Genomic DNA, 115343 nt, shown 5'->3' with positions numbered 1-115343 from the left:
GCGTCGTCGCAGGCCTGGGAAAAACTGTAACCCAGCGCATCGTAAGTTTTCAATTGGGTGGTGGAAGTGGTAGCATAATCGCTCACATGTTGGAGGTTTACACAACTGCATAACAGCAGGACCAGGAGCAGCAACAAATGCCAGCTCCCTTTGGGGTTAAGATAAATATAGGTTTTCATTCAGTGCAAAATTGTTTTGTAAAACGTAGGGGTTTGTAAAATAAATATACAGTATTTTTCTTATACTTCAAAGGTCAGGAGAGCGTGCTGGCTGGCGGTGTGCAGGTCGCGCCATACACGGTTGATCTCTGTTTGGGGGTTGGCTGCAGCCATACCGCAGTAAGGATAAAGGGTATCTACCGCCTGAAGAGCGGCTCTCGCCAGTGCACGGCTGCTGTGGCTTACATCATGCAGTAAATGATCGGATATGGTATGTTGCGCTACACAATATTGCCAGGCCGCTTCCACTGCCGAATGAAGTGCGCTGCGGTGGGTAGTGAGTGCCTGAGAGGCCTGGGTAAATACTGCTTGCATCGTCTGTTGCTGTACGGAAGTAATGTGGGTTTTAGCGGCCAATTGCACGGCTGCGGCATCGAGAAAATGGAGGGCCATACCGCCTATGTTTGCCCCCAAGGTGGCTTCCGCCAGCTGCAGGAAGGGAAAATAATACAGGGGAGCTTTCACCTGCACCGATGCTGGATCTATCTTAAACAATCGCTCTTCCGGTATCCATACATCATTTACCGAAAAAGAGTCACTACCGGTGGCCACCATGCCTAATGTATGCCAGGTAGGTTGCAATGTTACCTCGCTGCGTAAAAAGGCGAGGGTGAGTACTTCTTCCGTGCCGGCCAGTGAACAGTTGGCTGTAAAAACCGTGGCATGTTTTACCCCGCTGGCATACTGCCAGCTACCGCGCACCCGGTAACCATTATTTTCACGTGTAGCCATTCCCGTTATAGCGCCGCTTCCGGCCAGGCATACTGCGGGGTCACTGAATATGCGCGTGGCAAAAGCCGGTTTCATAAAGCCGCCAAACCATCCGGCACCCGCGCACAGGGTAAATACCCAGCCCATACTGCCATCTGCCCATCCCATAGCCTCTTCTAGCGCTACCAGTTGGGGCAGGGAATATTCCAGTCCTCCGTAAACGGCCGGCACCGCTGCTTTCAACCAGTGCTGCGCATACAGCAGTTCCAGTTGTGCAGGATGCAGTTGCTGCAAGGCTTCCGCCTGCGAGGCGTGGGTCCGGATAAGGTGGGTAAAAGCGATGGGCAGTAACGCCGAAGGGTGTGTCATGTTGCAAAAATAGAAAAAGGGCGTAACGCGCTGTGCGTTATGCCCCCGATTTAATTAAAATTGGCAATTTATGGCTATTAGACCCTTTCGCCGGTTTTTTTAGGAAGATATTTGACTTACCGGCCCCAGTGTCCACGATGCCAGGCATAGCCGTGAGGATGGTTTTCCCAGTATCCACCGTGCCATACATGTCCGGGATGAGGTGGCCTTTCCCAGTGAGGGCGCACATATTCATAACGACCGCCCCGGTAAATCCAGTCTTCATTAATCCACACTGCATCAGGGTAAGGCGGGGCAGGGCGTGTTACTACATAGCCAGGAGCTATCGGCCTTTCCCGCACCACTACTGCGGAGGGTACGCAAGCGGTCAGCACAAATGCAGTGGTTATGACCACCTGCAGGTATTGCAACATCTTTTTCATGATATCGTTTTTTGAAAGACAATCAATAAATGTCACGGGCAAAACCATCACCTCTTTTTACATAAGCAACATGTGCTTCCTGCCTTACAGGGTGTTGCTCTTTGCGCAAGGTAAGTGCCTGTTTTTTTTCGGCTTGCCGGTGTGTTATTTTGTGGTGCGTGATCCGGGTGGGATGCTCGTGGGGAATATTATTTACGGGGAATGTATAATAAGTTTGCGCGCTGGCAACGTGAATAGTCAGTATGGACATCAACAAGGTGCCAATTAGTAGGATTGCTTTCATGTTCATGCGTTTTAATTGATAAATTAGATGCGCATGGATGTAATTGGTTTAACCCGCAAACCTTAATAAAAACTTAAAACCGCAAAAGGCACAGGATTATGTTTGTTGCCAGGTATGAGCAACAAAGACAAGTAAAGTAATTTCCTGCATTTAGGAGTAAAGATTGTCTTAAAATGATCCGTGTGCTGTCAGGCCTAGACTCGCGTAGATATTAAATGGCAGCGGGTTTGCAGAAAACGGATAAGAAGTTCCAAAAATCTAACCCCTGGAAATCAAATATATGCGGTTCTGCACGGGGGCAGCCACTTCCAGCTCGCGGTAAGTAACATTGTTTTCAAGTGGAATAACGCCTTGATCTTGAAGAGGGGTAGCCTCGTAAAAACATCCTTCTTCTCCGTGCAGGTAGATGCTGATATGTTTCAGCGACATGTTGTTCAACTCATTCACCTGCTGTACGAACGCAGCAATCAAGTTTTCTAATTTTTTTTCGTTGAATGCTTTCTTTGCTGTAAACGTTGGCTGGGTGTTCATATGGATGTAATGTTGACAGGGTGATAACATATTTTCCTTTTGATAATTTTATGAGGATTTCTTTTCTTGTAAAACAGGCTGAAGATGGGGTAAAAAAAGCCGTGTTATTGAAAAAGTATCCTTACTACGTTGAAACAAAAATATAAAATTTATTCTATTTAAAGGACAAAAGAATTTACTATGAAGGATAACCAAATAGTAATGATTTTGGGTATGAAAAAAGTGGGGGGAGAGGCAAAAAGGTGTATATTTTCAGGGTATTTTCACACGATCATGCTTAAACCCCAGGTGGATGATAAAATTATTTTGTTTATTATTTTTGGATATGGATTAGTGCGGTAACTCACACACAAAAGAGCGCCTTAACCTTGGATACGCTGATTTAAACAGAAAATGCATTGGCCGGGATGAGTGCATACCCAGCTGCCATAAAAGCAGGATTTCTGCATTACCTGGTTAGCAGTGGCTACCTGTTTAGAGGGGGGCATCCGAAAAACAATATGGCCACCTTTAATCATTTCCCGGACAGCGGGATAGCCTCCCTTAGTTGGTTCCCATCAATAGTGAACATGGCTGCCGTTGGCAATTGAGGCTCACTTCCAAACGGAAAGAATTTTTGCATACGGGGATGGATATACGAAAATAATCACTGGAAAATTTAGCAGCAGTGCTAGCGGCTTAATGATCGCAGGCATTTATATTTGAGGTAGTAGTGATGAGAACAACAAGCCTTAAATTAAGGACGATAAGAAATTCAGGATGTGATATTATAAAAGATCAGGTGCACGAACTAAATTTTACTATCCAATCGGATAGTGTTAATTACTGTTAATCTGTAGTAAATTGTAATGCAGTAGAAACCGGTGGATGCCAGAAAAAAAGCCATTTATGGCTTACAATCAATGGATTGGGCAGGTACAAAAAAAGGCCCCCGCAAGAAATTGCAGGGGCATACCATTTAACCTATATTCTGTACTGTAGCATCTAGTGAAGGTATAGCGCTTTCGCCGTTTTGAAGGTACTTTAGGCGCTATCTGACAACATTTTAATCAATTTTTAATTTCATCCCCGCTTTCGCGTTCCTTTCAAATGTTGTACGGTATAAAGACGGCCATTGATACGCGAAGTTTAAAAGGAGGGGAGAAATTTGTAAAATATTTTTTCCGCTACCATGGCGGATTAGAACCGCATTAGAAGGAAGACTTCACTAAATACGTTTTTTAAATTTTACCATGAATCGCATAGACCGGCTTACCGCTATTTTAATACATCTGCAAAGTAAGAAGATCGTGAAGGCTGCAGAAATAGCCGATCGTTTCAGTATGAGCTTACGCACCGTGTACCGTGATATAAAGGCATTGCAGGAGGCGGGCGTGCCCATTGGTGCAGAAGCAGGCACTGGTTATTATATTGTGGAAGGTTACCACCTGCCACCAGTCATGTTTAATGAGCAGGAGGCAGCCGCCCTGCTCACTGGCGAGAAGATGATGGAACAATTTGGGGATCAGAGCATCCGCCAGCAATTTGCATCCGCCATGAAAAAAATACGGGCCGTGCTGCGGAGTACTGATAAAGACTTTCTTGAAAACCTGGAAGCACAAATTGCCATCCTGAGATCATCTGATCCTGTACAGGACGATTTTCCCAATCGTTTTGTAACGCCCCTCCAGCAAGCCCTTGCCCGGCAACAAGTGATAAGCTTAGAGTACAGCACGGTGATGGATGGCCATCAATCTAAACGCGTGGTAGAACCCATTGGTCTTTTTTATAGCCATAGCCGCTGGCACCTCATAGCATGGTGTCGCTTGCGGCAGGACTACCGCGACTTTCGGGCAGACCGCATTAAAGCGCTGACCATAACTAATGAAATATTTAAAAGGGAAAAACGCATCTCCCTGCAGGATTACCTGGATCTACAGAAAAACCGCCCCGATGATATGCAGCACCTCGTGATCATGCATGTGCGCAAAGACGTGGCCAACCAAATGCAAACGTTTAAAAGGGAGTACGGCCTACTCACCGAAGCACCCTTGGAAAATGGTTTTGAAATGACTTTCCTTGTAAGCTGCCTGGACTACTTTGCCCGCTGGATTCTCACGTGTGGTGATGGGGTAAAGGTCATTAGCCCGGTAGAGCTGATCACTACCGTCCGAAACCAGGTGCAGGCATTGCAGGACCACCATGGAATCTAGTAACCTAATTTTAACTCCTCCTGACATACTGTTGTCATACCCATGCATTTGTTTTGTTATCAAATACAAATGCCATGGAAAAACGAAGGAATTGTTACGTATTAGTATACAAAGGTTATGCAGACTGGCAGCCAGCCCTTTCCATGTACGGGTTGCATCAATGCACCGACTTGGCCGTTACCATCTTTTCGATCGATAGTGGGCCGGTAAGCTCCGCGGCTAACCTTTCCATAACACCATACACCTTCCTGGATGCACTACACCCTGAATCTATTGACCTGCTTATCCTGCCCGGCGGTATAGCCTTGCAACAACATGATCCGGCCCTGCATGGAATACTCCAGCTGCTCCAATATATGATACAGCAGCCGCAGCCGGCTTGTAGTGAACCCTCCACGCTGCTGGTCCGCAGTGGTAGGCTGGAGCAGGGAACACATACCAGTCATGCACTGCCTTCCCTGCCAATCGCCGCTCCGGAACACGGGACAGCCTGCCGGTTTTTAGCCGCCTACGCTGTAGACGATGGGAATGTAATCACCGTCAGCAATACGCAGCCCGTTGCCGTCGAGGAAAACAGCAGCCATCATTTTAGCCTGATGGAAAATAAAGATTTCCGGTGCTGGTTCGGTTGCTTTCATGCGGCAGGCACACCCCTTTTGGAGAAGGCCGCGCCATTTTACCCCACCGCTTTACGGTAACCATGGCCGGCATGGTGGAAATGCGCTATAAAACCCCTAAAGCCCTGTGCCACGGTGCCCTGGCTGCCGGTCTAGGGATTGATGGCTACCAGCAATGGCATTACCTCGGCTGCTATGGCAACCCCGATTCGGAATTGGAATTATGGTCAGGTTTTCTGGTCGTTATGCTCAAAAATGTATACGCACCCCATGGTTTGGTCAGAGTGCCCGCATTTGCCTGCGTAAGGGTATTGCACAAGGGTGCATGAAATGCGCTGGGCAGTACGTGTAAAAAGTGGCATACCGGGGTCCGTAATTAATAGTGGTATGCAGGTAAACGGGGAATACAAGGAGCATTATATTCACTTCGAATTTGAACACCCGGAAAATAATCTTAGCCAGGTGCAGGTAGGCGTTGCCTAAATAATATGGAAGCATAACTATGACATGCTGTAGGAAGTCATAAAAAATATTAGCAAGGACAATAGAAAAATGTAGGAAGATAAGTCGGGGAATAGGTTTCAGGGAATGGTTGTCAATAAGGAAGAACGATTATCGTTCATTGTCGCCCAGGCCTAGCAGCTCTATGGCTTGTTGTGCCGCAATCTGGCTGGCGTCTTTTTTATTAAAGGCTTTTCCGCTACAAATTAGTTCTCCATCTACCATAGCCCCTACGGTGAAGATGCGGCGGCCACTGTCCATTTGTTCCTCCAGCAGTTCAAACTCCAGGTTCTTACCATTCTTGTTGGCCCAACCATACAATTTGTTCTTATGGTTCATTTCCACGATCTCCAGCGCTTCCAGGTCTATGTAGGGTACCAGTAAACGCTTGTGTACAAATTGTTTGGTGCGGTTGTAGCCTTTATCGAGGTATACTGCGCCTACAAGTGCTTCCAGTGTATTGCCAAAGATTTGGCTGATCTTCAAGAAGCTGTTATACTTATCGTAGATGGTGAGTTTGCGCAGGCCCATTTTAATCGCGATGTCATTTAATTGCTGGCGATTCACAATTTTGGAGCGCATCTCCGTGAGATAACCTTCTGTTTTGTAGGGATATTTTTTAAAAAGGTAGTCGCCAATGATAGCACCAAGGATCGCATCGCCCAGGTATTCCAGCCGTTCATTGCTTTCCAGAAATTTTTCCTTGCTGGAACGGTGACTAAGGGCTACTTCATACAATGCAAAATTACCCGGCACAAATCCGAGTAAATTCAAAAGGTCTTTGTATAACTGCCTTTTTTTTGGATTGAAACGATATAAAAACCCTGGTATAATATTCACGCTATTCGGCAACGAATTTTTTGAAAATAACGGAGGCATTATGTCCACCAAAGCCGAAGGTATTGCAAACTGCTGCTCTTACCTCCCGCTGCTGTGCGACGTTAAAGGTAAAATTTAATTTTGGGTCCAGTTGCGGGTCATCTGTGAAGTGATTGATGGTGGGAGGTACAAGGCCGTGTTCAATCGCTTTGATGCAGGCAATAGATTCAATAGCACCGGCAGCCCCGAGGAGATGGCCGGTCATAGATTTGGTAGAACTGATATTGAGCTGGTATGCAGCGTCGCCAAATACGTGCTGTATGGCCTTAATTTCGGCAATGTCGCCCAGGGGAGTAGAGGTACCGTGTACGTTTATGTAGTCGATATCACTTGGTAACAAGCCTGCATCTTCCAAGGCCCGGTTCATCACCAGGCGGGCGCCCAATCCTTCCGGATGGGGGGCGGTAAGATGGTAGGCGTCTGCGGAGGCGCCCCCTCCACCCAGCTCGGCATAAATATGGGCGCCGCGCTCCAGGGCATGCTCATACGATTCTAGCACCAGGGCACCAGCCCCTTCTCCCATCACAAAACCATCCCGGTCCAGATCGAATGGGCGGGAAGCAGTGAGAGGGTCTTCATTGCGTTCAGATAAGGCTTTCATGGCATTAAACCCACCCACACAAGCTTCATTGATCACATTTTCAGAACCACCGGTAATGATCATATCGGCCAGGCCATAACGGATATGGTGCAAAGCTTCGATGATGGCATTGGTGGCGGAGGCGCAGGCCGAGGCTACTGCAAAATTAGGCCCCCGGAAGCCGTGGCGCATAGAAATCTGGCCGGCGGCAATGTCCAAAATAAGGCGTGGGATCAGGAAAGGGCTGAAACGGGGGGTACCATCACCAGTATAAAACTCTTTTAACTCGTTGCAAAAACCAATCATCCCACCGATTCCGGATGCCCAGATTACTCCAATGCGGTCCAGATTTACACTGTTACGATCAATTTTAGCATCAAGCACGGCCTCATCGGCGGCAATAACGGCTGTTTGTGTGAAGGGGTCCATTTTACGGGCCTCCTTCTTGTCTAAATAACGGGTAGGGTCGAAATCTTTGAGCTCGCAGGCAAAGCGGGTCTTGAACTTCGCAGTGTCAAACTGCTTGATAAACCCGGCGCCAGACACACCGTTCGCCAATCCCTGCCAATAATCAGCGGTAGAATTGCCGAGCGGTGTAAGTGCGCCTAAACCGGTAACGACTACTCGTCTTGGTTGCATTAAAACAAATCTGATTAGTAGGATTATTTTACGTGTTCTTCCAGGTAAGCAACTGCCTGGCCAACAGTGGTAATAGTTTCAGCTTGTTCGTCAGGAATGGAGATGTTGAATTCTTTTTCGAATTCCATAATCAGTTCTACCGTATCCAAAGAGTCAGCGCCTAAGTCGTTGGTAAAGCTGGCTTCAGGAGTTACCTCTGCTTCTTCAACGCCTAATTTGTCAATAATGATCTTTTTAACTCTTGATGCAATGTCTGACATAATTTTAAGTGTTTTTGGTTTAAACTTGAGTGCAAAAATATAATTTTTATTGAATTGCCAATGATAAGGGTAAATTTTAACCTCCCACACATAGCCCGTTTCCGGCCCCTAGCACATCCGCAAATACCCCTAAACCTAGGCTCCCATTGATTTTCCGCTGTGCCATGATGCCTTAAATATCATACCAACTTATTCACCATTTAACAGCCCCGGCAACCTTTTATCGATCGGTTAACCTTCCTTAATAGTGGCATGGCGGCACATCGCCCGTCCTTTTATTACTTTTGTTCGCTTGTTAAAAAGGAACATGCGCCCGGTTCCTTTTCCCAAAGGCCCTATAACAGAACAACAGATCGACCCTCATAATATTATACATATAAATTAAAATAGCAAATAGCTAGAAGGTATTTATAAATTACTATAATGGCGCACTGTAGCAGTGGGTATCACCTATTTCATTGTTCATATAATAGCCGATAAAGCAACAACAGCTGGTATTGCTAAAGGCAAATGGAATAATAAAACACTGCTTGCCAATGCTTATGTGGTGAAAAACAATATAAAGATGCAAAGCTCAATGTAGAATATTATCAACTAGTCTGGAAAACTTCTGCACCAAGTTGGCGCTTGATCTCAACAATCCTTTTAAAAATTACGAATATTAAGCTGGCCCTTTCCCTGGAGGAAGAAAATTTAACACTTGCCAAAGAAAATGCCATGGTGGCGCTGGAGCGTTTAATAAGGTGTATCCACTAAGATAGCGGTAAAAAACAGACCCAAGACTGTCTGATCCAGGCCCGGTTTAAAGCCAAAGGGGCGGAAACGGAGCTGTTGCGCCTAAAGGGAGCATTACTAAAATAGAAGGAAGGCTGCTAGCTCAAAGCACTTTTTTTAGGCGTACGCTATTCAGGCAGCCAGCTAAGTGCTGCACTGCAAAAGTTATGAATGGGCAAGCTAATGGTTAGGCAACTAGCAAGGGCATAAAAAAAGCCGGCATTTTGCCTGGCTTACTACAAAAAGAAAACCCCGCCCAAAAGAGCAGGGTCTGTCCTATTTATCCCTATACCTATGAAATACGTAATTAAAAAACTATTCAGATAATACTCCGCTTTCGCTGATCAGTACTGCTTTGTCAGTACCGTTATCCTGAATATTTGCTTTGTAGTAAGAGGCCACATCTGCACGTTCTATCTTCACAACATCCTTCACACTGGCAGACGGATATTTAGCCTTTACCGTATTTAATACCAAGTCTGGAATATTGTTTGGCTGAAATTGCCTGTGTGTAGAAACCCAGGTGCCTTCAGGCTTAAATACCGCAGTGGTCTTAATATCTTGTTTATCAAAAGCAGCAGTCCAGTTACCACCATTGGTTTTAGTCCACTTGGCATCTGCAACGTCCGCAAAACTTTGAGAGAAAGCTTCTTTTACAGGTTCCGGAGCTTCTACCTTAACAACCTCTGATGTTTTCTTGGAGGATTTTACTGTTTTAGCTGTTCTACGCTGTGCAAAACCTATGCCGGAAGAGAATAAGACTGCACACAAAAATACTATAACTTTTTTCATGGTTCGATATGGTTTTAACCTAAAGTCGGGTGTATGGATAAAGGTTTTTCAATTCCGCATAAATGCTAAAACAATGCCAAAACGCAAGTTGATAATATCTTATTGTAAAATAACGGAAAATTTCTCTAAAATTATAAAATCACCTTACTTTTTTGCTAAATGATTGTAAGGGTTCCCCGCCGGATTTCGTAACTTTGCAGGCATTTTGGGTGCATTATGCCCTTTTTGAAGCATCATTATAAAATAAGTACCACCGGATTTAATATTATGGCCAATAAATACGAGGAATATAATCAACTGAACCTGCCGAAACTGGAAAAAGACATACTGGATCGCTGGCAAGTTCAGCAAACTTTCGAGGAAAGTGTCAGCAACCGGGAGGGCGCAACGCCTTTCGTGTTTTTTGAAGGCCCGCCTAGTGCCAACGGTATGCCTGGCATTCACCACGTTATTTCCCGTACCCTTAAAGACCTGGTATGCCGCTATAAAACAATGCAGGGATTCCAGGTTAAGCGCAAAGGTGGATGGGATACCCATGGGCTACCTGTGGAGCTTGGTGTGGAAAAATTGCTCGGTATCACTAAAGACGATATCGGCAAAAAAATTTCTGTGGAGGATTACAATGAGGCTTGCCGCCGGGAAGTGTTGAAGTTTAAGAACGAATGGGACGAACTTACCCGTAAAATGGGATATTGGGTAGACCTGAAAGATCCCTACATCACTTTCGACAATAAATATATAGAAAGTCTATGGTGGTGCCTGCAAACCTTATATAAAAAGGGATTGCTGTATAAAAGCAAGAGCATACAGCCTTACTCCCCTGCTGCTGGTACCGGCCTCAGCTCGCATGAACTGAACCAACCCGGTTGTTATAAAAATGTAAAAGATACCACCATCGTGGCCATGTTTAAGGCCAAACGGAATGAAAAGTCGCAGTTCCTGTTCAACGCAGCCGGTTCTGACGAAGTGTTTTTCCTTGCATGGACTACCACCCCCTGGACTTTACCCTCTAACCTGGGTCTTACGGTGGGTGCCCATATTGAATATGTACTGGTTAAAACCCTAAATCCATACACCCACGTGCTGCAAAATGTAATACTGGCAAAGGATTTATTGGGTAAATACTTTAAGCCTGAGGGCGAAAATGCCGATTTCAACGCTTATCAAGAAGGCGATAAAGTACTTCCCTGGAAAATACTGACTTCCGCTAAAGGTTCTCAATTGGAGGAGATCCGCTATGAACAGCTTCTTCCATATGCCCTTCCCGAAAGCGGCGACCCCTTCCGGGTGATCATCGGCGACTTTGTGACTACAGAGGATGGCACGGGGATTGTACACACCGCGCCAGCTTTCGGCGCCGATGATAATCGTGTAGGTAAAAAGTATAATATCGGCATATTAACATTGGTAGATCGTCAGGGTAAGTTTACAGAAAACGTGGGCGAATTCTCTCACCGTTTTGTGAAAAATTTCCGGGACGATCCGGATTATAAAGATGTGGATGTAGACATCTCCGTAAAGCTAAAAAAAGAAGACCGGGCATTTCGTGTAGAGAAATACGAGCATACCTACCCCCATTGCTGGCGAACAGATAAGCCTGTTTTGTACTATCCACTAGATGCATGGTTTATCAAAACCACTGCCCTGAAAGATAGGATGGTGGAATTAAATAAAACCATTAACTGGAAACCGGCCTTTACCGGAACCGGTCGTTTCGGTAACTGGTTAGAAAATATGGTAGACTGGAACCTGAGCCGAAGCCGCTATTGGGGTACGCCGCTGCCCGTGTGGAGAACCGAGGAAGGTGATGAAGAAATTTGCATTGGCTCCATTGCAGAGCTGACCACCGAAGTAAACAAAGCCATTGCTGCAGGTGTTATGAAGGCCGATGCCCTTAAATGGAAGGGCGACCGGCTAGACATGGATCTGCACAAACCATTTGTTGATAACGTGATCCTGGTAAGTTCCAAAGGAAAACCCATGTTCCGGGAACCCGACCTGATCGACGTTTGGTTTGATAGTGGTGCCATGCCTTATGCACAATGGCACTACCCATTTGAAAACCAGGAAGTATTTGCCAGGAATTTTCCGGCAGACTTTATTGCAGAGGGCGTAGATCAGACCCGGGGATGGTTTTACACTTTGCATGCCCTGGGGGTAATGCTCTTTGATAGTGTGGCGTTTAAAGCAGTGGTATCCAATGGTTTGGTACTTGATAAGAATGGCGTGAAAATGAGTAAGCGCCTGGGGAATGTTATTAATCCCTTCGAGACCATAGAAACATTTGGGGCAGATGCCACACGCTGGTACCTGATTACCAATGCATCGCCCTGGGATAGCCTGAAATTTGACCTGGATGGTATTAAAGAAGTACAGCGCAAACTATTTGCTACACTCTACAATACCTATAACTTCTTTGCGATGTATGCTAACTTGGACGGATTTACCTTCCAGGAAGCTTATATCCCACTGGAAGAACGCCCGGAAATAGACCGCTGGATTATTTCCCTGCTCAATACCCTGGTGAAGAAAGTAACCGCGAGTATGGACGACTTTGAGCCTACCCAGGCTGGGCGCGCTATCCAAGAGTTTGTGGACGAACACCTTAGTAACTGGTATGTACGTTTGTGCCGCCGTCGCTTCTGGAAAGGTGAATACGAGAAAGATAAAATCTCTGCTTACCAGACTTTGTACGAATGCCTGGAAAAACTTTCGCAGATAATGGCCCCCGTATCGCCCTTTTTCTCCGACTGGCTATTCAGTAATTTGAACAATATCTCTGGCCGGGTAAAACAGGCAAAGTCTGTACACCTGACTAACTTCCCGGTGGTGAATGCCGCCGCGATAGATCCGGAACTGGAAGAAAGGATGCAATTGGCGCAAGACGTTTCTTCCCTGGTGCTTTCCCTGCGTAAGAAGGTGAAGATCAATGTACGCCAGCCTTTGCAGAAAATATTGATACCCGTGAGTGATGCTCACCTGAAAACACAGCTTGGCGATGTAGCGCATTTGATAAAAAGTGAGGTGAATGTTAAAGACATTGAGTATCTTACGGAAACGGAAGGTTTCATTAAGAAGAAGATTAAGCCCAACTACAAGTCGCTCGGTAGCAAAATGGGGGCAAAGATGAAAGCGGTTGCCCATGCAATCGGTGAATTCAACGCCACCGATATCACCACGCTGGAAAAAGCAGGAGAATTCCACTTAACTGTTGAAAAGGAACCAGTTATATTAACGTTGAGCGATGTAGACATTATTTCTGAGGACATTCCGGGATGGACAGTAGCCAATAAAGGTTCCCTAACCGTAGCGCTGGATATCACGATTACCCCTGAATTATTGGACGAGGGCAATGCCCGTGAATTGGTAAACCGGATACAAAAGATCCGGAAGGACAGTGGATTTGAGCTAACCGATCGCATTACCGTACAGGTTGGCGCTGTGGATGGGCTTAGGTCAGCGTTGATTAATTTTAATGATTATATTTGCACGGAAATTTTGGCAGATAGTCTGGAATTGGTGACGGATTTGCAGCAGGGTATAGAAGTAGAAGTTAATGATTTAAAATTCAATGTATTAGTTAACAAAAAAAGCTAATTCCCCATGGCAACAAAAAAGAAAGTTGCTAATAAAACAACAAAGAAGGTTGTGCCGGCTAAGAAAGCTGTAGCCCCAAAGGCTGCAGCCAAGAAGGCTGCGCCTGCTGTAGCTAAAAAGGCAACACCTGCGTCTAAACCTGCTCCTAAAAAGGTAGTTGTTAAGAAATCAGCACCTGTAGCACCTAAAGCCGCGCCTAAAAAGGCTGCACCACCCAAAACTGTCTCCAAAACATCGAAAGCTGTGCCTGCTAAGGTAGCTCCCAAAACTGCTCCTAAAACGGCCGCTAAACCAGTAAGTAAACCGTTGGCCAAACCAGCAGCCGCTCCCAAAAAAGGAGCTGTGGCCCCCAAAGTAGCTGCGCCCGTGAAAGCGGTGCCTGCTCCTAAAGCTGCGGTAAAAAAAGTACCGGCCCCTCCGGCGCCGGCTAAAAAAGAAGAAAAACAACCGGTAGCCCCCACTCCTACAGCGACTAAAGTGGCCACCGTTGCCAAACAGTTGGATAAACCAACAGAAGCTCCTGTAAAAAGTGTGGAACCGGACATTACTCAGTATTCAGAAAAAGAAGTAGCAATGCCCGTAAAAAATAAAGTTGTTAAAGACAGCCAGGAAAAAGTTGAGAAAGAGGTAAAGGCTCCTGCAAAAGAGCCGGTGAAGAAAGCAGCGGAGAAAAAAACTACCAAATCTGCTTCTGCTTCTGCCGTGGCCTACCAGCCTGAATTTACCAAATCCATCCTTGACCAGCCCGAAACACCTGTAGGTCCTGTGTACCGTTATAGTGACGCAGAGCTACAGGAATTTAAAGAACTGATCCAGAAAAAACTGGAAGCAGCGCGTAAAGAACTTGTGTACCTGCAAGGCCTCATTACCCGCAAAGATGAAGCGGGTACTGATGATACCGAAAACAAGTATATGAGCATGGAAGATGGAGGTGGCTCTCAGGAACGGGAACAGCTGAACCAAATGGCCAGCCGCCAGATCCAGTATGCAGACCATCTGGAAAAAGCCATGATGCGTATCGAAAATAAAACATATGGTGTGTGCCGCGTAACTGGTAAACTTATAGACAAAAACCGTCTTCGCGCCGTACCACATGCTACGCTGAGCATAGAAGCCAAATTGGCCAAAAGCAAATAAATATCCAATACGATAAATAGTAAAACCGGGCGATAAGCCCGGTTTTTTTTTACCTATTCCAAACAAAAAGAGGCTACACGATCGAGCGTGTAGCCTCTGCTATTGTATATTCAATTAGGACATATCCTTAAAATGCCCTTGCCGGGCAATATACTATCATCAATAATTTAGGTAAAGCAATTTTGGGGAATAGGGAGGTAGTGCGAAATTTAATCAAACAATAATTTAAAGATTTGCAAAAATTATGCCGTGATAGTAAACGGCTGAAGACATACTTCCATTACCGTTAGGGTACGGAAATTATAGTAAAGCACTGCCCTAAACAGTGCTGTGCCCCAAGCAAAAAACATACACTGTACTCTTTGAATTTACTTAAATTCCTGCATTTCCACCAGCCTTCTATAAATACCGTTTAGCGCCATCAAATCGTCATGGCGACCCCGTTCCACGATCTCACCCTTATCCATCACAATAATTTCGTGGGCATATTGAATGGTACTGAGGCGGTGGGCAATAACGATAGTAGTGCGGTTTTGCATCAGCTTGTCCAGTGCTTCCTGTACAAGTTTTTCTGATTCTGTATCAAGCGCCGATGTGGCTTCGTCCAGAATCATAATGGGCGGGTTTTTAAATACTGCACGGGCAATGGTGAGGCGCTGACGCTGCCCCCCGCTTAGTTTCATACCCCGATCGCCAATGCTGGTGTCGTATCCATGTTCCAATTGCTCAATAAATTCATGGGCATTGGCAATCTTTGCCGCCTGGATTACGTCTTCCAGTTTGGCGTCGGTTTGGCCAAAAGCAATGTTGTTAAATACCGTATCATTAAAAAGAATGGCTTCCTGAGAAACCATGCCCATTAAGTTACGCAAATCATTGAGTTTAAAGTCGCGGATGTCCTGTCCATCCAGCGTAATGCGGCCTTCATTCACATCATAAAAACGGGGCAGCAAATCTGCCATAGTGCTTTTACCGGCACCGCTTTTACCCACCAGGGCTATTACGTGTCCCTTGTCTATGGCCAGGTTTACACGGTGTAATACATTTTGTTGTTCATATTTAAAAGTAACATTCTCATAAACCAGGCGGTTGTTAAAATGCGATACCGGTATGGCATTGGGCCGTTCGGTAATATGTGGTGGCTCATCCAGCAGTTTAAAAATGCGTTCGCCAGCCACAATGCCACGTTGCAGGGTAGTGAGTGCGGAAGAAATGTTTTTGGCCGGGTTCAGTATCTGGGAATAAAACACCAGGTATACGATAAAACTGGGACCTGTAAGCCCTGCGTTGTCCCGGCTCAGCACCAGTTGGCCACCATACATTACCAGGATCACGATCACGATCACACCCATCATTTCTGAGATGGGGGAGGCCATTTCGCGCTGGTTAAACATAGACTTGCTTACGGCAGAAAATTTACGGTTAATGGCGGCAAACTTTCTTTGCATGAAGCCCTCGCTGCTGAAAGATTGTATGATGCGTATGCCACTGATCGTTTCTTCAGAAACGTTCAGGATCTTGCCTAGCATTTCCTGGCTAAAATAACCTTTCTGTTTTAGTCTTTTGGAAATGTAAGAAATCAGGAAACCGGAGATTGGGAAAAATACGATGGTAAAAAGGGTAAGCGTCCACGACATATAAAACAATACACCGAAGTAGGCGATGATAATAAAGGGATCGCGCAGGAACACCTGTATAGAACTGATCACCGAGGCTTCGATTTCCTGCACATCGTTTGTCATCACGGAAAGGATTTCTCCCTTTTGCCGGTTATGAAAAAAATCAAGCGACTGGTGAGTGAGATTATCGTATAGTCTATTACGCATGCGTTCCAGCACATTCATGCGCATGCGTACCAGTACGCGGGCGCTCATATAGCGGAAAAAATTGGCTAATATGGTAGATAAAACGATGATGGAACATACAAAAGCAAGCCCGCGCAGCGGTGTGGCAGGTGTATAAAACTGGTAGAAATAATAATTGAAGGCGGTTTTAAAATATTCTACACTCAAGGTGAAATGAGGGAGGGTATTTACAACATTCATTTTCTGCTGACCAAAGATTACTTGTAGCATAGGAATGAGCATTGTGAAGTTCACAATGCCGAAAATGATGCCGAAGAACGTATAAGTCATAAGTTCTGGCACATAGTGCCGGAGTGGGGTGGCAAAATTGAGTAATCGTTTAAAAGTCTTCATTCCATTTACTTTAGTCCGCTCTTGACGGCCAGCAAAATTAGCATAATTAATGTTACTTTCGCGGGGAGGAGGTGCCGGCTACAGCATGGCGGATTCCGCGCCGGACGGCGCATTTCATTTTAAAGCGATCATTTAATACCCGGTATATGCAGGAAAGTAAACGGCAAAAACAAGTAGGACAACAAGTGCAGCAGGAGCTGAGCGACATCTTCCAACGCATGGGTTTTAACATGACAGATGGTGGTATGATCTCCATCGCCACCGTGCGTATGACACCCGATCTGCTGGAAGCACGGGTGTACCTGAGCATGTTCCAAATTAAAGACACTGCGGAAATGATAAACCGTATTAAAGAGCGCGCAGGTGAGATCCGTAAGGACCTGGGCAACCGCATGTCTAAGCAGCTACGCCGTATTCCAGAGTTATCATTCTTTCTTGACGACACTTTGGATTATGTGTTTAAGATGGAAGAATTGTTTAAAAAGATTAACGATAACCCAAACACCCCCCTAAAATAGCGCCGATGGTTTAAAGTAAATGACGCAAGGCCTGTCTCCCGGGCCTTTGGCCCATAACCTTTAACATTTTTTTACCGCCGGACGCTAGCATTTGATAATATTTTTTTTCATCTTACTATCATTAAGCTTTCCCTATGATCTGGCAATTCGCTACCCGCTATTTCTGGGCTAAAAAATCCACCAATGCCATTAACATCATTGCGTGGATCAGCGTTTGCGCCATAGCTGTAGGTACAGCTGCCTTGTTCATCATTCTCAGTGTTTTTAACGGGTTCTCCGAGTTAGTGGCATCCCTCTACTCCTCCTTTTATCCCAGTGTAAAAGTCATGCCGGCCCAAGGCAAACAGATTTACCTGGAACCCTCCACCTTACGTAAAATACAGGCCCTACCCGGTGTAGTTCACTTCAGCGAGGTAATCGAGGAGAAAGCTGTGCTCAGTTATAATAATGAGCCCACCATTGCCATTTTAAAGGGGGTGGATAGTAACTATATCTATGTTTCGGGCGTTAAGGATAAAATAGTAAGGGGGAAATATGAAACCATGGTGGAAGGGATGCCAGAAGGTGTTTTCGGTTCCGATCTGGAAGGCGCCATGGGGATAGATATGACCCGCAGCGATATTCCGGTTACGGTATATGTTCCCCGACCAGGTGCCGGTGCTACAGCCTTGCCCGAGGAGGCACTCAATAGCGATGTGCTTTTTCCGGCTGGGGCTTTTGCCATCCAGCAGGATTTTAACACCCAATACGTGATTACCCATATTGATTTCCTGCGCCGGTTACTCTCTATGCAACCTGGCCAGATGTCTGCCCTGGAAATATCTATTAGGCCACACGCCAGTGACCGTGACGTACAAAAATCCTTACAGTTAATGCTTGGCAACAAATTTGTAGTACAGACAAGATTCGAACAAAATCAATCGCTATTTGCCATCATGCAGACTGAAAAATGGGTAGTATATCTCATTTTAAGCTTTGTGTTGGTGATTGCCGCCTTTAATATGATTGGATCATTATCTATGTTAGTCATTGAAAAACAGAAAGATGTAACAATCCTTAAAGCTATGGGGGCCAACGATCCATTGATTTTACGGATATTCCTGGCGGAAGGGTTACTTATTGCAGGCTTTGGAGCCTTAATAGGTTTTATATTAGGATTCACAATATGTGTGCTTCAGCAGCGTTATGGCATATTGAAATTGGGAGGTACTTCTTTTTTGGTAGATTCCTTCCCGGTAAGTATGCATTTTCAGGATTTTCTGCTAATTCTAATGACCATTTTGGGAATAGGATTGGCGGCTAGTTGGTATCCTGCCAGGCGTGCAGCTAGGCAATCCATAGAGCTAAAAGCGAGCTAAAGTGGTGGATATTAAAAGGTTATCTGTTTAAAATATGATAAGTTAAATTATTATCCTATTTTTGCCAAAGCCTTTTGAATACACCTACTGGCCAGGAATCGAATACTAAAAATGTGTATCAACAATACATGTACTTTACTGAGTTTGTTTGTCCGCTATATCCGTGAGACTTGTTTTGAAGTTTGAATTGAAATTGGAGAAGGAAATTCAATGCACTTGTGTATAATCCCCCCATTATGGAGAATGTAATTATTGCCACTGTTCTGAGTTTTATCGTCACCTATCTTTCCATACCGGTATTGATTAAAGTGGCGGAAGTAAAACATCTTTTTGACGAGCCGGATGAGCGTAAATCGCACAAAGTGCGTATACCCACCCTGGGTGGAATTGGTTTTTTCGCAGGATTTATATTGGCGGCAGCTACCTGCGCGCCACTGGCCGATAGATCGCCCTTTCAATATTTTGCCGCTGCATTTTTTGTGATGTTCCTGGTAGGGTTAAAAGACGATTTGGTGGGTTTATCTCCTGTAAAAAAGTTGATAGGGCAGATGATAGCTTCCTTTGCGGTAATTTATTTAGGAAATATTCAAATTCACAGCATGTATGGCTTTTTGGGTATGCACGAATTGCCGGAACATATTAGCCTGCTCCTCACTTATTTTACTTTTCTGGTAACGATAAATGCTTTTAACCTGATAGACGGTGTAGATGGTTTAGCCGGCGGTATTGGCTTACTGGTATCTGCTGTACTGGGTACCTACTTTATAGAAGTGGGTGAAGTATTTTATGCCGTATTGGGTTTTGCCATGGCCGGTGGTCTGGCAGCCTTCCTGATCTTTAATATCTCTCCTGCACGTATTTTTATGGGTGATACTGGTTCTTTAATACTGGGATTGCTCAACACAATACTGATTGTTAAATTTATTGACGTGGCCGGAAATCCGGCAGCTCGTTTGCCGGTAAATTCGGTACCAGCCGTTGCTGTGGCTATCCTGATCGTTCCCCTGTTCGATACATTACGGGTTTTTGCCGTGCGTATGCTCAACGGTCGTTCCCCTTTTTCGGCAGATCGCAACCACATTCATCATTACCTGCTGGACCTTGGCCTGAACCATCGTCAAACCACTATGGTGGCCGTTTTTGTTAATGTGCTGTTCATTGCTGGGGCTTTTGTATTCCAAAACCTGGGTACAGGTACTTTGTTGGTAGCAATGACCTTCTTAAGCAGCCTTGGTACCGGTGTTTTGTACATGTTGCGCAAACGCCGCGATCAGCCTTCTGTTGTTATTACCAGCCTGTCTCAGGTACCTGAAATGAGTAAGATAAAAGGTACCAAGATATTGCATGTAACTACCAATGGTGTGTTAGAAGATAAATAATTGCGTTTTAGCTAAAATATCTGCTGCCGCTATGACTGCATAGCGGCATTTTTATGTAGTGGCAGGCCTGTTCTGCCTTTGACGATTAAAAGAAATCGTGTAGGTTTGCATCCATTTAAGCAATTAAATTATGCAAGACGATCTGACCCTTATTATTGACGATGCCCAGCAAACCATGCAAAAGGCGGTTGCTCACCTGGAAGCAGAACTATTAAAAATCAGGGCCGGAAAAGCTGCTCCCAGCATGGTAGACAGCATTCAAGTGGAATATTACGGTTCTCCCACTCCACTGAGCCAGGTCGCCAACATCTCAGCTGTGGACGCCCGCACCATCACCATACAGCCCTGGGAAAAGAATATGTTACAACCCATTGAAAGGGCCATCATTGCCTCCAACATTGGACTGAACCCGCAAAACGACGGTATTATTATCCGCCTGTTTTTGCCCCCTATGACGGAAGAAAGAAGAAAGGAATTGGTAAAGCGGGTAAATGGGGAAGGCGAACTGGGCAAAATTGCCGTACGCAATATCCGTCGGGACGCTATTGAAGCCATTAAGAAATTGCAAAAGGATGGCTTAAGTGAAGACGAAGCCCGTGACGGGGAAGCTAATATGCAAATTATGACGGATAAATTCATTGTGCTGGTAGACAAGCATTGCCAGCAGAAAGAAAAAGAAATTATGTCGATCTAAAAAGCCCATAAAATATAAAAAAAATCATAAAACCCGCTGTTATAGCGGGTTTTATGATTCACCCCTTTTCTTGGTTGGCTAGGACTGCACCCAGGATGCATGGCGCAACGCTATTGCCCGGTAGCAGGTGGGTGGTGGCCAGCTAAAGGCTGTAGAAAAGTTTTCAGATAATGAACAGCTCCAGGAAAGCGGCGGACCAATAATTATTAAACTAGTTGGTAAAACTTTTTTTCAAAATTTTGTTATATTGATCAGGCAGCGGTCTGAATAAGAGCAGCAAAACACCATGCTGGGGGAAAAGGTAACCTTGAATGCCGAAAAGCGGTATACATTTAGCTACATCCCATTTTTTCATCATCAACTTATCATCAACATGGCAAAAGATAAATTGGCTGACATCAGCACCCATGCCCCCAAAAAAGAGGATAAAGCAGAGATTAAAGCACATACCAAGCATATTCTGAGAGAGCTGGACGAACTGCAAAACCTGCTGTACGCAGGTAAAAAATATTCGCTGCTCGTTGTTTTGCAAGGCATGGATGCCAGTGGGAAAGATGGGACCATCCGTAATGTATTTGGCCAACTAAACCCACAGGGAGTAACGGTGCAGGCGTTTAAAGCGCCCACGGAAGAAGAGGCGGCGCATGATTTTCTATGGCGTATTCACAAACATACGCCGGCCAAAGGCATGTTTCAGGTATTTAACCGCTCGCATTATGAAGATGTACTGATACAGCGTGTACACAGTTGGATAGATGATAAAGTAGCTTTTCAGCGCATGAAGGCCATCAATCAATTTGAACAATTATTGACCAAACATAATGATACCATTATTTTAAAATTCTATCTTCACATATCCCCGGAGGAACAGGCGAAGAGGCTGGCTGAGAGAACGGAAAACCCTATGAAAATGTGGAAATATAATGCAAGCGATCTGGCAGAAGCGAAACTTTGGGATAAGTACCAGGCAGCTTATGATGATGTGATAGAGCATTGTAACGACATTCCCTGGCATATTGTACCGGCAGACAACAATTGGTACAAAGAATACTACATTGCAAAGACGGTGCGCGATGCACTTAAAGAACTGGATATGCACTACCCGCGCCTAAAAACAAGTGACGGCAAAGTGAGCCAGTAATAATGAGACCATTGGAAGACACACGACATACCGACTGTATACTTTTATTGTAACCATAAATCTTATTACTATGTCGTTTTTTAAAGAATTCAGGGATTTTGCCATGAAGGGCAATGTGATCGATCTTGCCGTAGGTGTAATTATAGGCGCTGCATTTAGTGCTATTGTTACCTCGTTGGTAGAAAATATAATTATGCCCATTATAGGGTTGTTCACAAAAGGCACAGACTTTACCAACTTATTTATAACGCTGAATGATCCGCAAGGCAGGGAATTCAAGACCTTGGCTGAAGCTAAGGCTGCGGGTGTAGCGGTATTTGGCTACGGCGCATTTTTGCAGGCAGTATTTCAGTTCCTGATCATTGCTTTCAGTATATTCCTGATGGTAAAAGCGATCAATTCCCTTCATCGTAAGAAAACTGAAGATCCGGCGGCTCCTGCAGCACCTACTGCAGAAGAACAATTGCTGATAGAGATCCGCGATGCAATCAAAGCAAAATAATTTTTTGTACATCCATTTATATGATGCTGCCTAATACGGTGGTTATCAATAATTGTATACGTAATCTTGCTGATCAGATGGCAGCCTGCATTGTTGGGGTCTGCTAATTTATTATAGGTTTTAAATTCACTACATGAGCATAAAAAAAATAGCGCTGGCCGTTGCAGCCGCACTGTTATGGGTGGGAAGTGCCAGCGCCCAGGCCACCAATCAATTAAGCCAGTACCGCGATAATGCAACCGCCAATATTAAAAAAGATCCGAAAGATACCATACCCAAAATCTGGAAAAAGGGTATGCTGATAAACGTGAATATTAACCAGGGATCGCTGACCAACTGGGCGGCAGGTGGCGATAAATTTTCCCTGTCCTTAAGCTCTCTGCTCAATGCATATGCCTTTTATAAAAAAGGAAAACATGCCTGGGATAATGTGGCAGACCTGGGTTTTGGCTTAACCAACACCACTACGCTTGGCACCCGTAAAGCCGACGACCACATTGACCTCACCAGCAAGTATGGATATGACATGGGTAAACACTGGTACGCTAGCCTGCTGGCCAACGTGCGCACCCAGTTTTCCAGTGGCTATCTCTACACAGACAGTTCCTCCACACTCACCTCGAAATTCTTTGCGCCAGCTAACCTGCTGTTATCGCCTGGTTTCGACTATAAACCTACGGATAAATTTTCCCTGTTTATTTCCCCGGTAACTGGTCGCTGGATAGTGGTACTGGATGACTCTCTGTCGGCCCAGGGAGCGTATGGTGTAGACCCCGGCAAGCATATAAAATCGCAGTTTGGTGCTTATCTTACGGTAAACTGGATAGCGGACATTAGCAAGGACATAAATTTCAAGACCCGGCTGGACCTGTTCTCCGATTACCTGGAAAAGCCACAGAACGTATACATGTTCTGGACCAACATGCTCACCTTAAAGGTCAATAAATACATTGCTGCTTCGGTGAATGTAGACATGATCTATGACGACAAGGCCCGTGTATTTGCAAACCCAAAGACCGGTACGCTTGGGCCAAGGCTACAAGTAAAGGAAGTGATTGGGGTAGGCTTTTCTACAACATTCTGACCCGTCTGGAAAAATACCTGGAAGCCCGCTCCTGTAGCGGGCTTTTTTATGGGTGATGGGTAGTAGGAGGTATGCTCAGGCCGGCGTAGGTCTCCTTTTGACTAGCGAATAGCCTTCAATCACCTCGGAACAAGAAATTAGGAAAGAAGGGCATATTACCCCTGGTCAAATCCCTGTATTTTCCTTATTTTTGAAAGCCTGTGCGGGTATTTTCCCGGGGTAAAAATTTACTTGTGAGCGAGAACATCAACAACCATACGGATCACAGTTACAAAATAAAGCTGGCCCAGTTCGAGGGTCCGTTCGACCTGCTGTTGTTCTTTATAGAACGCGATGAACTGGATATATACAACATCCCGATCAATACCATCACGCAGGATTTTCTGCATTATATCCATCAACTTGAAGAACTGAACATTGAGCAGGCCAGTGAATTTATACTGTTTGTGTCTACCCTCATGCGTATTAAGGCCAAGATGCTCATTCCGCGTAAGGAAATAGACGAGCAGGGCAACGAAATAGATCCGCGTCAGGAACTGATAGATAAGATTCTCGAATATAAAAGGTACAAGCAGGCCGCTATAGAACTGGCGGAAAAAGAGGCAGAGCGGCTGCTGATGATACGCCGGGGCAACATTGCCAAAGAATTAGTGAATATTGGAGAGGAAACCAGCGAAGGCACCGAGGTACAAACCATTACACTCTTTAAGCTGAGCAAGACCTTCGAAAGGATCATGCAACGCATGAAAGACCGGGGAGATAAGCCCCAGCACGTGGTATACAAATATGAATACACGATGGAAAATTCCCGTGTGTACATGATGGACCTGGCCCGTTACGAGAAAACCATGGCTTTTGAAAAGATCTTCGACCATTGCCGGGACCGTGTACACGCTATTTTTCTTTTTCTCAGCATGCTGGAACTGGTACAAATGAATCACCTGGGCTTGATGGTGGGAGAGGGCCGCAATAATTTTATCGTAGAATATATAAGCGATATGCCGCTCACGGCCAGTGATGGCGATGAAGAGGAGGAACAGGAAGATGAGTGATAAGCGCCATCATATTGCCATGGTAACGCTACCATCGCTGGCGCAGCAGCATCCGGACATGATTGTGTCCAGCATTTGTGGCTTGGGAGATTCCTTCTTTGCCCGTCATGACAATCCGCATCGACATGACTTTTATGCGATGTACTGGATAAAAAGTGGCTCGCTTCGGCTCACCATCGATGCTGTTATTCACGATGTTGGGGCCAACACTCTGCTGTTCGTAGCCCCTGGCCAGGTGTATCAAATGCAGTTCAGCGGAAAGCTGGAGGGTTATCTGGTGGCATTCCAGGATGGGTTTCTGTGTTTAAAAGATGCTAACCAACATTCTGGTATCAATTCCAGTCTCTTCTTTAATGCCCAGTTCAGCAGTGTAATTAGCCTGGAGGCCTCCATGGCACCAGATTTTGAGTGGCTAGTGCAACGCATGATGCGGGAAATTGTAGAGCAGCAGCCAGAGTATCAGCTGGCTACTCATGGCCTGCTGCGCTACTTGCTGGTATTGGCCTCCCGGCTACAAGCTGCCACCAGCGTTACTATAAATGACTCCTATTCTCCGCATTACAATGGTTTATTCCTTCAGTTTAAACAACTAATAGAAGAAAAATTTCGCATCCTGAAAAATGTATCGGAATATGCAGACTTGCTGCATATAAAACCGGTGCAACTTAATGAGATCAGCAAACAGCTCTCGGGCATAACGGCTGGAGAGCATATTCGTAACCGCATAATACTGGAAGCGCAGCGCTACCTCTTCAATACCGACCTCTCCGCTAAGGAGATTGCCTACCAGCTTGGGTTTGAAGATCCACATTATTTTAGTCGTTTTTTTAAAAAATATACTAATCAGCGCCCTTCGGAGTTTAAAGAACTGAGCAAAGTAGGAAGTTGACGCTGCTCTTCCCACATTTTCTGAGAAAAAAGTCCACCACTTTTATCTTTCTGTCCATTTTAAATAATGTTGTAACATATATATTTGTCTTGTCGAATCGAGATAACATACTCAAAACATAAAACTTAAAAAAATGGCAACCTGGAAAATTGACGCTACACATAGCGAAATAGGATTTAAGATTAAACACCTTATGATTACCAATGTAAGTGGTAATTTCACTTCTTACGATGGCACTGTTACGAATGAAGGCGAAGACTTTAAAGATGCGACCATCCACTTCGAGGCGGATGTTGACAGCATCAATACTAAGAATGAACAGCGCGATGGTCATCTGAAATCTCCCGATTTCTTTGACACTGCAAAGTATCCAAAATTAACTTTCGTATCTACCAAGGTGCAGAAACTAAACGATGAGGAATATAAAGTAACCGGCAATCTTACTTTGCACGGAGAAACTCATCCTGTAGAGCTGGCCGTAGAGTACAGTGGTATTGTAAAAGATCCGTATGGTCAAACCAAAGCTGGTTTTGAAATTACCGGACGCTTGCACCGCGCCGACTTTGGCCTGCGCTATAATGGTACTACCGAAGCTGGTGGCCTGTTACTGAGCGACGAAGTGAAGTTGAATGCCAGCATTCAGTTAGTAAAACAGTAATAACTGTCTAACATAATATCATTTTTTATACGCCAGGCTGCCAAGTATAGCCTGGTTTTTTATGTTTCCCTTAATTGTAGCTACCTCATCTTATTTTTAATGGAATACTTCTTGTGGGACTATTCTCACTAAAAAAATATATAATTATGAAAAGAACTGCAACGGCAAACTGGAAGGGAAGCGGAAAAGAAGGAAAAGGATTAATCTCTACCCAAAGTGGCGTGCTACACGATACGCAATATTCCTTTGGCAGCCGTTTTGAAAGCGGTATTGGTACCAATCCGGAAGAGCTGGTGGGTGCTGCACACGCGGGCTGTTTCACCATGAAGCTGACGTTTAACCTCAATGGCGCTGGATTTACCCCGGACACCATTGATACGAAATGCACCATTAATTTTGAAAACGGTGCTATAGTGGAAAGTCATTTGGATGTTATCGCTACAATACCCGGCATTGATCAGGCTAAGTTTGACGAGCTGGTAGCGGATGCAGAAAAGAATTGCCCCATTTCCCAACTGCTGAAAACTAAAATTACGGTAGACGCCAAGTTGGTGTAATTGCTTCCTGATATTACAAATGAGCTATCGCCTCCAAGCCATTGTCTGAAAGACTTTGTGCTATGCAGGTGATAGTTTTTTTTTGCATATGCTCGTGGTATAATCTGCCATCTTGCGAAGGGCAGGCCGGCAGGGGCCTGGTATTAAAAAATACTATGAATTTTGCAGATTACGTGGTTATAATAAATGATGCGCTGTGGCAGCCTTGATCAGTGCTGCTGCATTCTTGACTCCAAATTTTTGCATCAGATTTTTGCGATGGGTTTCTATCGTAAGTACGCTAAGGGAAAGCAATTCCGCAATTTCGTTGTTCGTTTTACCATCGGCGATCAGGTGTAGCAACTGGCGTTCCCGTTTGGTGAGTGGAGGAAGAGTATTCAAGTCGGTAGGTGTAACGTGGGCCATGATTTGTTTTACTTCGCTACTAAAAGTAATCTGCCCATTAACAGCATCGGAAATGCAGGTCATTAGTTCCCCTGCGCTTATGTTTTTGAGCAAATACCCGCTGGCGCCACTTTGTAGCATTTTAAAAATCATAATCCGCTCACTATGGTTACTGAAAGCCAGCACACAGGTGGTGGGAAAGCGTTGTTTTATTTTTTTACACAATGCCACGCCATGTATATCTGGCAACGCAATGTCGAGCAATACAATTTGCACGGGCTTTTTTTCCAGGAAAGCCAGGAAGTCTGCCCCGGTTGCAAAACTACCGGCAATGTATATACGTGGATTATCCTTCAGTAAGGTTTGCAGTCCATGCAGGATCACTGGGTGATCGTCTACAATGGCCAGTGAAATTTTCTCATTATCCTGCCACATCAAGTTCTATATTTATGGTGGTGCCTTCGTTTACGGCGGCTTCTATATCCATCCTTCCATTGAGAAAGCGTACACGTTTTTGAATGTTGGTAAGCCCAATGCCCTTACTTTGTACAATTTGACCTTTATCGAAACCCCTGCCATTGTCTTCCACGGTAATGAAAAAAGTATCTTCATTTTGCGAACACTGTACTACTACGCTGGATGCTTGCGCGTGTCGCAAGGCGTTCGACAATGTTTCCTGTACGATACGGTAAATGGTAAGCTGGGTAGATTTATTCAGTTGTTCTTTGATGCCGAAAGGTTGGAAAGATATTTTCAATTGGTCTGTTTCCAAAGATTCACAGAGTTCTTTCAAGGCAATACTCAAGCCGTAGTGCAACAACGATTCGGGCATCATGTTATGGGCAATGCGGCGGAGTTCTGTGGAAGAATGGTCTAGTTGCAAGAGGATTTTCTGCAAGGCCGGTTCTGTGGCCAGTGTAGACAGGTTAAGTTTTATGCTGGCCAGCATGCCTCCCAGTCCGTCGTGCAGGTCACGGGCCACGCGCTCCCGCTCGTTTTCTTCGCCTTGCAGCAAGGCTTGACCTACTTGTATTTGGCGCTGTTGTTCGGTTTCCCGCAGTTGCTGCTGGTAGTTCAGGGCTGTTTGTGCGGCCAGTTTTTTATGGTTGCGGTAGAAAAGCCAGCCAAAGGCTGTTATTACCAATAGCAAGGCAGCGGCAATGCCCAGCAGTAAGTTGAGCAGGCGGGTATAGTGTGCCACCTGTGCGGCTTTTTCATTAGCGGCCTGTAAGGTGGCTATTTTTTGTTCGTTTTGTGCGGCGTGGTATTTAATCTCCAGTTCCTGGATGTTGCTTTGCAGCTTGCGTTCCTGCAGGCTGTCGCTTAGCTGGCCATATTTCACCAGCCAGTTGTAGGCTGCGCGCATGTTGCCCAGGCTGGCATTGACGGTCGCCATTTCCTGGTACACTGTTTTACGATTGTTTACATCGGCTGTGAGGGTACCCTCCTGTAAAATGTCTGTTAGCAGGTTCCTGGCCGCGGCATACTGGTGAGATTCCTGTAAAATATTGTATTTACGAAATACCAGCATTTGTAATAGCTGCTGCTGTTGCAGGGTTTTGGCCATAGCGATGCCTTTATTGAGGCTGGCCATGGCTTTGCCAAATTCATTTACCGTGGTATAGTATAGCGATTCGTTATAATAATAATTGGGATAGTTCACCGATGCTGGATAAGGAGCCAGTAGTTGTTGTGCTTTATCGAGATACACTTTGGCTTTCGCCGGCTTTTTGCTATAGATCGAGTTGCTGATAGCTGCGAAGTAGGCAAATAGTAAATTAGGCGAGTTAGGGTGCTTGCTTTCCAGCAGGTCCAGCGCCTTATTATTGTACACTTCCGCCTTGTCGAACCGGGCGTTATACATGAAGAGGGTAGCCAGTTGGGTGTAATACAGTGCAATTTTTTCATCATTGCCCGCCTTTTCTGCGAGGGGGATCGCTTTATTGAGCCAGGTATCAATTACGAAGTCGTCTCCCTTTTCGTTGCGCACCATAATGCCGTAATTAAACCAGGACATGGAGCGGAAAAGGTTCCCTTCCTGGGTGTTAAAAGGAGTCAGGGCCTCCTGTGCCTTCAGAAATGCGGCCGCGGCTTTGGCTGGATTGGAATTAAAATAAAATTGTCCTTCGTAAAAGTCGCGGAGTGCAGATGGCAAAGGATAAGGGGCTGCCAGCCGCTTTCCTTGGTCAAGGTAGGCCCGGGCCTGCACGGTGTCTTTGCCTCGCCAGTATTCGGCCAATTGGTAATCTACGCGGGATTTAGTGCTATCTGAAGTAGTGGCGCGCAGTATTGAAAGCAGGCTATCGGTGTATCGGGTTTCGTTGAGCGGTAGCGATAATTGCGCTTTAATCTTAAATGCTATACCCAGGCACAGTACCAATAAGTAAATCGATCGGGTCATATGGTTAAATTAGTTAGTCTCCTGAGAACCTGGTCGCTCAGGGTCACTGCATTGGTTCGTAATCCTCTCCATTTTCGGTTTTCGCTGGAAAAATACCAGTATATAGGTAGGTAAAAATACCGGGATACTGGTATTGTTACCACGCTCCTGTCCCGGTAAATTTGCAGCAATTCTATAATATTTAGGCCGTATCACCAAAAAATTACGATAATATGAAACGTTTACTGTATGCATTGCTGGCTATTGCGGCATTTACCGGTTGTTCCAAAGATCATGATAATACTAGTACTCCTTCCAAAGAATGTATGGCAGATAAGTTACAACTCACCTATGCCTCTACGGATGATGTACCTAGCCTGCACACGGTAATCATAACGTTTGATGTAAAAAATACGGGCTCTAAAAAATATGATGTGGGTGCCGGCTCTACCGCGGTATACGTGAAACTGGAGGCTACTACCACGAATGGTAAGACCTACAGTGGCGATGACATTCTTACGGTAACTAGCCTCGATGCTGGTGCTACGGCTTCTGCCTCTGCGATCGTAGATTATGGTGCTGGCAATGCGTATAAAAGTTATAAAGTGGTAGAAGTATATTGCAAATAAATATTGTTCTTTTGCAAGAAGATAATGTAGCTATGAAAAAAAGATGGATTATTACAATATTGGGGTGCCTATTATTGGTAGGTACTGAAATACGTGCCCAATATGTGCAACCCGAAAGAGATGATACCATCCGGTTGTTTGCTAAAACACCTTTCGACTCACTGGCCGCAAAACAGGCGCTGGCAGAAGGTACTGGCACTATTAAAGGGGTGGCCTTTACAAGGCCGCTTGGGGCATATAAAATTCCATCCGGCAAGCGCATATATGCTAATAGGATTAAAATAATGTTATTTCCTGTAACGCCTTACCTGTTGGAATACCTGGACCTTAAGAAGAAGGAAAATCCCAGCAAGCTGAAGTTCGCTTACATTTCGCCTGAAGCCTGGCACTACCGGATAGACGCTATTACGAATAGCGACGGCGAATTTACTTTTCCAAAGATGAAGCCCGGAAAATACTACCTGGAAGGGCTGTTAAAATGGAACAGCAGCGGATCCTACGACCGTTACACTGGCAGCGGATACAGTAATTACAATACCACGGACTATTATTCCCGGGAATATTATTCTATAAACCATGCTTCCTTACTCAAAAAGTTTGTGGAAGTGAGCAAAGATGGCGAGATCGTGGAGGTAAAGCTGAAGTAAATCCCAGGCCCATCTATTTTCGCAAGACTAGTCTTAACTTTAGAACAATAAAAACGATCCGGTAAAATGTGAATTTTACCGGATCTCCTTTTTTAGGGGAGGCTCCTAAAATGACAGACTTTTTCAGTGCCCTCCATCCTGGCAGGTTTTTTTTGTTTGTGCCTGCCCTGCTGGTTGAATTTACCAGCGTACTACGGCCTTATCGCTGGTTATATAGCTTACGCAGGTGAGGATGAGTCCTTCTTTTATTTCGGCATCGGTCAATACTTCGTTCACCGCCATATACACTTTTCCCTCCGTGCATGCTGCTGTGCAGGAGCCGCATACGCCGCCCTTGCAACTGTAGGGCAGGTGCAGGCCATGCATTTGGGCGGCATGCAGCAGGGTATCATTGCCGGGTACTTGCAGCGTATGTGCCTGCCCGTTATAGTGTAATACCACTTCTTTTGGGGAAGGATCTTGGGGAATGGCGGCGTGTGCCCGTTTGGCCTCCGTATTTACCACAAAGTTTTCTTTGTGCAGCCGGTCGGCGTTAAAGCCCATGAAGATCAGGGTAAGCTGTATCATGCGCATATAGTCTGGCGGGCCGCAGAAATAAAAATGGGCCAGGGATCTTGCGTAGTGAAGGCGGGTATTGATCAGTGGTTCCAGTACTATATTGCTCAGCCGGCGATACACCGGCATCTCGTGCGAATCGCCACTGCTATAAAAATGAATCAGTGTAAATGTGCGCGGGTATTGGGTTTTCAGCCGGTCCAGCCCTTCCCGGAAGATGGCGGTTTGTGGGGAGGTGTTGCTATAAAGCATGGTTACCTTTGCGGTAGGCTCCTCTTTCAGAATAAATTTTAATAAAGAATATACCGGTGAAATGCCACTACCTGCGGCCAGCAGGAAAATGTCGCGGGGCGTTGTTTGCAGTTCGTGGGTAAAGCGGCCGCTGGGCAACAGGGAGGTCACTACATCGCCTACTTGCCAGGTATGCAGGATGTGACGGGATATTTCTCCATTCTGTTTCCTGCGAACCGTGATAGCGGGAGTTTTATCGATGCCGGGTGCACTACTGAGGGAGTAGGAGCGTCGAAACTCAATGCCGTGCAGGGTAATCAGAAAAGTGAGAAACTGACCTGCCTTGTAGTCGATGGCCTTCCCGGAGATGGTTTCCAACAGGTACGTGTTAGTGTCTTCCGTTTCCCGGATAATGTGGGTGATGCGTAGCGTAAGATAAAGATCCGTCATAAATACAGCGTACAAAAAAATGGTCAGTGACCGTTGGGATCGCTGACCAATTGTATAGCGGTGGCCGTCATCGCTAGGCGACTACGGTAATTTTATTTTTCATCATTTCCATCACGGTATGGGCGATGCCTTTTGCATCAAAGCCGCACTCTCGGTATAGTTCCGAAGGCTTGCCATGCTCCACAATGCGGTCGGGGATACCCATTATTTTTATATCGGCTTTATACCCATGCCGGGCCATGAACTCCAGGATAGCGCTGCCGAAGCCGCCGGCTACGGTGCCATCTTCCACGGTGATCACTTTTTCGAACTGGCGGAACACCTCGTGCAGCAAGGCTTCATCGAGTGGTTTTACAAAGCGCATATCGTAGTGGGCAGGTTGCAGACCATCAATTACCAATTGTTTGATGGCATCGGTCACAAAATTGCCCGGGTGGCCAATGGAGAGGATGGCAATGTCTTTACCCTCGCGTATTTTGCGGCCGGTACCAACGGGGATCGCTTTAAACGGCCTGCGCCAGTCGGGCATTACGCCTTGGCCACGGGGGTAGCGGATCACGAAGGGCAGCTTATTGCTTTCCAGTTGGGCGGTGTACATCAGGTTGCGAAGTTCCTCTTCATTCATCGGTGCGCTGATGATCAGGTTTGGAATACCGCGCAGGTAGGCAATGTCGTAGGCACCATGGTGGGTAGGTCCGTCTTCGCCCACCAGGCCTGCGCGGTCCAGGCACAGGATTACAGGCAGTTGCTGGATGGCCACATCATGTACGGCCTGATCAAAGGCACGTTGCATGAAAGACGAATAAATATTGCAGAACACCCGCATACCCTGGGTAGCCAGGCCGGCGGAGAGGGTTACGGCATGTTGTTCGCAGATGCCCACATCGAAGGCGCGGTCCGGCATTTTTTCCATCATGAATTTCAGGCTGGAGCCGGAGGGCATGGCGGGCGTAACGCCCAGCACGCGATCATTGGCGGCTGCCAGTTCAATAATGGTTTCGCCAAAAACATCCTGGTATTTGGGCGGCTCGGGGGCGTTTACTGGTTTTTTGTATATCTCGCCGGTAATCTTATCGAACAGGCCTGGGGCATGCCACAGGGTCTGGTCTTTTTCGGCCAGCGCATAACCTTTGCCCTTCGTGGTTACGATGTGCAGCAGCTTGGGGCCGGGAATATCTTTCAAGTCTTGCAGGGTATCCACCAGTTTGGTGATGTTATGCCCGTCTATAGGACCAAAGTAGCGGAGTTTTAATGCTTCAAACAGGTTGCTGGAGCGGGTTACCACGCCTTTCACGCTGGCTTCCAATTTGGAGGCCATATCGCGGGTGAAGCGTTTGCCCACCGGCATCTTGCCGAGCAGGTTCCAAACGTCGTCGCGCAGCTTATTGTAGGTGGGCGAGGTGGTGATGTCGGTTAAATATTCTTTGAGCGCGCCCACGTTAGGATCTATGGACATGCAGTTATCGTTCAGGATAATCAGCACATTGGCATTGGCCACGCCGGCATGATTGAGGGCTTCGAAGGCCATCCCTGCGGTCATGGAGCCATCGCCGATCACGGCAATGTGCTGGCGCTCGTGTTCGCCTTTGAGTTTGGAGGCGATAGCCATGCCCAGGGCGGCGGAGATAGAGGTAGAGGAATGTCCCACTCCGAAGGTATCGTAAGGGCTTTCGTCGCGTTTGGGAAAACCGCTAATGCCTTTGTACTTACGGTTGGTGTGAAAAATATCGCGGCGACCAGTAAGTATTTTATGACCATAAGCCTGGTGGCCTACGTCCCAAACAAGCTGGTCGTAAGGGGTATTAAAAACATAATGCAAGGCCACAGACAGTTCTACCACGCCTAGGCTGGCGGCAAAGTGGCCGCCATGTACGCTCACAACATCGATAATATATTGACGCAGCTCTTCACAAACCTGGTATAACTTTTCTTTATCAATTTTCCGCAGATCGCTGGGGTCATCTATATGGCGCAATAACTGGCCGGCCGTAATGTCCATAGACGGGTACTGTTTTAGCAGTAAAAATACGCATTTTACGGGGAAATGTGCCGTTGGATTAGTCATTTCCGGGGGGATCTCCCATTTGTTTAAGGGGATTGCCGGAGGTATTGGGCCTAGTGGGAGCAGGTCTATCCTGAAAGCGGGAAACCTGGGTTCAGTGGCCACCTTACTGCTGCTGGCCGATAATATCAGATGAGCGCGGCGCTTTGAGATATTTTAACCGGGCGGCCTTCCCCACAACCATTCATAAAAATTGACGGCTGAAGGGCCAGCCCCTGCGGTATTTTTGAAATAGTATGTAGCTTAGTAATTTTAAAGGAATGTTCAAAAAAATATCGAAATACTGGTGGTGCCAGCTCCTGGGGTGGTCTACCTATTTCATCATTAATGTGTTCCTGGCTTACTCTTTTATGGGCAAGGTGGAGCATAGCGATGTGATAAACTTGATTTATGTAATTATATTTGGTTTGGCGGGCACTCATTTATACCGGCTCATCATTCGTCGTAATAACTGGGTACAATATGGTTTCGATCATCTGATCATCCTGTTTTTTGCCGGCGTGGTGGGGATAGGGGTTTTCATGGCATTGGGCATCTACCTTTTTTCCTACCCGGGAGATTTCTTGGGTTTTATTTCGCAGGAAGGGCTTAAAAACCTAATGAGTACCATGGCCATCAGTACTACCTGGCTGCTTATTTATTTTGCCTGGCATTATATTGAGCGTAATCGTAATAGCCAGGTGAACCAACTGAAGCTGGAAAGTACGGTGAAAGAGCTGGAACTTAAGACGATTAAGGCGCAATTGAATCCGCATTTTATTTTTAATGCACTCAATAGCATACGGGCGCTGGTAGACGAAAACCCCCAGCGGGCGCGTACGGCCATTACAGAACTGTCTAACATTTTGCGCAGTTCTATGGCCACGGAAAAAGTGGAAACGGTAAGCCTGGAGGACGAGTTAAATATTGTAAAGGATTACCTGGCTTTGGAAACCATCCGTTTTGAGGAAAGGCTGAAAGTACAATATCTCATAGATCCGGCCACGCTGGAGCTACCCATACCGCCCATGATGCTGCAAACCCTGGTGGAAAACGCTATCAAACACGGCATTTCCCGGCAGATACACGGCGGCGAAGTGGTAATTACCTCCTCGGTGCATGAATTGCAGCATGTGCTTATTATTCGGAATACGGGCCAGTTGCACCCAACAGACCATAGCGAGGGCCATGGTTTTGGTTTGCAAAGTACCCGTCAGCGCCTCAGCCTTTTATTTGGCAGCCGCGCCTCTTTTAGTATTTATAATAAAGACACCGCCCATGTGGAAGCCCGTGTGCAGATGCCGGTAGTCTGATGAAACGAAACATAAACATGTATTACGGAACCATGCAGCGTCAACGCGCTATCTTACAATCATCAACCAAACGCATATGAAAAAAGCATTGATCATCGATGATGAACGACTGGCCAGAAGCGAGCTAAAGAAGTTATTGGCCGACCATCCGGAAATTCTGGTAGTGGGAGAGGCGGTAAATGCGAAGGATGGCCTGGAAAAGATCGAAGCCCTGCGCCCCGACCTGCTTTTCCTGGATATACAAATGCCCGACCAGACGGGTTTTGATTTGTTGGCAGAATTGGAACGTACCCCGCAGGTAATTTTCATTACGGCTTATGATGAACATGCTCTCAAAGCATTTGAATACAACGCGCTGGATTATCTCCTGAAACCGGTAGAACCCAAACGCCTGGCGGATGCCATTCACAAACTGCACCAGCAGGACGAGAAGGAGCGCTTGGCTGTAGCCGGGGGGCTGCGCAATATACTGTCGGAAAACGACCAGGTTTTTGTGAAGGATGGAGACCGCTGTTGGTTTGTAAAATTGCAGGAAATCCGACTTTTTGAAAGCGTGGGTAACTACGCGCGGGTGTATTTTGAGGGCAACAAACCCCTCATCCTTAAATCCCTGAACGCCCTGGAAGAGCGGCTGGACGAGCGTACTTTTTTCCGGGCCAACCGTAAGCATATTGTAAACCTGCGCATGATTGAAAAGATAGACACCTACTTTAATGGAGGCTTGTTGCTGGAAATGCGGGGGGGGGAAAAAATTGAAGTGAGCCGTAGGCAGGCCGTGAAGTTTAAGGAGATGATGAGTTTGTGAGCCATGCGATAAGGTGCCAAATACCAGCGTACAGGTGGCCCAGCAGCTGGCAGGCTGATAAATAATGATAACACAATGGGAAGTACAATACATGAAAATGCCGGCCTGATGCCGGCATTTTTTTTCTTTTTATAAGCAGTGCTTAAGATTTTTTAGTTTCCTTAGCCCAGGTGTCTTTCAGCGTAACAATCCGGTTGAACACCAATTTTTCAGGGGAGGAATCCACGTCTACTGTGAAATATCCTTTGCGTAGAAACTGAAAACGATCGCCTGCCCTGGCTTTGGTAAGGGCAGGTTCTATTAGGGCATTTTCCACTACCTGCAAGGAGTCGGGATTCAGAAAAGATTTGAAATCGCCCTCTTCATTGCCTGGCTCGGCTACGCTAAAGAGGCGGTCGTACAAGCGCACCTCGGCCTGATGGGCGTGGGCGGCGCTCACCCAGTGGATAGTGCCTTTTACGCTAAGGCCGCTGGTATCATTGCCGCTTTTGCTTTCGGGCAGGTAACGGCAGAAGATGGTAGTGATATTGCCACTGGCGTCTTTTTCAAACGTTTCACATTGCACTACATAGGCATATTTCAGGCGTACGGCCAAGCCGGGACCCAGGCGGAAGAACTTCTTCGCCGGTACCTCCATAAAATCTTCACGCTCAATGTAGAGAGTATTGCTGAACGGTACCTCACGGGTACCGCTATTTTCTTCCTCCGGATTGTTTTCCGCTTGCAATATTTCCACCTTGTCGGCTGGATAGTTGGTGATAACTACTTTCACCGGGTCCAGCACAGCCATCACGCGGGGAGCGGTTTTGTTCAGCTCTTCGCGGATACAAAATTCCAGCAGGGAAAAATCGATCAGGTTATCACGTTTCTGCACGCCAATACGCTCGCAGAACATGCGTACGCTGGCCGGGGTAAAACCACGGCGGCGCAGGCCGCTGATGGTAGGCATGCGGGGATCGTCCCAGCCCCGCACATGTCCTTCCTGTACAAGCTGAATGAGCTTGCGCTTGCTCATGATGGTATAGCTCATGTTCAGGCGAGCAAATTCGTATTGATGGGAAGGGAAGATACCCAGTTGCGCGATGAACCAGTCGTATAGCGGACGGTGGGGAATAAATTCCAGGGTGCAAATAGAGTGGGTGATTTGCTCAATGCTATCACTTTGCCCATGAGCAAAGTCATACATGGGGTAAATACACCAGGCATCGCCGGTGCGGTGGTGATGCGCGTGTTTAATGCGATACATCAGCGGATCGCGCAGGTGCATATTGGGCGAGGCCAGGTCGCCTTTAGCGCGGAGTACCTTTTCGCCATCCTTAAATTCGCCTTTACGCATGCGGGCAAAGAGATCCAGGTTGTCGGCAATGCTGCGGCTGCGTGCCGGTGTGGGCGTGCCGGGTACGGTGGGCGAACCTTTGGCGGCGGCAATTTGCTCGGGCGTGGCCTCGTCTACATAAGCCAGGTCTTTTTCGATCAATTGCACGGCAAACTGGTATAATTGCTCAAAATAATCGGAGGCATATAATTCCTGCGCCCATTCAAAGCCCAGCCATTTAATATCTTCTTTAATGGAATCCACATACTCTACATCTTCCTTCACCGGGTTGGTATCATCGAAACGCAGGTTGGTTTTGCCACCATATTTCTGGGCCAGTGAAAAGTTCAGGCAGATGGATTTGGCGTGGCCAATGTGCAGGTAGCCATTGGGTTCCGGTGGAAAGCGGGTGAGTACACGGCCCCCATGGGTGCCGGCAGCAATGTCTTCTTCTATGATTTGTTCTATAAAATTGAGGGATCTCTCTTCGCTCATATATTTTTTATGTGGTACTACGGATGGTGCGTTTTAAGAAAGCCAAAGGTAATGTTTTCGGCCTTCTGCGGGGCGTTTTTGGCATCAAAAACCTACATTTACAATCTAACAAGCCAATCAGCATGTCTATTCAACAACAACGGCCGGTACGGGTACTGGTTGCCAAAGTAGGCCTGGATGGCCACGACCGGGGCGCCAAAGTGATAGCGGCGGCCCTGCGCGATGCCGGGATAGAAGTGATCTATACCGGCCTTCGCCAAACGCCCGAGATGGTGGTGAATGCTGCGTTACAGGAAGACGTAGATGCCATTGGCATTAGTATTCTCTCCGGCGCTCACATGACTGTTTTTCCAAAAGTAATTCAGTGCATGAAAGAAAAGGGGCTAGACGATGTATTACTTACCGGGGGCGGCATCATCCCCGAAAATGATATGCAAACGCTGCGGCAAATGGGCGTTGGCAAACTGTTCCCCCCTGGCACCGATACCCACGATATAGCAGATTATATTGCTGGCTGGGTGAGGGAACACCGGAATTTTTAGGAAAGCTGAAACTTTTTCCAGGTTGGTGCGTCTTTAATATACAATCCAACCTCCAGTTTATGAAACACATTCATCCACTGTATTATTTCTTTTTCCTGTTATTCCCCCTGGCCGGCAAAGCGCAGGATGATACAACGAGGTACCGCCGCGACAGCGTACATTTCCATTGGAAAGAAATGGCCGCCCAACATTACCCCAGTGATCATAAAGGCGTGTATCCCTCTTGGGGTGGTGATGGTCCCCTGTTATCCTTCGGCAGCATAAAATATGATGGCGACCATGTGCGCAATATTCCCCGCTTTACCTTTTTCTTTAACGTAGGCACCAATTTCAATTATGACATCAATAAGAACTTTGGCGTTTTTACGGGGCTAAACCTGCGTAACATAGGTCTCATTACCAAAGACAACGACTCGCTGAAATTAAAGCGCCGCCTCTACACCCTGGGCATTCCTATTGGATTGAAGGTGGGGGATGTGCGCCATGGCAGCATTTTCTTCTTTGCCGGCGGCGAGTACGACCTGGCGCTTAATTATAAAGAAAAGCAATTTATAGACGGCGATAAGCGCCATAAATTTAGCCAGTGGTTTAGCGACCGTACCCCTTTATTGCTGCCCAGTGTGTTTGCCGGCATCCGCGTTCATCCCGGTATAGGGCTGAAGGTGCAATACTTTCTTACCGACTTTTTCAATAAGGATTTTCATGAAACGGTGGATGGCCTGAAGACCTACCCCTATGCGCAAACGCAGAGTAAAATGTTTTTCGTTACTTTAAGTTATGATTTCGGCAAGGTGGATTATGGCGACGAGTTCAAAGATGAACATGCGAGACATCACCATCACCGACGTTCATTTCAAGGAGCTAATTACTAAACTACGCAGGCCGGCGCATGGTGTGCATATGGGACCTGCGGGAAAAACCGTACTGCCATGTATGCAACACTGAATACCCAACTTACGGAGGGAACCTACCTCATCACGATTAACCGGCCTGATAAAATGAATGCGCTGAACCAGCAGGTACTGGCCGACCTGGCGCTGGCAGTAGACGAAGTGTACAGTAATGCCGGCATTCAAAGTGCTATCATTACCGGAGCGGGAGAAAAGGCCTTTGTAGCCGGGGCCGATATCTCCGAATTTCTTTCGCTGACGCCCACTCAGGGCGCCGACCTGGCCCAAAAAGGGCAGGTAATTTTCCAGCGTATAGCAGATAGTCCCAAACCTATTGTGGCCGCCGTAAATGGCTTTGCCCTGGGCGGGGGCTGCGAGCTGGCCATGGCATGCCATTTCCGCGTAGCCAGCGAAAAGGCGAAGTTTGGTCAGCCGGAAGTGAACCTGGGCCTTATTCCCGGTTATGGCGGCACCCAGCGGCTTACTCAGCTTATTGGCCGGGGCAAAGCCATAGAACTCATGCTTACCGCAGATATGTTGCCTGCCGCAGAGGCCCTCTCCTGGGGCCTGGTGAACCATGTGGTGGCACCCGACACGCTGTTGTCTTTTACCCAGGCTTTATTGCAGAAAATACACGCCAAAGCCCCGCTGGCTGTAGGAAGTGTGATCCAGTGCGTCAATGCCGCCCTGGATAAAAACGTAGATGGCTTTGCGTTTGAAATTAATGCCTTCAGCGAATGCTTTGCTACGAAAGACTTACAGGAGGGCGCACAGGCCTTTCTGGAAAAAAGACCGGCCAAATTTACCGGGGCCTGATATGGTAAAATATCAGATTTCTTCTAAGCATTTCCCCCTAACTTTGGCACACAAAAAATTAAGATATGGACTTCAGAATAGAGAAAGACACGATGGGCGAAGTACACGTGCCGGTAGACGCTTACTACGGCGCACAGACACAGCGCTCTATTGAAAATTTCAAAATTGCACAGGACATTAATCGCATGCCCAAAGAGATTATCCGCGCATTTGCCTACCTCAAGAAAGCTGCGGCCCTCACCAACGTGGATGCTGGCGTACTGTCTAAGGAAAAGTCAGATCTGATAGGCCGCGTTTGCGATGAGATACTCGATGGCAAACTGGATAAAGAGTTTCCACTGGTTGTATGGCAAACTGGTAGCGGCACCCAGTCTAACATGAATGTGAATGAAGTAGTGGCCTACCGCGCCCACGTGATCAATGGCGGTAAGCTCACGGATAAAGACAAAGTAATTCATCCGAATGACGACGTTAATAAATCACAATCTTCCAACGATACTTTTCCAACTGCCATGCACATTGCGGCGTATAAAATGCTGGTGGAAGTAACTATTCCGGGCATTACCAAACTGCGGAATACGCTGGCGGAAAAAGCGAAGCAATACATGCACGTGGTGAAGATAGGCCGTACCCACTTCATGGACGCCACGCCTCTCACCGTGGGCCAGGAACTGAGCGGGTATGTATCGCAACTGGATCATGGCCTGCGTGCCATCCAGCACACCCTGGACCACCTGAGCGAACTGGCGCTGGGCGGTACTGCCGTGGGTACGGGTATTAACACGCCTAAAGGGTATGCAGCCAATGTTGCCAAGCAAATTGCCGCTCTCACCGGCCTTCCTTTCCGTACGGCAGACAATAAATTTGAAGCCCTGGCTGCACACGATGCCATCGTGGAAACACATGGCGCACTGAAAACCGTGGCCGTGAGCCTCATGAAAATTGCCAACGACATCCGTATGCTCAGCTCTGGTCCACGGGCAGGCATCGGCGAATTTTTTATACCCGATAATGAACCCGGTTCTTCCATCATGCCGGGCAAGGTAAATCCTACCCAGTGCGAGGCCCTCACAATGATTGCCGCACAGGTTTTAGGCAACGACGTAACCATTAACATCGGTGGCGCTACCGGCCATTTTGAGCTCAATGTGTTTAAGCCGGTGATGATTTACAACTTCCTGCACTCCGCCCGCCTCATTGGCGAAGGTTGCGTAAGCTTTAACGACAAATGCGCTGTGGGCCTGGCTCCTATAGAGGCTAATATTAAGAAACATGTAGACAATTCCCTGATGTTAGTAACAGCGCTAAACACGAAGATTGGTTACTACAAAGCCGCCGAAATAGCACAGAAAGCTCACAAAGAAGGCACTACCCTTAAAGAAATGGCAGTGAAACTGGGCTATGTTACTCCGGAAGAATTTGATCAGGTAGTTGATCCGAAAACGATGGTAGGGGAAATTTAAAAGGCGGGCTGTTTGCATCATTCGGATGCTTAATACCGGCAGTATTACCAAAGCTAACGGTAAGGGATACACGAAGTGATGTAAATATAGGCCTGCTAATGAATAACACTACCGCCCAATAGCGAAAACCCTCCAAGAAATGTTGTAACATCTCTGGAGGGTTTTTTTAATCAGACCTTGGTTGAGGAAGTTAATCTTTTTTCTTCTTCTTGAACATGCCGTCATAAGTAATAGTGGCATAGTACAGCCCGCGGATAGTAGGCCCGCCCACATACTGGAAGTACGCAGCGTTAAGGATATTGGATCCGCCAATTTTGATAGAAGAACTAATATGGGGCAGGCGATAAGTTACCTGCGCATCAAATGTATTGTAGGCCGGCACGTTGCCATTGCCAAAAAGGTTTTGCCAGTAGAACGATTTCTGCCAGTGCCATACTACGTTAAAGCCCAGGTTCGGCACAATGGCTCGATTGCCGAAGCTCACGTTGGTAAAGTATTCCGGCGTATTAAAGCCGGGGATGAGCGCATCGTCTTTTGTTTTATCCTGCACCAGCTTATTGTAGTTCACATTACCACTCAGTGTCCAGCTTTTATCAAACTCATAGGTGAGGGCCAGTGCAAAGCCGTAGTTACTTACGGTGCTGGTGCTGTTGGCCCATACCCGGTAGCGGTCTTGCTGTGATTTGTCCTGCATGGCGGCCAGCAGGGAGCTGTCTAAATGGGTTACGGAACCTGTCTTGGGTACGGTAACGTCCACCTGCCCGATGAAATTTTTATAGCGGCTGTAGTAACCATCAAAGTCAATAAACAGGCGGTTGTCTGCCACTACGCTTTTATAGCCAACTTCATAGGCCTGGATTTGTTCTGGTTTAATGGGGCCCAGGTGCGATTGTTTGAGTATACCTTGATTCTTAACCGCCGCATCTGGTTTACTCAGGTGTTCGTTATTAATGGAGCGGTTTACCGCAGTTGTAAAGGCGTCGGCGGTAGAGGTATAGATGGCGTTCTCGTAATAACCCAGTCCTTTTTCAATAAAGGGTAGCCCACCTACCCGGCGCACCTGGCCATTGTTCACGAAAGAATAGGCTTCAAACAGGGAAGGAAAGCGGAAGCCATTTTGCCAGGACACACGGATGTTATGTTTTTCATTGATGGTATACACGGCGGCCAGGCGGGGATTTACTTTACCGGCAAACTGCTGGCTTTTATCGTAGCGCAGGGACCCGGTGAGTTTCAGCGCATCGCCCAGGAAGGTTTTGGAAATCTGTGCAAACCCTCCATACTTGCCATACCAGATATTTTTACCGCCAGGCTGGTTACGATTGGCCAAGGGACGGCTAAAGTCTACAAAGTTATTGCCATCAGGATATATCTCGAAAGTGCGGTAATCGGCGCCCACAAGGATATCGGCGAACTTAACATACTGACGCAGGTTCCAGATGCCTTCTGCATGATAAAAATGGCTCTTCTGGTACAATGCCGCTCCCCCTGTGGTATCCAGCGGATTTTTGGAAGTAGGGTAAATGTCCCAGTCGTTCACGTGCTGGATAAGGTTCACCTGGCGGTTAAAGGCAGCTGTACCGGGTACAAAGCGGCCTGCATCTGCCGCAGCACGGGCGGCACGGTGGGCTGCGGCCAGGTCGTTGGGATTTTGATCTTCAGCATTGTTCAATGCTTTGAGGTAATCCGATTTCCACTGTGCATCCGGTTTAAAAGACTTTTCCAGGTTGTCTGCCAGGGGATTCATATTGTAGGAATTGCCGGTATTTTCCAACGATACGTAGGCGCGAATGGTAAAATCGGGATGGGTTAATTCTATCTTGTGATTTTGCACAATCACATCGCGCAGGCCAATGCGGTTGCCGCGTTGAAAGAAACCATCCATATCGCCGGCGCGGTAAGCGTAGGATACTTCTATTTTAGGAGTGATCTTGTAATGTAAGGCCACATCGCCTTTAATATTTTTTACATGATAATTACCTGCCAGGTCTTTTTCCCAATAGCCAGTGCGGTGAATATTAAAAGCGCGGTTGTTTTTATCAATGATCTGGATGTTGCTGTTGTCGCCGTATTTATTCCAGGCGTCATTAGCGGGGTTATTGACCCCACTGAGTTCCGGGAAGTCGGGGTTGGAAATGGGTTGCGGGTTAAAATCGCTCCGGTTGTCTGCATACCAGTCCGTGCCCTGCAGGTAACTGAAATCTATTTTGATGGCGATCTTATCGTTCCAAGCTTTGGCAAAACGGAAATTGGTTTCCGTAATGGGTTTGGGACCGTCGCTGCCTTTGCCATCAAAGTGGTTAAAGGCTACTTTCTGCGATACAGCCAGGCCCTGATATACGAAAGGGTTTTTCGTGATCAGGTTAGACATACCATTAATTGCATTCATGCCATAGAGTGCAGAAGAGGCTCCCGGCGTAATTTCTATACTTTGAATATCCAGTTCACTGGGTCCGATGGCGTTGCCCAGGGGTACACCCAATGTAGCCGCCTGGTTATCCACCCCATCTACCAGCTGCATGAACCGGAAGTTGTTTGGCACGTTAAAACCACGGGTGTTAAATACTTTGAAGGTAAGACCGGCAGTAGTCATCTGAACGTTTTTGAGATTGCCGATGGCGTCATAAAATGTAGCAGCAGGCGTTTCTTTTAAAGCACGCATGTCTAATTTTTCGATTGCTACCGGGGAGCGTAGCAGTTTTTCCTGCTGGCGGCTGGCCGATACCACCACTTCGTTCACCAAAAGTGATTGGGTAGAGAGCTGTATGGAGAGTTTATTATTAGGATTACGCACTTCAAAATCCTGGGCTTGATACCCAATGAGGCGGATGCTCAGTTTAAAGGGTGGCTTCACATTGGCCGTCAGGCTAAATCTTCCTGAGCTATCTGTCTGTGCAGCAAAGGAGGTGCCTTTGATAACCACGGTGGCGCCAGGAAGATAGTTGCCCTGGTCGTCGGTAATGCGGCCATCAATAATATAAGATCCGTTCAGTTGCGCATGGAGCAAGCCGGAGAGCAATAAGAAGGGCAAAAAAGCAAAGAAATAGCGTAGTTGTTTATTCATCTTGGTTGAGGGTGTGGTGTTTTTGCGAGGATGTTGCATGTCAGGTAATGGTATTCTTTCTTCAACATCGCTGAAAATGAGGGGTTAGTACAGTTATTTCCATATTAGTCTATAGATTTTGTGGACAAATATAGCCAGGGTATTTCTTTTTTCAAAGCAAAGGGCTGAAAAAAGTGAAATAAGTAAAGATAAAAAAGCCCGGTACGTTGGTGTACCGGGCTTTTTGCTATAGATGTTGCGCGCGTTTTACGCTGTTTGCTCGGGTGTTGCCACCACTGTTTCTTCGGGGGCAGAATCTTTTTTATGGAGCAGCTTTTTCTGGAATAGCAGGATGGCGATCACACCTACAGAAATGCTGGCATCGGCAATGTTAAAGATCGGTGCAAAGAATATAAAATGTTTGCCCCCTGAAAATGGCACCCAGGCGGGCAAGGTATCATCATACAAATGGAAGTATAACATATCTACCACGCGGCCGTGCAGGAAACTTCCATAGCCGCCGCCTTTGGGCAGGAATTGGGCCACCTGGTAATAATTACTATCGGAAAAGAGCATGCCATAGAACATACTGTCTATCAGATTGCCGGCGGCACCGGCCAGTATCAGTGAGCCAAAAATGAGCAGACCATTGCTATAGCTGGATTTCACCAGGTTGCTCATCAGTTTAAAACCCAGCACCACGGCTATCAGGCGAAACAAGGTTAATAGGATTTTGCCGAAGTTACCGCCAAATTCCAGCCCGTAGGCCATGCCTGGATTTTCCAAAAAATGAATACGGAACCAGTTAGGGAAGATGATAAACTCCTGGTCCATACTCATATGTGTCTTTACCCAAAATTTCAATGCCTGGTCTGCAACCAGTACCAACACCACTATCCAGATGACGTGTTTGTATTTCATGCGCCAAAAATATAAAAAAATGCATTAAGTATTAGGTAGTATGTAGGAAGTAAACTGTAAGTAAACCTGGTCTCTGCAAGGATAGGCTGCAATTTTGCGGCATTGATAGATTGCACATTTACTAAAAACAGCGAAATGGTTGCTTTTACCGGCAAACATTTCGCTGTATGGCTGCACGATTACATGCGGGCTGCCGGCTATTCCTGGAAGTACACCCGTTTCACCCGTTGAGAAATACCGGTGAGGATTTCGTAAGGAATAGTACCGGCCCATTTAGATAATTCTTCTACCGGGAGGGCTTCGCCAAAAACTATTACTTCGTCGCCTTCTTCTACATTAGGAATAGCGGTGATGTCCAGCATTAGCATGTCCATGGCAATAATACCCGCTACCGGGGCCAGTTTGCCGTGAATGAGCATTTTGCCTTTACCATGGCTCAATGCGCGGGGATAACCATCGGCATACCCAATACGTACGGTGGCAATCGTGGCCGGTGCCTTAGCTTTCCAGGTGGCACCATACCCTACGGTTTCACCGGTTTTCAGGTGTTTTACCTGGGCCACGGTAGTTTTGAGGGTGCTCACATTGCGCAGTTGCCCCTGGGTTTCGCGGCTGCTGTTTACCCCATACATGCCAATGCCAAGGCGTACCATATCCAGTTGCAGGTCTGGATGCCGGTATATGCCTGCGCTATTCACGATATGGCGTATCACGCCATATCCCAGGGCCTTTTGCAACTCGTGGCTCATTTCGCCGAAAAGCTTACCCTGCTTGCGGGTCAGGGCATCCAGCTTGGGGTCTTCGCTGCCGGCCAGGTGACTGAAAATAGATTTTACTTTTAGCAGGTCGGTGGCGGTAAGCATTTCCGCAAGGGAGGCAATATCTTTTTCTTCAAACCCTAGCCGGTGCATACCGGTATCGAGTTTAATGTGTACGGGGAATTCTTTTTTGCCGGACAAGCGTACTTCTTCGAGAAACTGCTGTAATACATGCATGGAGTAGATCTCCGGTTCCAGGTCGCATTGCAGGATGGCATCGAAGGTGCTGGGTTCGGGATTCATTACCATGATCGGCATGGTAATACCGCTGCGGCGAAGGTCCACGCCTTCGTCTGCATAGGCTACGGTCAGGTAGTCTACACCCAGGAATTGCAGCAGGTTGGCAATTTCAAAACTGCCGCTGCCGTAAGAGAAGGCCTTTACCATGGCCATCATTTTGGTATCTGGTTTCAGGTAGCTTTGAAACTGTTTTACGTTATGTTGAATGGCGCTGAGATTAATTTCCAGAATTGTCTGATGCGCTTTTTGTTCCAGTCTTTTTCCAATGCGTTCAAACTCAAATACCCGCGCACCTTTAATCAAGATAGTTTCGCTCTGGAATTCCTGTGGGTTAAAGTCGCGTATAAATTCTTCTGTGCTATTGAAAAATTGGCTCTTTACATTGTCCAGCAGTTGAAAAATTTTCTTCTGGTGGGTAATGTTTTTGCCGATGCCAATTAGTTTGTTGATGCCTCTTTTTTGCAGCAGCCTTGCCACTTCTTCATAGAGTGATGCATCGCTTTTCCCGCTTTGCAGGATATCGCTCAGGATGAGGGTGCGGGTGGGATGTTGCTGTTGCTGTTGTAAAAAATCGAGGGCTATACTGAGGGAACCCAGGTCAGAATTGTAGCTGTCGTTAATGAGTGAGCAATTATTAATTCCTTGTTTCAGCTCCAGTCGCATGGCGATATTGGTAAGGCCTTCCATACGCTGGCGTATTACTTCCGGGTCTTTACCGAGATACAACATAAGCGCCCAGCAGTGAATGGCGTTTTCGATGGAGCCTTCATCGATAAAGGGAATGCGGATATAATGCGGCTCACTTTTATACAATGCGTCTATGCGGGTGTGGTTATCGTTGCGGTCTACGGATATTACGCGCAGGTCTGCCTCCATTTTGCGGCTCCAGCTAAGTAATTGTAAGCTGTTTTCCTTATCGCGTTTGCCCACAGTGTTGTGAAAGGAAGATACGCATTCATTTAGCACTGGGTAATCTTTGCAGTAGATCAGCAGTTCGCTTTTCATGAAGAGTACCAGCTTTTCATTTACTTTCTGACGCACGTTCAGAAAACCTTCATCGTGCGCTTCGCCTACGTTGGTGAAGATGCCAATGTTAGGATGAATGATTTTTTCCAGGTTCATCATTTCGCCTGGTTGGGAAATGCCGGCTTCAAAAATGGCCAGTTCATTTTCCGGCTTCATCTGCCATACAGATAAGGGCACTCCTATTTGTGAATTATAGCTTTTAGGACTGCGAACAATATTATAATCTTTTTCCAGCAGTTGGTACAGCCATTCCTTCACGGTGGTTTTACCATTGCTGCCGGTAATGCCAATTACGGGAATGTGGAACTGATGGCGGTGGGCGGCTACCAGTGTGTGCAGGGCCTGTAAGGTGTCTTTAACGTGGATAATGTTGGCCTTGGGATATAAAGCAAGGTTTACATCTTCGCTCACCAGGAAATTGCTGACGCCTTTACGGTACAGTTCTTCCATATACTGGTGTGCATTGCGGCGTGGGCTTACGATGGGAATAAACAAAGAGGATTCCGGAAAATTTAATTTCCTGCTGTCCAATAAAATATGTTCAATACTTGAAGACCCCGTCTGCTGCAACAATTCTCCTTTGAGGATCTTATTGATACTTTCTGCGTTATACACTTTTTATTGTTTTATGGCCCGTGTCTAACGGGCGGTTTTGTTGCTTCGGTAAATAGAAAAAAGAAGGCACCCGGCAAACAGCCAACGGCAGATGAATATGAAAAATTTCAGTCGGCATCTTTAGCTAGGTACCTGCACACACAATACCAAAGATCAGGTAGGTGAATTGATTTCGGTGTCATGCAGCACGTTTTAAAAACGAGTTGCAAAGATAATGGATTAATGTCCACACATCGCCCTGGGTATTCAGGACGGTGAAAACAAAAACATATAAGTAATAATGCTACATTGACCGGAGGTTATATATACATTATTTAAATGTAAATAGGATACCATACCGTACAAAACTGTGCTGGCGGGATGGTCGCAAAAAAAAGCGGGAAGGGCCTATTTAGTGTTTTTCTGCTGCCGGATGAATTGGAAGATCATGGCAAACAGTAGCACTAATCCAATGGGTACTAAAAAGCAAATGGCCTGCCATTTTGTTTTTTCGGCAGTTACTTTTTTGGGGTCTAGCAAGCGTAATACCAGTTCTTTGTTGCGGGTTTCCATAATACCGGCATCATTGGTGGTTAGGTATTCCAGGCTGTTGAGGAAAAATTCTTTGTTGGCAAATACGTAATCGGGATTGTATAAATTAACGCCCATTTGCAGGGGGCCGTTTTTCTGGGATACTGCGTTGGTGATCACATCGGCGTCGCTCACAATAATCATTTTGTTGATGGTGTCTGCCTGCTGGATAAAATCTTTACCGCTGAGTTGTGCAAAGGAATCTTCTTCAGCGCGGCTTAGCCGGTGCTGGAATAGTGATTTAAACTTCCCTTCCAGCAGCACAGCTACCGGCAGTTGAGAGAGTCGGAACTCGCGGGGATTTGGTTTAACGCTCAGCTCCGACCAGCTCAATTTTACCGGCGCGGGTACGCGGCGGCTATTATGGTCGGTGGTAAGCAAAATGGTTTTTACAATATCGCTGCCTCCCACGGTATCGATAGAGCTTACGAAACGGCTCATTACTTCATCCATATTTTTTACAATGGGATGGGTACCTGCCGGTTGCAGCAGCGGGAAGAAAGGAAAGGGCAGTGGTTGTATCTGCGGCTTGCCGCCCATGTTGCCCACTACCTGTGGCACCAGGTCGCACTGGAGGTCTTCTACCAGGTCGCTGTTAATGCGTACACCGTACCGAAACAAGATGTCTTCCAGGTTCAGGCCCTGGTCAAAAGCCATGTAGTCCTGCTGCCCGTTCATGCTATCTATCGAAGCGCTGAGCGGATCTATCATCCACATGACCCTACCGCCGTGCATGACGTACTGGTCTATTTTTAATTTGTCTTCGTCCGTAAATCTTTCTGTAGGATGGGTAAAAATGATGGCGTTAAATTCCGGAGGTATATAGCCGTGCGCCTGCAAGGTAACGGTATCCAGGCGGTAGTTATTTTGCAGGGTATTGAGCGCATCGTATACTTCCAGTCCCAATGATTCGCCATGCCCCAGCATGTAGCCGATGAGGGGTCTTTCGGTTTGTTGCAGTTTGCGGATGGCATTGGCAAACTGGTATTCCAGTAAAGATTCGGAACTATTTAGCGCCGCCTGCGGATCCTGGCCGCCCTGGCTTTTCAGCAGGTTTACGCTGATCGTGCGGTCTTTGTAATGCAGCATAGCGGCGGGGAAAATTAATTTTTCCGCATAACCCTGGTTAGCTTCCTGCTGTACCTGCAGGTTATAAGCCATAATACCTTTGGCGGCCAGCGAGTCCTGTAGGATAGCAAAAGACGAATCAGACAGGCCCTGAGACGGGTTAATAAAATCATACTGGATATTGGGACCGCCGTATTCCTTAAACGACGCCAGCAATTCCTGCGTGGTTTGTGCCAGTTGTTTAAAACTCGAGGGATAATCACCCTTCAGGAACACCGTGACAGATACCGTACCATCCAATTTGCGCAGCAGTTGCTTCGTTGGTTGCGACAGCGTAAAACGTTTTTCGCGTGTAAGATCCAGCCGGCCATGGAAATAACCGGCCAGCACGTTAATACCGATGAGTACCGCGATAACTACCAGGGCACGTTGTATATACTTTTTCTGCTTGGTTGCTTTTGTTGATTCCATGTAAGTATTGTAGGCGATAATGGTGCAAGGGCGCTTACTGCCACATCTTGCGTTGTAAAGAAGTTTTAGTAAGGTATAACATCAGCCCCATTACGCTCAGGAAATAGATCACGTCACGACTATCTATTACGCCCCGGCTTATGGAGTTGTAATGAAATTTAATGCCTGCCATTTGCAGGTAATAATCCCATCCGCCGGAAAAGGCAGCCACTTTGCTCAGCGCATCGAAACCATTATAAAAAAGAAAACAGGTGAAAATAGCAATGAGAAAGGCCACCACGGCATTGCTGGTGAGCGAAGACGCCCAGATGCCAATGGTGGTGAATACAGCGCCCAACAGCAGCAGGCCGATATAAGCGCCGGCAATGCCGCCATTGTCGATATTGCCTGGTGTGGCGGAAAGCTGGTAAATAGCGATGTAATATATAAAAGTAGGCAGGATGGCAATGAGTACGATCAGTATGCTGGCCCAGCATTTCCCCAGTACGATTTGCCAACCCGTTAGTGGTTTAGTACCCAGTAGTTCCATAGTGCCGCTTTTAAATTCATCGGAAAAGCTGCGCATGGTGATGGCCGGAATCAGAAGCAGGAAAATCAGGGGTGCCAGGTCGAACAGTGGGTCCAGGTTGGCATATCCATAATCCAGCAGGCTGGTATCCGGGAAAACGAAGAGCATCAGCCCGTTTGCCAGCAGGAATACGATAATGGCCACGTAGCCGGTAATACTGCTGAAGAACTGGTTTATTTCTTTTTTAAAGATGGCGAGCATGAGTTTTCAGGTAAGGACCCGGTAAAGCTAGTAAAAAATGATTATGTATTAGGTGTTAATTAGTAAGGAAACGTAGAATGGTTGGAAATATTGGATGCGGTGAATGCCCTGCTAAAATACGAAGGGCAACTACCAGTTGTAAGGGCTATGGTAGTAGTTGCAGGAAAATCTATATGTAATGGGCCGCGTGGATAGAAAAGGGTGGCAAAGCTTATGATGCCGGTGCATGTAATTTACCGGCCTCACACCGGCTATATATTGGAGGGCAGGCAAAGGATGCCTGCCCTTTTTGGGCTTACAATGAAAACACCTGTTGGCGCAACTTGCTTACCGCGGTGCTGATAGTTTCCACTACAGTAGTTATTTCCGCCTCCGTAGTAAACCGTCCTACACTCAGTCTCAGGGAGGCTCTTGCTAGTTCGTCCGGTATGCCCATGGCCAGTAGCACAAAACTAGGCTCCATGCTGGCCGCTGTACAGGCCGATCCGGAGGAAATGGCCACCTTGCTGGTAAATGCCGCCGATAGCATTTCGCCAGACACGTGGCCGAAAGCCAGGTTGCTTACCTGTGGCAAGCGATGGCTGGTGTCGCCGTTTACCGTAACCTGGCCTAGTGCCAGCAGCCCATTTTCCAGCGTGTTACGCAGGGAGGAGAGGCGGGTATATTCTTCGGATAGGTGCAGGCGGCATAGTTCTGCTGCTTTGCCAAAACCCACAATGCCAGGCACATTCATAGTGCCAGAGCGGAAGCCGCGTTCATGGCCGCCCCCGTCCATTTGGGCGGTCAGTGTTACCCTTGGATCTTTGCGGCGCACATACAGTGCACCCACACCCTTGGGTCCATAGATCTTGTGTGCGCTACAGGCCAGCAGGTCTATGCCGTCTTCCACTACATTCACCGGTATTTTGCCTACGGCCTGGGTGGCGTCTGTCATAAAAAGAATGCCGTACTTTTTGGCGATTGCGCCAATAGCCCGGATGGGGTGAATAACGCCGGTTTCGTTATTGGCATACATCACCGATATCAGGATGGTTTGTGGGGTAATGGCATTTTCGAGGGCTTCCAGGCTAATATGCCCCAAGGAATCTACCGGCAGATAGGTGACTTGGGCACCCAGTTTTTCCAGGTGATGGCAGGTGTCCAGCACGGCCTTATGTTCCGTGGCCACGGTAATGATATGATGCCCCTTGGCAGCGTAAGCTTCAAACACTCCTTTAATACCCAGGTTATCAGCCTCGGTGGCACCGGAGGTAAATATGATCTCCTGCGCAGTGGCACCGATTAACTGGGCCACCTGCCCACGGGCCTTTTCCACGGCGGCGCCGGCAGACCAGCCCAGGGGATGGGTACTGGCGGCATTGCCAAATTGTTGGGTAAAGTATGGCAGCATGGTGTCCAACACCTGCGGGTCGCAAGGCGTGGTAGCATTATAATCGAGGTAGATGGGAGATTGCATATTGTAAATTTACAAAGAAAGGTCTTTTGGAACCTTGCACTTGTATAAAATGCGACAGCCACATGACATGGAAATAAGTTTTGCCAAATGCCGGGGAATAGCTTACTTACAAACCCGGCGGCCCCTAAAACCGTCTTACCTGCCATGCAGAAAGTAGAACATATAGGCATTGCCGTTTACACATTGGAGAAGGCCATTCCGCTATATGAACGCCTGCTAAACACACCCTGTTACAAAAAGGAGTTGGTAGAAAGCGAGCAGGTATTAACGGCTTTTTTCCAACAGGGCCATACCAAAATAGAATTGCTGGAAGCCACTGGCGAGAACAGCGCCATTAAACGATTCCTCGACAAGAAAGGAGAAGGCCTTCACCATATTGCGTTCGAGGTGGAAGATATTCATGCTGAAATGGCCCGCCTGCGCAGGGAGGGGTTTACCCTGCTTAATGAAACCCCCAAACAGGGCGCCGATCATAAACTTATATGCTTCGTTCATCCCAAAGATACCCATGGCGTACTAATAGAGCTATGCCAGGAAATCCGGTAAGCTTTCGTATACCCGTTAACGATAGTTGGATTTTAAGAAAGCAGGGGATGTTTTAATCTATTCATTATCAATAATTAAAAGTTTTTTTGGTATTTAAAATCCATAGAACATATCTATTCGTACGTATTCCTGAAGTTAATTGGGATAAAACTCTTGTAGAGTTCGTAGAAAGGGGAACATTGTTAACTGAATGCACAGACCATTTTTATAGCCGGAATCAGTTTTTTACCAGAACCATTATCAATCGCACACGCTACCTCTATAGAAATTATCTTATTCAATATATAGGTCATTGTCCTGGAGTAATTTTCTCATAGGTCCTTGGCAGCACATTTTTACTCTAAAGTTGGCATAGGTTATGAAAAACCTGCGGGCTTTCCAGCTTGCAGGTATTTTTTTGTCCATCCTGGAAATAAAACGCCCGTCGGCATAAGCTGCCAGCGGGCGTTTTTAATAAGGTGTGTAGGTGATCTACAATACCTTTTCCATCCCCACACTTCTTGATCCCTTGATGAGCAGGTAGGTATGCTGAAACTGTTGCTGCGCCAGCCATTGGTGGGCTGCGGCGGCATCGGGCAGAAAAAGGTAGGGATGTTTCACTTTGCTGAAATCGCCGCCCACCAGCACCACCGCATGCCAGTGGGTTTGCTGGAGCAGGTCTACCAGCGCCTGGTGTTCCTCAATGCTGTCTGCTCCCAATTCCATCATACCGCCAAGCAGCAATACCTTTTTGGGAGCGTTTAAACCCGCAAAGTTTTCAATGGCTGCCCGCATGCTGGAAGGATTGGCATTATAGGCGTCCATGATAATGGTGTTGCTGCCTTGCTGTATAACCTGCGAACGATTGTTGGAAGGCACATATCCTTCCAGGGCCGTGCGGATGCTGGCTTCCGGCACGCCAAAGTGCCGGCCAACGGCTACAGCGGCTAGTACATTAGCCGTGTTATAAGCACCCACCAGGTGGGTTTGTATCGGGGCATCGCTACCTTTCAGGGTTACAGCCAGCAGGGCGGAACCGGCAATAGCCTGGCCCTGATAGCTGGCATCGTGGCCGCCGTAGGTAATGATTTGGGGGATGCCTTTAGCCATAGGCAGCAGATAATCATAGTCGGTGCATACAAATGCAGTACCCTCGTGAGCGCGCAGGTAATCGTACAGTTCTCCTTTGGCAATTTTCACCCCTTCAGGACCGCCAAAACCTTCCAAATGTGCTTTCCCGATATTGGTAATCAGGCCGTGTGTAGGCATGGCTACTTCACAGTAGCCAGCTATTTCGCGCTGGTGGTTGGCGCCCATTTCTATTACGGCGATCTCGGTGCCAGTGGGGATTTTTAATAAGGTGAGCGGCACGCCGATATGATTATTGAGATTGCCCTCTGTGGCCACGGTTTTGAAGTGGCTGGAGAGTACGGCATTTATCAATTCTTTCGTAGTGGTTTTCCCGTTGGTGCCGGTAATGGCCAGAAAAGGAATATCCAGCGCCCGCCGGTGCAGATTGGCCAATCTTTGCAGGGTTTGCAGGGCGTCAGGTACCAACATCATTTTATCGGGCTGGGTATAAAAGGCTGGATCATCTACAACGGCGTAGGCCGCCCCTGCGGCCAATGCCTGCTCGGCATAAGCATTACCGTTAAAGTGGGGCCCTTTGAGGGCGAAAAAAATATCGCCAGGCTGCAACTTGCGGGTATCGGTCTGGATGGAAGAATGGGCGCGATAGCGGTCGTATAAAGCAGAAAGATTTTGCACGGGCAATATTTTTAGCGGATAAGCTCCGGTCAAAAATACTCATTTAGTCCTACTCAACTGCCTAAAAAATGCGGAGGAGGAGATGGGCCGGCTGGCAATTTGACTCAGCCACAATGGCCACCCAGCGGATGATAGCCATGGGTAACGGCAGCCATACCGGACAGTACCCATCCGGGGACTAAGGCAAATTTTTCTGCCAGTGGATCAACTTAAAAATTATATTAGCGGGACCAAAGCAATTTTCCGGGGTCATGTAGCCAGGACAAATGCCATTATGCCAAAAGCACAAGATTTCCCTTCCCTGATGGCCAGTAAATAGATAGCATTGTCTGCTGGATGCGTAACGGGATGATGAATTAATGTTATATTATGAGAAGATATTTATTATGGATGATGTTGGGAATGGCTTCCAGTACTGGGTTTGCACAGGATGTGCGTACGGATAAAACTGCTTCGGTGTCTTTCTTTTCTTCCACGCCACTGGAAGATATTAAAGCGCAAACGATGCAGGCATTTACTACGCTGAATGTAAAAACAAAAGAGATTTATTTTAAGGTACCGGTCAATTCATTTGCATTTAAATACAAGCTGATGAAAGACCATTTCAATGATAGCTACCTGGAGTCCGGTAAATACCCGGCAGCTGAATTTAAAGGTGTTATTATAACCGCTGCCGATTTAAGCAAGGATGGTAAATACGCGGTGGTGGTAAAAGGTGATTTGCTGCTGCATGGTGTAAGCCGCCCCTATGAAGAAAAGGGAACCTTGCAGATAAAAGGAACAGAGGTTATCAGCGACGCGAATTTCCAGATTAAATTGGTAGATCATTCCATCAAAATTCCTAGCCTGATGCTGGAAAATATTGCCGAGGTGGTAGACGTTACGGTACATGCGGACTACAAACCGTAAATCATAATAGCAGGTTAGGCCGCCCTGTGCTCCTGGGCGGATATTTTTCCCGGGATGAAGCAATGCACTCCCTAAGCGTGGTGCAGCTAGTGCCAGGGCAATGTAGCCAGCGTTTACCCTTTCCTGGCGATTCCATTTATAGTAATGATACGCAAATTAGTAGTACATATTAAAGAAGATGCATGGCTGGCAAAACTGGCAGCAAAGCGTATGCGAAGCTCTCAAATGGCCATGGTAGTGGGTTGCACCATTTATCTGCATGGGGTAAGCCGGCAGGGATTCCTGTCTGATGCAGGTTGGATGCGGCATGAGGTTTGTCACGTGTACCAATACCGGCAATATGGGATATTGCGATTCCTTTGGCTGTACTGGCGGGAGTTTCACCGGCATGGGTATTATCAAAATGCATTTGAAATTGCGGCCAGGGAGGCTGAAAATGACCCTGAACTGCTGAAAAATATCGATTTTGCACCGAAAGCATAGCCATCTTGGGGTCAAATGGACCCAAAGCTGGAATTATTTACTTATTTTTACAGTAAAGGCTGTTTTTTATGGTAAAGAAGGTAACAGAGGGAATCACCATCAGCGTTGAAACATTTTATCAACCAGACTACTCCAATCCTGTTGGTAGCGAGTTTATGTTTGCCTACCGCATTACCATTGAAAATAATAATACTTTCCCTATCAAGCTCCTCCGCCGCCACTGGTACATTATTGATTCTAATGGTACTCACCGCGAGGTAGAAGGAGAGGGTGTAGTGGGCGTTCAGCCCTTGCTGGCCTCTGGCGAAAGCTATCAGTACGTTTCGGGTTCCAATCTCCGCACCGAGCTTGGCAAAATGTACGGCACTTATCAAATGGAAAACCAGCTAGACAAAAAGCTGTTCGAAGTTAAAATTCCGGAATTCCAGATGATTGTACCGTTTAAGCTGAATTAATTGTTGTCAGTTTGTTGCGTCAAAAGTGGCCTGTTTTTCTTATCTCGCGCCCATCAAAATCTCCCTGATATATTGTTGGTGTTGTACCCTAAACTATATGCGCCATGTTGCCGGTGAATAAATAAAGGTGCCTTGAGGCGTGCGTTGAAAAATCCACTACCCTCGCTTCTGCTTTATTTTGGTTTATACTTCGCTTCATTAAAAAGCTGCACAGGATCTTTTATCTCCATCAATTGCTGCAACGTTACATCGGGATGGCGTTCCATGTAGGACCTTACGATTTGCCAACCCACAAATATTCCTATCTGCCCTGGAGAGCCAGGGGGCATACCTTGGGTGCTGGGTCCTTCGCCCATGTAATGCGTGGTTTCCTGCCAGTCTGTAATGTAGAGCAGGTTGCGCTGCACAAAGTATTGCCAGATCAATTGTTCATTGTCGTGACACCAGTTTAACTGGTCTTGTGTGTAGCCGGTGCGGATGCTGTCTGGGGTAGTGGGTAGCACCATTTCCAGGAAATACTGTTGCCGGCCTGCGTCTACCATCTGCGCCAGCAGGCGGCTGCCGGTTTTTTCCGGGGGGTATCGCTGCTGCTCCAGTGCCTTCATGGCATCGGCTACCAGGTATTCTTTGGAAAACCTGCGGATCATGTAATTGGGAAGATCCGGTATCTGCTGGTACACGCCGAAATCTGCGCCAAGGTACATATCCAGGCCAATGCCCAGGATAGAATCTACTGTTATGGCACCATAATTACTGATGGCAGATGTAAAGGAGATAACTTTTGGTGGCTGGAAAGCGGGGATATAATATTTAGTGTACCGGAAGGCCTGTGCCAGTTGTTGGTTGATATGGCTCATATCGCTGAACTGCTGATCCACGGCGGCCTGTAGCCGGCGCAGGTCCGGATTGGTCAGCATTTTCTGCACCGCACCGGCCTGCGTCATACGGGGTGCAGCACCCTCCGGTTCGTTTGCGGATATTACCGGCGTGGTAGTGGCACTGTCGTTATACGGGCCAAAATTCATGATATCTTTCAGGTAAGTAGGCAGGAAACCCGGATATTTCAGGTAAAGCTGGTGCAGTCCTGCGGCTACCTGATTCGTATCTGTGCGGTACAGATCCTGGTCAAATCGAATTATCTTTACGGTGATGGGGATATTACTTACATCGGGCGTTTTGCGCGTACGCGTACAGGCTGTAAGTGCGAGCAGCAGCAGTATTCCGGCACTGCCCGTTATGTTTTTAATAGTGTACCTTTGCATCGTTTTTTCTGAAATAATCGCCTAAAAGTATTTAAACTGTTTCGTATTAAAAATATTTGCATAAAACGAATACTGCCAGGTTGCCTTTTCACCATGCCGGCCTTGGCTACAGTACCATATCCGGAGTCTGTGACAAGCGGGGGCGGTGCTTCTGGGAACAATAAGATATGGGAACAATACGAAAAAGATTAAACGTTCATTGTAAATGGATCGTACCATTCGATCCTCCATTAACGACTCACTTGTAACTATGAAAATTGTACTGGCACAGCAAAATTACCACATCGGTAATTTTGAGAAAAATACAGCAAAGATCATCGCCGGCATTGCCGCGGCTAAAGCGCAGCAGGCAGACCTGGTGGTGTTCTCCGAACTTTGTGTGTGTGGTTATCCGCCCCGCGATTTCCTGGAATTTGAAGACTTCATTGCCCGGAGCTATGCCGCCATTGATGCGATCAAAGCGCATGCAACCGACATTGCCGTGCTGTTAGGCGGGCCTGCCCGCAACCCGCAATTGTCTGGTAAAGACCTTTTCAACGCGGCCTGGTTCCTGTATGAAGGTGAAGTAAAACAAGTGGTACACAAAACCCTGTTGCCGACTTACGATGTGTTCGACGAGTACCGCTATTTTGAGCCGGGCTTTGAATGGTCGGTGATACCGTTTAAAGGGAAAAAACTGGCTGTAACGGTGTGTGAAGATATCTGGAATCTGGGTGATAATCCGCTATACCGCGAGTGTCCTATGGATCATCTCATCCTACAGCAACCGGATATAATGATCAATTTAAGCGCATCGCCTTTTGATTATGATCATGCACATGAGCGCAAAGAAATTATCCGCGCCAATGTACTGAAATATAAACTGCCTATGCTGTACTGCAATACGGTAGGCTCGCAAACGGAGATCGTGTTTGATGGAGGATCGCTGGTGTTTGACGCGCAGGGCAATGTGGTGAAAGAATTGCCCTACTTTGAAGAAGCATTGGGCAGCATTGAGCTGGAATCCTTATCCGTTGGTAATGCAGTGAAGCAGGTGGAGGTGGCACCAGACGTCACGGAGCTGGTGTTTGATTACAATATCGATCGCATATACCAGGCATTACTGCTAGGCATCCGCGATTATTTTGGCAAGATGGGTTTTACCAAAGCTATCCTCGGCAGCTCTGGCGGGATAGACAGTGCCGTGGTGCTGGCCGTGGCTTGCGAGGCATTGGGTAAAGACAATGTGCGCGCCATTCTCCTGCCTTCACCCTACTCCTCGGAGCATTCGGTGGATGATGCGGTGGCATTGTCTAAGCATCTCGGTAACCCATACGACATTGTGCGTATTCACGATATTTATGAATCGTTTCTGCATACATTAAACCCACTGTTCAACGGCCTGCCGTTTAATGTAGCGGAAGAAAATACGCAGTCCCGCATCCGGGGAAACTTGCTGATGGGGCTTTCCAATAAGTTCGGTTATATTTTGCTCAATACCTCCAACAAGAGCGAGCTTTCTACCGGTTATGGTACATTGTATGGCGATATGGCCGGCGGATTGTCTGTAATTGGCGACTTGTATAAAATGCAGGTATATGCGCTGGCCCGCTATATTAACCGCCATGGGGAGATTATCCCGGCTAATATTATCGATAAGGCCCCCAGTGCAGAATTGCGGCCTAACCAGAAAGACAGTGATAGCCTGCCCGACTACGCCGTGCTGGACAAATTATTGTACCAGTATATTGAGCGCCGCCAGGGACCCCGGGAGATCGTGGCCCGTGGCTTCGATGCGGCGCTGGTGGCCCGTACGCTGAAGCTGGTAAACAATAATGAATACAAGCGCAACCAATTTTGCCCCATCATCCGCGTATCCTCCAAAGCCTTTGGCGTAGGGCGCCGTGTGCCAATTGTGGGTACTTATTTAAGTTGATATTTGCAGAAAATATTTTAGCCTCCGCCGGCACTGCGCTAGTGGGCGTTGCTATTTTTATATATTTGATTAAATTTATTTAAACACATCATGTTACAGGTTCAATTTATTCGTCAGAACAAGGATTTGGTGCTGGAGCGCCTGGCGCTCAAGCAATTTAAGGAGCTTAGTGTGGTAGATGAAGTATTGTCACTAGACGACCGCCGGAAGAAGCTGACCCTGGAGTATGATGAAACGCAGGCGCAGGTGAATGTATCGTCCAAGGAAATCGGTAAGCTGATGGCCGCCGGCGATAAAGAAGGCGCAGAAAGCCGCAAGGCCGCAGTAGCCACCCTAAAGCAGCGGTTGCAGCCGATTAACGACGAACTGAAACAAGTGGAAGAAAACCTTACACTTGCCTTGTATAAACTTCCCAACCTGCCCCATAGCTCCGTGCCAGCCGGTAAAACACCGGAAGATAACGTAGTGGTGCGTAGCGGCGGGCCTATGCCCACCCTGCACGCCGGTGCAAAACCGCACTGGGAGCTAACCAGCCAGTATGATCTGATCGACTTTGAACTCGGCACCCGCATCACCGGTAGCGGATTTCCCGTGTATAAAAACAAAGGTGCCAAGCTGCAACGTGCGCTCATCCAATACTTCCTGGATTATAATACCGATAACGGCTATACAGAATTTCAGCCGCCCTACCTGGTGAATGCGGAATCTGCCACCGGCACCGGACAACTGCCCGATAAAGAAGGGCAGATGTACCACGTGACTGAAGATGGTTTTTATCTGATCCCCACCGCTGAGGTACCGGTGACCAATATTTACCGCGATACCATCATCAAGGAAAGCGAACTACCTATTAAAATGACGGCTTATACCCCCTGCTTCCGGCGGGAAGCAGGGTCTTATGGTAAGGATGTGCGTGGGCTAAACCGCCTGCACCAGTTCGATAAAGTAGAGTTAGTGCAGCTTGTACATCCAGATACCTCTTACGATACGCTGGAAAATATGGTGCAGCACGTAGAAAAGCTCATTCTTTCCCTGGAATTGCCTTATCGCATTTTAAGATTATGCGGCGGAGATATGAGCTTTACATCTGCACTTACCTACGATTTTGAAGTATATTCTGCCGCACAGGGCCGCTGGCTGGAGGTAAGCTCCGTATCCAACTTCGAGGGCTACCAGACTAACCGCCTGAAGGCCCGTTTCAAGGATAGCCATGGCAAGTCTCAACTGGTTCACAGCCTCAATGGCAGCTCTCTGGCTTTGCCCCGCATTTTGGCCTGCCTGCTGGAAAATCATCAGACGGCAGATGGCATTGCTATCCCTGCCAGCCTGCAACCTTATTTCGGCAGCGCAAAAATTGGGTAAAACAGTTTGCAGGGTATTTAATTGTTAAAACATGCATTTATATTGTACATTAGTTTTATCACAAAGCAATTACGATGAAGAAAATCGCCGGGAGCTTATTACTCATAATGGGGCCAACAGCCAAACTCGGCGATGATCGGAAAGCCGCTGTGCTAGCCTTTGTACAAACCAATGCTCAAAAATAATTCGTAACAAACCGGTGTCTTTACAGGCGCCGGTTTTTTGTTACATTGTGGTTATGCATCATTTTCTACCTACCGGACAATCTTTGGTCATTCGTACGCCTGAGCTGGACGAAGCTGGGGCACTGATGCATTGCCTTCAGCAAATGACGCGTGAAAGCGACTTTTTGTTGCATACGCCCGAAGAAGCTCTTGGCATGGACATCTCCGGTGAAAGGGATTTTATCAAATCTTATCGCGACCAACCTCAGCACTTGCTGCTGGTAGCGGTGGTGGATGGTTTCATCGTGGGTTATCTTACCGTAACGCAGGGCCGGTTTTATAAGCAAATGCATAGTGGTGAAATGGGGATCGCCATTCTACGTAACTATTGGAACCTGGGCATTGGCCGACGGCTAATGACCACTATGGTGCGCTGGGCCGAAGAACATCCTACAATAGAGATCGTTCATTTCCAGGTGTTTGCCCACAATGAGAAAGCTATTCAATTATATCGCAATTTTAATTTCCAGGAATGTGGTCGTTTACCCGGTGCAATCCGTCAGAAAGATGGCCGGCGCATAGATTTGATCACTATGTATAAAAATGTTAAATGATGGCTGGTGACACACCACCCCGTTAAACCTCTACTCTCCCTGGTTAGTCATACCTCTAAAATTATTCCATGGCTTTTGTGAAACACGGAGATCGTTTGCTGCTGCAACACCTGGCCTGGAGAGCAGGCTTTGGCGAAACAATGCCGGTTGTCAGCAGCTGGCTGGATAAGCGCCGTAGTGAGATAGTGAAGGAAATGATAGCTGCGCCTTCAACACCTATTACGCCGCTATACGTAATCCGCGACTCAGACTTGCCGGAATACACCCGTGTAAAAAGTATGACAGCAGAGGAGCGGAAGGCGGTGGCCCGGATGAATGACCAGGCTACTAAAGACCTCAATGTTTCCTGGATGCTGGAAATGATCAATACGCCGCATGCCTTGCAGGAAAAAATGGCGCTGTTTTGGCACGGACATTTTGCCTGCCGTACCCAAAATGTGCTTTTTAGCCAGCAACTATTGCAGGTGATCCGGGAGCATGCCCTGGGCAATTTCAGCGACTTACTCACCGGAGTTTCCAAAAGCCCGGCCATGTTACAATTCCTTAATAACCAGCAAAACCGCAAGCAGCATCCCAACGAAAATTTTGCGCGGGAAGTGATGGAATTGTTTACCATGGGGCGTGGCCACTATACCGAAACCGACGTGAAAGAAGCTGCGCGGGCCTTTACCGGATGGGGGTTTGATGCAACGGGCACATTTGTATTTCGCAAAAATGCACACGACGATGGATTAAAAACCATACTTGGTAAAACAGGGCATTTCGATGGGGACGATGTGCTGAAAATAATTTGTGAACAGGAACAAACAGCCCAATTTATTACCCGGAAACTATATACTTTTTTCGTGAATGAGGTGGTGGATGAAGATCGTGTGCAGACATTGGCCCGCAAATTTTACGATCATCAATACGACATCCGTTCGCTGATGGAACATATTTTCAACAGCGACTTTTTTTATGACAAGATCAATGTGGGTAACCGCATCAAATCGCCGGTTGAGTTATTGGTGGGCATTCGCAGAACTATTCCCATGTTGTTTGAGCAGGAAGAAGTAATGCTGCTGTTTCAGCGCATTATGGGGCAATTGCTTTTTTATCCGCCCAATGTAGCCGGATGGCCTGGTGGACGCAATTGGATAGACAGCTCCAGCCTGATGTTCCGCATGCGGGTACCACAGGTGATCCTGTATTCGCAGGCATTGAACATCATGCCTAAAGAATTGATGCCTGAAATGGGAGAGGGGCAGCATTACAAAACAACGCTGGCCATCAACGATTTCCTGATGCGGCAATATGCCAAAAAAATAAAAGCCCGGGTAAACTGGCAGCCTTACCTGGACAGCCTTTCCGGCATAGCCCGCGAAGACCTGGGACCTGCTATCACGCAAAATTTATTGGGCCGGAATAACCTGGCACCGGCGTTGCTAAACCAATATGCCGATGCTACTACCCGGGAAAGTTATATAAAAACAGTTACTATCGATGTTATGAGTACTCCGGAATATCAGTTATGTTAAGATACCCGGTACAAAGCATGATGTGCTGCAGATCGATGTGCTGATTTATGATCCGCGGTACCTCGTACCGTGTACAATTTTTAACGTATGCTACTCCTCAACAGAAGACGTTTTCTCCAGACAGGTTCGCTGGCCACAGTGGCCACCATGGTGCCTAAATTTTTGAAAGCACTGGAACGCAGGCCCATAGCGGCTCCTGGCAATAAGGCATTGGTAGTGATACAGCTCTCAGGCGGTAACGATGGACTTAATACCATTATTCCCTACCGCAATGATATCTATTATCAATTGCGCCCTACGCTTAGCATTAAACGGGAAAACGCCTTGACGCTGACCGATGAAGAAGGCATTCACCCGGCTTTTAAGGCGATGAAAGCCTTGTACGACGAAGGTTCCATGGCCTTACTGCATAACGTTGGATATCCCAATCCCGACCGTTCGCACTTCCGCTCTATGGATATTTGGCAAACTGCCAGTCAAAGCCAGGATTACTGGACCAACGGTTGGATAGGGCGCTATCTCGACGCCCAGTGCAAGGGATGCAACCCGCCCACACAAGCGCTGGAAATGGATGATACGCTAAGCCTTGCCCTCAAAGGCACTCAAACAAACGGGCTGGCCTTTACCGATGCCAATCGTCTCATGAGTACCAGCAACGACCCTTATTTTAAATCGTTACAGGCCAGTCATCATACAGAAGATGCGCATCAGAACGTAGAATACCTTTATAAAACCATGGGAGATACCATTTCCAGCGCTGCCTATATTTCCCAACAGTCCCGCGCTTACCAGTCGAAAGCAGCCTATCCGGATACGGAACTGGGAAAGCATATGCGGACGATTGCCAACCTCATTATGAGTGATATCAATACGAAAGTGTACTATGTATCGCACGGTAGTTTTGATACTCACGTGGACCAACAGGCGCAGCAGCAGCGGCTTTTCGGGCAACTGGACGATGCGTTGAATATTTTTGTGCAGGACCTGAAGCAGCAGCACCGCTTCCAGGATGTGGTGGTAGTGACCTTTTCGGAATTTGGGAGAAGGGTGGCGCAAAATGCCAGCGGCGGCACCGATCATGGTACGGCCAATAATATGTTCCTGCTGAGCGGTGCGCTAAAGCAGCAGGGCATCCTCAATGCCGCGCCAGACCTGGCTCATTTGGTGGAAGGAGATCTGGTGTACAATACTGACTTTAAAAGCGTGTATGCCACCCTATTGCACAAATGGCTGGGCGCAGACGACCGGCTTATTTTACAACAGCAGTACCCGCATTTGTCTTTTATATAAAAATTATTGCCGGGAGAAATTCGTGCGGAAAGCGCCACGTTGCAGTTGGTGGGATTCGCCGGAGGTTTCATTTACTAACGTGGCGGTAAATTCACCCTGAACCGTGCTGTCTTTTACGCTGAGAATGGTGAGAGAAAAAGCACCCTGGTCTGCGTTGGCGGATAGAATGTGGGAACTGGAATCCAACAGGGTCAGTGCATTACCGGACATGCCGGAAACGTAGGTGCCGGGGTGTAGCAGGCTATCGGTAGAAGTAATGGAAAACGTATAATACAATTTATTGTAACTGAAACCACTCACCAGCAGGGTGGGAAATCCAGCCGGGTTTTCTTCACTGGGATCGGCGTAAGTAACTACCGCTTTGGGGTCTTCCCCGATAATAAAGCTACTATCCAGCATCATGCTTACAAATTTGCGGCGCTGGCTATCGTCTTTATACTTGCTACAGGATGAACATACAAGGTAAGTGGCCAGGAGGAGAAGTAGCAATTTTTGCATGCAGGGAAATTTTATAGCTAAGAACGGTGCTAAGATACTATATAACGCTCAGGTACAGGGGAAATTGCCTCAAAAAAAAACCGGCTGCAAGGGAGGCGCAGCCGGTTTTTTTTATATAAGTGATGGCTTATGCATCAATAGATGCTGCACTAGCTGCCAGTTTGCGGCTGCGGGCTATGCGATATAAAATAAAGCCCATGGCCAGGAAAATGAGGCTACCTACAATATCATACAGCGGTACACCAAGGGCATTGCTGAGGAACGCTTCCCCATTGAGTTTGTCCATAATAGCGCCGGTGGTTTTGCCTACGCTGAGGAAAGCCACGATCACGCCGGCAATGGCACCTCCTGCCACCAAGCCGGTGGCAAAGAGGTTGCCCTGGCCCAGTTCATCATCGTCTGCCTGCTGGCCCTCTTTTTTCGCCTTGTAATTTACAAGGCCTTTGATAGCGCCGCCCACTGCAATGGGAAGCGTAGTGCTTAATGGCAAATACAGGCCTACGGCGAAGGACAGGGCATTGAGTCCGCAGAGTTCAATGGCCACTGCCACAAACGCACCCGCTACGATAAATTGCCAGTCCAGGTGTCCGCCCAGGATGCCCTTAATTAAAGTAGCCATGAGTGTAGCTTGGGGAGCAGGGAATTTTTCACTGCCAATGGCGTGGGTAACACCCTTGGCCAGCAGATCGCCGGTGGGAGTATCCAGCACCTGCACGGTGTAGCCAATTACCACGGAGGATACAATGGCACCGATCAACAGGGCTATCTGCTGGTATAACGGAGTGGCACCTACGATATAGCCAGTTTTCAGGTCTTGGGAGGTACCACCTGCGTTGGCAGCGGCAATGCAGATCATGCCCCCTACTACCAGTACCATGGGTTCATACACCTTACCCGTCCAGCCGGCGGAGATGAAAACCAGGCTGGTGGCCATGATGGTGGCAATGGTCATCCCGGAGATCGGGTTATTGGACGTACCGATCAGTCCTACAATGCGGCTGGACACTGTTACGAAAAAGGCACCGAAAACCACTACCAATACACCAATGATAGCGCGGGTAAACCAGCTATCGCCGGGAATAAGCGGGATCACAGACATCAGCACCATCAGCGCCAGGCAGCCCCAACCTACAAACTTCAGGCTCAGGTCTCGGTCTGTGCGCGCTACAGTGGCGTTGGCATCTTTATCCCGTAAGGATTTGATGCTGTCGCGGAAAGAAGCGATAATCGTGGGAATGGTTTTGAGCAGGGTCATAAAACCGCCTGCTGCCACAGCGCCGGCCCCAATCTGCCGGATGTAGGCATTGTACACGGCACCAGAATAGTCGCTGAAGGTATGGTTCACCGGGTCCCAGCCATTGCGGCCACCGGCGGTAGTTAAATTGGCCATGTAACCCAGTTTGGTTAGCTGAGTAGCAATCATATCTGGTGGCACCAGGGTGGCCAGCAAGGGAATGAGCATGCACCAGGCCAATACGCCGCCGGCTACCAGTACCCCCGATATGCGTGGACCAATGATATAACCTACCCCCATGTATTCTGGCGTAATCTCGCCACCAATCTTCATGGAAGGAGCATATTTATTTGTTTGGCTAACGATCCAATTAGGCGTTTCAGAGATTATGTGCAGCACATGTTGTAAAAATGCATACCCCACTGAAAAGCCCAGGCCCCAGAACGCTGTACGGGCAAAGTTGCCGCCCTTTTCGCCCGCTTTCAGTACTGCTGCACAGGCCGTGCCTTCGGGGTAGGGCAGGTTATCATGCTCTTTCACGATCAGGGAGCGCCGCAGCGGCACCATCATCAACGTACCCAGGAAACCGCCCAGGATAGACAAAATTAAAATGGTGAGGTAATTAAAATACTTGTCGCCATCGCCCCCGGTAGAGAGGAAAAGGAAGCCAGGCAAGGTAAAGGCCACGCCGCCGGCAATGGTTTCGCCCGCGGAGCCGGCGGTCTGGATAATGTTATTTTCCAGGATGGTGGTCTTGAAAAACCGCCGCCCCAGTGTAATGGCGATAACGGCGATAGGAATGGACGCGGAAACGGTAAGCCCCGCTTTCAGGGCCAGGTACACGGTGGAAGCGCCGAAGATAATACCAAACAAGCTGCCCAGTAAAATGGACTTGAGGGTAAACTCCTTCATATTGCTTTCCGGCGTCACAAAGGGCTTGAAGTCTGCCATAAAGAACAAATAGATTAAAAAGTTGTAACGATGCAGATATTGGATGTGGTGATAATGAAAAATGGTTAATCCTTGTCCGACGGGAGGTAAGATATTGAATTTTCTCACATCTGCCAGCAAAGATTAACCATTTATGATAGGGCGTTGTTTAGCGTACGCCGTGCATCATTTTTTTCAAGAAGCCAGACAACAGGAACAGCAGCACGGCGGCGGCACCTGGCAGGATCACAAATACCATGAAGAATTCATACAGGTTATGAATGGTATAACCTGCAAAAGTAGGATAGTGGTCCGTAATCTGGAGCTTGTCCAGCGCAGCTTGCACGGAGGCAGAGAGCGGCGTGGTTTTGTCCAGCACCGCCTTCAGGTCTATGCCCTGCGCGGCCGCAGCCTTGTATTTGTCTGGATCGGGCGGCAGCAGGGCGCCCAGCGTACCTGCCAGGGCATACCCTGCGGCATTGGCCAGGAACCAAACACCCATCAGTAAAGAGGTAAAGCGTTTAGGGGCCAGTTTCGATACCAGGGATAAGCCGATAGGCGACAAACAAAGTTCTCCTACCGTGTGGAAGAAATACATAACGAACATCCATACCACGCCCAGTTTCATGCCTTCCCCCAAATTTTTCACCTGCTGTGCAATAATCAGAAAACCAATGGACAGCATGAGTAGTCCGATAGACTGTTTAACAGGTGAAATAGGTTCCAGCTTTTTCTTTTGCAAGGCGCTCCATAGTAAGCTAAAAGGCAGGGCCAGTATAATAATGAACAGAGAGTTAGCATTTTGCAAGGAGCTGGGCGGCAGTTCATAACCCAAAAAGTGAAGGTCGGTTTGTTTGTCTGCCACGAAGGTCAGAGAAGATCCTGCTTGTTCAAAACAAGCCCAGAAGAAGATCACAAAGAAGGCCACTACGTACATCACCAGGATGCGGTCGCGCTCTATTTTGGTAATGGACTTATCTGTAAGGATGAGTACGGCCAGCGTCAGGCCGGCTGCATATATAAATGGATACACCCAGGACTTAATCGGGTTGGGGTCAATGGAAACATAGTGAATGGCCAGGAAAAGTACCACCATCAATGCTACGCAGCCCAGGATGGCGGGCCTGGTAAAATGCGCCTTTTCTGCCTCTTCTCCGGCGATGGCGGCCTTGTTGGTAAATGTAGGTTTGGTGCCTACCGGCTTGCCGCTAGGATCTACTACGTATTTATTTTTCAGGAAATAAAACAGTATAGTACCAATCAGCATGGCTACTGCTGCTGCCAGGAAGCCCCATTTAAACGCCTCGCTAACGCGCACCCCATCTACTTTTACATCGCCCAGCCAGGGGCAAATGGCCATACCCAGCAAAGAACCCATGTTAATGCCCATGTAAAAAATGGTGAAAGCAGAATCCAGGCGGGTGTCGGCTTTAGGATAAAGCTGACCTACCATGGAAGAAATATTGGGCTTAAAGAATCCATTGGCCAGGATTTGTACGCCCAGGCCTATGTACATCAGCAACTTGCCTGTGTCGATACTACCCATATAGGTGGCCCCACTTGCAAACATAAAGAGCTGCCCGATGCTCAATACAAAACCGCCCAGGATAATGCAGTTCCGGTTTCCCAGGTAACGGTCGGCCACATAGCCGCCCAGCATGGGTGTAAGATAGCAGAGGCCCAGGAAGCCACCATAAATGATGGAGGCATCTGCTTCAGAAAATTTCAAAGCGTTCACCAGGAATAAGGTAAGCAAGGCGCGCATGCCGTAAAAGTTGAAGCGCTCCCACATCTCTGTGGAAGACAGCACAAACAACCCTTTCGGATGCCAGGTTTTGGTTGAAGATTCAACGCTGGCGCCTGTTTCAGCAACAGTTGATTGCATAAATTGGTTGGTTTATTTAATGTTGTATTAGGTGTTTGATGAAACTACAAACAAGCAAGATAAATAATTCCAGGCTTTTACATGAAAAAAACGCGACTGCCATTTTTTTAAACGTTCTTTGCATCTCAAATCGTAAAATACGGCCCAAGAACAGGTTTCCCGTGGATTTTCCGGGTACCCGCCGGGCATTCAGGATTATATTGCTATGAATATATTATTGCTTGGTAGTGGAGGCCGCGAGCATGCGCTGGCCTGGAAAATGGCACAAAGCCCGCTCTGTACACAGCTTTTCATTGCCCCCGGTAACGCCGGTACCCCTCAATACGGGCAGAATGTAAATATTGCCGTATCCGACTTCACCAGTATAAAAACCTTTTGCCTGGAAAATGGGATAGACCTGGTAGTGCCAGGTCCTGAAGACCCGCTTGTAAACGGTATTTATGACTTCTTTCAACAAGAGGAGGCGCTCCGCCATATTCCGGTAATGGGCCCTTCTCAATACGGCGCGCAGTTAGAAGGCAGCAAGGCATTTGCCAAGCAGTTTATGTGCCGTCATGGCATACCTACAGCAGCTTATCGCGAATTTACCGAAGACACCTTTGAAGAAGGCGTGGCCTACCTGGCCCAGCATGCATTGCCTGTAGTAATTAAGGCCGACGGCCTGGCTGCTGGCAAAGGTGTGGTAATTGCCACCACTACGGCGGAAGCACAAGACGCATTCCGGCAAATGATCCGTGACGCCAAGTTTGGCGACGCAGGTAAAAAAGTGGTAATTGAGCAATTTCTTTCTGGTATTGAGCTGTCTGTGTTTGCACTGACCGATGGCAAAAGTTATGTAACCCTGCCTGCTGCCAAAGATTATAAACGCATTGGTGAAGGCGATACCGGCTTAAATACCGGCGGCATGGGCGCTGTATCGCCCGTTCCATTTGCCGATAAAACCTTCATGGACAAGGTAGATGAGCAGGTAATAAAACCCACGATAAACGGGCTTTTCAAAGAAAACATAGCCTATCATGGTTTTGTGTTTTTTGGTCTCATTAAAGTAGGCGGCGAGCCGTATGTTATTGAGTACAACTGTCGCATGGGCGATCCGGAAACGGAAGTGGTGATGCCGCGTTTGCAGAATGATCTGGTGGAACTATTCCTGGCAGTGACCACCGGCACGCTGAGCCAGCAGCAAGTACTGGCCGATCCGCGTGCAGCCGCCACCGTTATGCTGGTGGCAGGCGGATACCCGGAAGCTTACGAGAAAGGCAAGGTAATTACCGGTATTCCCGCTTCCACTGCAAACCAGTTGGTACTGCATGCCGGTACTACGCTGGCCGGCAGTCAGGTGATGACCAATGGCGGGCGGGTACTCACCGTAACATCCCTGGCCGTTGATCTGGCCACGGCGCTGGCCCATTCCAAGGCTACGGCGGCACAGATACAATTTGAGGGGAAATATTTTAGGAAAGATATAGGCTTTGAATTTGTATAAAGTTTAATTTTAATATATATTTGAAGGGTGCAGGTCAAATACTGGTACAGTTTATGCCTGCAGCGTATGCACGATCACCCATGAATTAATGCGGTAGCAGCAGTTTTTCAGCACTTAAATTATTTAGGGTAACATACATTTTTTGTATCGTATATTCGTGAGAATTATTCAATTTTGCATTCAAATTTTTGACCGTATCAACAATGGGCTTTTTTAATTTTTTAACGCAGGAGATAGCGATCGACTTGGGTACAGCGAATACGCTTATCATTCATAATGACCAGGTGGTGGTGGACGAGCCATCTATCGTGGCCATTGAAAGGGCAGGGGGCAAAATTGTGGCCGTAGGTAAAAAAGCCATGATGATGCATGAAAAGACACATGAATACCTGCGTACCATCCGCCCGTTGAAAGACGGTGTAATTGCAGATTTTAACGCAGCGGAAGGCATGCTGCGTGAAATGATCAAGATGGTATACCCCAAAAAGCCATTGTTTGCACCGAGCTGGCGCATGGTTATTTGTATACCTTCCAGCATTACGGAAGTAGAAAAGCGTGCCGTGCGCGACTCTGCCGAGCAGGCAGGTGCTAAAGAAGTATTTTTAATTCATGAACCAATGGCTGCTGCCCTTGGTATAGGTATAGACGTTGAAGAGCCGGTAGGTAATATGATTATCGATATTGGAGGTGGTACCACCGGTATTTCTGTGATCGCCCTGGCCGGTATTGTGTGCGACCAGAGTATCCGTATTGCAGGCGATGAGTTTACTGCAGACATCATGGAAGCCCTGCGCCGCTACCACAGCCTGCTGATTGGTGAACGTACTGCAGAGCAGATCAAAATCCAGGTAGGTTCCGCCCTCAAAGAACTGGATAACCCACCAGATGACATCCCGGTAAATGGCCGTGACTTGGTAACAGGTATCCCCAAGCAAATTCAGGTGTCTTACCAGGAGATCGCTGAAGCACTGGACAAATCTATTTTCAAAATTGAAGAAGCCATACTCAAAGCGTTGGAAACAACACCGCCGGAACTGGCTGCCGATATTTACCGCCGTGGCTTGTACCTTACCGGTGGTGGCGCCTTGCTGCGCGGGCTGGATAAGCGTCTTTCCCAAAAAATAAAACTACCCGTGCATGTAGCCGACGATCCGCTGCGTGCCGTGGTAAGAGGTACGGGCATTGCCCTGAAGCACGTGGGTAAGTATCCTTTCCTGATGCAATAACAAGCTTCGTACATTTTAAGTTCCAAAATTAAGGGCTAACCTTATGGTGGAAAATCACAGTTTTGGAACTTAAAATATATAAAACCTAAACCAGCAAAACCTTTCCGGTAAGTCCATGCAACCGCTTCTGTATTGATGTTGGATTTGGGCCTATTGGAAATTATACTTTTAACCGGTGCGTAATCTTATCATTTTCTTCAGGCGTTATTTTAACTTCTTTTTATTTCTGCTGCTGGAAGTGATCTGTATTGTGCTGGTGTTTCAAAAAAACGATTTCCAGCATACCGCCTATATCAATTCCGCCAACCAGATTTCGGGCAAAATGTACGAACAGTACAATCAGGTGGAATATTATCTCCATCTCACCGCCACCAATGATAGCCTGGTGCGGGAAAACAGCCGTCTCCGCAACTACCTGGCCACTACTTTCGACCAGTTTGATACTGCCAGCGGTACTCACACCGACACATTGCGCCGGTTTAGCGATGATTCCCTTCATAAACTGTTGGAAAGTAAAGTACGCAAGTATTTTTACCGTGAGGCTAAGGTTGTCAACAATTCCGTGAACCAGGATGTAAACTATATCACCATTCACCGTGGCCGATTGCAGGGGGTTAAGCCTAACATGGGCGTGATCAGCAGTGCCGGCGTGGTTGGGGTGGTACGGAGCGCCAGCGATAATTACGCCGTGGTGCTGTCTTTGCTCAGCAGGGTTCGCAATTTTGGTTTTAGCGCCCGCTTGCTCCGTACCAAAGAAATGGGTAATGTACAGTGGGACGGGGGCAGTGGCATGTACGCAGTTCTGCACGACATACCCCGCAATGCCAAGGTTCAAAAGGGCGATACGGTAGTTACCAGTGGTTTTTCTTCCTTCTTCCCCCCAGATATTCCTATTGGTTATGTGGATAGCGTAACGGTGGAAGACAAGTCTAGTACCTCGTTTAATATCCGCTTGAAACTGGCTACTAATTTTTACAATGTAGAATACGTATATGTGATTGAAAACCTGTTGAAAGACGAACAATCAAACCTGGAAGATTCAACAAGGGCGAACAAATGAGTATACTTTTAAGAAATATTATCCGCTTCATACTGCTGCTGTTGTTGCAGTTATTTGTGCTTAACAAAATACTGGTGGGCCAGTTTGTCAGCCTGTACATTTACATGCTGTTTATCCTGCTGCTCCCCTTCAACCTACCCCGCCCGGGCCTTATGCTCCTCGGCCTTTTCACCGGCCTTACGCTGGATATGTTTATGAATACTATGGGCGTACACGCTGCGGCCTGTGTATTCATTGCTTACCTGCGACCCTTTATCATCAACATCCTGTCGCCCCAAGGCGGTTTTGAAACCACCCAGAAAACACCTTCCTTGACCAGTATGGGCAGTACGCAATTTTTCGTGTATGCCACCATCCTGGTATTTCTGCACCACGTGGTATACTTTACCCTGGAAGTATTCAACATGGCCAATTTATTATACCTGTTGTTGAAAATAGTGGCTTCCACCGCAGCAAGCCTGGTACTGGTACTGCTGTACGAGTTGTTATTTTATTCAAAAAAGCAGTAACTCAATTCTTAATAAGTTGGGATAGCTGAAGTGTGTGTATTACTTTACCGGTCGAATTGCTAATTTTACGGACCGCCCGGCGGCTGGCAGTATCGCGGTTCGTGATCCGGTTCCTACAAAAATCTTGCAGCTCATTACTCATTTCCCATGTCAGTTTATAATCAGCCCAGAAGAAGAGTGATACAGATGATCTTTCTCGGAATGATCCTCATTATTGGTACGCGCTTGTTTTGGTTACAGGTGATCGAAAAGAAATACGCCAAGCTGGCCGATGCCAATGCCGTATTGCGGAAGGTGGTATACCCCAGCCGTGGTATTATCCTCGACCGCAAAGGTCGCAGCATTCTCAGCAATGATGCACTTTACGACCTGGTGGTAACTCCCGCCAACATCAAAAAAATAGATACTGCCTACCTCTGCGAAATACTCCAGATCAATCATGAAGAATATTTGAAAAGGCTTACCGGTGCTATTGTTAAAAACGGCCGTGTGCGCCCCTCCGTATTTGCGCCCCTACTACAGCCCGCCGTTTTCGGGCGTTTGCAAGAAAGTATGTTTCTTTTCCAACCAGGCTTTGAATTGGTGCAGCGTCAGATCCGGTCTTACCCCTATGCAGCAGCCGCTAATTTTCTGGGCTATATCGCGGAAATTCCACCAGATCTGTTAAAGAAACCGGAATATGCAGATTATAACCAGGGCGATTACATGGGATTAACCGGCCTGGAGCGCACTTATCAGAAAGAACTCATGGGCCAGCGCGGTATTCAATACCTGGTAAAAGACAACTTAAATAGAACACAAGGGTCTTACGAAAAAGGAGAGTTTGATACGGCAGCCATTGCAGGTAAAAACCTGCGCCTTTCGCTGGACATAGACTTACAGATGTTTGGTGAAAAACTTATGAAAGGGAAAATTGGCAGTGTGGTGGCGTTGGACCCCAAGACCGGCGGTATACTGGCCATGGTAAGTGGTCCTTCCTTTGACCCAAATTTGCTGACAGGTCCTTTCCGGAATGCTAATTTTAGCCGTCTTTTTACAGATACGACCAAGCCATTACTCAACCGGGCCATACAGGCCACCTATCCACCTGGATCCACCTTTAAGCCGATGACGGCCATGGTGGCGCTCGATGAGGGGGTTATTACGCCTTCATTCGGCTATCCCTGCACGGGGGCCTATTATGGCTGCAACCGGCCGATCAAATGTGAGCACCACGATGCTGGTCATGCGGCAAACCTGCGCCTGGCACTGGCCCACTCTTGCAACGCATATTTCTCTCACGTATATCGCCTCAGTGTAGATGCACAGAAATTTGGTGGTATTAAAGTGGGGGGCATGCATAAATGGTGGGATTATATGAGCTCCTTCGGTCTCGGACATCGTATTGGTGTAGACATTCCCAGTGAAAGCCGGGGTACGCTGCCAGATACTTCCTATTTTAACAAACGGTATAATGGCAGTTGGAACTCTTGCACCAATGTATTTCTTGGCATTGGCCAGGGTGAGCTTACGCTCACTCCACTGCAGATGGCGAACGAAATGTGTATCATCTCTAATCGTGGATACTTCTTTATCCCCCACTTCGTTGATAAGATAGATGGTGATAATTCTGATGTGCTGAACAAATTCAAGGAAAAACACGTAGTGGCCCGGTTAGCGGATACCACTTTTGGTGCAGTAATACGCGGGATGCAGGATGTGATAGAAGCCGGTACAGGTGTGGCCGCCCGCATAGATGGGATAACCATGGGTGGCAAAACGGGTACGGCAGAGAACTATGCCATCGTAAACGGAGAACGTACTAAATTGAAGAACCACTCCATTTTTGTAGCCTTTGCCCCGGTAGAAAATCCGAAAATCTGTATTGCAGTGGTAGTGGAAAATGCCGGCTTTGGCGCCACCTACGCCGCTCCAATAGCCAGCTTCATGATTGAAAAATATCTGAACGATACCATTGCCGCTAAACGCCAGCCGCTGGTAGACAAAATGATCAATACCGTGACCATCTCGCCTGCCATGCTGCAAAAATCCAAACTGGATTCACTGAACCGTATTCAAGTCTCTACCGCTGCTGCCGATGCAAAGGCGCGTCCAAAAACCTTATAACTGTACATGAACCGTCAAAATGCAAAACTGACTTCGGGGATAGACTGGTCTATTGTGGGCCTCTACATGGCGCTCGTGATCATCGGTATCCTGTGCATTTTTGCGGCAGAACACCGGGAAGGAGATCCGTTATGGTATAATATTATTCATGTCAATAAGAGCTTTTCCAAGCAGATCATGTGGTTTGGCATATCGATGGTGCTGGCTACCGGCATTTGGCTAACCGACTCAAAATTTTTTACGGCAACGGCCAATTTGTTTTATGCCTTCGGTATCCTGCTGCTATTGGTGGTGATCGGCATAGGACGCGATGTGAACGGATCGCATTCCTGGCTGGTGATCGGTGGTTTCCAGTTTCAACCGGCGGAGTTTACTAAAATATGTACCAACCTGGCATTGGCCAAATACCTGTCCTTACTGGAAACGGATTTTAAAAAGCTAAGGCCCCGCCTCATTGCGGCAGCCATTGCACTAGTGCCGGCGGTGATCATCATTGCCCAGAAAGAAACGGGCCTGGCGTTGGTGTACTTTAGCTTTTTCCTGGTAATGTACCGCGAAGGGCTACCTGGCGTATTGCTAGTAATTGCCTTCTCCGCTGTGGTGCTGGTACTGAGCGCGCTGCTAGTGGAGAATAAACAAATACTTTTTGTGGTATTTACCGTCATTACCTTGCTGGTGGTGTATTTTATGCGCCGGCAAATACGGCGCAAGCGTTCCCTCCTGGTACTGATTGTTGCCATCTGGGCCTTCTGTTCTGCTTTTGTAGTGGTGGTAGTACCTTATGCCTTTACCAAGGTGCTGAAGGACTACCAGGTAAAACGTATTTATGTAATGCTGGGCAAGGATGATGATCCGAAAGCTACTTACAATACCCGCCAAAGCATGATCGCCATCGGCTCCGGTGGACTGCTGGGCAAGGGATACCTTAAAGGCACCCAAACCCGCTACGACTTTGTACCAGAGCAAAGCACCGACTTCATTTTCTGTACCATCGGGGAAGACTTTGGCTTCCTGGGCTGCATTATTTTCCTGGGCATTTATGTAGCCCTGCTTTTACGAATTATTACGGTAGCGGAAAGACAGCGGTCTACCTTCAGCCGGGTGTATGCCTATGGGGTGGCCAGCATTATTTTCTTCCACCTGTTTATTAACGTGGCCATGACCATAGGCCTGGCCCCCGTAATCGGTATACCACTGCCCTTGGTTAGTTATGGCGGCTCTTCCATGATGACATTCACCATCCTCATTTTTATCATGCTACGCCTGGATGCGGACCGGCAAATGGTGCTTCGTTAATTCATAATTATGAATTATGAATTATGAATGAAGCGTATTTTGTTTGGTATTTTATTTCTGCATTATATTGTAATTCGAAATTATAAATTAGTGAGTTATTCATGCGGTAGGATAATTTATAATTATGAATTATGAATTATGAATTATGAATGAGGTGTAATTTGTTGGGTGCTTAATTTCTGCATTAACTGTAATTCGAAATCATAAATGAAGAGTTAGTCATGCGGTAGGATAATTTATAATTATGAATTATGAATTATGAATTATGAATTATGAATTATGAATTATGAATGAGGTGTAATTTGTTGGGTGCTTAATTTCTGCATTAACTGTAATTCGAAATCATAAATGAAGAGTTAGTCATGCGGTAGGATAATTTATAATTATGAATTATGAATTATGAATTATGAATGAGGTGTAATTTGTTGGGTGCTTAATTTCTGCATTAACTGTAATTCGAAATCATAAATGAAGAGTTAGTCATGCGGTAGGATAATTTATAATTATGAATTATGAATTATGAATTATGAATGAGGTGTAATTTGTTGGGTGCTTAATTTCTGCATTAACTGTAATTCGAAATCATAAATGAAGAGTTAGTCATGCGGTAGGATAATTTATAATTATGAATTATGAATTATGAATTATGAATGAGGTGTAATTTGTTGGGTGCTTAATTTCTGCATTAACTGTAATTCGAAATCATAAATGAAGAGTTAGTCATGCGGTAGGATATTTTATTTTTTGGCATAAATTTTTTAATTCATAATTCATAATTCATAATTCATAATTCATAATTCATAATTCATAATTCATAAGAATGCGGATTATACCATTGTCGGAAGGGGCTTTTACGGTTGATAAGACTAAACAATTTGTGCCGTTTGATCTTAGTAAGGATAATTTGCAGGAAAGGGGCGGGGGGGCACTGCTGGTAGAAATACAACCATTTCTTATTATAACGGACCAGGATTATATTTTGCTGGATACCGGTCTGGGTTTTCGCAATGCCAATGGTGTGTTGCAACTGCACCAACACCTGATAGATCATGGTATCAATCCTATGGATATTTCTAAAGTGTTGATGAGCCACCTCCATAAAGACCATGCCGGCGGCGTATCATACAAAGATCCATTGACGGGCGAACGATTGCTTACTTTTCCACAGGCTACCTATTATGTGAATACACGCGAATTGCAGTATGCACTGGAAAATGACGGGAAGTCTTACCTGGCCGAAGAGGTTGCCATTTTGCAACAGCGGGATAATGTAATTTTCATAGATGGAGAGGGTGCCATTGATGGCTATATCCATTATCAGTTTACCGGAGGACACTGCCCTTATCACCAGGTTTTCCTGATAAAGCAGGATGGGGAAACCATATTTTACGGGGGTGATGTAGCGCCTCAGCTATCCCAGATGAAGAGCCGCTTTGTGGCCAAATACGATTACGATGGGAAACGTTGCATGGAGCTCCGTCAGCAATATTTAGCCCAGGGCAAGCAGGAAGGCTGGACTTTCCTGTTTTATCACGACGTGCGTACTCCCTTTGCAAAAATGTAGATCGCTGCTGTGCGGGCTGTTTGTATCCGTAAAATTATAATATAATAAAAGGCGTCCCTCGCAGGACGCCTTTCGTTGTTATAGGCTAAGAGATGTATAATCGCTTTATTGGCGCATTCTGCGGAACCCGCCGGGGCGGCCTTCCTGGCGTTCTTTCAACTGGCGGATCAATTGGGCGCGGAAATCTCTTTCCGCACGGTACAGGGTGTTTACCTTTTGAGGTGGGAGCACCCGCATGAACTGATCTTTGTACCGAGTCTTAATATCCACCATGCGCTGCTGATAGGCTAGCTCGCTGCTTACCTGGGCAGAAGGGTCTTCTGCGGAAGTGGAGCTTTTGTGTATCTGCTGCATGGTTTGCTTGCGCTCCGTGATCAGGGCCTCCACTTCTTTACTGTACTGGTTATATACCGGCCAGAATTTTTGGGCTTCATCCTGGGTGAGGTCCAGCTCCTTAGACAAATAGGCGATCTGCATAGAGCGGATCTTTTCCAGGGCCTCTGGTCTTGGCTCGTCCTGGGCACGTACTGCCGCCGTACTTCCGATAAGACCGAAAAGGATGAATAATATAATTTTTAGTGATTTCATGTCTCGATTCAGCAAACGGCTACAGGCCGTTCGTTTTCGTTGATTCAATATATTGATTTAAATCGTCGGTCGATATGTCTTCTATCTGCAGCGCATGCGCAGCCTCTTTACCAGTAGCAGGGGTAGTAGTAGCCACGTTGGCGTAGATGGCGTCATTATCAAATTCGTCGGTATGTGTTTGTAAATAATCTACCAGTTCCTGGTCGCTGATCTTGCTGAGTTGCGTATCCAGGGAAATAGTGTTGTTCCGGAGCAAAAAGGTGCCTACGGTAGCCAGTACGCCAATAGAACATGCTGCCACTGCCCATTTGATCCAGGACTTGCGCGCCGGCAAGACAACTATCTTGCCGGGGCCTTCAGCCTGTCGGATATGCTCCATTACCTGACTGCCCAGCTGCGCAAAATAAGTGGGTGGCGCAGGGGTGAAAGGATTGTTTTTGGGTAATCCCGTTAAGATCCGGTCTACCTCGCGGGCCTCTTCCAAAGCATCTCCGGCATTTTCCTGGTGAATGCGTTGCAACACCTGGGCGCTCAGTTGGTTAAAGTAAGCAGGGGCGGGCTGCGACAGCGGGTTTACTTTTGGTAAACCATTAAGGATAGTTTCCACTTCATCATTTTCTGCATGCCGGATACGCTGCATCACCTGCTCTGGTAATGCAGTAAAATATCCTTCCGGTACGCTAAAAGGCGCTTCATCCGGTAGATGAAGACCTGGCGCTATGTGCTTCCACTCTGCTGCTATTGCTTGCCCCTTTTTCATGATATCACTACAGGTATTGCCCTGCAAAAATTGTTATTGGTTTTATTCCGCTGCACTTTTTTTTATAGACTCTTCGATCTTTTTGACTGCGTGGTGGTACGATGCTTTTAAGGCGCCTTCCGAGGTATCTAGCACCCGGCTCATTTCTTCGTAAGGCATCTCATCGTAATACCGCAGGTTAAAAACGATGCGCTGTTTTTCCGGTAAGGCCAGGATGGCATTTTGTAGTTTCCATTCCAGCTTATTGGCATCGAACTGGCTGTCGGCTTTCAGTTTATTGCTCAGGCCCGTTTCCACATCGGATAAAGAAACCGAATTGCCACGGCGCTTTTGTTGCTCCAGGAAAGTTAGGCTTTCGTTGGTAGCAATTTTATAGAGCCAGGTATATAACTGGGAATCTTCCCGGAAACCTTCCAGGTTCTTCCAAACTTTTATCAGCATATTCTGCAAGACATCATTTGCATCTTCATGATCTAATACCAGCCGGCGGATATGCCAGTATAATTTTTCCTGGTATTTTTCGATGATGCGCGTGAATCCCTTTTCTTTGGTGGCAGGCTGCCGGTAAAGCGCTAAAAGTTCTTTATCATCGGATGTTACGGCCATGTTTCGGTTAAATGGTGAACAGCCAAGACGCTATCTTTTGTCGGACAGACAGTACTTGCTCTTCAAAGTGCCGGTATTAAGACCGTATTAATACAACTAAGTTTAATCCTTCCAAACGCTAAATTTCCGTCCTATGGGCCTTTGATGGGTGTTAATTGGCTCTTACTTTATCGCGGAGGTTTAGCTCCCACTGCCAGGCGGTGCGCATCATTTCATCGATGCCGATGGCCGGTGTCCAGCCCAGTTCTGCGCGGGCGTGGCTATTGTTGGCATAGATGGCTACCACGTCTCCGGGGCGGCGGGGGCCCAGTTCGTAGTTAAGTTTCACGCCGGATACTTTCTCAAAAGCCTTGATAGCCTCCAGTACAGTTACTCCGTTGCCGGTACCAAGGTTAAAGACCTCGCAGTTTGTTTTATTTTTCTTATCGATCAGGTATTGAAGGGCTTTGGTGTGGGCATTGGCAATATCCATGACGTGAATATAGTCGCGCACGCAGCTGCCATCGCGGGTGTCGTAATCGTGGCCCATCACCACCATTTTCGGAATTTTGCCGATGGCCGTTTGGGTGATTACCGGCACCAGGTTGTCGGGCTTACCCAGGGGCAGTTCGCCGATCAGGCCGGAAGGGTGGGCGCCTACCGGGTTAAAATAGCGCAGCAGTATGCTTTGGGTATCGTGTATTTTGCTATAATCCTGGATAATTTGTTCCCCCATTTGTTTGGTGCGGGCGTAGGGGCTTTGGGCCTCGCGCAGCGGGGTGCTTTCCACCACCGGCAGTTCCGTGGCATTGCCATACACGGAGCAGGAGGAGGAAAATACAAAGTTAGGTATGTTGTATTCCTTCACACATTTTAGCACGTTGATGAGGGAGTCCAGGTTATTCTGGAAATATAATAAAGGGTTCGTTACAGATTCAGGGACGGTTTTCAGGGCCGCGAAGTGGATAACGCCAATGATGTCGCGGTTTTCATGGAATACTGCATTGGTATCTTCCAGGTTGCAAAGGTCCACTTTGTAATTGTGAATTTTTTTGCCGGTAATACGTTCTACGCCATCCAGCAGTTGAGCGGAGCTGCGGATGTTACTGTCTACAGAAACTACGTCAAAGCCATTATTGATCAAATCTACAATCGTGTGCGAGCCTATGTAACCACAGCCCCCCGTAACTAAGACCTTCATTGTAAGTTGTATTTAAAAAGTTAAAACAGTGCGATCAGATATTACCTTCCAGTACGTCCTGGAGGTAAGCGCCGTACCCGCTTTTCAGGAGCGGCTTGGCAAGCACTTCCAATTGTGCCTTGTCGATAAAGCCTTGGCGGTAAGCAATTTCTTCAATACAGGCCACTTTAATGCCCTGCCGCTGTTCAATAACCTGCACGAACTGGGAGGCCTGCATGAGCGAATCGAAGGTGCCAGTGTCTAGCCAGGCGGTGCCACGGGGCAGGATGGAAACTTTCAGTTTGCCCCGTTTCAGGTATTCGCGGTTCACATCGGTAATCTCGTATTCGCCCCGGGGGCTTGGAGCAAGCGCTTTGGCAATTGCTACCACTTCATTATCGTAAAAATAAAGACCAGGCACAGCATAGTTGGATTTAGGCTGTAGCGGTTTTTCTTCTATAGACCTGGCCTGCATGTTTTCATCAAATTCCACCACCCCGTAACGTTCCGGATCACTCACGTGATAGGCGTACACGATGCCACCTTCGGGCGCTGTGTTTTTTTGTAGCTGGGTACCCAGGCCTGCGCCGTAAAATATGTTATCACCCAGCACCAGGGCTACGGGATCTGTGCCGATAAACTCTTCGCCCAGCACAAAAGCCTGCGCCAGCCCATTGGGGATGGGCTGTTCTACATAAGACAGGTGCAGACCCAATTGACTACCGTCGCCGAAAAGGCGGCGGAAAGCCGGTAGGTCGTGCGGGGTAGAAATAATCAGGATATCGCGGATGCCGGCCAGCAGGAGGGTAGACAAAGGGTAATAGATCATGGGTTTGTCGTACACTGGCATGATCTGCTTGCTGATGGCGTATGTAATGGGATGTAAGCGTGTGCCGGAGCCGCCGGCTAGAATAATACCTTTCATGCGATTGTTAATAAGCTTCTGTTGAAGGATTTTTAGTCGTTAAAATAAGTCCGGAAGTTTCCTGGTGTTTGGTAGGTCTAGCTGCACTTTGACGGACTTAATGGCTGACAAAAATAACTTTATTTAAATGAAAAACACCACACATGCGGTTGCGTACCCTGCAAAATAAAAAGAGGGCACACCAACTGGTTTGCCCTCTTTTTATTTTGCAGGGTATATTTTAAGCAAACATTTTAACGAGGAACATAATGCATGCGGCCAGCATGGCGCTGATGGGGATGGTCAGTATCCAGGCCCAGAGCAGGCTTACGGTTACACCCCAACGCACAGCGCTCAGGCGTTTTACGGCTCCCACACCAATAATGGAACCGGTAAGGGTATGGGTAGTACTAACCGGTATGCCCAGGCGTTCGGTCAGAAATAGAGTCAATGCGCCCGCCGTTTCCGCACTCACACCTTCCAGGGGCGTAACCTTGGTAATACGGGTCCCCATGGTCTTTACAATCTTCCACCCACCGCTCATGGTACCCGCAGCAATGGCGGTAAAGCAGCATAGCGGCACCCAGTCCGGTACATTCTTGATATTGTCCAGGTGGCCGGTAGATACCAGGGATACTGCCAGAATACCCATTACTTTCTGGGCGTCGTTACTGCCGTGTCCAAGGCTAAGGGCGGCGGAAGATACCAGTTGCAACCGCTTGAACCAGTTTTCAGCGCGGAAGGGGTTGGCCCTGCGGCATATATTCAGGATCAGGATGGTGGTGACGAACGATATGGCCATACCAATGAGCGGTGCCAGCACAATAAAGTAAATAGTAGGCAGCACCTTTGCATAATTGATCACGTGAAAATCGCCGCCAGCGTTCAACACTGCTGCTCCAATGAAGCCCCCGATAAGGGTGTGCGAAGAACTGGAGGGAATGCCGTACCACCAGGTGAACAGGTTCCAGATGATAGCTGCAATGAGCCCGCAGAGAATTACCTTAAGGGTAATGTATTGTTCAAAAATAGAGTTGGCGATGGTATTGCCTACCTTAAATTCGCCATAAACATATTTTGCCAGGAAAAAAGCCGCAAAGTTGAAGATGGCAGCCCAGATAACTGCCTGAAACGGAGTAAGTACCTTGGTAGACACGATGGTGGCTATGGAATTGGCCGCATCGTGGAAGCCGTTAATAAAATCAAAAGCAAAAGCCAGTACGAATATGATGACTAAAAGCGCCATGTGCAAATGGTTATATAGAAGAATGCAGCCTGCAAAGGTGAGGGTTAGGCGTATTTAATAATTATAGTCTCGATCACGTTGGCGCAGTCTTCACACTTATCTGTGGCCAATTCCAGGGCCTGATAGATTTCCCGCATTTTAATCAGCTCGCCTGCATTATTGGAATGTTCATCAAAAAGGTCTGCGATGGCACGGTCGTAAATATCGTCTGCATGGTTTTCTAAACTATTGATCTTCACACAGGCTTCGGTAATTACGCGCATATTCTGCATGTTGCGCAGTTCCGGAATGGCACGGGATAGCTCTACACAGCCTTGGTAGATGAGGTCTGCCAGTTTGCGGATGTGTTCGTTGAGGTCATAAACTTTATAAAGATCAATTCTTTTGGAAGAACCATGGATGTAATCGGCTACGTCGTCCAGGGTAGAGGCCAGGTAATGAATGTCTTCCCGGTCGAAGGGGGTAATAAAATTCTGGCTCAGTTCCACCAGGATGCGGTGGGTAAGGTCGTCGTTTTTGTGTTCCAGCCGCTCTATGAGGTTCGCTTTGTCCTTCCGGATAGAAATGTCTTTCGTTTCTACCAGTTCTACCAGTACCGTCGCCATTTCTACCAAGGTGGCCGCTACGTCTTCAAACAAAGAGTAAAAAACCCGGTCTTTCGGTACAAATAATTTCACAAAAGAGTTAAAGCCTCCCATAAATCTGATTTGAATTTGCGGCAAAAATAGCCAGACATGGCCAATGAAGCCAGGAAAATTGCTGAATTAATAATTCCTTAACCTACAGTTAATAGGAAAGTAATATGCGTACAGGACTTTTGCATGTAAATAATTAATCATAACAACCGAACCAGCCGCCTGGTTTATACTTAGTTAGTAAAGTAAAATGCCGGAAAAACGCCCATTAGACATCGCCGTAATTTCAGACGTACACCTGGGAATTTATGGTTGCCATGCCAAAGAGCTGGTGCAATATATAGATAGTGTGGATCCAAAGATACTGATTCTCAACGGAGATATTATTGACATCTGGCAATTCAGCAAACGTTACTTCCCCAAATCCCACACCAAGGTAATTCGCCGGCTGTTAAAGCTCATCGGTAAAGGTACGCAAGTGTATTACCTGACAGGTAACCATGATGAGGCTCTGCGCAAATTTGCCGGCTTTGGCCTCAGTAATTTTACCATAGATAATAAGCTGATCCTGGATGTAGACGGTAAAAAACACTGGTTCTTCCATGGGGATGTATACGACATTACCATGAAAAATTCTAAATGGCTGGCTAAATTAGGAGGCAAGGGGTACGATTTCCTCATTATACTGAACCGTTTAGTCAATAACCTGATGGAGAAAATGGGCCGGGAAAAAATGTCCTTTTCCAAAAAAATTAAACATGGCGTAAAACAGGCGGTGAAATTTATATCCGATTTCGAACAAACGGTGGCCGGTATCGCTATTGATAAAGGCATAGACGTGGTGTGCTGCGGGCATATTCATCAACCCCTCATTAAAGAAATGCACCACCAGGGTAAAACGGTGACTTACCTGAACTCCGGCGATTGGGTGGAAAGCCTTACTGCACTCGAATATGTAAATGGTCAATGGTCTTTGTATACCCATCCTCAAACCCTGGCTGGGCAGGCTTTGTTGCGCCAGCAAGACGATGCACAAGAGGAGGAGGAGCCTGGGCTAGATTGGGACGCCAGCCTGGTATCTTTTAACGCCGTGACGGGATTAAAATATGGAAATACGCGGGAAACGCTATAAGCTTGGCAGCGCTTCCCTTTTTACTTGATATAATATGGCTGTGGCGGATTATACGTTGAAGATGGTGGGTTGTTTTCACAATATTATAACAAGTAATTAAGATTCAGTTTACATTCCAAAGCGAGTTTTGTAACATGAAACAATATCAAGTCAGGCTATCATGAAGATCCTCAAACTACACCCATTAATGACCATATCCCTGTTGCAGCTGCAGTTTCAGCGCCTGCTCCGTTGCAACTGTGCGGTGTATGCCCGCTATGCGCTGGCCAATGCTTTGGATACCCTGCAAGATGCAGGCTTTGAAGAAGAAGTTTTAATAGACTACCCGATTGATGAAACACTGAGCCTGCGAGAGTTTGAAGAAGACCTGGAAGAACGTTTTCATTTTTCCCTGGAGTTATGTAATAAAGATTTTAAACCTTTTACCAACAAAAGCCTGCGCCTATTCCAGTTATTATCGATATGCGCGGCATATGATGCTGCACAACAAGAACAATGTATCCAGCTACTTGACGCAGGGCTGAACAAGCTGCTTCTGGCTAATAACCGGCAGCAGCCGCCCTTTTCTTGCTAAATCTTAAACCCCGGTCTTCCTATATCTAACGAATAGCCCACCCGTAAACCCTTGAATAAACTTCTTTAAATCAAGGATTTTTTGAAAATATTCGATTTTTCCGACCCGCTAAAAAACATGGTAACTGCGTAATAGTGTTTATAACTACTTAAGTATTCGTGTATTATAAGCCATTGCAACGAAGAATTTCAATATATTAAAATATATTTTATATAACACAATATTATAAAAACATAGCTGTTTTGTATACTTTAGTATTGCAATAATCACGTGTATGGATTTATAATGTAAGTTAATGTTGGGCCTTGCCACATTAGTGCTTACGTAAGTGGAGAGGAGCCGGTCATCGTAACTGGAATAATATAGTAGTGGCGCTGCTGTTTAGATTATAATGCGCAGATTATAATGTTCAGCCGTCCGTTCAACCAAAGTGTAGCATCCTGGGAAAGTGGACTTGTGGCCGTTTTTTCGGGCAATATCTATCGACATTTTAATTATTAATTGAGTTTGTAACTGTTTTCCTTTCCGCAAAGGATCAGTTGTTTTATTATCCAAAACTTCCCATTCATTACTTACGTAACCTGGGTATAGAGCATGCTATGCGCAGGAGCTACTGCGAGGGTAGCCGGGTTGTTATTGGTGCGGTACGAATACTGAGTTCCTTTGTGCAGGCACTGATTATTGCAAGCGAAAGATTTCACAGCAAGGCCTTAGAAAGCTGCTTACACCCGCCGGAAAGCAAGGACCGGCGCTGTGCGGCATGCCGGATTTCATTAAAGCAGGTAAAATAATTTCCCATCCGTCGTTATCCGGAAAACGGCCAGGGATGGGCATGTATTTACCATCATCTATCCCGGGAAAATACTGATCCATCGATTTGTGCAGCCGGTTTTCTCCGGCTGTATTGCCGCTGAACAGGGGCAAGTGCAACCTTTATTCCACTCACAAAACTACCATGATGCTTAAAATATCTTTACTCTTCCTTACCGTAGTGCTACCAGGTCTTTTACGCGCACAAGGCCCCGATACCAGTGCCGCCCAGGCTTCGAGCGTGGCACCACCCCTGCCGCCGCCTCCTCCACCCACACCGGCGCTCCTGGTAACCGGATCGGTGGATGTATATTATCGTTATGATTTTAATAAAACGAATACGGATCTGACTAGTTTTACCAGTTCTCACGACCAGTTTCGCCTGGGAATGGCCACGGTGAAGCTGGAACACAAGACTAGCAAACTGGATATGGTGGCCGACTTGGGGGTTGGTTCCCGGGAGCAGGAATTTGCCTATCACGATAATGGCATTGTACAGGCTATCAAACAGCTATACATCAGTTATGCCCCTACGGCCTGGGTGAAGGTCACTGCCGGTACCTGGGCTACTCATGTGGGGTATGAGGTATTGGATGCCAATGCTAACCGTAATTATAGCATGTCCTATATGTTTTCCAACGGACCCTTTTCCCATACGGGTGTGCGGGCCGATTTCACGGTAGGCAAAAGCGGATTAATGATAGGTGTTTCCCAGCCAACGGATGTGCGCAGCGTACCGGAAGATGGATCAAATAATAAGAACCTGCTGGCGCAGTACAGCTATGTGGCAGGCGATCATTTTAAATGCTTTTTTAACTATGTTGGCGGTCGCGATATGGCCGATACCAAAGTACACCAATATGATCTGGTGATCAATACAAAGGCTTCTACTCTGGTAGGCATTGGCTTTAATGCCACCGCCAATACTTCCCGCGCCCTCAATGATGGCAAGTACGCCGCCAGCAGCACCTGGTGGGGGGCCGCCGTGTACCTGAACCTGGACCCCAAACCCTGGCTGGGCCTCACGTTGCGCAGTGAGTATTTTAATGATAAAGATGGGGTTAAAATGCATCCTTTTTTTGTGCCTGAATCAGGGGTAACGACAGTCCTGGGGGCCAATGTGTTTGCCAATACCCTATCTGCCAATTTTAAAGTGGGCGGCCTTACTGTTATTCCTGAATTCCGGTACGATTACAGCTCCGCGCCTATTTTCATGCAAAAGGCGGGGGCCAGCACCACCTCCGGGGCCAGCCTGCTTTTTGCCGCCGTTTATGCTTTTTGATAGGCCGGGTGTGCGATCTGTCGTACTGCATTTTGTGGTCAATGTGAATAGCTAAAAATAGAAAATGCCGTTTCCCAGTGAAACGGCATTTCTATTCTTATTTTTTATGATGATTTACCAGATCACTACACGGGCTGTGTCGGCCAGGGCCATTTTACTGTTTTTGCAATGCCATGCATCGGCAAATTCCTTCAGGTGAGGAAAGGGGCCATTAATACGGTTGCGCGCAGGGGCGTGTGGATTGGTCTGCACTTGATTGCGCAAGGAGGCTTCGGTTTGGTTGCCATGCCATACCTGTGCCCAGCCCAGGAAGAAACGCTGTTGCCAGGTAAAACCGTCAATGGGTTTAGGTTCGGCTTTGCCTTTAAAAGAATTTTTTAATGCATAATAAGCCAGGGTAAGGCCACCCAGATCGGCGGTGTTTTCGCCCAGGGTGAGTTTTCCATTGATGTTAAAACCAGGCAATACTTCTATACCGCTAAAATAGTCTGCATACTTGCTGGTAAGCTTGTCGAAGTTGGCACGGTCGGAGGCGGTCCACCAGTTTTTGAGGTTACCGTCTGCATCGTACTGCGAGCCTTCGTCGTCGAAGCCGTGGGTGAATTCATGTCCTATCACCGCGATAATGCCGCCGTAATTAATGGCGTCGTCTGCATCGGGGTTAAAGAAGGGTGGTTGCAAAATGCCTGCGGGGAATACCACTTCATTGTTCAGTGGGTTGTAATAAGCATTCACCGTTTGCGGTGTCATGCCCCAATCGGTTTTGTCTACCGGTTTACCCAGTTTGCTAAGATTATCCTTGTGGCGCCACTTTTCGGTAGCCATCACGTTTTCTACCAGGGTAGCGGGATTTATGTCGATAGTGGAATAATCTTTCCACTTGTCGGGGTAACCGATCTTGTAGGTGAAGGAGGCTAGTTTGGTATGGGCCATCTTCTTGGTAGAATCGCTCATCCAGGAGAGCTGGTCAATGCGCTGGCCAAAAACGGTACGCACATTCTCAATCATTTCCGAAACTTTTTGTTTGGAACTTTCGGGGAAGTATTGTTTGGCGAACAGCTTGCCCAGGGGCATGCCCAGGTAAGCGTCTGTAGCGCGAATGCCACGTGTGACGCGGTCTTTCTGTTCCTTACGGCCAGCCATTACGGTGCCGAAGAAATGAAAATTGGCATCATCGAATGGTTTGCTCAGCAGGGAGGCGTAATGGCCCAGCAACTGCCAGCGGGTGTAGAGTTTCAATGTTTCGATAGGCGTGCTTTTTACCAGGGCGTCTGCCTGCTGCAAGTATTGTTTGTTTTGCAAAACGATCGTATCTGGTGTAAGGCCCTGGGCGGCGGTAAAGCCATCCCAATCGAAGCTGGGGGCCAGCGTTTTCAGCTCGGCAAAGTTTGATTTGTTATAGTTTTTCACCGGGTCGCGCAGTTCCACGTTGGCCAATTGGAATTTGGCCAATTTGGTTTCAAAATCCAGGATGGTTTGTCCGGGATTGGTTTCAGGGAAGGCGGCCAGGGAGGCGAGTTGATTGATGGTAGCTACTAGTTCCCTGCGTACTTTCACCGTGGCGGAGTCGGTACGTTCGTAGTAGCTTTTTTCGCCCAGGGTGAGGCCGTCCTGGCCTTCATACAAGGTATTCCATTTGCTGTTTTTTGCATCTGCTCCCACGCCAAAGCCCCATATGGTGCTGATGTTATACTGCTGGAGTTCACCACATACCTTGGCCCAGTCGGCCAGGGTTTGTACGGCGTTGATCTTGTCGAACCAGGGGGCCAGGGGGCTTACGCCACGTTTGGCGATGGTTACTGTATCGACGAAAGAGCGGTAAAAGTCGCTGATCTGTTGTTCCTCGGTGCCTTTTGCCAGGTTGGATTTCTGGACGATATTTAGGATGATGCCTTTTACCCTTACTTCTTTATTTTCTTTATCCAGCACATTAAAGGCGCCCCATCCGCTTTCTGTGCCGGGAATGGGGTTGTTTTTTTTCCAGTTGCCGTTGGCGAATTGGTCGAAATCCGTGCAGGGATCTACGCTGCGGTCTAACGATGTAAGGTCGAAGGCGGGTACTTTGGCGGGTTTTTTAGCAGGAGGCCTTTGTACAAATGCGGCGGCACCTACCAGTATTGCTGGCAAGGCCAGCATTACTGCTTTGTTAATATTCATGTGTTGAAGCGGTTTAGGTGCTAAAGGTATAGCTTTTGGCATATTGGGCCAGCACCGCCTATCCCGGAATAGCTACAGTGAAACAAAATTACTAGGTTTGCAATCGTATTAAACAAGAGATATGTCGTTTAAGTTTGGCTTATTGAAAGGATTGAGTTTGGTAAATCTGATTGTGTCGGGTTTCTTCGGCATATGTTTAGCGTTGATGGTTGTTTTTACCATGCAGATGGCGATGCTGATTGGGCTTTTTTTGGTAGGAGCTGCAGTTATCCATAGCTGGCTGTCGCTCAGTTTGCACCGGAGCCTGGCGTATCCTCAATTGCAAATGAAAGATAATGCTCCGGACGGTTTGCGCATCATTGGAGCCATTGCTGCTGTGTATGCCTTTATGCTGCTGAGCGCCGGCTGGTCTGTGTTGAGCAATCCGGATATGTATGCCCAGGAAGTTATGAAAATGAATCCTGACATTAAATACGCGTTGCCTGACATTGGGAAATTATATACCGTCTCTGGTATTTTCATGCTGGTATATGGTGCTTCGCTCATGGTCAACTATCTGCTGTCGCTGAACTTTCTACAGGTATGGAAATATCGGCAGCAGCAGAACTCCGATCAAGGGATGTGAAAACTGTTCCGGGGTTGATGCTTATTAATTTTACTACTTTATGCTTAATATATTTCCATGGTTCCATTAGCAGAACGGTTACGTCCGGAAACTTTGGACGACCTGGTGGGACAGGCCCATCTTACCGGGCCAGGCAGCATATTGCGCAAGGCCTTACAACAGGGCAAGGTGCCTTCTATGATACTGTGGGGCCCACCCGGTGTGGGTAAAACCACCATTGCCAACATCATAGCCCATACCCTGGACGTACCCTTTTATACGCTCAGCGCCATTTCTTCCGGTGTGAAGGAAGTGCGCGATGTGATTGAAGCTGCGCGTCACCAGCAGGGGGCGGTGCTTTTCATCGACGAAATACACCGTTTTAATAAATCGCAGCAAGACGCTTTTCTGGGTGCTGTGGAGAAGGGCATTATCACCCTCATTGGGGCCACTACTGAAAATCCTTCTTTTGAGGTAAACGCGGCATTGCTATCCCGTAGCCAGGTATATGTGCTGAAACCATTGGGGCAGGAGGAATTGCTGCAACTGTTGCAGCAGGCCCTGCTCAAAGATCCCTGGCTGCAAAGCAAGCGGGTGGAGCTGAAGGAAACTGCGGCCCTGTTCAATATTTCCGGTGGCGATGCGCGAAAGCTCCTGAACCTGCTGGAGCTGGTGGTGGATACCATCCAGGATGCGCCGGTGGTAATTACCGACCAGGTGGTGATGGATATTGCGCAGCAGCGGGTGGCTATTTACGACAAGCAGGGAGAGCAGCATTACGATATCATATCCGCCTTTATTAAAAGCGTGCGTGGCAGCGATCCTAATGGGGCGGTGTACTGGTTGGCGCGTATGATAGCAGGTGGGGAAGACGTGAAATTCATTGCCCGCCGGCTGGTGATACTGGCATCAGAAGATATTGGGAATGCCAATCCTAATGCGCTGCTGATGGCTACCAACTGTTTCCAGGCGGTAAACCTGATTGGTTATCCTGAAGCCCGTATCATTCTGTCGCAGTGTGTAACCTACCTGGCGTCTTCGCCTAAGAGTAATGCAGCTTATATGGCCATTAACAATGCCCAGTCTTTGGTGTCACAAACCGGCGACCTGCCAGTGCCTCTGCATATCCGCAATGCTCCCACCCGGCTCATGAAGCAGCAGGGGTATGGAAAGGATTACAAATATTCCCACGATTATGACAACCACTTTGCGCCGCAGGAATACCTGCCGGACGAAATAGCGGGTACCAAGTTGTACGACCCCGCGCAGAATGCACGGGAGGATGAGTTGAGGAAATATTTAAAGTTGTTGTGGAAGGAAAAATACAATTATTAGGAGTCCTAACGTTATTCTTTGTCTTTAGATAATATCTCAAAGTTTGTTTGTATCCTTTCCCCATTTTCATCTACGAGTGTAAGCACATGTTTGCCGGGTGTGGGATGTACTGCAAGCTGGTGAATGTCTTTGGTAACTCCTGCGTAGGTGTTATCGATATGCCAGAATATCTGCACGCCGGGGCTACGGTGGGCTGCGGTAAAAACGGCTTCGCCGGGTGTACCATCTATTTCTACCGGCACGTAAATGCGGGCATTGGGGCGCGGGTAAATTAATTCCATGGGTGCCTTTTCATTCTCCAGGGAGGCCAGGCAATCTGGCCGGTAGGGCGGCAGGGGTTGATAGCTGTTTTTCTGTTTGTAATAATATTCCATCGTGGGCGGCAGTACAAACCAGGATTTATGCTGCATGCGATAAGGTGGCTCGCAGTTTTCCGTAACGCGGTAATGTCCGGTATGATCCAGGTGTACCAGTTGATGATAGGGGCATACGCCGGAGCGCAGGCCGGCAGCGGGAACCCACATAGAATCACGGTCTGTGCAGTACTCGCCGGCCCGGAAGCCGCTTTGGCGGCATATCTCCACCTTTTTCAATTTATTGTAGGGCGTGGCAAACCAGTTGCCGGCAGGTAATAAGCGAAAGATGTCGAACAGGATGGGGGCGGCGGTGGCTACACCCAGCAGGCCGGGGCGGCCTTCTCCATCGGTATTGCCCACCCACACACCCACTACATAACCGGGGGTAACGCCTATGGCCCACCCATCGCGGAAACCAAAGCTGGTGCCGGTTTTCCAGGCTACTCGTTGGGTGGATGAAAATTGTTGCCAGAGCATTTCCTCGCCGGGCCGCATCACATCTTCCATGGCGTTGAAGGCGTACCAGATGGCGCCTGCATCCAGCAAGCCATTGGGGCCGGGCTGGTGGCGGGATACGTGGCGCTCGTCCATACGATAGCCGGGCCCATGTATATCATCGAGGTCGTAACCACCTTTGTTTTGTGGTAAGTGGAGGAGGGTGCGGGCCATGCTGGCATATACGCCACTCAGCTCCCAGAGCGAGTTTTCACCGCCACCGAGTATCAATGAAAGGCCATAGTGATCGGCGTTTTGTTTAAGGGTGGTAACGCCCAACTGGCGCAGCAATGTATGGAAACGTTCATAGCGATATAACTGGAGCATGCGCACGGCCGGCACATTTAAAGAGCGGGATAAGGCCCGCGATGCCGGAACGGCACCATCGAAACTCAGGTCGAAATTCTGCGGACTGTAACCAGCGATCTGCGTGGGAATATCAGGAATAAGGGTGTGGGGCAGTATCTGTCCATCACCCAGCAAAGCTGCGTAGAGTATGGGTTTTAGCGTACTGCCCGGGCTGCGGGGCGACTGGATAACGTCTACATGGCTTTGCAGGGCAGAATCTGCGGGGTTATAAATATTGCCCACATAGGCCAAGGCATTGCCGGTTTCTACATCCAGCACAATAGCGGCCGCATTGTTAATCCCATTTGCCCGGTAGATGGTATGGTAATGTTGAAGAATATCTATCACATTGCGTTGCAAAGGTCCGTCTATCGTGGTTTTAACGCGGGTGGTGGTATTGGGCTGGCGCTGATTTTCCTGGCGGAAATGGTCTAGCAGATGGGGTGCAAACTGGGGCAGGGGTAAAGGTTGATTAGGCAGTGGTTCCAGCTTGGCCAGTTGGCAGGTGCTGCTGTCTATTTTTTTGGTGAGACATAATTTGTCCAGCAGTTCATTGCGTTTGCGTAACAAGGCGTTGCGGTTGCGACCAGGATGTACCAGGGCCGGGCTATTGGGTAGTACGGCCAGTGCAGCCATCTCGCCCCAGGACAGGGCATCGGGGTTGCGCCCGTAGTATCGCCAGGCCGCCGCATCCAGGCCTACCACGTTGCCACCAAAGGGTGCATTGCCTGCGTAAAGTGCGAGGATAGATTTTTTTGAATAGGAAAATTCCAGGCGGGTGGCCAGGGTTATTTCTATCAGTTTTTGCCAAATTGTGCGGGGCTTGTTGCGGGATAGCCGGATCACCTGCATGGTGAGGGTGCTGCCGCCGCTTACCACCTGGCGATGGCGCATATCCTGCGCCAGTGCGCGTCCCAGGGCTGCCGGATCTACGCCCCAGTGATGAAAGAAGCGTTTGTCTTCATAGGTAATAATACATTGCACAAATTTATCCGGGATATTTTTGGCTACGGGGAAACGCCATTGTCCATCGGCTGCAATACTGGCGCTAAGTAGTTCGCCATGGCTATCTTCTATTACATAAGAGGTGGGTGCAGTGAATAGCCTGGAAGGCAGAGCGCATGCATACAAGATCATCAGGAGTGCACTGGCACCCAGCCACCATTTTTTACGTTTTGCCCAGACAAAGAATTTTTGCATGTAAGTAGCGGGAAATTTTTTCCGCGGCGGCGTAAAGATATTAAAAAGGCAATGTAATGTCTTGGCCATTAATAGTTTGCCGGCAATCTGTTTATTCCACAAAATGCCAGCATACGCCTGCAAGGTCTATCAGGTTCACTTCTTTGCCATAAGGCTGCTGCGTAGGGGGGCCTACCCGTATGCCAAATTTCTCGTCTAGTTGTTTGGATAAAACCATTTCATAAAATGCTGTTATGCTGTCTACGCTTACACTGACCATCAGGTTTTCTGCAAAAGATTTGTTGTCGAATTGTTGCAAGATAAATTTGCAGTTGTCTTTTGCGAAGCTGATGTAGCCGCCTGCATTCCATAATATTTCAAATCCTAGTTCCTGGAATAACTCGGCAGACTTGTTAAAATCACTTCCGGATGGAATAAACGGTTCAAGAGAAAGGAATTTCATAACAATTTTTTTAGCGTGAATGAAGTGTTTTTATTAGGAGTTGCCGGTATTGGTATTAAATGAGTGGCTGTTTTTAAGAAAACATTTTTGCCGGTATGAAGTGTTTGCTACTCATTTTTAAATGTTGGCCAAGGAACTATATGGAATTTAAATAAAAATGGCTGGCAAAAACGTTTTTGCCAGCCATTTTTATAAGATGATTTTTTATTTCGTTACTTCCACCCATTTGCCGGGGGCGTAGGCGTGGATGCTATTGTCGTACATCGCTTCGCAACTGGTGGCGGGCAGGTAATATCGGCCCAGGTAAGATGCGTTGAGGAGTACATTGTACGTATGCGTTTTGTTTTCTTCAATGTTAAAGAAGGTGTACACACGATCATCCCGGATGTCCATATAAGTAGAGGGGGAGTTGTGGAAGGCGCTATCGTTTTCCAGTAGACGGGTGTTCAGGATTTCCCAACCGGAGGGGAATACCTGTGCTAGCGCCATTTGCTCGTAATAGCCTCTTTTGCCGGGGTTCCTCACGGTTACTGTAGCCATGAAATCTGTACCCTGCTTCAGTGTGGTGGGGTCCAGTGGGCGACCGTCTCGGGTGCTGTAGCGCACATTGAGTTGCAGGATATCTGGTTTGTCTGGGATCACGGGTTCCTGGCCTGCCTCGGGCTGGCCCTGGAGAATGAGGCGGGCGTAGAGCAGGTTGGCACCGTTGTTCTGCATGCTTACGTTGCCGCTGGCACCGTTGAAGGTTACAGGTATCTGCGATATGTAGGTGTTTTTACTGTTTACACTGCCTTTTACGCCGTTTAGCGTGTAACTGAAATTCATATTGCTGCCTCCGCTGTTGGTACCGCAATATTTAGCAATGGCGATCAATGCATAGGCCGTGGTTTGGGTACTGTACCAATAATCCTGGGAGAGCGATGCGGCGATCTGCGTGACCAGGCCAGCGGCCTGGCTACGTTTACCCATTAACGTGAGTGTTTCCAATATCATGGCTTTATCCCGCACATCGGAGCCAAAGGTGCCGCCCATTTGTGTGTAGGGTTTCACGTCTATGCCCAGGCCTGCCACCAGGCTGTTTGCGGCTTCAGACTGGCCGGCCAGTTTGTAGGCGGCGGCTAGTTTCCACTTCGCGGGAACAGAGAGGTATTTAAATTCCTTCAAACGGTTCATAGCGCCTAGTTCTGGCGCTTTTGCCATCGCCAGCAGGTAAAGGCGGTAGGCCTGTACCAGATCGCCACCGTAGAAATTGTAACTATTAGGCGCCCAGGTTACGGCTTTATTGCGTTGGTACTTCTTCCATTGGTCCAGCATGCCGGGGGGAAGAGTATAACCTTTATCCTGCGCTTCCAGCAGGAAGTTGCCGGCATAGTTGGTGCCCCACTCGTCTGAGTTAGCATAGCCTGGCCAGTAACTCAGGCCGCCGTCACTGGTTTGGAAGCCTTTGAGGCGGGTTATGCCGGCCTTGATATTGCGATCTATTTCCGCTTTCTGCGATTCCTTCACTTCCATCAATTGAGGGAGCGATAGTTGCGGAAATACGGCGGAGGTAGTTTGCTCCACGCAGCCGTAAGGATATTCAATGAGATAGTTTAGTCGTTTGCCCAGGTTTAGCGAAGGGATGGTAGATACTTCCAGCACACCCTTATTGGTACCCGCCATGCCGATGGGGCTGAAAGCCGTGTTCCAGGCGGCATGCGGCTGCAGGTTATTTTCCAGGATGTTGGTCATCACCGGATTTGGATTGCGCACATTCAGTGCTACCTCTTCGTTGGCCTGTTCTGCGTTGCTGCTGGCGGTCACCTTGAATTTGGCCAGGCCGGTTTGGGCTTTCACCTTCACTTCGAAATACACCACCTGTTCACCCGGTTGTGGGAAGGTTACGGTTTTAGTGTGCTCGCCAATAACTTCCAGCAGGGGGCTGGTAGCCAGGGTAACACTGGCGTTATGAATATTTTTTTCCAGTCCGAATACAGTGACGGGCAGTTGAATGCTTTCGCCCGGACCCAGTACGCGGGGGGCTGAGGTGAGTAGCATGAGTGGTTTTTTCACCGCTGCTGTTTTTTCGGCGGAGCCGTAAGCGCCATCCTGGCCTGCTACTACCATCACTTTTACAGAACCGATGTAAGGCGGTAATTTAAAGGAATGAGTAGCCGTTTGCCCACTTTTGAGGTAGAAGGGGCCCAGGTATTTCACCACGGGTTTAAAGCGGTTGGCTTTGGCAGCGCTGGCGTTGCGGTTCAGGCCTTCGTCGCCGCCTATGCTGAGTATGCGTTCCAGGTCGCCGCCCCATGCGCCGATCACGTAATCAAAAATATCCCAGGTTTTAACGCCGAGGGCTTCCCGGGCGTAGAACACGCCGTGGGGGTCTGGCGTTTGGAAGCGGGTAAGGTCCAGCAGGCCTTCATCTACCACGGCCACGGTGTAGGTCATGGCCTTACCGGTGGCTTCCGATACCTTGATGGTGGCATTGTCTTCCGGCCGTAAAGTGGCTGGCATGGCGATTTGCGGCTTTAGAACGGTATTAGGATCTTCAATATTAATAGGTATGGTGCCGTACATGCGGATGGGCAGGTCGTTCACGGTTTGGGCATGCGGTTGCAGCAAGCTTACATTCACGTAAATATTGGGCGCCATACCACTTTCCGCGTTGAATTTGTAGATGGTTTCCTTATCGTCTGTATTCACCCACGTAGTTTTAATCACCTTACTGCCAGACTCTATGCTCACCAGGGCGCGGCCACCTTTGCTACTTGGGATAGTGAGGGTGATGGGGTCGCCCACTTTGTAGGTGGTTTTGTCGGAGGTGAATACCAGCATGGAAGCCTCTGCCGGGTTTTCCTGCTGCACACGTTCTGCCCAGCCGGGGTAATCGATGTATACAGACTGGCCGGTAATATGGCCACTTTCCAGGTCTTTCACCCTTACCAGGAAACGACCCCAGTTAGGACTTTTAACCATTAAATTATAGGTGCCTTTGCCATTGTTGAGCGCAATGGTTTGCTTTTCCAGCAACTGGTTGTAGCTGTCGGTGGTGAAGTTGCTAAAATCATTTTCCGTATCATCCCACCACCAGCGCCAGTGCAGCCGGTAAAGGGTTACTTCCACATTGTGATTGCCAGCAATGAGGTTGCCATTGTCGTCTACATTCACGATGCTGACAGGATGCGGCTGATCGGTGAGTAGCATGCCGGTGGTGCGCTCGCCTTCAGGTAGCTTGATGCCTGCGTAAGAGGAGAACGGATGATAAGGCAGGGAGAAATGATCGATGCTGAAATCTCCGCCGGGTTCAAATACTTTCACTTCAAAATTGGCCTTCAGCATACCCGGGGCTACGTTGCCTAGGGGAAAATCTGCTTTTATGGTGGCGCTGCCCCCATCATTCAGGGGACCTTCAAAAATGGTTTTGTTTTCCGTTTCAAATTTGGCCACAGGGTCGTCGAATTTGTAACCATCCCATTTTTCAAAGTGGGTATTTTGTGCGCTGAGGGCCACGTCTACCTTAGCTTTCAGGTTTTGCGCGGTAGCGCCAAACAGCCATTGCGCGTTGAGGGTACCGGTGGTACCGCCATTTACTTTGGTCAGTACGTTCTGAGCGCCGAAGTTTAAATTTATTTTTAAGCGGTTAGGCTTTACGGTTTCTATTTTCAGGTTTTTGGTGAAAGTGGCTCCGCCTACCTGCACCTTTGCCGTCCAGTTGCCGGTAGGATCGTCGGCACCGGTAGCGGTAGAGAAATTGTAAAAGCCGTTGAGCGAATTATGTTGACTAATGCGTTTGTACAACTGGCCCTGCGGGGTATACAGTTCTAACGTTACAGGATGATTTTCGGGCAGTTTCTTGTCTTTGTCTTCCAGTACAAAGGTGAGGAAAAGCGAATCGCCGGGCCGCCATACGCCCCGTTCTCCATATAAAAATCCTTTGATGCCGCTTTGTATTTCTGCGCCCTTTACATCAAAACGGCTCAGGGGCAGGGAGCTGCCATCGTCTAATTTCAGGTAGCCACGTTCACTGTCTTTTTTGGCAATGAGCAGGTAGGGCGTACGTTTAAGGTCGAAGGTAGCCAGGCCGTCTCCATCGCTTTTGGTTTTAAAGATCACCTGGTTTTGGTAGTCCAGCAGTTCCAGTTCCACCCCAATCAGTGGTTTGGTATCGCGGATGTCGGTTACGGCTACGAGCATACTATTGTCGTTTCCGCGTTTGGCGATCAGGCCAATGTTGGACGCGATGATATTTCGCGACGCCCAGCGGTCTTTGTTGTAATAGGAGTTGGTGCAGGGATCGTCTTTATCCCGCCATTTATAACCGTAAGGATAATAGCTATCGTAGCGGCGCCAGAAGCCATCGTCTTCATCTAATTTTTCTCCGTAGTAGTCGTAATCTTCGTAGTCGTCTTCGTCATCGTTATTACTGTTTTTCCGGGTAATAGAGTCGGCGGCCGTGCAGCTGGTGAGGGCGTAAGACTTGCGGAAACCGATGGTCACGCGGTAAATGGCACCGGGTTCGGTTTGCAGTATCTTTTCCAGGTCCAGGTAAAAGCGGTTTTTCTTGTGCAGGTTCAAAGACTTGTCGGTATCCAGGTTCACGGTTTTTTCCACGATGGGCCGGGCTACGCGGCGGAGATCTTCTGCACCGTCTAGCGTATTGCGCTGGAGGTATTGGGGAATATTGTTTTCATAGATCTTGATGATGGTAACATCCACTGCTTTTAGGTTCACAGCTTCAAAGGGCATTACCAGTTTGCTGCTTTGTGGCAGGATTACGCCTTTGCCGGGTATGGTAACGCTGGGCAGGGTGTTTTCGAAGTTCACGTTGGCAGACCAGGGGGCGGCCAGTTTTTTATCAGAAATATTGAGAATGCCTTCGGCAATGTTAACGGTGTAATTGCCTTCCAGGCGTTCGGCAGCGTATACGCTTACCTCACTGCCGTTGATGGTGTAACGCAGGTCTGTAGCGTTGCTAATGCTGATCATGCCTTCGAGGCTTTGCGACATGCTAAGGGGGTCGGAAAATTGTACCAACAGGTGCTGTTCCGGCTCGCTTTCGGCGCGTACGTCGAGTATCTTGAAATCGCCAATGGCCGGCACTTCCACGGCTTTCTGGTCGTGGGTTTCTATGTTCAACGGCTTGCCGTCCCAATGGAGGCCCAGGGGTTGGGCGCTGCTGCCACGCTGTATGTTGCTGATGGTAAAGGTGGAAAGACGCGCTGCGGGGTTGTGCTGCCAGGTAATGGCGGACATGGAGCCCGGATAATTTATTTTAAGGAGTTGTTCAATTTTTTGAGGGTCTTCCACATCTGCCGTAAAGATCTGGCCGGAGAAGGTCATTTTTTCGAGCGAGTTATTGTCGGCAGCCTTCAATCCATTTAGGTTAATAGAGAAGGCGGGTTTGATGACACGGAAACTGAAGTCGAATGTTTTCAGTGCGGAGGGTACCTCGGCTACTTTGCCCAAGTTAAAAGACACGTCGTAATCCTTGCCTGGTTGCAGGTTTTCGTCGGGGCGAAATTCGATGGTGGTAGCATCTACCCAATATGCCTTGCCTTTTATGTTGGGTGAAAAATCGAAGAGGGATCTATCTACCGGCTCATTATTGGTATGCGAAACGTTCACGCCGTCGGCCAGTTGGATGCGCACCGTACTTTGTTTGGAAATAACGCCAGTAGTATAGGCTTCCACATATTTGGCAAATTCAGGATTGATGGTTTTTCGTGGCCGTTTACAACTTTGGGAAACGGTTACGAATGCTATTAGTACAAGTAGGGCCAGGATGAGTGGCCTTTTGGGTGAACGCATAAGCTATGGAGGTTTTTAATAAAAATGATTGCGGATAAAGTTAAGTGGAAAATGGCAAGTTTGATCGTAAATCTATGTAATTAACTGATGGAGAAAAGGAAACTATTATTGTAAGGCACCCCACCTATCTTTTGATAGTGGGTGCCTGATTTATACCTGGTGGCCTTTATCCAATCGCAGGAATTTATCTACACTGGCAGGCAATTCTTCGAGGTAATGGGTAACAAAGATCAGCGTTACCGGCAGTACGTCGCAGAGGGATGCAATTACTTGTTTGAAGTGTTCTTTCTGTTTGGCATCGAGGCCCTGGAAGGGTTCATCAAAAATCAGCAGGGGTGGGTTTTTCACGAGCGCACGGGCCAGCAGGGCAATGCGCTGAATGCTTTCCGGCACCTGTTTGAATGGCTGGTTGGCATATTGATCAATGTCCAGCACTTTCATCCATCCCATTGCTATATCGAGTTGTTCTGGCGTGTTGCCCCGCAGTGCGCCAATGGTGTCGTGAAAGCCGGAGGCTACGATCTGTAGGCAGTGGGCCTGGGACGTAAAATACTGATGCAGTTCCGGCGACACAAAGCCAATACGGCGCTTAATGTCCCAGATGCTTTCCCCGCTGCCTCGCTGGCGGTCGAAGAGGGAAATGTTGTTGGCGTAGGACTGGGGGTTGTCTGCATTAATAAGACTGAGCAAGGTAGACTTGCCCGCGCCATTGGGGCCTAGTAAAGCCCATTTGTCATTGGGCAAAATTGTCCAGTTAATGTTTTGCAGGATCTGCGCTTCACCATAGGTAACATGTACATCCTTCATGTCCACAATGGTGTGAAAGTGCTCGCGGGGGGCGTGTGCAGTAAGTTGCAATACGAGGTCTTTGTCGAATGAGGGCAGGGCGGCGCTATTATTGGTGGGATGGGGCATGGCCAGGTATTCGCTGCGTGTATACGTACCAGCTACTTTTCCATCGTCCAGGGTAAGTACGTGGGTGATCATGTCTGGTATTTCCTGGGGGCTGGTTACCAGGAATACGGTGGTACCCAGGCCAATAATATGGTTAATCATTTCCTGGAAATCCTTGCGGGCCTGCACGTCCAGCCCAATGAAAGGATTATCCAGCATAAGCAGCCGGGGTTTTTGTAGCAGGGCGTAAGCAATCATAGTACGGCGGGTTTCGCCATTAGATAATTTGATCAGCTCCTTGTGTAGCAGGGATGGAATACGCAGGGGAGTGAGCCATTCCATGGTGGCGGCGTCTACGGGGGCGTCGCCAAACAGATAGGTCTGTACCGTGGGAGCGTCCTGCGCATCGGAGCTATTGAACCGCTGCTGATAGTAAAAGTCGGAGGTATGGGAAAGATTTTTAAACTGGTGATGATGGCTTACGGTGGCCAGTAGGCGGCGGTAATTGAAATAGGGATCCTCTTGAGGATGGGTGGCTATGAAGTCGTCGTAGAAGTGATAGCGGATGGTACCGTTAATGACATTGAACCTGCCCGCAATAGTGTTTAGCAGGGCAGACTTGCCAGCGCCGCTGCTACCCATGATGGCCCAATGCTGGCCTTTTTCCACCTGCCAAGAGAGGTCGTGGAAAAGGGTATTGTCGAGATGGCGAACCGTTATATGTTCAAGCGTCAGAAAAGGATGGATCATACGATTATATTTTTATCAAACTGCCGGTGTAAAAATAGGGACTGGGCCGGGAAGCCGTACTTTTTTTTTGAACGCAGGTTCCACTCATCAAACCCTGGGAAAGGGGTGTTGTGCCGCACTGGTGGCGCATTTGCCGCAGGCTAAAATCCGCTGTTCAACAGCTGTTTCCTCCCATCCCTAAAATTTGGTAGAAGTGGGGCTGCCTATTACTTTTATACCCAATCAAAACCTATATAGCTTATGAGGAAGCAATGGATGCTACCCGGCTTGCTGGCCTGCTCACTCCTGGGTAGTGCGCAAACGCTGGTACAACGAGACCCCGTGATTGCGCAAATGGTGTCGCAGGTAAATGCAGACAGCTTACATAGCTACATCCTGCAACTGGTAAAGTTTGATACCCGCAGTACTATCAGCACCATTACAGACACCCGGAGGGGCATTGGCGCTGCCCGCAACTGGGTGCTGCATAAAATGGAATCTTTCGCAGGTCCGTCCAAAGGCCGTCTTACGGTGAAACTGGATACCACCACCTATGCTGCCGATGGCAAGCGCGTGGATACTTCCATTAGCCTGGGCAATGTAGTGGCCACCCTTAAAGGCACCGATCCGCATGATCCCCGCATTTACGTGATTAGCGGGCACTTGGACAGCCGGGTGACCAATGTGATGGACCGGGTACACACTGCTCCCGGTGCTAACGACGATGGCAGCGGAACTGCCGCCGTAATAGAACTGGTGCGAGTAATGAGCCAGCAGTCTTTTCCCGCCACCATTATATTTGTAACGGTTAGTGGCGAGGAGCAGGGCCTGCTGGGTGCTACCTTCATGGCCAAAAAAGCAAAGGAGGAGCACTGGCAGATAGATGCTATGCTGAACAATGATATCATTGGCCAAAGCACATCCAGCCAAACCCTGCTCAGCGATAATACTAAAGTGCGGGTATTCAGTGAAGGTATTCCCGCCACGGCAGATGAGGCGTTGATAAAGCGTATCAGAAGCTATGGTATGGAAAACGATAGCAAAAGCAGGCAACTGGCCCGTTACATCAAAGAAACCAGCGAGCGTTATGTAGATCAACTGGAAGTAAAGCTGGAATACCGGGCAGACCGTTTCCTGCGCGGGGGCGACCATTCGCCCTTTCAGCAGCAGGGATTTACGGCGGTGCGAATAACTGAAATGAACGAGAACTTTCAACGCCAGCACCAGGACCTGCGCACGGAAAACGGGATTGTTTACGGCGACCTGCCGGAGTACGTGGATTATGAATACCTGCGCAAGAATGCCGCTATGAACCTCGCCGTACTGGCCAACCTTGCCAGCGCGCCCGCAGCGCCGGAGGATGTGAAGATAGATGTGAAAGAACTCACTAATTTCAGCAGCCTTAGCTGGTCCGCACCCAAATACGGGAAGGCAAAAGGATATTACCTGCTGATGCGGGAAACATCCAGCCCGGTGTGGCAAAAGAAATTCTATACTACGCAAACCAACATGCGCCTGCCTTACTCTAAAGACAACTATTACTTTGCCGTGCAGGCGGTGGGGGAAGGTGGCCAGGAAAGCCTGGCCGTGTTTCCGGAAGTGGGCCGCTAAATATGATGCGTTTGAAAAAATAAAGCCCCGGGCATGTGTGCCCGGGGCTTTTCAGTACATTCGGCTTTCCAAAAATGAACAAGGATGAACTGGACGGTAAAATCTTTTGATGAATTGACGGCGGCAGCGTTGTATCACATCCTGCACCTGCGCGCGGCGGTATTTGTGGTGGAGCAACACTGCCCTTACCAGGACATGGACTATGCCGACCAGCAGGCACTGCACCTCATGGGTACGCTGGAAGGCGACCTGGTGGCTTATACGCGCTTGTTTGCCCCCCATGTCAAATATCCGGACAAGGCCAGCATAGGGCGCGTGGTAACAGCTTCCAGCGTGCGGGGTACGGGCGCAGGGCGCAAGCTCATGGAAGCGTCTATCCGGGTAGTGGAAGAGCGTTTTGGCAAGGTGCCGATCAAGATCGGTGCGCAGCAGTATCTGACAAAATTTTATCAGTCGCTGGGCTTTGTGCAAAGCAGCGAAATGTACCTGGAAGATGGCATTCCCCATATTGAAATGGTGAGGGAATAGCGCCAAGGTTTTTACACTAAAGCGCCCGGGCGGTAGATGTGGCGCGCAAGGTTATCGTCGGGGGATTTGTTTTTTCTTATCCGCTTTTTTCTTCGGAAATTTTGGAACGGCAATTTTGTACAGCGGTATCACATACGATATTGTGTACTGCATATCAAATTGAGATTTTTTATTGCCGGTACCGTAACCGGGTATCACCAGCGGAGGAAAGGCGCTGCCAGCTACATCGTTAATCATGATGCGCTCATGGATGCTCCAGCCCATAAAAAAGTTTTGCAGGATCTCTGCTTTAAAGCCCAGCAAAAGTTCTATCCAGTGTACGTTTGCGCTGGTGCGGGGATAGCTGCCTTTAATGTTATCGCCATTGGCGCTCCAATAGTTGCTGTAGATCGTGTAGGTGGGAATTTCATAACTCATATGGGCAAAGCCATACCGCGCCCCACCATAAAACATATGCTTTTCTAAGGGGTTATTTCGTTTCAGAAAGTTTTTATCTACACCAATGGAAATAAATTCTCCCCTGCCTTTATAGGTATAATTACTATCGCTGTGGGAGGTATTGTTAAAGCCTGCTTCCATGGCCAGGTAAAGGTCTGGCTTCCAGCGGATGTCGGCGGCAATGTTAATGTCGGTACGATAGGGTTGGAAAAACTTCACTACAAAGCGGCTAATGTCCAGGCCAATGCGGAGGCCTGCGGGTACCATCACCATACTGTCTGCTGCAGTGAGTACTGGTTTTTTGTTGTGCACGGTATCGCGGGCGGCGGCGCCGTGGTGGGTGGTATCGCGTATCGCGGTGCGGGGGGCCGTATCTGCAGGTAATTTACGTATAGCCGTATCCGTTACTGGAAGGCTGTCGTGGGTCAGCAGTTGTTGTTTGCGCTTGCTGGAGTCCAGGCTTACCGGCGGCTTATACTGCGATTTATTTATCTGTGCTTGCACGCCTACGGTCGTCAGCAGGCAGAGGAGCATGCTAAAAGTATAACGTAACGTGCGTATCATTGGTCGTTGTGATCTGAGGTTGTAAAAGACGTAAAGAATCTACTGAGTGATGTGTGCAGGTTACCGACGTCAGTCCGAAGAAGGTGGTAAAGCCGCAGCCGGCAGAAACAAAGTGTGGGCTACGGGTATAGATAAGGGTGAGCGTATCTGCTTTGGAGGTGGAGTCTGCCTGCACATAAAACGCGGAGGTATCGTGCAGCGGGTCCAGGGTGAGGGTGGCGTAGGTAACATCACGGGTTTTACGGTAAATGCTGTCTTTACCCAGTGCATAAATGGTACACTTGGGAAGGGCGGTATCTATCTGCGAATCGGTGCTGTCTATATCGTGGCGGAAGTTCATTTTGAAGTCGCTGCGCAGCGTCTGATCGCACACTTTCGTCTGGTCTTCACAGGCCAGGAACAACAGCGGCAATAGCAATACATACCAGTATGATTGTATAAATTTTATAAAGCGCATGGGTATAACTATTAAGCACAACCCGTAAAAGAGCCAGGCTCCTTTACGGGTCGATTTGCCCGGCAAACCTATGATTTTAATTCAACTCTTTCTTCAGAAAAATGGCGGTATGGCTTCCCGGGCATTCGGCCACCACTTCCGGGGTGCCGGTGCAAAGGATGGTGCCGCCGCCGTCGCCGCCTTCGGGACCCAGGTCCACCAGGTAGTCGGCCATTTTGATCACGTCGAGATTATGTTCTATTACCAGAACGGTGTTACCGCGTTCCACTAGTTTATGGAGAACGTCCAGCAGCAATTGTATGTCCTGGAAATGCAAACCGGTGGTAGGCTCGTCGAGGATGTAGATGGTTTTGCCGGTATCCTTTTTAGACAGTTCGGTGGCCAGCTTTACGCGCTGGGCCTCGCCGCCGCTAAGGGTTACGGCACTCTGGCCGAGTGTGATATAACCCAGGCCTACGTCTTGCAGGGTTTTTACCTTGCGGTAAATGTAGGGCACAGGCTGGAAAAAGTCTACCGCCTCGTCTACCGTCATGTCCAGCACATCGGAAATAGATTTGCCTTTATAGCGGATTTCCAGTGTTTCTCGGTTATAGCGACGGCCATTGCATTTTTCGCAATGTACATACACGTCTGGCAAAAAATTCATTTCAATCACGCGCATGCCGCCTCCTTCACACACATCGCAGCGGCCACTTTTCACATTGAAGGAAAAACGGCCTGCGTTATATCCACGGATCTTGGCTTCGGGTACGGAGGCAAACAGGGTGCGGATGTCTGTGAAAAAACCGCAGTAGGTAGCCGGGTTACTGCGGGGTGTGCGCCCAATGGGCGACTGGTCTATTTCTATTACCTTATCTATATGTTCCAGGCCTTTCACGCTTTTGTAGGGCATGGGCGGCGTTTTGGAATCGTAGCAGTGCTGGGAAAGAATAGGGTACAGCGTTTCATTGATCAGGGTTGATTTTCCACTGCCCGATACGCCGGTCACGCAAATGAAGGTACCCAGGGGCAGCTTCAGGTGTACGTTTTTCAGGTTATTGCCGGAGGCCCCTTTTATTTCCAGGAAGTTGCCATTGCCTTTTCGGCGGGTGTCTGGCACTATGCCGGAGCGTTTGCCGTTCAGGTATCCAGCGGTGGGCGTATCCAGCAATTGAATTTCGGCTGGCGTACCCTGGCCAATGATGGAGCCGCCGTGTATGCCGGCGCCAGGTCCAATATCTACCAGGTGATCTGCATGCAGCATAATGTCTTTGTCATGCTCCACTACAATTACCGTATTGCCCATTTCTTTAAGATTGCGGAGGGCGGCAATCAGTTGCATATTATCGCGTTGATGCAGGCCTATGCTAGGTTCGTCCAGGATGTAGGTGATGCCCATTAGTTGAGAACCAATCTGGGTGGCCAGGCGGATGCGCTGGCTTTCGCCGCCGCTCAGGGAGCGGGTGGGCCGGTTCAGGGTAAGGTAGGCCAGGCCTACATTCAGCAGGAAGCCGGTACGTTCACGGATTTCTTTGAGAATATCTTTGGCAATGAGGTTTTGCTGTTTGCTGAGGCGCAGCTCCAAATCTTTGAACCAGGCGGCCAGTTTGTCCAGGTTCAGGTTGCTCACTTCGGAAATATGTTTGCCATCTATTTTAAAGTAAAGACTCTCTTTGCGCAAGCGGGAGCCATTACACACCGGGCAGGTATCCAGCCGCATAAAGCTTTCGGCCCAGGAGCGTACCTGTTCGGAAGACGTATCGCTAAAATAGCGGCGCACCATGTTTACCACCCCTTCGTAATCGGTGGCGTAGGTGGTGGCTGGCTCATTTTCTTCAAACGCAATTTCCATATCTGGCGATCCGTTTTCATCGCCAAACAGTAGCAGGTTCATGGCCTTGTCAGACAATTTTTCGACGGGGGCCGTGAGGGAAAATTTATATTTGCGCGCCAGGGCGGCCACTTGTTTAAACGTAAAGGTGTCGCGGGCCTCTCCTAGTGGGGCCAGGGCGCCATCGTTAATAGACAGGGTTTTGTCTGGCAGGATGGCGTCCATATTGATCTGGTAAATGGTACCCAGTCCTTTGCAGCGCGGGCAAGCCCCGTAGGGCGAGTTAAAGGAAAACGTATTGGGCGACGGCTCTTCGTAGGAAATGCCGGTGTCTTCGCACATTAATTGTTTGCTGTACTGGCTCAGTTTGTTGGTATCGTTGTCTAACACAAATAGCAGGCCCTTGCCCAAGGTGAGCGCTTTCTGAACGCTCTGGGTAATACGTACCCGCGCATCTTCCGCTACCTGGATGCGGTCTACCACTAGCTCAATATCGTGTATCTTATAACGGTCTACCTGCATGCGCTCCTTCATGTCGAGGATTTCGCCATCTACCCGTACTTTGAGGTAGCCCTGTTTGCGCAGTTGCTCAAATAGTTCACGGTAATGTCCTTTACGACCACGGATGAGGGGGGCCAGGACGACCAATTTTTTCTTCGCGTAGTTTTTAAAAATGTGTGCGATGATTTCCTCTTCAGAAAAACGGGTCATGCGCTTGCCGGTGTTGTAGGAGTAAGCTTCGCCAATGCGGGCGTAAAGCAGGCGCATGAAATCGTAGATCTCTGTAATGGTGCCTACTGTGGAGCGCGGGTTTTTGTTGGTCGTCTTTTGTTCTATGGAAATTACAGGACTGAGGCCGGTAATTTTATCTACATCCGGCCTTTCCATATCGCCAATAAACTGGCGGGCGTAGGCGGAAAAACTTTCCATATAGCGACGCTGGCCTTCTGCATAAATGGTGTCGAAGGCGAGGGACGACTTGCCGCTGCCGCTGATGCCAGTGATGACCACCAGCTTATTTTTGGGCAACTGCAAATCCAGGTTTTTCAGGTTATGCTCGCGTGCGCCAATAATCTCAATCTGCTCCTCCTGGATAGCGGCGGGAACTGGGTTCCGTTGCTTGTTTTGTTTTGCCATTCTCTTGAAAATCGATAGTCGAAATGTGAGTATCGAAAGTAACGATTTTTCGGGGGATTGAGCGTGTGATGTGGGCATCCGGTCAATGGCGCTTTACATAACGCCCACCTTGCTAGATGCGCCGGGTGTTTTTCGGGTATTATAGGGGAAAAATCTTTTTTACACCCGGTAGAGAGATGGGTTATAGTGAATAGGCGATATAAAAAACCCGGATACCGTATGAAGGTAGCCGGGCCTTTTTTATGCTGCTATTTTATTATCCTTTGTACTTTTTAAACACAACGATGGCATTATGCCCGCCAAAGCCGAAAGTGTTGCTCATGGCCACGTTTACCTCGCGTTGCTGGGCGGTGCCCAGGGTGAGGTTCAGGTGTTGCGGAATATCATCGGCAATCACCTGGGTGTTGATGGTGGGTGGGATGATATTATCCTGCGTGGCTTTGATGCAGGCAATGGCTTCGATGGCGCCGGCGGCACCAAGCAGGTGCCCGGTCATAGACTTGGTGGCGCTGATATTTATTTTGGGGGCCAGCTCGCCAAAAAGGCTGGAGATGGCTTTTAATTCGCTGATGTCTCCTACCGGGGTGGAGGTGGAGTGGGCATTAATATAGTCTACGTCTGCCAGGGTAAGGTCTGCATCCTCAATGGCTTCCTGCATACCCAAGCGCGCACCCAGGCCTTCAGGGTGGGTAGCGGTGAGGTGATAGGCATCGGCAGTCATAGCACCGCCTACCATTTCGCCGTAAATTTTGGCACCGCGGGCAATGGCATGGTCGTAATCTTCCAGTACGATTGCGCCAGCGCCTTCGCCCATTACAAAACCTTCCCGGTTGGCATCATAAGGACGGGAGGCCGTGGAAGGATCTTCGTTGCGGGTAGAGAGGGCTTTGATCGCGTTGAAACCGGCAATGCCGGCGCGGGTAATGGGGGCCTCAGAGCCGCCGGCAATGATGGCCTTGGCCTTGCCCAAACGGATATAGTTAAAAGCGTCTACCAGGGCACTGCTGGAGGATGCGCAGGCAGATACGGTACAGAAGTTAATGCCCATGAAACCGTACTTCAGCGCAATCTGGCCGGCAGCGATGTCGGAGATCAACTTAATAATAAAGAAAGGGGAGAATTTCGGGACAAAATTATTGTTCTGGAATTCAATGATTTGCTCTTCAAAAGTTTGCATACCACCGTTGCCGGAGGCCCAAATCACACCGATCTTGGTCTTATCTATACCTGCTTCGGTGAGGCGGGCGTCTTCCACTGCTTCGGAAGCGGCCACCATGGCGTATTGAGTGAACTGGTCCATCTTGCGGGCTTCCTTTTTTTCGACAAATTTTTCAATATCGAAATCTTTCAGCTCGCAAGCGAATTTGGTTTTAAATTCCGTAGGGTCGAATTTTGTGATTGGGCCGGCTCCTCCTTTGCCTGCCTTCAGGTTGTTCCAGAAAGTATTTACATCATTCCCGATCGGTGTTAGTGCCCCTAGTCCGGTGATCACTACTCTTCTCAGTGTAACAGTTCGCATATTATTTGATCCTTTAAAAAAAGTTTGAGCCGCAAATTTACACTTTATCTTATCATTATGCATATTCATAATGATAATACCATATATCTTCTGCTGGGATATAGAAAAAAGAGGCGCCCGTTCTTTGTGTCGGGCCGCAGCTAAACACAAAGAACGGGCGCCAGTGCCAGGTAGGTGGGCGTTAAACGGCCACCGGCAGGGCTTCTGGAATTTTGCGGGTACGTTCCCGTAGAAAAATGATTACCGCTTCGTCACTCTCAAACCGGTTGTTAAGGTTCACAAAATGGCGGGCCAGCAGGTCGTAACGTTTGCGCATGAGCCATGCAAAAACATGGAGGAAGTGGATGCCATCAAATATGATAGCGTCGTTGTCTATGTATTCCTGAAGGGTTTTCTTAAAGTACACCGGGTGTTCTGTCCAATGCATGGAAGGTTTAATATGGTGGCTGATATGGTAGCCGTCGTTCCAGCACTTATGGTTATACTTTGTATTGATGCAGGTAATACTGTTCGTGTAAGGATTTTCTGGCGTAGCGGGATTGATGAAGGCATGCTGGGCCCAATTGCCCAACATCATAACAACGCGGGAGATCAGGAAAGGCAGAATGAACACGCAAAGGGTAGCAGGCCAGTTGACGAAGCAAAGGCCTATGCATACGGCGTAGAAAATAAGCTCTCCCCTTACCAGGCGGGAAAAAAGTTTGTTACGCTGTTTGCGCAGGAAGTAGCGGGCCAGATCGTACACGCCAGCTACTACGAAGCTGCCCAGGTAGCGGGAAAAACTGCGGAGAGAATCGCGCTGATAGTCCATGGTGCTGCTTTCATCTTCCGGCATATTGTTTTCCGGATGGTGCATGCCTATATGATGAGTGTAATAGGTTTCCGGCGTTTGTCCAAACAGCGGACCCAGTACCCAAGGGAGGTAGTGATTGAGGAAACTGTATTCTTTTTTGAAGAATACCCGGTGGCTGGTGCAGTGCAACATAAGGCCAAAGGGGCCTTTGAAAACAAAGTTATTAAAGAACTGATAGGCAATGGCGGCGGTCCACCACATACCATTGTTCATGCCCGGAATGAACATAATGATGGCCAAAGGCCATAGGGTAAAGGTTATACGGATGCTTAGGTACACAAAAGGAAGGTCGCGTGGATCGCGAATAAGTTTCAACAAAAGCTTGTCCATTGCAGATGGTAAGACAGCGGAATTGTACACCGGATCGGTGGTGTGGGTGAATGATTTCATGAAAATAAATTACAGTGGTGACAATTTACCGGACCTCCGGAAATAGTAAGTAGTTTGCTAAGCTTCAGTACGCGTTCAAGATAAATCCTTTATATGGGATAAAAAACCGTATGGCGGGCAATAAATTGGCGAAAGGCAAATAGTGTGCAGGGGCGTGGCTTTGGGCCCTGTTAATGTTTTTACAAATTTTCCTAGGGGAGAAAAAGCATCAATTATTTTGCGGTTTGTAAATATTTCCTATTTTTGCGCTCCCTTCACGGGAATTTTCGGTGAGATGCCTGAGTGGCCGAAAGGAACGGTTTGCTAAACCGTCGTACGGGTCAAACTGTACCGAGGGTTCGAATCCCTCTCTCACCGCAAGCTTTAAAATTAAGCCTTCAAGTCTTTAAATTTGAAGGCTTTTTTGTGTTCGAAATTTTATTGTATGTTGTGGATGCAAGTGATCATACTTGCAGATTTTAACCCGTGTATAAATCCTGAAATACTCCCTGTATCATGAAATGGTTATCCCTTTTTATTGTTTGGTTATGCTTGTTTGTTCCGCAAGGTGTGCGAGGGCAAATTGATGTTAAAACCGATCCGCGTATTGCGCCGCTCCTAAGGCAAGCTGCAAATGGGCAGTCAGACTTAGTGATATTTGGCAGGAAGCCAGCATCTAATATGTATGTGAACATAGCGGTGCTGGATAATACGAATAGGAGGCTTTTCTGGTTTACTTGTTATGGAGCCGCTTATGATTCTGCCAAATTACAGGAGACAGAATATACTAAAATAGCGTCTAACACTATTGATCCTTTTAGTTTTTACAAGGAATTATGCCTTGAAAATGAGGTGTATCTGGATGAAGCAGTGACGGAATACAGGAAGCTAGGTAAACTGGCTTTAAAGGATACAAGTTACAATCGCCGGATCGTTTACAATTCTGTTTCTGTTCATTCTGCACAAAGCACATTGCAACAGTTAATGGCCATAGAAAATCTTTTTTAAAAGCAATATCTAAAATTATGTTTGTTTAACAGCCCATCTCCTTCATCATTATTGAGGAATGATGGATTTCTGCTTCGTAAGTCCCTGGCTGGAAAAATGCTGAGTAAGCCTGATACAACTATTTGTTATGCTACATCTCCGTTGGGTCTTATTGCTAAGATCGTGTTGTGTAGACAAGATTCTTTAAAAATGCTTGTTTATGACGGGCAGGACCATGTTGTAGATAGTATGCCATTGAAACCGGGGAAACATGCATCTTTGTTAAAATCGAAAGATGATGTATTTCTGCTATATAGAGGTTGGCTGGAACTGCAAAGCCAGCATGTGCAGGAAGCGTTACGCCAAACAAAAGTCTTGCTTCATCGGCAAGATACCAGTTTGTATATTCAAGCTTACCTGCTAGAAAACAGGAGGCAATTGCTATTAGCAGCGGAGAGTCTAAAGTCTCGGCAGCAGGATATTGAGCGTAAGATAAGTGTCTTGATATTGCCTGACAAGGAAATGGTGGAGCATATGCTTCAAAATGCTTATCCAGATCCGGTTACTGAGATTACTTATTTATCGGGAGGAATGGGGTTTGCTTATATGGTAAGCCATAAGCGGGGTGAAAAGGTATATGAACTTTCCAATCATCTTGGAAATGTAGTGGCTACCGTGAGTGATAAAAAAGTGGGATTGGATAATGGTGATGGTGTAGTAGTGTTCTATAATGTTGATGTTGTAAATTCCACTGATTATTATCCGTTTGTCTCTTTACTACCGGGGCGAGTATATAGTTTAAACAATGAATATCGGTATGGATTTAATGGGAAAGAGGATGACAACGAGGTTAAAGGCGATGGTAATCAACAAGACTATGGGGCAAGGATTTACGATCCAAGGCTCGGGCGCTTTTTAAGTGTAGATCCCATAACTGCGCAATATCCACAGCTTACTCCTTATCAATTTGCAAGTAATGGTCCAATAGACGGGATAGATTTGGATGGCCTGGAACGGCTAGATTATCGACTTACAATGAAAAAGGGCGGTCATACCCAACTTACATTTGTATCATCTGGCCCAACTCATTACGGATTTCTTCAGTGGTTTGAGAAGATACCCCAATATTATAGAGTAGAATATAATGGCAATCATTATTTTTTTAGCGCTGGTGCGAATAAAGGAGGTAATATATTTGAGACATATTATTCAATAAAGAGTCTAAATGAGTTTATCGTAAATCCTCATCCAGAGAATTTAGTTTCAGAGGAGCAGAGTCAACGTGATTTTTGGACGGAAATGCTCGGCCGGACTGCCATAGGATTAACTGCTGAAATTTCTAATAGGGCAATTGGTAATGTAAATAGTATTCAATGGAGAGGTCGTTACACATCGTTACCTCATTCCGAGCCGGAGATTGCTGTTAATGAAAGCCGGCTTCTGGGGCGTGAAGTTATAGTCGATGAAAATCTTTCTCCAAGTATTGTTAAAGACCTTGAAAAAGACGGATTTAATGTCAAGAGTTTGCCCAAAAGCACATCTGATGAAGATATTATTGCGTATGCAAAAAAAATAATTCTATAGTCCTTACAAATAATATTAAGGATTTTAGAAAACAAGGGGTTACCGCCATCAAGGTCACTAAGACTCAACAGGAAAATTTTTCGGTAATCGCTCCTTTAATGAGAGGTGTAGATAATGCTGTAAAAGAAAATCCAGCTATAGCTACTCCCGGAAATATTATTTCTTTGGCGAATCCATCACAAAAAAAATAATTTGTAGTGAAATTTATTGAGCGTAATAATAATAGAGGATTTGGTCAGCCTGTTATCGTTAACAGGAGATTAACCGTTTTGGATGCCATTTTTAATGCAAAAATATCAGTTAGTATTAATACATTTCTAAGTGATTTTGATCTTAAGATTGAGGAGCTTAAGTCGGCTGTGGAATATTGTGAGGCGAGAAGATGTAAGGAAATGACAAATAAAACTGATAAATATTGTAACGGCTGTATACTGAGAAGTGTTGCCGATGGATGGAAATCAATAAAAGATGATTTTTGGGAGAAGGATGGAATATTTATTTCAAAAGATGACCAAACTATCATTTTGTCCTCTTTAGAGGAGGCGGATGAAGATGAGTTTGGTATCATGGGATGGGTAATTGCTGAAGAAGTACACGCGAAGATTATTGATGCAGATCTATAATAGTATAATTAGTGGTGAAAGGATTAGGTTATTAAAATCCATTTATCAACAATCGATTATGAGTATTTGGATGATGCGGTTAGCCATGAGGATTCTTTGTTAAAATAAAATTACCACTTTGTTAATGTGTAGATGCATAAAACGGTATTATGCGTAATAGACTAAATTATTGGCAGAAGATGTATTGACCCCCTAAATGGCTGGACTAAATTATTAAATCAATTTAGTCACTTAAATTTAGGGTACTATGGCAAAACAACGCAGAAGCTTTTCAG

At 47.5% G+C, this 115343-nt stretch carries 94 protein-coding genes and 1 tRNA gene (1 of these 95 running past the window's edge); 51 read left to right on the top strand and 44 right to left on the bottom strand.

The genetic code is table 11. The features are described from left to right. The 5 genes from GA0116948_RS10700 to GA0116948_RS10680 all read right to left on the bottom strand — a co-directional run. A protein-coding gene (locus tag GA0116948_RS10700) for a hypothetical protein (RefSeq protein ID WP_089711953.1) crosses the window boundary here: on the bottom strand, positions 1-179 show its beginning. Its footprint begins 694 nt before the window's first position; only the first 179 of its 873 coding nucleotides appear in the window; the start codon lies at positions 177-179; the stop codon falls past the left edge of the window. A 60-nt stretch (positions 180-239) separates the two neighbouring features. Further along, positions 240-1298: an acyl-CoA dehydrogenase family protein gene (locus GA0116948_RS10695; protein ID WP_089711951.1), complete on the bottom strand. Its 1059-nt coding sequence runs from the start codon at positions 1296-1298 to the stop codon at positions 240-242. A 116-nt stretch (positions 1299-1414) separates the two neighbouring features. Continuing rightward, positions 1415-1720: a YXWGXW repeat-containing protein gene (locus tag GA0116948_RS10690; RefSeq protein WP_089711949.1), complete on the bottom strand. Its 306-nt coding sequence runs from the start codon at positions 1718-1720 to the stop codon at positions 1415-1417. 22 nt (positions 1721-1742) lie between these two features. Continuing rightward, a complete protein-coding gene (locus GA0116948_RS10685; protein WP_123891706.1) occupies positions 1743-2003 on the bottom strand; it encodes a hypothetical protein in 261 nt (86 codons plus the stop codon). Positions 2004-2261: 258 nt separating this feature from the next. Then, positions 2262-2534: a hypothetical protein gene (locus GA0116948_RS10680; protein ID WP_089711945.1), complete on the bottom strand. Its 273-nt coding sequence runs from the start codon at positions 2532-2534 to the stop codon at positions 2262-2264. A 180-nt stretch (positions 2535-2714) separates the two neighbouring features. Here GA0116948_RS10680 and GA0116948_RS21255 point away from each other — a divergent pair, with 180 nt between their 5' ends. The 3 genes from GA0116948_RS21255 (at position 2715) to GA0116948_RS10670 (ending at position 5424) form a co-directional block, all read left to right on the top strand. Continuing rightward, on the top strand, positions 2715-2876 hold the full coding sequence (locus GA0116948_RS21255) for a hypothetical protein (RefSeq protein WP_165798345.1): 162 nt from the start codon (positions 2715-2717) through the stop codon (positions 2874-2876). A gap of 890 nt (positions 2877-3766) precedes the next feature. Further along, complete coding sequence (locus GA0116948_RS10675) at positions 3767-4726, top strand: helix-turn-helix transcriptional regulator (RefSeq protein ID WP_089711943.1); 960 nt, start codon at positions 3767-3769, stop codon at positions 4724-4726. A 74-nt stretch (positions 4727-4800) separates the two neighbouring features. Next, positions 4801-5424, top strand: coding sequence for a DJ-1/PfpI family protein (locus tag GA0116948_RS10670; protein WP_089711941.1), 624 nt, complete (start codon positions 4801-4803; stop codon positions 5422-5424). A gap of 531 nt (positions 5425-5955) precedes the next feature. Here the strand turns inward: GA0116948_RS10670 and rnc are convergent. From rnc to GA0116948_RS10645, 4 genes are all read right to left on the bottom strand, one after another. Beyond that, positions 5956-6618 (bottom strand): ribonuclease III, encoded by a 663-nt coding sequence (rnc, locus tag GA0116948_RS10660; RefSeq protein ID WP_240619145.1) that lies wholly within the window; start codon positions 6616-6618, stop codon positions 5956-5958. 67 nt (positions 6619-6685) lie between these two features. Then, positions 6686-7942, bottom strand: a complete 1257-nt coding sequence (gene fabF, locus GA0116948_RS10655; RefSeq protein ID WP_089711936.1) for a beta-ketoacyl-ACP synthase II — start codon at positions 7940-7942, stop codon at positions 6686-6688. A 23-nt stretch (positions 7943-7965) separates the two neighbouring features. Next, the gene (locus GA0116948_RS10650) at positions 7966-8202 is read right to left on the bottom strand and encodes an acyl carrier protein (protein WP_089712145.1); all 237 of its coding nucleotides are present in this window, start codon (positions 8200-8202) and stop codon (positions 7966-7968) included. A 1089-nt stretch (positions 8203-9291) separates the two neighbouring features. After that, on the bottom strand, positions 9292-9768 hold the full coding sequence (locus tag GA0116948_RS10645; RefSeq protein ID WP_089711934.1) for a PepSY-like domain-containing protein: 477 nt from the start codon (positions 9766-9768) through the stop codon (positions 9292-9294). A 267-nt stretch (positions 9769-10035) separates the two neighbouring features. Here GA0116948_RS10645 and ileS point away from each other — a divergent pair, with 267 nt between their 5' ends. Then, positions 10036-13365: an isoleucine--tRNA ligase gene (ileS, locus tag GA0116948_RS10640; RefSeq protein WP_089712143.1), complete on the top strand. Its 3330-nt coding sequence runs from the start codon at positions 10036-10038 to the stop codon at positions 13363-13365. Here ileS and GA0116948_RS21055 read toward each other — a convergent pair. Then, positions 13362-13595 (bottom strand): hypothetical protein, encoded by a 234-nt coding sequence (locus GA0116948_RS21055; protein WP_139111384.1) that lies wholly within the window; start codon positions 13593-13595, stop codon positions 13362-13364. The two genes, ileS and GA0116948_RS21055, sit on opposite strands and share 4 nt — an antisense overlap. 13 nt (positions 13596-13608) lie before the next feature. On the opposite strand from GA0116948_RS21055, the gene GA0116948_RS21590 reads away from it, so the two are divergent. Then, positions 13609-14502: a TraR/DksA C4-type zinc finger protein gene (locus tag GA0116948_RS21590; RefSeq protein ID WP_240619143.1), complete on the top strand. Its 894-nt coding sequence runs from the start codon at positions 13609-13611 to the stop codon at positions 14500-14502. Positions 14503-14870: 368 nt separating this feature from the next. Here the strand turns inward: GA0116948_RS21590 and GA0116948_RS10630 are convergent, their stop codons facing one another. Further along, positions 14871-16700, bottom strand: a complete 1830-nt coding sequence (locus GA0116948_RS10630) for an ABC transporter ATP-binding protein (protein WP_089711932.1) — start codon at positions 16698-16700, stop codon at positions 14871-14873. Positions 16701-16846: 146 nt separating this feature from the next. Here GA0116948_RS10630 and rbfA point away from each other — a divergent pair, with 146 nt between their 5' ends. From rbfA to GA0116948_RS10575, 11 genes are all read left to right on the top strand, one after another. Then, complete coding sequence (gene rbfA / locus GA0116948_RS10625; RefSeq protein WP_089711930.1) at positions 16847-17218, top strand: 30S ribosome-binding factor RbfA; 372 nt, start codon at positions 16847-16849, stop codon at positions 17216-17218. A gap of 134 nt (positions 17219-17352) precedes the next feature. Further along, entirely contained in the window at positions 17353-18576 is a 1224-nt protein-coding gene (locus GA0116948_RS10620) for an FtsX-like permease family protein (RefSeq protein ID WP_089711928.1), read from the top strand. A gap of 236 nt (positions 18577-18812) precedes the next feature. Next, the gene (locus tag GA0116948_RS10615; RefSeq protein WP_089711927.1) at positions 18813-19955 is read left to right on the top strand and encodes a glycosyltransferase family 4 protein; all 1143 of its coding nucleotides are present in this window, start codon (positions 18813-18815) and stop codon (positions 19953-19955) included. 130 nt (positions 19956-20085) lie between these two features. Then, positions 20086-20649, top strand: coding sequence for a ribosome recycling factor (gene frr, locus GA0116948_RS10610; RefSeq protein WP_089711925.1), 564 nt, complete (start codon positions 20086-20088; stop codon positions 20647-20649). A 373-nt stretch (positions 20650-21022) separates the two neighbouring features. Continuing rightward, entirely contained in the window at positions 21023-21790 is a 768-nt protein-coding gene (locus GA0116948_RS10605; RefSeq protein ID WP_089711923.1) for a PPK2 family polyphosphate kinase, read from the top strand. 70 nt (positions 21791-21860) lie between these two features. Then, positions 21861-22292, top strand: coding sequence for a large conductance mechanosensitive channel protein MscL (mscL, locus tag GA0116948_RS10600; RefSeq protein ID WP_089711920.1), 432 nt, complete (start codon positions 21861-21863; stop codon positions 22290-22292). Positions 22293-22425: 133 nt separating this feature from the next. Beyond that, positions 22426-23376 (top strand): DUF3078 domain-containing protein, encoded by a 951-nt coding sequence (locus GA0116948_RS10595; RefSeq protein ID WP_089711918.1) that lies wholly within the window; start codon positions 22426-22428, stop codon positions 23374-23376. A gap of 233 nt (positions 23377-23609) precedes the next feature. After that, positions 23610-24428 carry a segregation and condensation protein A gene (locus GA0116948_RS10590; protein WP_240619142.1) on the top strand — a complete coding sequence of 273 codons (819 nt, stop codon included), beginning with the start codon at positions 23610-23612 and terminating at the stop codon, positions 24426-24428. After that, positions 24421-25317, top strand: coding sequence for a helix-turn-helix domain-containing protein (locus tag GA0116948_RS10585; RefSeq protein WP_165798344.1), 897 nt, complete (start codon positions 24421-24423; stop codon positions 25315-25317). Before GA0116948_RS10590 ends, GA0116948_RS10585 begins: the two co-directional genes overlap by 8 nt. 133 nt (positions 25318-25450) lie before the next feature. Beyond that, complete coding sequence (locus GA0116948_RS10580) at positions 25451-25975, top strand: YceI family protein (RefSeq protein WP_089711913.1); 525 nt, start codon at positions 25451-25453, stop codon at positions 25973-25975. Between the two features lie 146 nt (positions 25976-26121). Then, positions 26122-26532, top strand: a complete 411-nt coding sequence (locus GA0116948_RS10575) for an OsmC family protein (RefSeq protein ID WP_089711911.1) — start codon at positions 26122-26124, stop codon at positions 26530-26532. Positions 26533-26709: 177 nt separating this feature from the next. On the opposite strand, the gene GA0116948_RS10570 is transcribed toward GA0116948_RS10575, so the two are convergent. Both GA0116948_RS10570 and GA0116948_RS10565 read right to left on the bottom strand, forming a co-directional pair. After that, positions 26710-27351, bottom strand: coding sequence for a response regulator (locus GA0116948_RS10570; RefSeq protein ID WP_089711909.1), 642 nt, complete (start codon positions 27349-27351; stop codon positions 26710-26712). Beyond that, positions 27338-29317, bottom strand: coding sequence for a tetratricopeptide repeat-containing sensor histidine kinase (locus tag GA0116948_RS10565; RefSeq protein WP_089711907.1), 1980 nt, complete (start codon positions 29315-29317; stop codon positions 27338-27340). The genes GA0116948_RS10570 and GA0116948_RS10565 overlap by 14 nt, the downstream gene beginning before the upstream one ends. Positions 29318-29529: 212 nt before the next feature. Between GA0116948_RS10565 and GA0116948_RS10560 the strand changes: the two genes are divergently transcribed. Both GA0116948_RS10560 and GA0116948_RS10555 read left to right on the top strand, forming a co-directional pair. After that, positions 29530-29925 carry a hypothetical protein gene (locus GA0116948_RS10560; protein WP_089711905.1) on the top strand — a complete coding sequence of 132 codons (396 nt, stop codon included), beginning with the start codon at positions 29530-29532 and terminating at the stop codon, positions 29923-29925. A gap of 32 nt (positions 29926-29957) precedes the next feature. Then, positions 29958-30572, top strand: coding sequence for a hypothetical protein (locus GA0116948_RS10555; RefSeq protein WP_089712137.1), 615 nt, complete (start codon positions 29958-29960; stop codon positions 30570-30572). A gap of 180 nt (positions 30573-30752) precedes the next feature. Here GA0116948_RS10555 and GA0116948_RS10550 read toward each other — a convergent pair whose 3' ends face one another. Both GA0116948_RS10550 and dxs read right to left on the bottom strand, forming a co-directional pair. Then, positions 30753-31808, bottom strand: a complete 1056-nt coding sequence (locus tag GA0116948_RS10550) for a flavin reductase family protein (protein WP_089711903.1) — start codon at positions 31806-31808, stop codon at positions 30753-30755. Between the two features lie 73 nt (positions 31809-31881). Continuing rightward, a complete protein-coding gene (gene dxs / locus GA0116948_RS10545; RefSeq protein ID WP_089711901.1) occupies positions 31882-33807 on the bottom strand; it encodes a 1-deoxy-D-xylulose-5-phosphate synthase in 1926 nt (641 codons plus the stop codon). Positions 33808-34130: 323 nt separating this feature from the next. Here dxs and GA0116948_RS10535 point away from each other — a divergent pair, with 323 nt between their 5' ends. Together GA0116948_RS10535 and GA0116948_RS10530 are read left to right on the top strand one after the other, a co-directional pair. Beyond that, positions 34131-35162 (top strand): sensor histidine kinase, encoded by a 1032-nt coding sequence (locus GA0116948_RS10535; protein WP_089711897.1) that lies wholly within the window; start codon positions 34131-34133, stop codon positions 35160-35162. Between the two features lie 76 nt (positions 35163-35238). After that, positions 35239-35967 carry a LytR/AlgR family response regulator transcription factor gene (locus GA0116948_RS10530; protein ID WP_089711895.1) on the top strand — a complete coding sequence of 243 codons (729 nt, stop codon included), beginning with the start codon at positions 35239-35241 and terminating at the stop codon, positions 35965-35967. 142 nt (positions 35968-36109) lie between these two features. Here the strand turns inward: GA0116948_RS10530 and GA0116948_RS10525 are convergent, their stop codons facing one another. Continuing rightward, positions 36110-37777 (bottom strand): glutamine--tRNA ligase/YqeY domain fusion protein, encoded by a 1668-nt coding sequence (locus GA0116948_RS10525; protein WP_089711892.1) that lies wholly within the window; start codon positions 37775-37777, stop codon positions 36110-36112. 122 nt (positions 37778-37899) lie between these two features. On the opposite strand from GA0116948_RS10525, the gene GA0116948_RS10520 reads away from it, so the two are divergent. The 4 genes from GA0116948_RS10520 (at position 37900) to fumC (ending at position 41488) form a co-directional block, all read left to right on the top strand. Next, positions 37900-38319, top strand: a complete 420-nt coding sequence (locus tag GA0116948_RS10520) for a cobalamin B12-binding domain-containing protein (RefSeq protein ID WP_089712135.1) — start codon at positions 37900-37902, stop codon at positions 38317-38319. A gap of 59 nt (positions 38320-38378) precedes the next feature. Beyond that, complete coding sequence (locus GA0116948_RS10515; RefSeq protein WP_089711889.1) at positions 38379-39191, top strand: hypothetical protein; 813 nt, start codon at positions 38379-38381, stop codon at positions 39189-39191. Positions 39192-39248: 57 nt separating this feature from the next. After that, positions 39249-40025: an enoyl-CoA hydratase/isomerase family protein gene (locus tag GA0116948_RS10510; RefSeq protein WP_089711887.1), complete on the top strand. Its 777-nt coding sequence runs from the start codon at positions 39249-39251 to the stop codon at positions 40023-40025. Positions 40026-40090: 65 nt separating this feature from the next. Beyond that, positions 40091-41488 (top strand): class II fumarate hydratase, encoded by a 1398-nt coding sequence (gene fumC / locus GA0116948_RS10505; RefSeq protein WP_089711885.1) that lies wholly within the window; start codon positions 40091-40093, stop codon positions 41486-41488. A gap of 190 nt (positions 41489-41678) precedes the next feature. On the opposite strand, the gene GA0116948_RS10500 is transcribed toward fumC, so the two are convergent. The 6 genes from GA0116948_RS10500 to GA0116948_RS10475 form a co-directional block, all read right to left on the bottom strand. Next, complete coding sequence (locus GA0116948_RS10500; RefSeq protein ID WP_089712134.1) at positions 41679-44552, bottom strand: TonB-dependent receptor; 2874 nt, start codon at positions 44550-44552, stop codon at positions 41679-41681. 246 nt (positions 44553-44798) lie between these two features. Continuing rightward, a complete protein-coding gene (locus GA0116948_RS10495) occupies positions 44799-45452 on the bottom strand; it encodes a lipoprotein signal peptidase (RefSeq protein ID WP_089711882.1) in 654 nt (217 codons plus the stop codon). Between the two features lie 197 nt (positions 45453-45649). Further along, positions 45650-48151 (bottom strand): bifunctional UDP-N-acetylmuramoyl-tripeptide:D-alanyl-D-alanine ligase/alanine racemase, encoded by a 2502-nt coding sequence (locus GA0116948_RS10490; RefSeq protein WP_089711880.1) that lies wholly within the window; start codon positions 48149-48151, stop codon positions 45650-45652. Positions 48152-48538: 387 nt separating this feature from the next. After that, the gene (gene gldG, locus GA0116948_RS10485) at positions 48539-50260 is read right to left on the bottom strand and encodes a gliding motility-associated ABC transporter substrate-binding protein GldG (RefSeq protein ID WP_089711878.1); all 1722 of its coding nucleotides are present in this window, start codon (positions 50258-50260) and stop codon (positions 48539-48541) included. A gap of 34 nt (positions 50261-50294) precedes the next feature. Beyond that, positions 50295-51029, bottom strand: a complete 735-nt coding sequence (gene gldF / locus GA0116948_RS10480) for a gliding motility-associated ABC transporter permease subunit GldF (RefSeq protein ID WP_089711876.1) — start codon at positions 51027-51029, stop codon at positions 50295-50297. Between the two features lie 295 nt (positions 51030-51324). Further along, positions 51325-52485: a cysteine desulfurase family protein gene (locus GA0116948_RS10475; protein ID WP_089711874.1), complete on the bottom strand. Its 1161-nt coding sequence runs from the start codon at positions 52483-52485 to the stop codon at positions 51325-51327. Positions 52486-52629: 144 nt separating this feature from the next. On the opposite strand from GA0116948_RS10475, the gene mce reads away from it, so the two are divergent. Further along, positions 52630-53031, top strand: coding sequence for a methylmalonyl-CoA epimerase (mce, locus tag GA0116948_RS10470; RefSeq protein WP_089712132.1), 402 nt, complete (start codon positions 52630-52632; stop codon positions 53029-53031). A 471-nt stretch (positions 53032-53502) separates the two neighbouring features. Here the strand turns inward: mce and GA0116948_RS10465 are convergent, their stop codons facing one another. Continuing rightward, positions 53503-54777 (bottom strand): UDP-N-acetylmuramoyl-tripeptide--D-alanyl-D-alanine ligase, encoded by a 1275-nt coding sequence (locus tag GA0116948_RS10465; RefSeq protein ID WP_165798343.1) that lies wholly within the window; start codon positions 54775-54777, stop codon positions 53503-53505. A 369-nt stretch (positions 54778-55146) separates the two neighbouring features. Between GA0116948_RS10465 and GA0116948_RS10460 the strand changes: the two genes are divergently transcribed. The 3 genes from GA0116948_RS10460 (at position 55147) to apaG (ending at position 56624) form a co-directional block, all read left to right on the top strand. Further along, positions 55147-55686, top strand: coding sequence for a YceI family protein (locus GA0116948_RS10460; RefSeq protein ID WP_089711870.1), 540 nt, complete (start codon positions 55147-55149; stop codon positions 55684-55686). A 144-nt stretch (positions 55687-55830) separates the two neighbouring features. Further along, positions 55831-56169 (top strand): hypothetical protein, encoded by a 339-nt coding sequence (locus GA0116948_RS10455; RefSeq protein WP_089711868.1) that lies wholly within the window; start codon positions 55831-55833, stop codon positions 56167-56169. Positions 56170-56237: 68 nt separating this feature from the next. Continuing rightward, entirely contained in the window at positions 56238-56624 is a 387-nt protein-coding gene (gene apaG / locus GA0116948_RS10450) for a Co2+/Mg2+ efflux protein ApaG (RefSeq protein WP_089711866.1), read from the top strand. Between the two features lie 173 nt (positions 56625-56797). Here the strand turns inward: apaG and gldB are convergent, their stop codons facing one another. Further along, entirely contained in the window at positions 56798-57886 is a 1089-nt protein-coding gene (gene gldB / locus GA0116948_RS10445) for a gliding motility lipoprotein GldB (RefSeq protein WP_089711864.1), read from the bottom strand. Between the two features lie 250 nt (positions 57887-58136). Here gldB and GA0116948_RS10440 point away from each other — a divergent pair, with 250 nt between their 5' ends. From GA0116948_RS10440 to GA0116948_RS10420, 5 genes are all read left to right on the top strand, one after another. Further along, positions 58137-59801: an NAD+ synthase gene (locus GA0116948_RS10440; RefSeq protein ID WP_089711862.1), complete on the top strand. Its 1665-nt coding sequence runs from the start codon at positions 58137-58139 to the stop codon at positions 59799-59801. A 90-nt stretch (positions 59802-59891) separates the two neighbouring features. Further along, entirely contained in the window at positions 59892-61163 is a 1272-nt protein-coding gene (serS, locus tag GA0116948_RS10435; protein ID WP_089711859.1) for a serine--tRNA ligase, read from the top strand. Between the two features lie 238 nt (positions 61164-61401). Further along, positions 61402-61941: a GNAT family N-acetyltransferase gene (locus tag GA0116948_RS10430; protein WP_089711857.1), complete on the top strand. Its 540-nt coding sequence runs from the start codon at positions 61402-61404 to the stop codon at positions 61939-61941. 68 nt (positions 61942-62009) lie between these two features. Further along, the gene (locus GA0116948_RS10425; protein ID WP_240619140.1) at positions 62010-63458 is read left to right on the top strand and encodes a DUF1800 domain-containing protein; all 1449 of its coding nucleotides are present in this window, start codon (positions 62010-62012) and stop codon (positions 63456-63458) included. Between the two features lie 87 nt (positions 63459-63545). Beyond that, complete coding sequence (locus GA0116948_RS10420; RefSeq protein WP_089711855.1) at positions 63546-64748, top strand: DUF1501 domain-containing protein; 1203 nt, start codon at positions 63546-63548, stop codon at positions 64746-64748. Between the two features lie 3 nt (positions 64749-64751). Here GA0116948_RS10420 and GA0116948_RS10415 read toward each other — a convergent pair whose 3' ends face one another. The 3 genes from GA0116948_RS10415 to GA0116948_RS10405 all read right to left on the bottom strand — a co-directional run bounded on the left by GA0116948_RS10415 (position 64752) and on the right by GA0116948_RS10405 (position 69295). After that, a complete protein-coding gene (locus GA0116948_RS10415; RefSeq protein WP_089711853.1) occupies positions 64752-65246 on the bottom strand; it encodes a hypothetical protein in 495 nt (164 codons plus the stop codon). Positions 65247-65373: 127 nt separating this feature from the next. Then, a complete protein-coding gene (locus tag GA0116948_RS10410) occupies positions 65374-67431 on the bottom strand; it encodes an OPT family oligopeptide transporter (protein ID WP_089711851.1) in 2058 nt (685 codons plus the stop codon). Between the two features lie 148 nt (positions 67432-67579). Further along, positions 67580-69295, bottom strand: a complete 1716-nt coding sequence (locus GA0116948_RS10405; RefSeq protein ID WP_089711849.1) for a peptide MFS transporter — start codon at positions 69293-69295, stop codon at positions 67580-67582. A gap of 205 nt (positions 69296-69500) precedes the next feature. Between GA0116948_RS10405 and purD the strand changes: the two genes are divergently transcribed. The 7 genes from purD to GA0116948_RS10370 all read left to right on the top strand — a co-directional run bounded on the left by purD (position 69501) and on the right by GA0116948_RS10370 (position 78539). After that, positions 69501-70778: a phosphoribosylamine--glycine ligase gene (gene purD / locus GA0116948_RS10400; protein ID WP_089711847.1), complete on the top strand. Its 1278-nt coding sequence runs from the start codon at positions 69501-69503 to the stop codon at positions 70776-70778. 188 nt (positions 70779-70966) lie between these two features. Then, positions 70967-72004 (top strand): rod shape-determining protein, encoded by a 1038-nt coding sequence (locus GA0116948_RS10395; protein WP_449384868.1) that lies wholly within the window; start codon positions 70967-70969, stop codon positions 72002-72004. Between the two features lie 175 nt (positions 72005-72179). Beyond that, positions 72180-73064, top strand: a complete 885-nt coding sequence (mreC, locus tag GA0116948_RS10390) for a rod shape-determining protein MreC (RefSeq protein WP_089711843.1) — start codon at positions 72180-72182, stop codon at positions 73062-73064. Then, the gene (locus tag GA0116948_RS10385; protein WP_089711842.1) at positions 73061-73573 is read left to right on the top strand and encodes a hypothetical protein; all 513 of its coding nucleotides are present in this window, start codon (positions 73061-73063) and stop codon (positions 73571-73573) included. The genes mreC and GA0116948_RS10385 overlap by 4 nt, the downstream gene beginning before the upstream one ends. Before the next feature lie 147 nt (positions 73574-73720). Then, entirely contained in the window at positions 73721-75679 is a 1959-nt protein-coding gene (gene mrdA / locus GA0116948_RS10380) for a penicillin-binding protein 2 (RefSeq protein ID WP_089711840.1), read from the top strand. 6 nt (positions 75680-75685) lie between these two features. Continuing rightward, the gene (gene rodA / locus GA0116948_RS10375) at positions 75686-76975 is read left to right on the top strand and encodes a rod shape-determining protein RodA (RefSeq protein ID WP_089711838.1); all 1290 of its coding nucleotides are present in this window, start codon (positions 75686-75688) and stop codon (positions 76973-76975) included. A gap of 820 nt (positions 76976-77795) precedes the next feature. Then, positions 77796-78539, top strand: a complete 744-nt coding sequence (locus tag GA0116948_RS10370; protein ID WP_089711836.1) for an MBL fold metallo-hydrolase — start codon at positions 77796-77798, stop codon at positions 78537-78539. A gap of 105 nt (positions 78540-78644) precedes the next feature. Here the strand turns inward: GA0116948_RS10370 and GA0116948_RS10365 are convergent, their stop codons facing one another. The 7 genes from GA0116948_RS10365 to GA0116948_RS10335 all read right to left on the bottom strand — a co-directional run bounded on the left by GA0116948_RS10365 (position 78645) and on the right by GA0116948_RS10335 (position 84500). Continuing rightward, complete coding sequence (locus tag GA0116948_RS10365; protein WP_089711834.1) at positions 78645-79127, bottom strand: hypothetical protein; 483 nt, start codon at positions 79125-79127, stop codon at positions 78645-78647. A 19-nt stretch (positions 79128-79146) separates the two neighbouring features. Next, the gene (locus tag GA0116948_RS10360; RefSeq protein WP_089711832.1) at positions 79147-79887 is read right to left on the bottom strand and encodes a hypothetical protein; all 741 of its coding nucleotides are present in this window, start codon (positions 79885-79887) and stop codon (positions 79147-79149) included. 42 nt (positions 79888-79929) lie between these two features. Next, complete coding sequence (locus GA0116948_RS10355) at positions 79930-80493, bottom strand: RNA polymerase sigma factor (protein WP_089711829.1); 564 nt, start codon at positions 80491-80493, stop codon at positions 79930-79932. A gap of 151 nt (positions 80494-80644) precedes the next feature. Further along, positions 80645-81673 carry a UDP-glucose 4-epimerase GalE gene (gene galE, locus GA0116948_RS10350; RefSeq protein ID WP_089711827.1) on the bottom strand — a complete coding sequence of 343 codons (1029 nt, stop codon included), beginning with the start codon at positions 81671-81673 and terminating at the stop codon, positions 80645-80647. A 34-nt stretch (positions 81674-81707) separates the two neighbouring features. Then, complete coding sequence (rfbA, locus tag GA0116948_RS10345; RefSeq protein WP_089711825.1) at positions 81708-82577, bottom strand: glucose-1-phosphate thymidylyltransferase RfbA; 870 nt, start codon at positions 82575-82577, stop codon at positions 81708-81710. Between the two features lie 220 nt (positions 82578-82797). Beyond that, complete coding sequence (locus GA0116948_RS10340) at positions 82798-83802, bottom strand: inorganic phosphate transporter (protein WP_089711823.1); 1005 nt, start codon at positions 83800-83802, stop codon at positions 82798-82800. A gap of 44 nt (positions 83803-83846) precedes the next feature. After that, positions 83847-84500 carry a DUF47 domain-containing protein gene (locus GA0116948_RS10335; protein ID WP_089711821.1) on the bottom strand — a complete coding sequence of 218 codons (654 nt, stop codon included), beginning with the start codon at positions 84498-84500 and terminating at the stop codon, positions 83847-83849. 187 nt (positions 84501-84687) lie between these two features. Between GA0116948_RS10335 and GA0116948_RS10330 the strand changes: the two genes are divergently transcribed. From GA0116948_RS10330 to GA0116948_RS10315, 3 genes are all read left to right on the top strand, one after another. After that, positions 84688-85569: a UDP-2,3-diacylglucosamine diphosphatase gene (locus tag GA0116948_RS10330; protein ID WP_089711818.1), complete on the top strand. Its 882-nt coding sequence runs from the start codon at positions 84688-84690 to the stop codon at positions 85567-85569. A 160-nt stretch (positions 85570-85729) separates the two neighbouring features. Beyond that, complete coding sequence (locus GA0116948_RS10325) at positions 85730-86143, top strand: hypothetical protein (protein ID WP_089711816.1); 414 nt, start codon at positions 85730-85732, stop codon at positions 86141-86143. Positions 86144-87098: 955 nt separating this feature from the next. Then, positions 87099-88235, top strand: a complete 1137-nt coding sequence (locus GA0116948_RS10315; RefSeq protein ID WP_089711813.1) for an outer membrane beta-barrel protein — start codon at positions 87099-87101, stop codon at positions 88233-88235. Positions 88236-88349: 114 nt separating this feature from the next. Here GA0116948_RS10315 and GA0116948_RS10310 read toward each other — a convergent pair whose 3' ends face one another. Further along, on the bottom strand, positions 88350-90392 hold the full coding sequence (locus tag GA0116948_RS10310) for a M13 family metallopeptidase (protein ID WP_205686053.1): 2043 nt from the start codon (positions 90390-90392) through the stop codon (positions 88350-88352). Between the two features lie 121 nt (positions 90393-90513). Between GA0116948_RS10310 and GA0116948_RS10305 the strand changes: the two genes are divergently transcribed. Beyond that, positions 90514-91017 (top strand): hypothetical protein, encoded by a 504-nt coding sequence (locus tag GA0116948_RS10305; RefSeq protein WP_089711811.1) that lies wholly within the window; start codon positions 90514-90516, stop codon positions 91015-91017. A gap of 57 nt (positions 91018-91074) precedes the next feature. Further along, the gene (locus tag GA0116948_RS10300; protein ID WP_089711809.1) at positions 91075-92331 is read left to right on the top strand and encodes a replication-associated recombination protein A; all 1257 of its coding nucleotides are present in this window, start codon (positions 91075-91077) and stop codon (positions 92329-92331) included. An 11-nt stretch (positions 92332-92342) separates the two neighbouring features. Here GA0116948_RS10300 and pbpC read toward each other — a convergent pair whose 3' ends face one another. The 4 genes from pbpC to GA0116948_RS10280 form a co-directional block, all read right to left on the bottom strand. Further along, positions 92343-94730, bottom strand: a complete 2388-nt coding sequence (pbpC, locus tag GA0116948_RS10295) for a penicillin-binding protein 1C (protein ID WP_089712126.1) — start codon at positions 94728-94730, stop codon at positions 92343-92345. A gap of 91 nt (positions 94731-94821) precedes the next feature. Further along, the gene (locus GA0116948_RS10290) at positions 94822-95172 is read right to left on the bottom strand and encodes a VOC family protein (RefSeq protein WP_089711807.1); all 351 of its coding nucleotides are present in this window, start codon (positions 95170-95172) and stop codon (positions 94822-94824) included. A gap of 204 nt (positions 95173-95376) precedes the next feature. Further along, positions 95377-100965 carry an alpha-2-macroglobulin family protein gene (locus tag GA0116948_RS10285; protein WP_089711805.1) on the bottom strand — a complete coding sequence of 1863 codons (5589 nt, stop codon included), beginning with the start codon at positions 100963-100965 and terminating at the stop codon, positions 95377-95379. A 150-nt stretch (positions 100966-101115) separates the two neighbouring features. Then, a complete protein-coding gene (locus GA0116948_RS10280; protein WP_089711804.1) occupies positions 101116-102609 on the bottom strand; it encodes an ATP-binding cassette domain-containing protein in 1494 nt (497 codons plus the stop codon). A 240-nt stretch (positions 102610-102849) separates the two neighbouring features. Here GA0116948_RS10280 and GA0116948_RS10275 point away from each other — a divergent pair, with 240 nt between their 5' ends. Both GA0116948_RS10275 and GA0116948_RS10270 read left to right on the top strand, forming a co-directional pair. Further along, entirely contained in the window at positions 102850-104199 is a 1350-nt protein-coding gene (locus tag GA0116948_RS10275) for a M20/M25/M40 family metallo-hydrolase (RefSeq protein WP_089711802.1), read from the top strand. Between the two features lie 84 nt (positions 104200-104283). After that, the gene (locus tag GA0116948_RS10270) at positions 104284-104727 is read left to right on the top strand and encodes a GNAT family N-acetyltransferase (protein ID WP_089711800.1); all 444 of its coding nucleotides are present in this window, start codon (positions 104284-104286) and stop codon (positions 104725-104727) included. 51 nt (positions 104728-104778) lie between these two features. On the opposite strand, the gene GA0116948_RS10265 is transcribed toward GA0116948_RS10270, so the two are convergent. The 5 genes from GA0116948_RS10265 to GA0116948_RS10245 form a co-directional block, all read right to left on the bottom strand. Next, on the bottom strand, positions 104779-105729 hold the full coding sequence (locus GA0116948_RS10265; protein WP_123891704.1) for a DUF6048 family protein: 951 nt from the start codon (positions 105727-105729) through the stop codon (positions 104779-104781). Further along, positions 105701-106186: a DUF6452 family protein gene (locus tag GA0116948_RS10260; RefSeq protein ID WP_089711796.1), complete on the bottom strand. Its 486-nt coding sequence runs from the start codon at positions 106184-106186 to the stop codon at positions 105701-105703. Before GA0116948_RS10260 ends, GA0116948_RS10265 begins: the two co-directional genes overlap by 29 nt. A gap of 76 nt (positions 106187-106262) precedes the next feature. After that, positions 106263-109133 carry an excinuclease ABC subunit UvrA gene (uvrA, locus tag GA0116948_RS10255; protein WP_089711794.1) on the bottom strand — a complete coding sequence of 957 codons (2871 nt, stop codon included), beginning with the start codon at positions 109131-109133 and terminating at the stop codon, positions 106263-106265. A gap of 256 nt (positions 109134-109389) precedes the next feature. After that, positions 109390-110652 carry a beta-ketoacyl-ACP synthase II gene (gene fabF / locus GA0116948_RS10250; protein WP_089712124.1) on the bottom strand — a complete coding sequence of 421 codons (1263 nt, stop codon included), beginning with the start codon at positions 110650-110652 and terminating at the stop codon, positions 109390-109392. A gap of 181 nt (positions 110653-110833) precedes the next feature. Then, entirely contained in the window at positions 110834-111895 is a 1062-nt protein-coding gene (locus GA0116948_RS10245; RefSeq protein WP_089711792.1) for a fatty acid desaturase family protein, read from the bottom strand. Between the two features lie 268 nt (positions 111896-112163). On the opposite strand from GA0116948_RS10245, the gene GA0116948_RS10240 reads away from it, so the two are divergent. The 4 genes from GA0116948_RS10240 to GA0116948_RS10225 all read left to right on the top strand — a co-directional run bounded on the left by GA0116948_RS10240 (position 112164) and on the right by GA0116948_RS10225 (position 115068). Further along, a tRNA-Ser gene (locus GA0116948_RS10240) sits at positions 112164-112252 on the top strand. Between the two features lie 138 nt (positions 112253-112390). Next, positions 112391-112882, top strand: coding sequence for a hypothetical protein (locus GA0116948_RS10235; protein ID WP_089711790.1), 492 nt, complete (start codon positions 112391-112393; stop codon positions 112880-112882). Positions 112883-112903: 21 nt separating this feature from the next. Continuing rightward, positions 112904-114445: an RHS repeat-associated core domain-containing protein gene (locus tag GA0116948_RS10230; protein ID WP_123891703.1), complete on the top strand. Its 1542-nt coding sequence runs from the start codon at positions 112904-112906 to the stop codon at positions 114443-114445. A gap of 197 nt (positions 114446-114642) precedes the next feature. Further along, positions 114643-115068 (top strand): DUF433 domain-containing protein, encoded by a 426-nt coding sequence (locus tag GA0116948_RS10225; RefSeq protein ID WP_089711786.1) that lies wholly within the window; start codon positions 114643-114645, stop codon positions 115066-115068. Positions 115069-115343 lie beyond the last annotated feature (275 nt).

It is taken from the genome of Chitinophaga costaii, from assembly GCF_900094705.1.
Classification (GTDB): domain Bacteria; phylum Bacteroidota; class Bacteroidia; order Chitinophagales; family Chitinophagaceae; genus Chitinophaga; species Chitinophaga costaii.
Note: the sequence above shows the minus strand (reverse complement) of the source record. Positions and strands in the feature narration are given on the sequence as shown.

Coding starts and splice junctions, on each gene's coding strand:
- GA0116948_RS10695 (WP_089711951.1), bottom strand. CDS start 1,298: ATGACACACCCTTCGGCGTTACTGCCCATCGCTTTTACCCACCTTATC.
- GA0116948_RS10690 (WP_089711949.1), bottom strand. CDS start 1,720: ATGAAAAAGATGTTGCAATACCTGCAGGTGGTCATAACCACTGCATTT.
- GA0116948_RS10685 (WP_123891706.1), bottom strand. CDS start 2,003: ATGAAAGCAATCCTACTAATTGGCACCTTGTTGATGTCCATACTGACT.
- GA0116948_RS10680 (WP_089711945.1), bottom strand. CDS start 2,534: ATGAACACCCAGCCAACGTTTACAGCAAAGAAAGCATTCAACGAAAAA.
- GA0116948_RS21255 (WP_165798345.1), top strand. CDS start 2,715: ATGAAGGATAACCAAATAGTAATGATTTTGGGTATGAAAAAAGTGGGG.
- GA0116948_RS10675 (WP_089711943.1), top strand. CDS start 3,767: ATGAATCGCATAGACCGGCTTACCGCTATTTTAATACATCTGCAAAGT.
- GA0116948_RS10670 (WP_089711941.1), top strand. CDS start 4,801: ATGGAAAAACGAAGGAATTGTTACGTATTAGTATACAAAGGTTATGCA.
- fabF (WP_089711936.1), bottom strand. CDS start 7,942: ATGCAACCAAGACGAGTAGTCGTTACCGGTTTAGGCGCACTTACACCG.
- GA0116948_RS10650 (WP_089712145.1), bottom strand. CDS start 8,202: ATGTCAGACATTGCATCAAGAGTTAAAAAGATCATTATTGACAAATTA.
- GA0116948_RS10645 (WP_089711934.1), bottom strand. CDS start 9,768: ATGAAAAAAGTTATAGTATTTTTGTGTGCAGTCTTATTCTCTTCCGGC.
- ileS (WP_089712143.1), top strand. CDS start 10,036: ATGGCCAATAAATACGAGGAATATAATCAACTGAACCTGCCGAAACTG.
- GA0116948_RS10630 (WP_089711932.1), bottom strand. CDS start 16,700: ATGAAGACTTTTAAACGATTACTCAATTTTGCCACCCCACTCCGGCAC.
- rbfA (WP_089711930.1), top strand. CDS start 16,847: ATGCAGGAAAGTAAACGGCAAAAACAAGTAGGACAACAAGTGCAGCAG.
- GA0116948_RS10620 (WP_089711928.1), top strand. CDS start 17,353: ATGATCTGGCAATTCGCTACCCGCTATTTCTGGGCTAAAAAATCCACC.
- GA0116948_RS10615 (WP_089711927.1), top strand. CDS start 18,813: ATGGAGAATGTAATTATTGCCACTGTTCTGAGTTTTATCGTCACCTAT.
- frr (WP_089711925.1), top strand. CDS start 20,086: ATGCAAGACGATCTGACCCTTATTATTGACGATGCCCAGCAAACCATG.
- GA0116948_RS10605 (WP_089711923.1), top strand. CDS start 21,023: ATGGCAAAAGATAAATTGGCTGACATCAGCACCCATGCCCCCAAAAAA.
- mscL (WP_089711920.1), top strand. CDS start 21,861: ATGTCGTTTTTTAAAGAATTCAGGGATTTTGCCATGAAGGGCAATGTG.
- GA0116948_RS10595 (WP_089711918.1), top strand. CDS start 22,426: ATGAGCATAAAAAAAATAGCGCTGGCCGTTGCAGCCGCACTGTTATGG.
- GA0116948_RS10585 (WP_165798344.1), top strand. CDS start 24,421: ATGAGTGATAAGCGCCATCATATTGCCATGGTAACGCTACCATCGCTG.
- GA0116948_RS10580 (WP_089711913.1), top strand. CDS start 25,451: ATGGCAACCTGGAAAATTGACGCTACACATAGCGAAATAGGATTTAAG.
- GA0116948_RS10575 (WP_089711911.1), top strand. CDS start 26,122: ATGAAAAGAACTGCAACGGCAAACTGGAAGGGAAGCGGAAAAGAAGGA.
- GA0116948_RS10570 (WP_089711909.1), bottom strand. CDS start 27,351: ATGTGGCAGGATAATGAGAAAATTTCACTGGCCATTGTAGACGATCAC.
- GA0116948_RS10565 (WP_089711907.1), bottom strand. CDS start 29,317: ATGACCCGATCGATTTACTTATTGGTACTGTGCCTGGGTATAGCATTT.
- GA0116948_RS10560 (WP_089711905.1), top strand. CDS start 29,530: ATGAAACGTTTACTGTATGCATTGCTGGCTATTGCGGCATTTACCGGT.
- GA0116948_RS10555 (WP_089712137.1), top strand. CDS start 29,958: ATGAAAAAAAGATGGATTATTACAATATTGGGGTGCCTATTATTGGTA.
- GA0116948_RS10550 (WP_089711903.1), bottom strand. CDS start 31,808: ATGACGGATCTTTATCTTACGCTACGCATCACCCACATTATCCGGGAA.
- dxs (WP_089711901.1), bottom strand. CDS start 33,807: ATGGACATTACGGCCGGCCAGTTATTGCGCCATATAGATGACCCCAGC.
- GA0116948_RS10535 (WP_089711897.1), top strand. CDS start 34,131: ATGTTCAAAAAAATATCGAAATACTGGTGGTGCCAGCTCCTGGGGTGG.
- GA0116948_RS10530 (WP_089711895.1), top strand. CDS start 35,239: ATGAAAAAAGCATTGATCATCGATGATGAACGACTGGCCAGAAGCGAG.
- GA0116948_RS10525 (WP_089711892.1), bottom strand. CDS start 37,777: ATGAGCGAAGAGAGATCCCTCAATTTTATAGAACAAATCATAGAAGAA.
- GA0116948_RS10520 (WP_089712135.1), top strand. CDS start 37,900: ATGTCTATTCAACAACAACGGCCGGTACGGGTACTGGTTGCCAAAGTA.
- GA0116948_RS10515 (WP_089711889.1), top strand. CDS start 38,379: ATGAAACACATTCATCCACTGTATTATTTCTTTTTCCTGTTATTCCCC.
- GA0116948_RS10510 (WP_089711887.1), top strand. CDS start 39,249: ATGTATGCAACACTGAATACCCAACTTACGGAGGGAACCTACCTCATC.
- fumC (WP_089711885.1), top strand. CDS start 40,091: ATGGACTTCAGAATAGAGAAAGACACGATGGGCGAAGTACACGTGCCG.
- GA0116948_RS10500 (WP_089712134.1), bottom strand. CDS start 44,552: ATGAATAAACAACTACGCTATTTCTTTGCTTTTTTGCCCTTCTTATTG.
- GA0116948_RS10495 (WP_089711882.1), bottom strand. CDS start 45,452: ATGAAATACAAACACGTCATCTGGATAGTGGTGTTGGTACTGGTTGCA.
- gldG (WP_089711878.1), bottom strand. CDS start 50,260: ATGGAATCAACAAAAGCAACCAAGCAGAAAAAGTATATACAACGTGCC.
- gldF (WP_089711876.1), bottom strand. CDS start 51,029: ATGCTCGCCATCTTTAAAAAAGAAATAAACCAGTTCTTCAGCAGTATT.
- GA0116948_RS10475 (WP_089711874.1), bottom strand. CDS start 52,485: ATGCAATCTCCCATCTACCTCGATTATAATGCTACCACGCCTTGCGAC.
- mce (WP_089712132.1), top strand. CDS start 52,630: ATGCAGAAAGTAGAACATATAGGCATTGCCGTTTACACATTGGAGAAG.
- GA0116948_RS10460 (WP_089711870.1), top strand. CDS start 55,147: ATGAGAAGATATTTATTATGGATGATGTTGGGAATGGCTTCCAGTACT.
- GA0116948_RS10455 (WP_089711868.1), top strand. CDS start 55,831: ATGATACGCAAATTAGTAGTACATATTAAAGAAGATGCATGGCTGGCA.
- apaG (WP_089711866.1), top strand. CDS start 56,238: ATGGTAAAGAAGGTAACAGAGGGAATCACCATCAGCGTTGAAACATTT.
- gldB (WP_089711864.1), bottom strand. CDS start 57,886: ATGCAAAGGTACACTATTAAAAACATAACGGGCAGTGCCGGAATACTG.
- GA0116948_RS10440 (WP_089711862.1), top strand. CDS start 58,137: ATGAAAATTGTACTGGCACAGCAAAATTACCACATCGGTAATTTTGAG.
- serS (WP_089711859.1), top strand. CDS start 59,892: ATGTTACAGGTTCAATTTATTCGTCAGAACAAGGATTTGGTGCTGGAG.
- GA0116948_RS10430 (WP_089711857.1), top strand. CDS start 61,402: ATGCATCATTTTCTACCTACCGGACAATCTTTGGTCATTCGTACGCCT.
- GA0116948_RS10425 (WP_240619140.1), top strand. CDS start 62,010: ATGGCTTTTGTGAAACACGGAGATCGTTTGCTGCTGCAACACCTGGCC.
- GA0116948_RS10420 (WP_089711855.1), top strand. CDS start 63,546: ATGCTACTCCTCAACAGAAGACGTTTTCTCCAGACAGGTTCGCTGGCC.
- GA0116948_RS10415 (WP_089711853.1), bottom strand. CDS start 65,246: ATGCAAAAATTGCTACTTCTCCTCCTGGCCACTTACCTTGTATGTTCA.
- GA0116948_RS10410 (WP_089711851.1), bottom strand. CDS start 67,431: ATGGCAGACTTCAAGCCCTTTGTGACGCCGGAAAGCAATATGAAGGAG.
- GA0116948_RS10405 (WP_089711849.1), bottom strand. CDS start 69,295: ATGCAATCAACTGTTGCTGAAACAGGCGCCAGCGTTGAATCTTCAACC.
- purD (WP_089711847.1), top strand. CDS start 69,501: ATGAATATATTATTGCTTGGTAGTGGAGGCCGCGAGCATGCGCTGGCC.
- GA0116948_RS10385 (WP_089711842.1), top strand. CDS start 73,061: ATGAGTATACTTTTAAGAAATATTATCCGCTTCATACTGCTGCTGTTG.
- mrdA (WP_089711840.1), top strand. CDS start 73,721: ATGTCAGTTTATAATCAGCCCAGAAGAAGAGTGATACAGATGATCTTT.
- rodA (WP_089711838.1), top strand. CDS start 75,686: ATGAACCGTCAAAATGCAAAACTGACTTCGGGGATAGACTGGTCTATT.
- GA0116948_RS10370 (WP_089711836.1), top strand. CDS start 77,796: ATGCGGATTATACCATTGTCGGAAGGGGCTTTTACGGTTGATAAGACT.
- GA0116948_RS10365 (WP_089711834.1), bottom strand. CDS start 79,127: ATGAAATCACTAAAAATTATATTATTCATCCTTTTCGGTCTTATCGGA.
- GA0116948_RS10360 (WP_089711832.1), bottom strand. CDS start 79,887: ATGAAAAAGGGGCAAGCAATAGCAGCAGAGTGGAAGCACATAGCGCCA.
- GA0116948_RS10355 (WP_089711829.1), bottom strand. CDS start 80,493: ATGGCCGTAACATCCGATGATAAAGAACTTTTAGCGCTTTACCGGCAG.
- galE (WP_089711827.1), bottom strand. CDS start 81,673: ATGAAGGTCTTAGTTACGGGGGGCTGTGGTTACATAGGCTCGCACACG.
- rfbA (WP_089711825.1), bottom strand. CDS start 82,577: ATGAAAGGTATTATTCTAGCCGGCGGCTCCGGCACACGCTTACATCCC.
- GA0116948_RS10340 (WP_089711823.1), bottom strand. CDS start 83,802: ATGGCGCTTTTAGTCATCATATTCGTACTGGCTTTTGCTTTTGATTTT.
- GA0116948_RS10335 (WP_089711821.1), bottom strand. CDS start 84,500: ATGGGAGGCTTTAACTCTTTTGTGAAATTATTTGTACCGAAAGACCGG.
- GA0116948_RS10330 (WP_089711818.1), top strand. CDS start 84,688: ATGCCGGAAAAACGCCCATTAGACATCGCCGTAATTTCAGACGTACAC.
- GA0116948_RS10325 (WP_089711816.1), top strand. CDS start 85,730: ATGAAGATCCTCAAACTACACCCATTAATGACCATATCCCTGTTGCAG.
- GA0116948_RS10315 (WP_089711813.1), top strand. CDS start 87,099: ATGATGCTTAAAATATCTTTACTCTTCCTTACCGTAGTGCTACCAGGT.
- GA0116948_RS10310 (WP_205686053.1), bottom strand. CDS start 90,392: ATGAATATTAACAAAGCAGTAATGCTGGCCTTGCCAGCAATACTGGTA.
- GA0116948_RS10305 (WP_089711811.1), top strand. CDS start 90,514: ATGTCGTTTAAGTTTGGCTTATTGAAAGGATTGAGTTTGGTAAATCTG.
- GA0116948_RS10300 (WP_089711809.1), top strand. CDS start 91,075: ATGGTTCCATTAGCAGAACGGTTACGTCCGGAAACTTTGGACGACCTG.
- pbpC (WP_089712126.1), bottom strand. CDS start 94,730: ATGCAAAAATTCTTTGTCTGGGCAAAACGTAAAAAATGGTGGCTGGGT.
- GA0116948_RS10290 (WP_089711807.1), bottom strand. CDS start 95,172: ATGAAATTCCTTTCTCTTGAACCGTTTATTCCATCCGGAAGTGATTTT.
- GA0116948_RS10285 (WP_089711805.1), bottom strand. CDS start 100,965: ATGCGTTCACCCAAAAGGCCACTCATCCTGGCCCTACTTGTACTAATA.
- GA0116948_RS10280 (WP_089711804.1), bottom strand. CDS start 102,609: ATGATCCATCCTTTTCTGACGCTTGAACATATAACGGTTCGCCATCTC.
- GA0116948_RS10275 (WP_089711802.1), top strand. CDS start 102,850: ATGAGGAAGCAATGGATGCTACCCGGCTTGCTGGCCTGCTCACTCCTG.
- GA0116948_RS10270 (WP_089711800.1), top strand. CDS start 104,284: ATGAACTGGACGGTAAAATCTTTTGATGAATTGACGGCGGCAGCGTTG.
- GA0116948_RS10265 (WP_123891704.1), bottom strand. CDS start 105,729: ATGATACGCACGTTACGTTATACTTTTAGCATGCTCCTCTGCCTGCTG.
- GA0116948_RS10260 (WP_089711796.1), bottom strand. CDS start 106,186: ATGCGCTTTATAAAATTTATACAATCATACTGGTATGTATTGCTATTG.
- uvrA (WP_089711794.1), bottom strand. CDS start 109,133: ATGGCAAAACAAAACAAGCAACGGAACCCAGTTCCCGCCGCTATCCAG.
- fabF (WP_089712124.1), bottom strand. CDS start 110,652: ATGCGAACTGTTACACTGAGAAGAGTAGTGATCACCGGACTAGGGGCA.
- GA0116948_RS10245 (WP_089711792.1), bottom strand. CDS start 111,895: ATGAAATCATTCACCCACACCACCGATCCGGTGTACAATTCCGCTGTC.
- GA0116948_RS10235 (WP_089711790.1), top strand. CDS start 112,391: ATGAAATGGTTATCCCTTTTTATTGTTTGGTTATGCTTGTTTGTTCCG.